Here is a 112,888-nt window from a genome sequence, read left to right on the forward strand (position 1 = left end):
ATCGACCACGTTGTCGCTGCGTCGGCCTTTTTTCCAAAGCATGGGGGATCCTCTTTTTTACCTGATGAAGGCGCATGGTGATGAGTGTTGCCGGTGAGTAGGTATGGCGCCAGTCCGGTCGTCTGACAGCCCTTGGCGACATGGGTTCTCAGAAGTGGCGACATTAGCGGTTTCATGGACGGACGGGTACTTCAGATCGGTCAAGACAACTGCCGGGCAGGTTCCAGATTTTGCTTACCTAGAGTTGTCTTTTAGAATCAGCCAAACTTCATTCGGAATCTCCCATGGCAGGCAGTCAGATCGAACGTGTTTTCAGCGTGCTGGAAAGCCTTACCGGTGAACCCCAAGGTTTACCGATGCAGACCCTGGCCGAGCAATTGGACATTCCCAAGAGCGCGACCCACCGTCTACTCGCCGAACTGATTCGTCTGGGGTATGTGCGGCAGAATCCGGAAAACCTGCGTTATCACTTATCGACCAAACTGGTCGCCATGGGCTTTCGTTATTTGTCCGGCAGTGGTGCGGATATTGTGCAGCCAGTGCTGGATCGGCTGGCCCGGGAGACCGGTGAGCTGGTGCGTCTTGGGGTGATCGAAGGCGAGCGCCAGACCTGGATCGCCAAGTCCCAGGGAGCCCGTTCCGGCCTGCGTTACGACCCGGACATGGGGCGCGATGCGCCGCTGTTCTATACCGCCTCGGGGCATGCGTGGCTGGCCTGCATGAGCGATGCCGAAGCGTTGTCGCTGGTTGAGCGCCAGGCAGTCGAGAAGCCCGAGGGCCTGGGACCCAATGCGCCACGCTCCAACATCGAACTGCTGGAGCGGCTGCGCCTGGCGCGCGAGCAGGGCTATGCCTGGGTTGAGGAAAGTTCGGCGGTAGGCACGTCGGCGATTGCTGCGGTTATCCGTCATCCATTGCAGGGGCGAGTGATCGGTGTGCTCAGCATTGCCGGACCGAGCGCGCGGATGCCGGGGGCGCGACTGCATGAACTGGCACCGACGTTGTTGGCGTTTGCCCAAGAGCTTTCGGCAGCGAGTCAGGCGTCGGAACTCTTTAGCTGATAGCCGCTTGGACCCATCGATTTGGAAGTCGATTAAAAAACCGTGCGTTGTTCGCACACTTTCAGGCGGTGCAACTTTAAGAAAATGGAACCTGGTTCTAAATTATTGGAATTATCCCGCCAGAAGAGAGCCTCGCCTTGACGTCGCCTATCAGTACCCCGCTCTCCGGCGTCAATCATCCTTTCAAAGGCATCCTGCTGGTAGTGGTCGCGACCTTTCTGTTTTCCAGCCATGACGCCTTGTCGAAATACCTCTGCGGGTTCTATCCGGTCGTCATGGTGGTCTGGGCTCGCTATGTGATTCACACCTTGTTGATGGCCGGGATTTTTCTGCCGCAATCCGGGTTGCGCGTCCTGCGCACCAAGCGGCCATTGCTGCAGTTGATGCGGGCGTTGTGCTTATTGGGAACCAGCCTGCTATTTACCAGTGCGCTGTTGTTCATCCCGTTGGCCGAAGCCACGGCGGTGAATTTTCTCGCACCGGTATTGGTGACGGCGCTGTCGGTGCCACTGCTCGGTGAACAGGTGACGCGCGGCCAATGGCTGGCGGTGGTGTGTGGATTTATCGGGGTGTTGATCATCGTCCATCCCGGCGGCGAACTGTTCACGCCTGCGGTGTTGCTGCCGTTCTGCTCGGCGCTGTTTTTCTGTTTCTATCAGCTGCTCACCCGCAAGCTCAGCGAAATCGACAGCCCGACCACCAGCAATTTTTTCGCCGGGCTCTGCAATACGTTGGTGATGAGCGCGCTGGTGCCGTTCTTCTGGCAAGTGCCCAGCCTGGGTCATGGGTTTTTGATGGTGGCGCTGGGGGCGTGCGGGATGACGGCGCATCTGTTTCTGACTCAGGCCTTCCGTCACGCCGCGCCCGCGTTGTTGGCGCCGTTCGGCTATTGCCAGATTGTCTTTGCCGGTTTGCTGGGCTGGTTGCTGTTTTCTCACACGCCGACCCTGACCACCGTGCTCGGGATCGCGGTGATTTGCTGCAGCGGGTTGGCGGCGGCGTGGCAACAACGTAGGCAGTAGGAGAGGGCAGGCCTGGAATCAGGCCTGCCGGAGGAAGGGAGTTTACTCGGTGACGGTAGGAATCTTGCGCGGTGCCATGAAGTACATCCAGATCAGTGCGATGAAGTACATCGCCGGAATCATGGTGAACAGCACGGTGTAGTTGTTGTTGGTGATCGTCAGAATGTGGCCGACCAACTGGGTCATGAACATCCCGCCGATGGCCGCGCACATCCCGCCGAAGCCGAACACCGTACTCATCATGTGCTTGGGCGTGTAGTCCATCACCAGGCTCCAGATGTTCGCGGTCCAGGCCTGGTGCGCACCGATGGCCAGGGAGATGGCAAACACTGCGAGCCACAGGCTGCTTGAGCCGGCGGCCATGACCACGCCGATGATGCAGCAGGCGAACAGGAACATGGACATCAGTCGTGCCTTGATCGGATTGACCCCGCGACCGATCAGGAACGAGGACAGAATCCCGCCGCCGACACTGCCGAAGTCAGCGGTGAGGTAGATGATGATCAGCGGGATACCCATCTGGGTCACGTTGATTCCCAGGTTGTATTGCTGATTGAGAAACGGCGGCAGCCAGTACAGGTAGAACCAAAACACCGGCGCGGTGATCGAGTAGGCGAGGGCGAAGGCCCAGGTGCCACGCATGCGCAGGATTCGCGAGAACGGTACGCGGGATTGTTCCGGCTCGACTTCCTTCTGGATGTAGTCCAGTTCCGATTGTTTGACGCTCGGGTGATCTTCCGGGTTGAAGTACTTCAGGCCCCAGAACAGCAACCAGATGCCGCCCAGTGCCGCCATGCACAGGAACGCGGCTTGCCAGCCCCATGCGTGGAGGATCAACGGCAGCAGCATCGGCGTGAACATCGCACCGACGTTGGTCCCGGCGTTGAAGATGCCGGTGGCCACGGCGCGCTCGCCGGCGGGGAACCACAAGCGGGTGGTTTTCACGCAGGCCGGGTAATTCGCCGCTTCAGTCAAACCGAGAATGAACCGGCAGACCATGAAGCCCACCGCCGAAGTGGCCAGGCCGTGAGCACCGGTGGCCAGGCTCCAGAGCAGCACCGCGCAGAAGAACACGCGTTTAACGCCGACCCGGTCGATCAACCGGCCCTGCAGCACAAAGCCAATGGCGTAGCCGACCTGAAACCAGAAGTTGATGTTGGCGTAGTCCATCGCCGTCCAGCTCATTTCCTTGGCCAGGATCGGCTGCATGACGCCCAGGGCGGCGCGGTCAATGTAGTTCAGAGTGGTGGCGAAAAACACCAGCGCCAGCATCCCCCAACGGGTTTTGCCGACCGCCATGGCGCCGCGGATTTTATCGCCGATGCCGCCAGTGGCGACGCCCATGGCCGGAGCCACGCGAGAGCTTTGAGAAGGAATCATGTGTGTGTGCCATCCGTTCAATGACTGACAAGCGAGGCTTGTCGGGACTTCAAGGGCGCGTGATCAATCGATGGCGCCAGGCGCGGGTGTGATTGATCGGCTGAGGTGTTTTCGTCGGACTGACGACAACGCGTTATTCAGCGAGCGGCACGGTTCGGCCGAGAGGGCGCAAAGTTCGGATGGATGCCAGGTACGGCGTGAGGGCGGTGGAGCAAGCAAACAAGGCGTTGAATGAGCGCATGAGCGTGTACCCGTTTTTTGAAATTTTTATGTGGTGTTCAGGGTCTTTGGTAACCGAGTCCATGGGGTTGTGACCGGACTCAATGTGGTGTCGATGTTGCGCAGTGGACGAAAAATCGTCAATTCGCCAACTGCCATTGTGTTCGATAATCGCCCGCAAAACTAACCGGGTAGTACACTTTGAATTGCTGTGTGGATTCGTCAAGCCAATAATTTGCCCAAGACAAACGCTACCCCCGTAGGAGCTGCCGAAGGCTGCGATCTTTTGATCTTGATTCTGACGCCTGACCTATTGCTGAAGGCAAAGTCAAAAGATCGCAGCCTTCGGCAGCTCCTACGCCCTGACAAGAAATTTCCCTACCACCGGGAGTCGACACATGCAGCGTTCCATTGCCACCGTTTCCTTGAGCGGCACCCTGCCGGAAAAACTCGAAGCCATCGCCGCCGCCGGTTTTGACGGGGTGGAGATTTTTGAGAATGACCTTCTCTACTACGACGGCAGCCCGCGGGAAATCAGACAGATGTGCGCCGATCTCGGGATCGCCATCACGCTGTTTCAACCCTTTCGGGATTTCGAAGGTTGCCGCCGCGATCGCCTGCCACGCAATCTGGAGCGGGCCGAGCGCAAGTTCGATTTGATGCAGGAACTGGGCACCGACCTGGTGCTGGTGTGCAGCAACGCCTCGGCCGACTCCATCGGTGAAGAGCAGGTCCTGATTGATGATTTGCATCAGCTCGCAGAGCGGGCCAGCATTCGTAGCCTGCGGATTGGCTATGAAGCGCTGGCCTGGGGCCGGCATGTGAACACGTATCAACAGGTGTGGAATATCGTTCGCCAGGCCGATCATCCAAGCCTCGGTGTATTGCTGGACAGTTTTCATACGCTGTCGCTCAAGGGCGACCCGAGCGCCATCGCCGATATTCCCGGCGACAAGATTTTCTTCGTGCAAATGGCCGACGCGCCGATCCTGGCCATGGATGTGCTGGAGTGGAGCCGGCATTTCCGCTGTTTCCCGGGCCAGGGCGAATTCGATCTGCCGGGCTTCCTCGCGCCCATCATCAAGAGTGGCTACACCGGGCCGCTGTCGCTGGAGATCTTCAACGACGGCTTTCGCGCCGCACCGCCACGGGCCAACGCCGCCGACGGTTTGCGTTCGTTGCTGTATCTGGAAGAGAAAACCCGCCAACGTCTGGAACAGGAAGCCACGCCCGCAACCAATCGCGACATTCTGTTCGACACCCCAAGCGCCAGTGAATACAGCGGCATCGAGTTTCTTGAATTCGCAGTGGACGAAAGCCTCGGTGCCAAGCTGTCCCATTGGCTGGAGCGGCTGGGGTTCGTCAAGGCCGGGCAACACCGTTCCAAGAGTGTCAGCCTGTTGCGTCAGGGCGATATCAACCTGATCCTCAACTCTGAACCTTATTCCTTCGCCCACAGTTTTTTCGAGGCACACGGCCCATCGCTGTGCGCCACCGCCGTGCGGGTCAAGGACAGCGCCAGTGCGCTGGCCCGTGCCGTGGCTTACAAAGGCCAGCCCTATCGCGGACTCGTTGGTCCCAATGAGCTCGAACTGGCAGCGGTGCGTGCGCCGGATGGCAGCCTGATTTACCTGGTGGACCAGGGCGACGATGTCTACGGCACCGACTTCAATCTGCAACCGACGGCCGTGGCCAGCGGTGGCCTCAAGCGTATCGACCATATGGCGATGGCACTGCCCGCCGACAGCCTCGACAGTTGGGTGCTGTTCTATAAAAGCCTGATGGATTTCGAAGCCGACGATGAAGTGGTGCTGCCCGACCCGTATGGTTTGGTGAAGAGCCGCGCATTGCGCAGCCGATGCAGTTCGATCCGCTTGCCGCTGAACATTTCCGAGAACCGCAACACCGCCATCTCTCACGCGCTGTCGAGTTATCGCGGTTCCGGCGTGCATCACATCGCGTTCGATTGCGACGACATCTTTGCCGAAGTCAGCCGCGCCAAGGAGGCGGGCGTACCGCTGCTGGATATCCCGCTCAACTACTACGATGACCTCGCCGCGCGGTTCGATTTCGACGATGAGTTCCTCAGCGAACTGGCCTATTTCAACGTGCTCTATGACCGCGATGCCCAGGGCGGCGAGCTGTTTCATGTCTACACCGAGCCGTTCGAAGGGCGGTTCTTCTTTGAAATCATCCAGCGCAAAAACGGCTACGCGGGTTACGGCGCGGCCAACGTGGCAGTGCGACTGGCGGCCATGGCTAAATCGCGAAGTGGTGGCGTACGTCAGGCAAAGTTGTAGGAAAATCGTAAACACGGGTACAAAACCGCTGCCTCGCGGCTTCCTTCACCGCGCGCAGCGGCCCATAATCGCCTGCTTGTGCAGTGATGGCCGTGAGCCCGCAATGACAATAATTTCAGAACTCTCCGTAGCGCCCGAAATGCCAATTGCCGAGCCTCGCAAGAGTCGCAAGAACAATCCGGAAAAGACCCGCGAGAACATCCTTCAAGAGGCCATTGTCGAGTTCGTTCAGCAGGGGCTTTCCGGTGCGCGCGTTGATGCGATCGCCGACCGCATCCACACCTCCAAACGCATGATCTATTACTACTTCGGCAGTAAGGAGCAGCTCTACGTCGAGGTGCTGGAGAAACTCTACGGGGATATCCGCAGCACCGAAAACCGTCTGCACTTAGCCGAACTGGCGCCGGTGGAAGCGATTCGGCGATTGGTGGAATTCACCTTCGATCACCATGATCGCAACGTCGATTTCGTGCGTATCGTCAGCATCGAGAACATTCACAACGCCGAGTACGTGAAGCGCTCCGATGCGATCAAGGCGATGAACAACACCATCCTCGATTCACTGGGCGAGATTTTGCGTCGTGGCTCCGAAGAAGGTGTATTCCGCACCGACCTCGATCCATTGGATGTGCATCTGCTGATCAGCTCGTTTTGCTTCTATCGCGTATCGAACCGTCATACCTTCGGTGAGATCTTTCAGATCGATTTGCCGGACGAAAGCATCAAGCAGCGTCATCGGGAGATGATTTGCGAGTCGGTTTTGCGATACCTGCAGGCCTGATTTGTAGGTTCCTAAAAGATCGCAGCCTGCGGCAGCTCCTACAGGATCGGTTAAACGCCGATTACCGTGTAGGAGCTGCCGCAGGCTGCGATCTTTTGATTTTCAACCATTCATGCTCTGAAAATGCGCCAGCATCCGCTGAGCATCCGGCACCACCCCGCTGAACAGTTCAAACGCCTTCACCGCCTGGAACACCGCCATGTTACCGCCATCCAGGGTTCGGCAACCCAACGCACGAGCGTTGCGCAGCAGTTCGGTTTCCAGCGGGAAGTAAACGATCTCCGCGACCCACAATTGCGCCCGAAGCAGTTCCACCGGCACGGGCATGCCCGGCAGCTTTTTCATGCCCATCGGCGTGGTATTCACCAAGCCGTCAGCCTGACCCAGCGTGCCTGGCAAATCATGCCCGGCCACGGCGCGGCCGAAACCGAAATGCTGATTGAGGTTGTTCGCCAACGACTGAGCGCGACTTTGATCCACATCGAAAATGCTCAGCAGCTGTACGCCTTCGCTCAATAGCGCGTGGGCCACTGCCGCGCCTGCGCCACCGGCACCCATTTGCACCACACGATCACGGGCAACGTCCTTCAAACCACGGCGAAAGCCTTCGGCAAAACCCAGGCAATCGGTGTTGTGGCCGATGCGTTTACCGTCCTTCAGCACCACCGTATTCACCGCGCCAATACCGCGTGCCTCCGGCGACAATTCGTCGAGCAACGGGATGATCGTCTGCTTGCACGGGAAGGTGATGTTCAGCCCGGTGAAATTCATCCGTTCGGCGGCCATCAGCAGGTCGGGCAGGGCGCTGCTGTCGAGTTTCAACTGATCCAGATCGATCAACCGATACAGGTAACGCAAACCCTGCGCATCGCCTTCATGCTCGTGCAGCGCCGGGGTGCGGGAAGCCTGAATGCCGGCACCGATCAGCCCGGCCAATATCACGGTGTTCTGTGTCATGACGCTTAACCTTCCAAACGTTGGCTGAAATGCTCCAGCGCCAAACGATAGCCGTGGCTGCCGAAACCGCACATGACCGCGGTGGCGATGGACGAAACAAAGGAGTGATGCCGGAAGGGTTCGCGGGCATGGACGTTGGACAAGTGTACTTCGATCACCGGCAATTCGCTGGCGACCAAGGCATCGCGAATGGCAACCGAGGTGTGAGTCCACGCGGCCGGGTTGATGACGATCCCGGCGCAGCGGCCACGGGCGGCGTGAATCCAGTCGAGCAGTTCGCCTTCATGGTTGGTCTGGCGAAATTCCACTGTCAGGCCGAACTCTTCGGCAGCGCGACCGCACAGCGCTGAAATGTCTGCCAGGGTTTCATGGCCGTAAGTCGCCGGTTCACGGGTGCCCAGCAGGTTCAGGTTCGGGCCGTTGAGCACCAGAACGATAGGGGACATGGGGTCTCTCCACATATTATTTTTGGCAGTGGCCGAGGGTTTCAGCCTGTGAGGAGAAATTGTACTAACTGGTTAATAAGGTCAATTGAAGAGGGCGTCAGGTTCGGATTATTTGTGCGGTGATCGGACAGATGCAAAAGATCGCAGCCTTCGGCAGCTCTTACAGGAGAACGCATTCCAACGTAGGAGCTGCCGAAGGCTGCGATCTTTTCAGCGAGGCAGATGTTCAACCAGAAAATCGATAAACGCTCTTAGCCGCAACGGCACATGGCGGCTTTGCGGATACAGCAAAGTGAAAGGGCGGGAGCGTCCGCTATAAGGCTTGAGCACCTCCACCAGCGAACCGTTCGCCAGTTCGTTTTCGACAATGAAGCGATAGGTTTGAAACAACCCTGCGCCGTGTTTCGCCAATGTCACGCCGCCTAATACGTCATCGGAGCAGCAGTAGTTGCCCTCGGCAAGAATCTCCAGCGGCACACCGTTGTCGTTGAACAGCCAGGCAATCCGTCTGCCGCTGCTGGGCAGTTCGTACTGGATGCATTCGTGCTTAGCCAAGTCATCCAGGGTTTGCGGAGTGCCGGCACGCTTCAGGTAATCAGGACTGGCAATCATCACCAGCGCGGCGTCCTCCAGCGGCCGGGCAATCAGCCCGGAGTCGGGAATAGCCCGCACGCGGATTGCCATGTCATAGCCTTCGCCGACGAAATCGATGTTGCGATTGCTGATGTGCGCCTCGACTTTCACGGCGGGAAAGTGCGCCCGAAACGCAGGCAGCAAGGGCAGGATTCGATGATGGGCGTAGGTCGTCGGAATGCTGATGCGCAGAGTGCCAGAAGGTTCTTGCTGCTGTCCCATCACCTCGCGCTGGGCCTCGACCAATTGTGCGAGAGCCTCACGACACTCCTCGAAATAACGCCGGCCACTGTCGGTCAGCTTGACGCTACGGGTGGTACGCGCAAACAACCGCACACCCAAACGTTCTTCCATGCGCGACACCGAGCGGCTGACGGCGGCCGGGGTCACGCCTGCCACCAGAGCCGCGGCAGTAAAGCTGCCAGCCTCTGCGGCCAGACAAAACAGTTCGATGCTGCCCAGCTGAAGATCGTCGAAATGTCGCTGCATGATTGATTACACCGGGAATCAAATGAAGTACCAGTGGCTGTATTTATCAAATCAGGACGTACAAATACAGGGCGTTTCAATCGCCCACAAAAAAGCCGTCCAGTGGACGGCCGATTTGTAGGTGGAGGCTGCAATCAACGACGGGTCAACAACACCCCGGACTCCATGTGATGGGTCCACGGAAACTGGTCGAACATCGCGCATTGAGTAATGCGGTGGGTGTCGTGCAGTTGGGCGATGTTGGCCGCGAGGGTTTCCGGGTTGCAGGAAATGTAGAGGATGTTGTCGAAGCGTCGGGTCAGTTCGCAAGTGTCCGGGTCCATGCCGGCGCGGGGCGGGTCGACGAACACGCTACCGAACTCGTAGCTCTTGAGGTCGATGCCGTGCAGGCGGCGGAACGGGCGAACTTCGTTCAGGGCTTCGGTCAGTTCTTCGGCAGACAAACGCACCAGCGTGACGTTATCCACCGCGTTTTCACTCAGGTTGCTGAGTGCTGCGTTGACCGAGGTCTTGCTGATTTCGGTGGCCAGCGCTTTGCGCACGCGGGTCGCGAGCGGCAGGGTGAAGTTGCCGTTGCCGCAATAAAGCTCCAGCAAATCGTCGGAGCGATCGCCGAGGGCGTCATACGCCCAGTTGAGCATCTTCTGGTTCACCGTGCCGTTGGGTTGGGTGAACGCGCCTTCCGGCTGGCGATAGCTGAAGGTGCGGCCGCCAACTTCGAGTTTCTCGACCACGTAATCGTGACCGATCACTTCGCGTTTGCCCTTCGAGCGACCGATGACACTGACGTTCAACTCGGCTGCCAGTTTCGACGCGGCCGCGTGCCAGTGCTCGTCCAGCGGGCGGTGATAGCACAGGGTGATCATCGCATCGCCGGCCAGGGTGGTGAGGAACTCCACCTGAAACAGCTTGTGGCTCAGGGCCGCACTCGCTTGCCACGCCGCCTTGAGTTGCGGCATCAACTGGTTGATGCGCCTGCTTGCGATCGGGAACTCTTCGATCAGGATCGGCGTGCGTTTGTCTTCCTGGGAAAACATCGCGTAGTGGCGCTCGCCGGCTTCGCGCCACAGGCGGAACTCGGCACGCAGGCGGAAGTTTTTCAGCGGCGAATCGAACACTACGGGTTCGGGTGCATTGAACGGGGCCAGCAGGTCACGCAGGCGCGTGACCTTTTCTTCGAGCTGAACGGCGTAGGCCTGGGAGTCAAAAGTCATGCGTTGAACCAACCCAATTTGATCACGAACAGAATCGACAGAATCACCAGCGCCGAATTCAACTCACGGCCGCGACCGGACAACAACTTGATGGCAGTCCAGGAGATGAAGCCGAAGGCGATGCCGTTGGCGATGGAATATGTGAACGGCATGGCCAGAGCAGTGACCACGACCGGCGCGGCGACGGTGATGTCGTCCCAGTCTATTTCGGCCAGGCCGGATGTCATCAGTACGGCGACGAACAGCAAGGCAGGCGCAGTGGCGAAGGCTGGAACGCTGGCCGCCAATGGCGAGAAGAACAGCGCCAACAGGAACAGAATCGCCACCACAATGGCGGTCAGACCGGTGCGGCCACCGGCACTCACGCCAGCTGCGGATTCGATGTAGCTGGTGGTGGTCGACGTACCCAGCAAGGAACCGGCCATGGCCGCGGTGCTGTCGGCGATCAGGGCGCGGCCCATTTTCGGCATGTGGCCGTCCTTGCCCATCAGGCCGGCGCGCTTGGCGACGCCGATCAGGGTGCCGGAGTTGTCGAACAGATCGACAAACAGGAAGGCGAAGATCACGCTGACCAGACCGATGTCCAGTGCGCCTTTGATGTCCAGTTGCAGGAAGGTCGGTGCCAGCGACGGCGGCATCGACATCACGCCACCGAACGGGGTGAAGCCCAACAGGATGGAGACGATGGTCACCGACAGAATGCCGATCAGCACCGCTCCACGGACTTTCAGGGCCTCCAGGGCAACGATCAGGGCAAAACCGAGGGTCGCGAGAATCGGCGCCGGTTGCTTCAAGTCGCCGAGACCGACCATGGTCGCCGGGTTGCTGACGACGATGCCGGCGTTGTGCAGGGCGATCAATGCCAGGAACAAGCCGATACCGGCGGCAATCGCCGAGCGTAGCGCCAGCGGAATGCTGTTGATGATCCATTCACGGATGCGGAAGATCGACAACAGGAAAAACATCACCGCCGAGATGAACACGGCGCCCAGCGCCACTTGCCAGGTGTGGCCCATGTGCAGGACCACGGTGTAAGTGAAGAAGGCGTTCAGGCCCATGCCCGGTGCGAGGGCGATCGGGTAGTTGGCGATCAGGCCCATGGTCGCCGAGCCGATGGCGGCTGCCAGACAGGTGGCGACGAACACCGCGCCCTTGTCCATGCCGGTCTCGCCGAGGATGCTCGGGTTGACGAACAGAATGTAGGCCATGGCCAAAAAGGTCGTGACGCCCGCCAGAATCTCGGTCCGCACGTTGGTGTTGTGTGCCTTGAGTTGAAACAGCCTTTCCAGCATGTCTGCTCCTCGTGGCGCGCCCGGCGCCGTGAATGTATCGACCTCAACAGCAAAGCACAGACCGCTGCAGGCGCCTGGGTATTTTCTGTGGGGTCGGAAAAAGCCGCGCATCATACCAGCAGCGTGGGGCTATGGCTGCTTATGGCTGCGATCGTCGTCGATGTTTTGCACAAAAGGGAACTGCGCCATACTGCGCGCTGTTTTTTTGGGGGAGGGAGGGGGTAGATATGTATTGCATTAATAAGCGTGTGATTGCGGTATGTGGGTTGCTGCTCACCTGTTTCATCGGAGCGCAAACAGCCATTGCGGCCACTGCGCAACCGTTGAGCCAGGTAAAAGTACTCAAGGTCGAATCGCCAGGCTGTGGCTTTGAAAATATCGCGGATGGCCAAGCGCAAACCAGTTGCGACCACAAAGGGCCAAACATCAAGGTGTACGTGCTGGAAGTCGGCTACGGCCGTGCAGCCCATGTCGCACTGGACGGTTTCGAGGTGAACGGCACCCGAACCCCTGTCTGTGCCTTTGATACCGGCAACCTGACCGAGTGCTCCGCCGGGAAAAAAACCGTCGGCTATCTGTACATCTTCAACCTGGCGGGCAAGCAGGACGGCATCTTCACGTTCAGCAACACCTCGATCAACGCACCCGGCAACACGATGTCGACGCAGCTTTACATCAAGTAACGGCTGGGCTCGAACAAGGGTCAGGAAAGCTGACTACGCTTTAAAGATTATCCTGTGGACAGCGCCCATGACCTTTAGAGCCCTGATTACCCTCGCCGAGGGCATCGACGATCTGCAAACCGTGACCCTGATCGATGTGCTGCGCCGCGCCAAGGTTGAAGTGGTGGTGGCCAGCATCGAGGCACGGCGCATGCTCACTTGCGCTCGCGGCACCCGCTTGACCGCCGATGCGATGTTGGTGGATTTGCTGGCCCAACCCTTCGACCTGATCGTGCTGCCTGGCGGTGCCGTGGGGGCGCAACATTTGGCGGCTCACCAACCCCTGCAACAATTGATCAAGGACCAGTCCGCCGCCGGGCGCCTGTTCGCCGGTATCGCCGAATCTCCGGCACTGGCGCTGCAAACCTTTGGTGTTTTGCGTCAGCGGCGCATGACTTGCCTGCCTACGGTCAGCAATCAACTGTCGGGCTGCAACTTCGTCGATCAACCGGTGGTGGTCGATGGCAACTGCATCACTGCTCAGGGCTCAGGCGCCGCGTTGGAGTTTGCGCTGACGCTGGTGGAGCAACTCTGCGGCAAAGCCACGCGGTCGACGGTGTCGGGGGAATTGGTGGTCTAGTGAATGTCAGGCGTGGATAGCAATCGGTTCGATAAAGGGTTGCTCACGCTGCTCCGCTTGCCAGAGATCGTAGTCGGTCTGAACCCCTAACCACATCCGGGCCTTACCGATTCCAGCCCGCTCCAGACGTACCGCCAAGTCCGGACTGATGGGCGCATGGCCGTGCAGCACTCGCGAAAGATGCGGGCGGGCGAATCCAAGGTGCCTGGCCAATTCGGTGACGCTGATACCAAGCTCGGGCAATACATCCATCAAGAGTGTTTCACCAGGGTGTGGCGGGTTGTGCATGGGCATGGTCCTGCCTCCTGTCAGTGGTAATCCAGATAGTCGACCAGTTCGATATCCGAACCAATAAAACGAAAAATCACCCGCCAGTTCCCCGAAACGCTGAGTGACCAATATTCGGTCAGCTCGCCCTTGAGCGGATGTAACCGCCATCCCGGAAGGTCGAGGTCGTCGGGCGCCACTGCACGATCCATGAACTGCAGCATGCGAGCCAGACGTTTCGCATGATCTGCTCGAATCCCACGAGTCGAACCGGTTTCGTAGAAGCCACGAAGGCCTTTGTGCTGAAAGGATTTGATCATGCTCGAAGTGTAAGGCGATACATTACACTTGATGCACTATCTATGTATTGCACTTGGTCGGAGAATTTATGCTTTGTGCTGATTTCCGGTCTTTTGGAAGCAGGTACGGGACCTCCGTATCCTGAGTTACGTCAGGCCCTGACCTCTTCCACCGGCACATGCATGCGGTCGCGGTTGGCCAGGGTCGGGAACAGTTTGATCCAGGTCCCGGTCACCATCAGCGTGCCGATGCCGCCCATGACCACTGCCGGCACGGTGCCGAACCAGTGGGCCGTCAGGCCTGATTCGAACTCGCCGAGCTGATTCGAAGCGCCGATGAACAAGCCATTCACCGCGCTGACCCGGCCGCGCATTTCGTCGGGGGTTTCCAGTTGCACGAATGAGGCGCGGATCACCATGCTGATCATGTCCGCTGCGCCCAACACCACCAGTACCGCGAGAGAAAACCAGAACGAAGTCGACAGGCCGAAAGCGATGGTCGCCACGCCGAATATACCCACCGCGGTAAACATCACTCGTCCGACGTTGCGCTCCACGGCAAATCGCGCCAGAAACAGCGACATCAACAGCGCACCGACTGCAGGGGCCGAACGTAGCAGACCCAGACCCCACGGGCCGGTCAGCAGAATATCTTTGGCGAACACCGGCAGCAGCGCGGTCGCGCCACCCAGCAGAACCGCAAACAGATCCAGGGAAATCGCCCCGAGAATATCCGGGCGGCTGCGAATGAAGCGGATGCCCGCCAGCAGCGAATCCAAAGTGGCCTTGCCCTTGTTCAGCGGTGTCTGCCGGGCCGGGAGGTTGAGCATCAGCGCACAGGCGATGAGATAAAGGATCACCGTCGGGCCATACACCCAAACGCTGCCGAAGGCGTAGAGCAAACCGCCCAGCGCCGGAGCGACGATGGTTGCTGATTGTTGCGCAGATTGCGCGGCGGCAACGGCACGGGGGAATAACGCGCTGGGCACAATGCTCGGCAGCAATGCCTGGGTCGTCGGCATTTCGAAGGAGCGGGCAGCACCGAGCAGGAAGGCGAGGATGAAGATCATCTCCCGGGTGACCTGGTCGGTCGCGCTGCCAATGGCCAGTGACAGGGCGATCAGCGCTTGCAGGGACTGACAAATCGCCGCGACCTTGCGCCGGTCATAGCGGTCCGCGACATGCCCGGTGTGCAGCATGAACAACACTCGAGGGGCAAATTCCACCAGCCCCACCAGGCCCAGATCGAGCACATTGCCGGTCAGTTGATACAGATTCCAGCCAATGGCCACGGTCAACATCTGAAAACCGCTGGCGGTAAACACCCGCGCCAGCCAGAACGCGATAAACGGGCGGTGATGACGTAACAGCAGGGGCGCTTGGCTGGGCATCTGAAGGCAGGTCTGGGCAAGGGAAGGGCGAGATTATCACCAACCTGTAACGAGAAGTTGCAAGGCTAGGAAGTTTAGTTAGCTAGACACCGATCTATGGAACATACGAAATCCCTGTGGCGAGGGGGCTTGCCCCCGTTGGGCTGCGAAGCGGCCCCAGACCCAGGCAACTCATTTCTGCCAGTACACCGCAGTAACCGGATTTACGACTGCTGCGCAGCCGAACGGGGGCAAGCCCCCTCGCCACAGTTAGTCACCCTCCCAAAAAATGCATTTCATGTCGTTGCCAAACCCATGAGGCAACCTGTCACGCGGCAAAAGACCACACCGTCCATCGGCAAAAATGCGACTACTCTTTCAACGTTGCTTGATCCAGATCAAGACCCTTCGTGGAATTGATCCGGTGGCCAGATGGCCAGACTCCCTACGTTTGTGATGATGGTACAAAAAGAACGAATTCGAATTCGCCACACTCCATATCCGTGGGGGCAGTGGGTGTAGGCCGCAAGCCTTCAGCCGGTATTACCTGACAGAGGAAGACTTATGTTCGGTTTGGAGGCACTTGATCTCGCCCGGATTCAGTTCGCATTTACCATTTCGTTCCACATCCTGTTCCCGGCTATCACCATTGGCCTGGCGAGTTACCTGGCGGTGCTCGAAGGCCTGTGGCTGAAGACGCACAACGACACTTACCGCGATCTGTACCATTTCTGGTCGAAGATCTTTGCCGTCAACTTCGGCATGGGCGTGGTTTCCGGCTTGGTCATGGCCTATCAGTTCGGCACCAACTGGAGCCGTTTCTCGGACTTCGCCGGTTCGGTGACCGGGCCATTGCTGACCTATGAAGTGCTCACTGCCTTCTTCCTTGAGGCCGGTTTCCTCGGCGTCATGCTGTTCGGCTGGAACAAGGTCGGGCGCAAGCTGCACTTTTTCTCGACGGTCATGGTAGCCATCGGCACCCTTATTTCGACCTTCTGGATTCTGGCCTCCAACAGCTGGATGCAGACCCCGCAAGGTTACGAAATCGTCAATGGCCAAGTCATTCCGGTGGACTGGCTGGCGATTATTTTCAACCCGTCGTTCCCCTACCGGCTGTTGCACATGTCCACGGCGGCGTTTGTGGCGACCGCCTTCTTCGTCGGTTCGTCGGCGGCCTGGCACTTGCTGCGCGGCAAGGACAACCCGGCAATCCGTACCATGCTCTCGATGGCGATGTGGATGGCACTGATCGTTGCTCCGATTCAGGCGGTTATCGGTGACTTCCACGGCGTTAATACGCTTAAGCATCAACCGGCGAAAATCGCTGCGATCGAAGGCCACTGGGAAAACGTCGGCGATGAACCGACCCCGCTGATCCTGTTCGGCTGGCCGGACATGAAAGCCGAGAAAACCAAATTCGCGGTAGAAATTCCGTACCTCGGCAGCCTGATTCTGACCCACACCCTGGACAAGCAAGTACCGGCACTCAAGGAGTTCGCGCCTGAAGACCGGCCGAATTCGACCATCGTCTTCTGGTCATTCCGGATCATGGTCGGCCTGGGCGTGCTGATGATCTTCACTGGTTTGTGGAGTCTGTGGCTGCGCAAACGTGACAGGCTTTATACCTCACGTCCATTCCTGTACCTGGCGCTGTGGATGGGTCCATCCGGCCTGGTCGCGATTCTCGCCGGCTGGTTCACCACTGAAATCGGCCGTCAGCCGTGGGTGATCTACGGCTTGATGCGCACGGCAGACGCATCCTCCGGGCACAGCTTCGTGCAGATGAGCATTACCTTGGTCATGTTCGTTGTGGTGTATTTCGCGCTGTTCGGTGCAGGTCTTGGCTACATGATGCGTCTGGTGCGCAAAGGGCCGAAGATCGACGAAGGCAAGGAAACCAACGAAGGCGGTCCTGGCCAGAAACGCACACCGGCCCGTCCGCTGTCCGCAGCCGATGACGATGGCAGCGAAGCTGATAACAGCCCCAGCCTGACCAAGGAGATTTGACTCATGGGTATTGATCTTCCGCTGATCTGGGCCGTGATCATCATCTTCGGCATCATGATGTACGTGGTCATGGACGGCTTCGACCTGGGAATCGGGATTCTCTTCCCGTTCATCAAGGGCAAGAGCGATCGTGACGTTATGATGAACACCGTCGCCCCGGTCTGGGACGGCAACGAAACCTGGCTGGTATTGGGCGGCGCAGCATTGTTCGGCGCCTTCCCGCTGGCCTATTCGGTGGTGCTCTCGGCGCTGTACCTGCCGCTGATTTTTATGCTGATCGGGTTGATTTTCCGCGGTGTGGCCTTCGAGTTCCGCTTCAAGGCCAAGGACGACAAGCGTCACCTCTGGGACAAGGCATTCATCGGTGGCTCGATCGCCGCTACCTTCTTCCAGGGCGTGGCATTGGGTGCGTTCATCGATGGGCTACCGGTAGTCAATCGTCAGTTTGCCGGCGGTTCACTTGACTGGCTGACACCGTTCACGATGTTCTGCGGTGCGGCGCTGGTGGTGGCTTACGCGCTGCTCGGTTGCACCTGGTTGATCATGAAGACCGAAGGCAAATTGCAGGAACAGATGCATGACCTGGCGCGGCCATTGGCCTTCGTGTTACTGGCGGTGATTGGCATCGTCAGTATCTGGACGCCGTTGGCCCACGCTGATATTGCTGCACGCTGGTTCTCTCTGCCGAACCTGTTCTGGTTCTTGCCGGTGCCGATTCTGGTACTGGTGACCCTGTACGGTCTGATTCGCGCGGTGGCGCGCAATGCGCATTACACGCCATTCCTGCTGACCCTGGTGTTGATCTTCCTCGGCTACAGCGGTCTGGGTATCAGCCTGTGGCCGAATATCGTGCCGCCGTCGATCTCGATCTGGGACGCCGCCGCACCGCCGCAAAGCCAGGGCTTCATGCTGGTGGGCACGCTGTTCATCATCCCGTTCATCCTGGGTTACACCTTCTGGAGCTACTACGTGTTCCGCGGCAAGGTCACCCACGAAGATGGTTACCACTAGCCCATAGGACTACGGCGCTGGATTGATACCGGCGCCATTGCAGAGGAGAAAGCGATGATGGCGGGCAAACCTACGTTGCAGGAAATTGAAGCTGCCGAGAAAAAGCCGCTCTGGCAGCGACTCGGCTGGCTGGCGATGATCTGGACCGGCAGCGTCGTGGCACTGTTCATTGTAGCCTCGCTGATGCGCATGTTCATGAATGCCGCCGGTTTGAGCACCCACTGAAATTCCCATCCCGTTGCCTTGCGGCACGGATTTATAACCCTCCCGATGGAGGGTTTTTTTTCGCTTTTATTTACGTGCTTTGAGGATGACGAACTTGGGGGTGGCTGCTACTTGCTCGACGCCGCGGAACAACCGCGCCAGCTTGCTGTGATAACCCAGATGACGGTTGCCGACGATGTACAGCGCGCCGCCCACCACCAACGATTCACGCGCCTGCTGGAACATCCGCCAGGCCAGGAAATCGCCGACCACTTGCTGTTGGTGAAACGGCGGATTACACAGCACCACGTCCAGGGATTGAGGTTCCTGCTCTGCCAAACCATCGCCTGCCCGCACGATCACGTCACGATCGCCCAGCGCCGCGCGCCAGTTTTCAGCGGCCGATTGCACCGCCATGAACGATTCGTCCACCAGCGTGTAGTGGGCCTCAGGGTTTTGCAGGGCACTGGCAATCGCCAACACGCCGTTGCCACATCCTAGGTCGGCAACTCGCGCTGCGCCGAGGTTCTTCGGCAAGTGCGGCAAAAAGGCCCGCGTACCGATATCCAGCCCTTCGCGGCAGAACACATTGGCGTGATTGAGCAGTTCGATCGCAGGGGCGTCGAGTCGATAGCGGGTCGGGTAGGGGGAGACAGCAGGGGCTTTGGCTTCGGCTGTGGCGATCAGCAGCCGAGCCTTCTTCACTGCCAGCGAGGCTTGCACCGGGCCGATGTAACGCTCCAGCAGATCGCCCGCAGCGCGTGGCAAATGCTTCACCATCGCCGCCGCAATCACTTGAGCCCCGGGAGCCAGTTGACCCTGTAACCGGATCAGTTGCTCCTCCAGCAAGGCCAGGGTTTTCGGTACCCGGATCAATACCCGGTCAAACGGCCCGATGAACGCTTCGCTGGCAGGCACCTTCGGCACCGCATCAAACGCCTGGCCATTGCGTATCAAGTTTTTTTCCAGCCCCTGAAAAGCCAGAAACGAATCGCCGCTGCTGGTCACCCGAACCTTGCCCATCAGACTGGCGGCCAAAGCGCCGAAGCTGTCGTTGAGCACCAGCACTCGGGTATCGGCTGCCGGTTGTTGCTCGGCCAGATGAGTCAGCAGGTATTCGTCTGCGGCATCAAACGCTTGCAACGGTTCATTCTGCTGTTCTGGCTGGCGGATCAGATCGAGTTGAGCGAAGGGGGTTTCGAGCAGAGGCATGAGGCGGGGGCTCTGGGTAGTCAACGGAAGATGAACAACGAGTGGCCCGGCGCTCAGGGGCGTTGTAGCGGGCGGAACCATCCGAGCGAACTGCGTCGTGGAACTTCACACGGCATCACTCAGGATGGATCGCAGATGGTACGTTTTTTTGGTCTGGATTACTCGCAGGGATTACCTGATTCGAGCAGTTTCAGATAATGCCCGCTCTCGCTGCTTTGATCACTGCGGACATTTTGTTGTTGGCGCCGAATTTGTGGATGGCGCCCCGTATATGGAACTGTACCGTGCTTTCGCTCAGGCTGAGGATGATCGCGATCTCGCCTGCGGTCTTGCCGTCGGCTGAATATTTCAATACCTCGACTTCTCGGGATGATAAATGCACGGTGCCCGGTTTCGAGGGCGCAGGCAGATCCTTCGCGACAAGCCCGTGCAGATGACGGCTAATGAACAACGCGTAGCCCAGATTTTTATACAGATCGTGCGTAGTAACCGGGCAGTGGCTTCTGGCCAGGCTCAGCATGCTGCAAAGACCATTCTGATCATGAACGGATTGGGACCAGCCATAGCGCAAACCTTGCTGTTTTTGTGCTTGCCACAATATCGGTGTCTTGGAGAAGACCTCTTCCTGCCAAAGAATCGGTAATTCGGAATGATTGCAATGGGCTAGTATCGGGTCGACTTCACTGAAGTGCTCTTGTTCATATTTCGTGTTCCATTCGATGGGATAATTATTCAGATTGATCGTATGGCGGTGTATCCCCCTTGTTTGGGAGGTTATTGAAAATGCACAGAAATTAAAGCCAAGATTCTTAACGAGATTAAGAGAAATCTCGTACGCGGTCTCCATTTTCTGAGCGTAAGAAAGCTGCGCTAACTGTGATTCCTTCCACACTTTCATTGGGTAACTCCATGCGGACTTACTTGCGTTGGTGCTGATTGGATCCAAGATCCGGCACGCCACGAGTGTAGGAGAATTCTTATTTGCGTGCTGGATTTTTTTGCTCTTGAAAAAGCTTGCAACTGCATAACCTGTTCTTAGGTTCTGTTACAGCGGACAAACAGACTTCATGCCAACTGTTATCGTTTTGTAATTTTGTACTGTTTAGTTATGTGCCTAAAAGACATTACAAATCACCGGTGTTTACGCCGCCTGCTTTGCGGGACACTGGAGTCACCTGTTGAATGGAGCGACCCATGACTGCCAGTGCAGAGAAATTCACGCGCCAGACGCTGCTTGACGTCCAGCCGTTGACTCCAAACCTGTTTACCCTGCGGACCACCCGGGATCCGGGCTTTCGTTTTCGCGCAGGGCAATTCGCCCGGCTGGGTGTGACGAAGGTGGACGGCAGTACGGTGTGGCGGGCTTATTCCATGGTCTCGTCACCCTATGACGAGTTCCTGGAGTTCTTCTCCATTGTCGTACCGGGAGGGGAGTTCACCAGTGAATTGAGTCGGCTGGAAGTCGGCGATACGCTGCTGGTCGACCGCCAGTCCTTTGGCTATCTGACGCTGGATCGCTTCGTCGATGGCCGTGACCTCTGGTTGTTATCCACAGGCACCGGGCTGGCGCCCTTTCTGTCGATCCTGCAGGACTTCGAGGTTTGGGAAAAATTCGAACGAATCATCCTGGTCTACAGCGTGCGCGAAGCGCGGGAGCTGGCGTACCAAGAGCTGATTGCAGGGCTGTCCCAGCGCGATTATCTGGCCGAATACGCGCACAAGCTGCAGTTCATAGCCACCGTTACCCGCGAGCAGCATCCGGGGGCCCTGAATGGGCGGATCACGACACTCATGGACAGTGGCGAGCTAGAGCGGACGGCCGGTGTAGCGCTGACAGCCGAGCATTCGCGGGTAATGCTCTGCGGTAATCCACAGATGATCGATGACACGCGCAAGTTGCTCAAACAACGGGACATGCACCTGAGCCTCAGTCGACGACCCGGCCAGGTGGCAGTGGAAAACTACTGGTAAACAAACGGCGCCAAAGGCGCCGTTTGTTGGGGCAATCAGTTATCAGGGCTGATTGTTCTGAGCCTTGAGCAGATCGCGAATCTCTTCCAGCAGCTCTTCTTCCTTGGTCGGAACCGGCGGCAGGGTTGGTGCAACGGCCTCTTCGCGTTTCAGACGGTTGATGGCCTTGACGCCCATGAAAATCGCGAAAGCGACGATGATGAAGTCGATCAAGCTCTGGATGAACTTACCGTAGGCCAGCATCACCGCGGGGACATCACCGTTGGCAGCCTTGAGCGTAATGGCCAGGTCACTGAAGTCCACCCCACCGATCAGCAGGCCGATTGGCGGCATCACCACGTCGCCGACAAACGATGAAACGATTTTGCCGAAGGCCGCGCCAATGATGATACCCACGGCCATGTCGACCACATTACCTTTGACCGCGAAGGCCTTGAACTCACTTATCACGCCCATAGGTTATTTCCTTGTTACAGATGAGGTTGGTGAACGCAGTGTAATTCAGCAAAACGGCTCGTGCTCGAAACACCGTCTTACAATGCTCGCTCTTATCGACACATCTTCCGGCAATTAGTTTGCAAAGTGCCACCGGTCGCGCGCGATTACCCGCTCTAGAACGGGCTTTCCAGAACCTTTTCGCTATCGACTCGGTGCGGGATTTCTATTTATGTTTTGGCCTTTGGGTCACTAGCCTCTGTGGGGCGCACCTGGATGCGCCTTATAAAATCAGAGGAAACTTCCATGACGACTCCCCTTGGCCTCGGGGCTTTTCCACTCCGTCGTACCCTTGGCGTCCTGACCGCTAGCCTGTTGTCCTTCTCCGTCAACGCAGCGACGTTGACCCGCGATAACGGTGCCGCCGTCGGCGACAACCAGAACTCGCAAACCGCTGGCGCGACCGGGCCGGTGCTGTTGCAAGACGTGCAACTGATCCAGAAACTCCAGCGTTTCGACCGTGAACGCATTCCCGAACGCGTGGTGCATGCCCGTGGCACTGGCGCCCATGGCACGTTCACCGTGACCGACGATCTCAGTGACCTGACCAAGGCCAAGGTGTTCGCCGGCGGTCAGAGCACGCCGGTATTTGTGCGTTTCTCCGCGGTGGTCCATGGCAACCATTCACCGGAAACCTTGCGTGATCCGCGGGGGTTCGCCACCAAGTTCTACACCGCAGACGGTAACTGGGACCTGGTCGGCAACAATTTTCCGACCTTCTTCATCCGTGATGCGATCAAGTTTCCAGACATGGTCCACGCCTTCAAGCCAGACCCGCGCACCAACCTTGACGACGATTCCCGTCGTTTCGACTTTTTCTCCCATGTTCCGGAAGCCACTCGCACCTTGACCGAGTTGTATTCCAACTCCGGCACGCCGGCCAGTTATCGGGAAATGGACGGTAACGGTGTACATGCCTACAAGTTAGTTAACGCCAAAGGCGATGTGCACTATGTAAAGTTTCACTGGAAAAGTTTGCAGGGGATAAAAAACCTCGACCCTAAAGAAGTGACGGGTGTTCAAGGTCAAGACTACAGTCATATGACTAACGACTTGGTGTCACATATTAACAAGGGTGACTTCCCTAAGTGGGACTTGTACATCCAGGTTCTAAATCCACAAGACTTGTCCAAGTTTGATTTCGATCCGCTGGACGCGACCAAGATCTGGCCCGGTGTTCCTGAACGAAAAGTTGGACAAATGGTGTTGAACCGTAATCCAGCGAATGTTTTCCAGGAAACCGAACAAGTGGCCATGGCCCCCGCCAATTTGGTTCCGGGTATCGAACCTTCGGAAGATCGCTTACTGCAAGGGCGAGTGTTCTCATATGCCGATACCCAACTGTATCGTCTGGGGGCCAACGCTCTGCAGTTGCCGATCAACGCACCCAAAATCGCCGTGAACAACGGTAACCAGGATGGTGCAATGAACCTCGGCGCCAGCAGCACGGGCGTGAATTACCAGCCAAGTCGCTTGCTGCCCCGTGAAGAGCCGCAAACCGCGCGTTACAGCCAGTCGGCCCTGTCGGGCAGCACGCAGCAGGCGAAGATTCAGCGTGAGCAGAACTTCAAGCAGGCCGGCGATCTGTATCGCTCGTTCAACCAGAAGGAACGTCAGGACCTGATCGACAGCTTCGGTGGCTCCCTGGCCACCACCGATGACGAGAGCAAGCACATCATCCTGTCCTTCCTTTACAAAGCCGATCCGGAGTACGGGACCGGAGTGGCCAAAGTAGCCAAGGGTGATCTGGCTCGGGTCAAGGCGCTGGCGGCCAAACTGGTCGACTGATCCATCTGCCTGAAGCGGGACCTCATGCGAGGTCCCGTCTGATCAAGGAGTTCCGTCATGCGTTTTTATCTGTCTGTGTTTCTGGCGTTCGTGTCGTTCAATGTGCTCGCCGGGTCTGACGCGCAAGCCTCGCAAGCCTCGCAAGACCCTGCGGCGCTGAAAGCCCAGTTACAGGATTACTATTTCGATGCCGCTCGACGCGGTGATGTGCCGATGCTCGAGACCTTCATCGAGGCCGGCTATTTCCTCGATACCCGCGACGGCAAGGGTTACACCGCGCTGATTCTGGCCGCCTATCACGGCCAGGGTGCCGCAGTGGAGCGTTTACTCGCTGCCGGAGCGGACGCCTGCGCGCAGGATCAACGCGGCAACACGGCGTTGATGGGCGCAATTTTCAAAGGCGAAGTGCAGATCGCTCGAACCCTGCTTGCGGCCAATTGCAGCCCCGACCAACGCAACGGCGCGGGACAGACCGCGGCGATGTACGCCGGATTGTTCAAGCGCGTCGAGCTGCTCGACGCACTCAAGGCCAAAGGCGCGGACATGAACGCCGAAGATCCGCTGGGCAACAGTGCCACGCGTCTGGCCAGCGGTGAAATCCGCACCGCCGCGCCGCGCTGATCCGCGCCAGCTGAGCTATCATCGCGGTTTTTGCCGGGAGTTCAGATGGCCAAGGCCAAGCGCATGTACGGCTGCACCGAGTGTGGCTCAACCTTCCCGAAGTGGGCCGGCCAGTGCGGCGAATGCGGGGCCTGGAACACGCTGACCGAAACCATGGTCGAGAGCGGCGGCGCCGCAGCCCCCAGCGGGCGCACCGGTTGGACCGGCCAGCAGGCACAGATCAAAACCCTGGCCGAAGTCAGTGTTGAAGAGATTCCGCGTTTCTCCACGGCGTCCAGCGAGCTGGATCGCGTTCTGGGCGGCGGCTTGGTGGATGGCTCGGTAGTGTTGATCGGTGGTGATCCTGGCATCGGTAAGTCGACCATTTTGTTGCAAACCTTGTGCAACCTCGCCAAGAGCATGCCGGCGCTGTATGTCACCGGCGAAGAGTCCCAGCAACAAGTGGCCATGCGCGCCCGGCGCTTGGGCTTGCCTCAGGATCAGTTGCGGGTGATGACCGAAACCTGCATTGAAACCATCATCGCCACCGCCCGGCAGGAAAAGCCCAAGGTGATGGTGATCGACTCGATCCAGACGATTTTTACCGAGCAACTGCAATCGGCTCCGGGGGGCGTTTCCCAGGTTCGCGAAAGTGCGGCGTTGCTGGTGCGTTATGCCAAACAAAGCGGCACGGCGATTTTCCTCGTGGGCCATGTCACCAAAGAAGGCGCGCTGGCTGGTCCTCGAGTACTGGAACATATGGTCGACACCGTTCTGTATTTCGAAGGCGAATCCGATGGGCGCCTGCGCCTGCTGCGAGCGGTGAAAAACCGTTTCGGCGCGGTGAATGAATTGGGCGTGTTCGGCATGACCGACAAGGGCCTGAAAGAAGTCTCCAACCCCTCGGCGATTTTTCTGACCCGTGCCCAGGAAGAAGTCCCGGGCAGTGTGGTCATGGCCACGTGGGAAGGCACCCGGCCGATGCTGGTGGAAGTTCAGGCATTGGTGGACGACAGTCATCTGGCCAACCCGCGCCGGGTGACGCTTGGTCTGGATCAGAATCGCTTGGCCATGCTGTTGGCGGTTTTGCACCGCCATGGCGGCATTCCGACCCACGATCAGGACGTGTTCCTCAACGTGGTCGGCGGGGTGAAGGTGCTGGAAACAGCATCTGACTTGGCGCTGATGGCGGCGGTCATGTCCAGTTTGCGCAACCGGCCGCTGCCCCATGATCTGCTGGTGTTCGGCGAAGTCGGCTTGTCGGGTGAAGTACGCCCGGTGCCGAGTGGCCAGGAACGCTTGAAAGAGGCGGCCAAGCACGGCTTCAAGCGAGCCATCGTGCCCAAGGGCAACGCGCCGAAAGAGGCGCCGCCGGGATTGCAGATTATTGCCGTGACGCGTCTCGAACAGGCGCTCGACGCATTGTTCGAATAGCTGCAAGCAACACACATCCTGTGGGAGCCGGGCTTGCCCGCGATAGCGGTTTGTCAGTCGACATTTTTGGTGGGACTGAAATCGCCATCGCGGGCAAGCCCGGCTCCCACAGGGTATTGCGTCGTGTTTTCAGATTTCGATCAACGCGCCCAGCTCCCGCTCCAATTCCTGAGGATCGCCCAGGTTGAACTCGATCAACCGCCGCAGCCGTTCAATCGATTCCAGGCTGATGTGTTTGCAGACAAACCCGAGTTGACCATGGTCATCGTGGGTCAACATCACATCCATCTTGATCTCGACGTCTTCGTTAAGATGAATATCAACCAGGAAATGCCAGTCTGGATTACCCAGCCACGGCTCGGGCTTCTCGATAAGCAGACCCTTCAGCGACAGGTCGATCAACTTCACCGGCCAGATGAATTCCCCTTGGCTCAGCTCGGTTCGGGCATCGAACGCAATACGTTTGAAGCGGCGGCGATCAGCAGGGTGGTCACTCATGGCGCAATCCTCTGAATGTCCGCTGACTATAGACCCGCATGGTTAAAGCCTGCCAGCAAAGACAGGCTCTGGATCAATGTCGGGGTATGGCCTTTGCCGTCAGTAGCGCTAAACTCCGGATGGCTGTCTTTCTTGTCCACTCTGGCTGGAATCATAAAATGAAAAATAATAATAGCCTGCTACGCCACCTACCCTGGCTGCTGCTGGCAATTCTGGGAGCGTGCGCCCTGGGCGTAGTGGCATTGCGCCGAGGCGAGGCGATCAACGCCTTGTGGATTGTGGTCGCCGCCGTGGCCATTTATCTGGTCGCGTACCGCTACTACAGCCTGTTCATCGCTAACAATGTGATGCAACTCGATCCGCGTCGGGCTACACCTGCGGTACTCAACAATGACGGTCTGGACTATGTGCCGACCAACAAACACATCCTTTTCGGTCACCACTTCGCGGCCATCGCTGGCGCGGGGCCGCTGGTCGGGCCGGTATTGGCGGCGCAGATGGGCTACCTGCCCGGTACGCTGTGGCTGATTGCCGGCGTGGTGCTGGCCGGTGCGGTTCAGGACTTCATGGTCCTGTTCATGTCCACCCGCCGCAACGGTCGTTCTTTGGGCGATATGGTCCGTGAAGAAATGGGCCGCATCCCGGGGACCATCGCGCTGTTTGGCTGCTTCCTGATCATGATCATCATCCTCGCGGTGCTGGCGCTGATCGTGGTCAAGGCCCTGGCCGAAAGCCCTTGGGGCATTTTCACGGTGATGGCGACCATCCCGATCGCGATGTTCATGGGCATTTACATGCGCTACATCCGCCCGGGTCGCATCGGTGAAATCTCGGTGATCGGCGTGGCGTTGCTGCTGGGTTCGATCTGGCTGGGCGGGCAGATTGCCGCTGATCCGGTGTGGGCCAAGGCGTTCAGCTTTACCGGGGTCCAGATCACCTGGATGCTGATCGGCTATGGTTTTGTCGCGGCGGTATTGCCGGTGTGGCTGATTCTGGCGCCGCGTGACTACCTGTCCACCTTCCTCAAGATCGGCACCATCGTCGCGCTGGCGATCGGCATCCTGATCACCATGCCTGAGCTGAAAATGCCGGCATTGACCCAGTTCATCGACGGCACCGGACCGGTGTGGAAGGGCGGTCTGTTCCCGTTCCTGTTCATCACCATTGCCTGTGGCGCGGTGTCCGGTTTCCACGCACTGATCTCCTCCGGCACCACGCCGAAGTTGCTGGATAACGAGGTTAACGCCCGTTACATCGGTTACGGCGGCATGCTGATGGAATCCTTCGTCGCCATCATGGCAATGGTGGCTGCATCGGTGATCGAGCCGGGCGTGTACTTCGCCATGAACAGCCCGGCGGCGGTCGTCGGCGGTGACGTGGTGGCTGTTGCACAAGCTGTCAGTGGCTGGGGTTTCGCAATTACGCCGGAAGCGCTGCAGGCGGTGGCCAAGGACATCGGTGAAACCACCATCCTGGCCCGTGCCGGCGGTGCACCGACCCTGGCGGTCGGTATCGCGCAGATCCTGCACAGTGTGTTGCCGGGTGAAAACACCATGGCGTTCTGGTACCACTTCGCAATCCTGTTCGAAGCGCTGTTTATCCTGACCGCGGTCGACGCCGGCACCCGTGCCGGACGCTTCATGTTGCAGGATTTGCTCGGCTCCTTTGTGCCGGCGCTCAAACGCACCGAGTCCTGGACTGCCAACCTGATCGCAACCGCCGGTTGCGTGGCGATGTGGGGGTATCTGCTGTACCAAGGCGTGATTGACCCGCTGGGTGGCATCAACACCTTGTGGCCGCTGTTCGGTATCTCCAACCAGATGCTGGCCGGAATCGCGCTGATGCTGGCAACCGTTGTCCTGATCAAAATGAAACGCCAACGCTACATCTGGGTCACCATGCTGCCAGCGGTGTGGCTGCTGATCTGCACCACCACCGCAGGCTTCATCAAGCTGTTCGACGCCAACCCGGCAATCGGCTTCCTGTCGTTGGCGAAGAAATACAGCGATGCGTTGGCCAACGGGCAGATTCTGGCCCCGGCCAAGAGCATCGAGCAGATGCAGCATGTAATCTATAACGCCTACACCAATGCAACGCTGACCGCGCTGTTCCTGTTCGTGGTGTTCAGCATCCTGTTCTATGCGCTCAAGGTCGGTATTGCCGCCTGGGGTACCAAAGAACGTACGGATAAAGAATCGCCGTTCCAGGCTCAGCCGGATGCGTAATCGAGGATTGCACCATGTTCAATGACCTGAGTCGCCTCGGTAAATACCTCGGTCAGGCCGCGCGCCTGATGGTCGGCATGCCCGACTACGACAACTACGTCGAGCATATGCAAACCAAGCACCCGGACAAACCGCTGATGAGCTACGAGATGTTCTTTCGCGAACGTCAGGAAGCCCGTTACGGTGGCAAGGGTGGGCCGAAGTGCTGTTGATGCAACAGCCTGGCTGATGCAATCCCTGTGGGAGCGGGCTTGCTCGCGAAAGCGGTGTGTCATTCAACATTCATGTCGACTGACACGATCTCTTCGCGAGCAAGCCCGCTCCCACATTTGTTTTGTGTTGTTTCTTAACTTTGTGAAACAGGAGAACCCGTTTGTCCTCTCCCATTCCAGTAACAATCCTCAGTGGCTTTCTCGGCGCGGGAAAAACCACGCTGCTGCGCTATCTGCTCAAAGCCGAGCACGGCCTGAAAATCGCCGTGATCGAAAACGAATTCAGTGACGCCGGTATCGACACCCAATTGTTGGGCGACGAGCCGGTGCAAGTGATGACGCTGTCCAACGGCTGCGTCTGCTGCACCATCCACACCGATTTGACCAAAGCGCTGTACCTGCTGCTCGAACGTCTGGACAGCGGCGAAATAGCCTTCGATCGTCTGGTCATCGAATGCACCGGTCTGGCCGACCCGGCCCCGGTGGCGCAAACCTTCTTCATCGACGAAGAACTGCGTGAGCGCTACATCCTCGACGGCATCATCACCCTGGTGGACGCGGCCCACGCCGACCTGCACCTGACCCAGACCATTGCCCAGGCACAGATCGGCTTCGCCGACCGCTTGCTGGTGAGCAAACGGGATCTGGTGGACGAACCGACCTTCACTGCCCTCAGCGAGCGCCTGACCCGCATCAACCGCCGCGCGCCGATTCGCTTGGTCGAGCACGGCAAGATCGACCTGGCAGAACTGCTCGACGTGCGCGGTTTCAACCTCAACGCCGATCTCGGCGGTGGCGTGAGTCTGCGTCCAGTGAGCAAGGCGCCGTCCATCGACCGTATCTCCAGCCTGGTGTTACGCACCGACAAGCCGCTGGATATCGATAAACTCAGTGAGTTCATGAACGAACTGCTGGAAGACCATGGCAAGCAATTGCTGCGCTACAAAGGTGTTTTGAACATCCTTGGCGAACCGCGGCGCATGGTGTTTCAGGGGGTCTTGAAGCTGTACGGATTCGACTGGGATACCGAGTGGGCCGATGATGAAGTGCGGGAAAGTGTCATTGTGTTTATTGCTGATGAGTTGCCCGAAGAAAAAATTCGTGAAGGGTTCGCAAAAGTTGCAATAGACTAAGTTGTTAGTGTTTGTGATGAGTTGGGTGGTTACATTAAGTTAGAGTTTGTAGCGGGCTTTGGTGTTCCGTTGATGTTAACTTTCTTGGGTGCCAATGAAGGCACCTATTAGGTTAATATTGGAGCGTTATATGAAAGAGCAAATCCTGGAAATGTCTGGCGATTTCGACAGTGAGTTTGAAGCCTATGTGAAAGGCGGTATCAACAAGATGGCGGGCGTTGAAGTCATGTCCACCACCGCGATTACCTGCGAGAGCCTGGGTTGCACGGTTTTCTGCTAAATCGTCAGTAATATATGGCAGGTCGATGACCTGCCATTTTGGTCAAGGATGGCAAGCATGTTGGCTGATATTCTGACGTTCCAAGAGCGTGAAACATTGGGCGCGGGAAATGGAGTCGATATCGACTTACTGCGCAAGACCATGGAGATGCTGCATAAGGATGATGACGCCGTTATAAAATATTTCGGCATGAATAGGAGTGAGTTGGTTGGGCGGCTCGAGAATGGCACCGAGTATTGTGAGTCTTTACAGCACGCCTCGATAGAAGTTTTGCACAATAAAATTCAATTGATCGTTGCGTTGAGCCATGGTGATCAGCCAAGCAGTACGAGTCAGGAGGCATTTGAAGGCTTTTATAGGGTTTTTTATTGTTACTTTAAGCAAGTGTTTGAGTGCGATAAAAGATATGTCGAAAGTTGTCAGTATTTCAATGCCGACTCATTGCTGGCCAGTGTCCAGCCTTATGTAATAGCCTGTCTTAAGCGTTTGTCGCAAAAGTCCCTTGTTCATTGTCTCAATACGCGAATATCACAAGGCGTCGATACGGACCTGAACACCTTCGAACAGTTTCTTGGTACCCAATCGATAGGCCCGCTCCTGGCGTCCTATCCGGTACTGACTGACCTGCTGATCCAGCAAATGGAAAGCACATCCGCCTACCTGTACAAAGTCATCTCCCATTTTGCCAAGGACGCCGATGCGCTGGCTCAGCTATTCGCGCTGCGAGGGCGACGAATCGATTCTATCGACCTCGGATGGGGCGATCCCCATGCCAACGGCGAAACGGTCTGTGCTGTTCAGATCGCTACCACTTCGTTGGTCTACAAACCAAGAAGCAACCGCGAAGCGGAGTTCTATGGCGCGTTGATGAGGCTGTTGCACGAGAACAACCGTGACGAGTGTTTCTCTGCGCATACACCATCGTTGATCTGCAGAGACGACCGTTGCTGGATCGAAAAGGTAGAGAATCGAGCCTGTGAAACGGTAGGTGATGTGGCGTTGTACTACCGAAGAACGGGAGCGCAGATTGCGATCGCCCATGCCTTGAATGGCATGGATTTTCACTACGAAAACATCATCGCGTGCGGGAGCAGTCCGGTCATGATCGACCTTGAGTGTCTGTTTACAGCCTCAATGATTGACCTCAAGGGCGACCTTCCCGGTACCAGCGCGTTGTTCAAAACCTTGAAACTGAACGGTCAGTCGATATTCGCGACGGGTTTTGTTCCCTATTCACCTGGCTCTGAAAACGACTTCAGCGGCCTGACCCGACAAAAGCACTTCACCTCAAATGTACTGCGTCTGGTTCGTGAGCAAGGTTTCTATCACTTGAAGCGGGTCAGCATCGAAAAGACGCCGATTATCCGACACCTTCCGGTTCTCGATGGCCTGCCACGTCCGCTGGAAGACTATCAGGAAGACATTTTTGAAGGATTTGAGTTGGCCTACGATGAGGTGATGAAGCATCGGAGCGCGATACTGGCGTTGATCCGTCAGCATGCCAGTGAGTTGAAAACACGGGTATTAATCAAGAATACCCAGCGTTATGTGGACTTCATCGAATTGACGCTGCATCCGCGCTTTATGCAATGCATGCTCCAGCGCCAGTTGCTGTTGGCCACGTTGTGGTCGGAGTTGAGCGAAACGCTTATTGGCAAGCATGTTCCTGGTCACGAGTCGGTCGATCTGGAGCGGGCAAATATCCCAAGTTTCAGCATGCCTATCGGCTCCAATCGATTGTTCAGCGGTCATGGCGGGTTCGTGGCTGAACTCGACATAGAGAGCCCACTTGAAAGTTGCCGACGAAAGCTGAGCGATCTGTCCGCCAAGGACAAAGCTTTTCAGACACTCATCCTGCGCGAGTGCCTGTTCCCTTCGGACAATGGGGCCATGCCCTTGAATAGGCAGCATCGCCAGAAAGGTGTGCCGGGTATGCGAATGTCGGACTATCTTGCAGGGGCGCTGAGAGTTGCGGCAGTGATCGAACGGTTGAGCATTGAGGGCGAAGACGGAGATGTAGCGTGGTCTTTCCTCAATACCCATCCGACAACTCGACGCAACTACCTCTCGCCCATGAGTAACAGCCTGTATAGCGGCATGGGTGGGTTGGCTGTTTTTTACATGAGCCTGTTTCGAGTCAGCGGTCAGCCAGAACACTTGAGCATGGCCGACCGAATTGTCGACTCGATGGCCAGATCCCACGAGCATTTTGACAGCGACATGGCGGTCAGCGCCTATTTCGGCCTGGCGTCTTACCTCTATGTTCTAGTCAATCATCAACAGGTCATGGGGCAGGATATCCATCGCGCGACCATTGATGACTTATTGCTCAAGCTCGCCGACTTTCCGCGTCAGGACGACGAGTTTGACTTCCTTAATGGATGGTGCGGGACGGTCACGATACTGGTGAATCTGTATCAGCTGGAAAAGCGAGACAGTTTGATCCCACTCATCGAAAAATTCTCGGCAGCCATTCAAGCCGAGCTGCTGAACGAAGAGGGGAGATTTGTGCGCAAGTCCTGTCGAACGCCTTTGCTCACCGGATTCTCCCACGGGATTTCAGGCATTCTCCAGGCGCTCGGCAAAGCTTATGAGGTGACGGGGAATGCGGCGCTTGTCCCGCTGATCGAGGCCTTGTTGAAGGACGAAAACCGCCTGAAAGCCCAGGGATTCTGGCTGGATCTGCGTGATGCCTCGAAGTCGTCCCACATGACCAAGTGGTGTCACGGCGATGCCGGGATCCTGATCTCCAGGTTGCAACTCAAGAAAGCGCTCAAAGGTGTATTCAGTGTGGAGCTGGGGGCGATCGTCGACAACGATATCAGTCAGTGCGAGCACAATCTCTGGCACCACGGACTTGGGTCCGGCTACAGCCTTTGCCATGGTGACTTCGGTAATCTGGTGTGTTTGCTGGAGCTGTATCGCAGCACGGGAAACAATCAGGGAATTGCGAGGAGTCAGCAGGCGTTCTCCGAGGTCGCAGACAACTTCTTCAATGAAGACTTCATGACGCAAAACAGCGTACCTGTTCTCGGGATGATGCTGGGACTCACAGGGGTGGGTCAGGCGTTGTTGTGTGCGGTAGAGCCGACGTTGCCGAATGTCCTGTCGTTGACGTTTATGGATGTTCGCCCAGCAGCCTCTGTTCAAGATCATCCAGATATTGTGTCATCAAGCGCACTGCTGCACTGACGTCGGTTCGCTCCAGGGCATCCATAAGGCGAACGTGCGTCTGCCAGGTGCAAGCGCTACCGGTTTGTCCCTTATATTGTTGTGCAATCGCCAGCGACGTCAGAGGTACGAGGCTTTCGAGGAAGTGCGCCAACGGGGCATTATCGGCCATGTTGGCAAGTTGCAGATGGAATTCGCCGGACAGACGGATAGCCGTACCGTGCTGGCCTCGCTCCATGCACTGACGTTGCTCTTCGGTCAATTCACGTAACTTGACCAGCATGCTGGAATGGCGCCGTTGACAGGCGAGCTGAACCAGCGTGCTTTCGGCCAAGCGACGGGCATGGAGTACCTGGCGGGTTTGTTCGGGGGCGGGCGCGGCGACTCGCGGGCGGTGATTAGGTCTCAAGATGATGACCTGCTGATGGGACAGACGCGACAGAACCTGGCGCACGGTGCTTCGGCTGACCCCGAACATATGCCCCAGGCTTTCTTCGGTGAAACGGCTGGAAGGGCTGATGCGTTGCTCAAGGATGGCGTCGAAGATCCGCGGATAGACATCATCCACCGATGGCTTCTCGCTGTCCGTTCGGGAGAAGGGCAGGGCAGTGAATATCTGTGGTGAGGCGAAGCTGTTCATGGCCTGTCTCCAGTTCGACGAGGGGTTCAACTGCCGAGATGGTCGTCCGGGATGTTCAATTCGATGCCCATCCGCTGACCTTCCCGAAGGATGTGCCGACGCATCTCGGCGCTGGCCTGGGCGCTGTTCTTGCTGCGAATAGCTCGTACGACGGCTTCGTTTTCCTCAAGGCGTTCAGCCAAATGCTCCGGTGAATTGCGCAGCACGTCGGCGCTTTGTTTGAGGGCGTTGCTGGTCTGCTGCACCACGCTCTGGAAAATCGGGTTCGAGGTCAGGGCGAACAGTTCCTCGTGGAATGCGATGTAGGCATTCACGCCAGCCTCGCTGTCGTTGGCCTCAAGGGCTTCGCGCATGTCCATCAGGGTCAGGCGCAGTTGCCCGACTTCCTTGCTGCTGATGGACTGCGCCACCAGGCCGACGATGAACGGTTCGAGGGTGTAGCGCAGTTGCAGCACGTCTTCCAGGCTGGCCCCGGCTACCGCGCTGTCGTGGCTTTGGCTGTCGCTGAGATTGGCCTCCAGCACCACCACGCCTTTGCCTGGCATGGAGCGCACCAGCCCGAGGGTTTCCAGCACGATGACCGCTTCGCGCAGGCTCGGACGGCTGATGCCCAGTTGTTCGGCCAGTTCACGCTGGCCCGGCAGCATTTCGCCGGAACGCCACTGACCGCGGGCCAGAGCGGCCCGAAGTTTTTCTACGACTGAATTTACAACGGTTGACGAGGTAATCACTGTTCGCTCCATGAGCATCCATAACGATTGATGGCCGTGCCTGCCCGCAGGCAGGCACGGCGATTATTCAGAATTCCTGCTGATGCGCCGGGGCAACCGGCTTTCTCGGCTGGAAGGTATAACCCTGTTGACCGGACAGCACCTTGTTTGCCCGTTGGATATCGATATCTTTTTCCCAGCGGGCGATGGCCACGGTGGCGACGCAGTTACCGATCAGGTTGGTCAGCGCACGGCCGATGCCCATGAACCAGTCCACTGCTAATACAAGCACCAGGCCGACTACCGGAATCGCCGGGATCGCCGTCAGTGTCGCCGCGAGAATCACCAGCGCCGAACCGGGAATCCCGTGGGCACCTTTGGAGGTGATCAGCGACACCAGCAGAATCGTCAGCAGGTCTGTCATGGCCAGCGGCGTGCCGGTGGCATTGGCGATGAACACGATCGCCAAGGTCAGGTAGATCGAAAAACCGTCAAGGTTGAACGAGTACCCGGTCGGAATCACCAGACCGACCGTGGAGCTGCCGATGCCCAGATGCTCAAGCTTGCGCATGATTTGTGGCAGCACGGCGTCGGAAGAGGCGGTGCCCATGACGATCAGCAGTTCTTCGCGCAGGTACTTGAGCAACGGCCACATCTTCAGACCCGAAAGGCGCATCACCAGACCGAGAATCAATGTCACGAAGGCCACACAGGTCAGGTAAAACAGGCCGACGAGATTGCCCAGGTGTTGCAGCGAGTCCAGGCCGTATTTGCTGGTGGTGAAGGCGATGGCGCCAAACACGCCGATTGGTGCCAGGCGCACGATCATGCCCATGATGCGGAAGATCACGTGGCTCAGCTCATTAATCAGCCGGGAAATACCCGACGCTGCTTCGCCCACCAGGTTCAGCGCGCTGCCGAACAGCACCGAAAACAACAGGACTTGCAGAATGTTGTTTTCCGCGAAGGCGCCGATCACCGAAGTCGGGATCAGGTTCATCAGGAACTGGGTGGTGGTGTGCATGTGCTGACCGCGCTGGGCGATGTCGCCAATGTCGGCGGCGGAGAGCTGGTCCAGATGAATGTTCGCGCCGCTGCCGATGCCGGTCGTGAAGGCGAACACCAGGCCGATTACCAAGGCGATGGTGGTCAGGATTTCGAAGTAGATCACCGATTTCAGGCCGATGCGTCCGACCTTCTTCAAGTCGCCGGCACCGCTGATGCCGCTGACCACCACGCAGAACACGATCAAGCCAATGAGCATCTTGATCAGTTTGATGAAACCGTCGCCGAGGGGTTTGAGTTGCGCGGAGTATTCAGGAAGGGCCAGCCCGCAGACGATGCCGAGCACCAGTCCGAGAACCACTTGAAGGAAGATTGAACGCGAGCACCATCTGAGCATGGGAGGAATCCTGGTCGGTGTCCTGGCTGCCGTGCGCGAGGCGCATCAGATTCAGGACTTAATTATTGTGGTCTTACCGGTATGTCCAGTGCAGGCGCAGTCTAGGCGCTGTTTTTGGGTGATCGCAAGCATATTTTGAATAATTGGCATGACCGGTCTTACCAGTTGGGCGCAATGCCCCGACCTTGAGCCTTTTCGTTATTTGAAAAAATCGCGGACGAAAAAAAACCGGCCATCACTGGCCGGTTTTTTCATTGCTGCGGTTTAGCGGGGCAATTAAGCGCCGTATACCGGCAGCTTCTTGCAGATGGCCTTGACCTTCTCACGAACGGCGTCGATCACCGCTTCGTTGTTCAGGTCCGCCAGGATGTCGCAGATCCAGCCGGCCAGCTCTTTGCACTCTGCTTCCTTGAAGCCGCGAGTGGTCACAGCCGGCGTACCGAAACGCAGACCGGAGGTGACGAACGGGGAGCGTGGATCGTTCGGTACCGAGTTCTTGTTCACGGTGATGAACGCTTTGCCCAGTGCGGCGTCGGCGTCTTTACCGGAGATTTCCTGCTTGATCAGCGACAGCAGGAACAGGTGGTTCTGAGTACCGCCCGACACCACGTCGAAACCGCGCTCGATGAATACGCCGGCCATGGCCTGGGCGTTTTTCACCACTTGTTGCTGGTAGGTCTTGAACTCAGGCTGCAGCGCTTCCTTGAAGCAGATCGCCTTGGCAGCGATCACGTGCTCCAGCGGGCCACCTTGGGCGCCCGGGAATACTGCGGAGTTCAGCTTCTTCTCGATGTCGGCGTTGGCGCGAGCCAGGATCAGGCCGCCACGTGGACCGCGCAGGGTCTTGTGCGTGGTGGTGGTCACGACGTCAGCGAATGGAACCGGGTTCGGGTAGACGCCAGCGGCGACCAGCCCCGCAACGTGAGCCATATCAACAAAAAGATAAGCGCCGACTTTGTCAGCGATAGCGCGAAAGCGCGGGAAGTCCAGAATCTGCGAGTAGGCAGAGAAACCGGCCACGATCATTTTTGGCTTGTGCTCAACCGCCAGACGCTCGACTTCGTCGTAGTCGATCAGGCCGTTGGCGTCGATGCCGTACTGAACAGCGTTGTACAGCTTGCCGGAGGACGAAACGCTGGCACCGTGGGTCAAGTGACCGCCGTGGGCCAGGCTCATGCCCAGGATGGTGTCGCCAGCTTGCAGCAGGGCCAGGTAAACGGCGCTGTTGGCTTGGGAACCGGCGTGTGGCTGAACGTTGGCGTAATCGGCGCCGAACAGTTGTTTTGCTCGATCAATTGCAAGCTGCTCAACAATGTCGACGAACTCGCAACCACCGTAGTAGCGCTTGCCCGGGTAACCTTCGGCGTACTTGTTGGTCAGTACCGAGCCTTGAGCTTCCATCACCGCAGGGCTGGTGTAGTTTTCCGAAGCGATCAGCTCGATGTGTTCTTCCTGGCGCTGAGCTTCTTGCTCCATGGCGGCAAAAAGGTCGGCGTCGTACTTGGCAATAGTCAAATCACGGCTGAACATGGCGGTCCTCAAGGATCGGGGCAGAAAAGGGAGGCATTCTAACCCAATGGGTTTTAGATGGCATATGAAAGGACATCATGTCGCAGACAAGTGGGCTTCATGACCAGATATGCGGTGCCTGTACGGGCCTCATCGCAGGCAAGCCAGCTCCCACAAGAGTCGGTGTCAGCCAAAGATATCTGATTATCCGCAAATCCCTGTGGGAGCGGGCTTGCCCGCGATGAGGCCAGCAGCCTCACCACATAGCTTCAGTCAAACATGAACAACGCATCATTGCTGAACTGCGCCTCAAACCGGCTCGCCGGCATTGGCCGGCCAAACAGATACCCCTGAACCTCATCGCAACCATGCTCACGCAGGAAGTCGAGCTGCTCGTGGGTTTCCACGCCTTCGGCGATTACCGCCAGATTGAGGCTGTGGGCCATGGCGATGATCGCCCGGGCAATTTGCGCATCCTGTTCCCCCGAGGGCAGGCCATCAACGAAGGTGCGGTCGATTTTCAGCACGTCGATCGGGAATTGCTTGAGGTAGTTGAGCGATGAATAACCTGTGCCGAAGTCATCGACCGCGATGCTCAGGCCGAGGTTTTTCAACCCGGCGAGAATCTGCATCGCCTCGCTGACTTCGCGCATCAGGATACTTTCGGTCAATTCCAGCTCCAGGCACGCCGGCGGCAGGCCGGTTTCCTTGAGGATGGTGGCGATCCGCGTACCGAGCTGCCCGTCGGAGAACTGCCGGGCCGAGATATTCACCGAGACCTTCGGCACCCGTACCTTGGCCTGGTGCCAGGCCTTGAGCTGACGGCAGGCTTCGCTGATCACCCAGTCGCCGACATCCACCACCAACCCGAGCTCCTCGAGCACCGGAATGAAATCCCCCGGCGGCACCAGACCGCGTCGTGGGTGGCGCCAGCGCAGCAGGGCTTCGGCGCCGGTCAGGCGTTTGCCGTCGCCGCTGAATTGCGGCTGGTAGTACAGCACGAATTCGTTTTGTTCCAGGGCATGACGCAAGTCGCTTTCCAGCTCCAGACGCTCCAGGGCGCTGGCGTTCATGTCAGCCTGATAGAACTGGAAGTTGTTCTTGCCGCGCTCCTTGGCGTGGTACATCGCGGTGTCGGCGTTCTTCATCAGCTGACTGAGTTCGCTGCCGTCCTGAGGGCTCAGGGCGATGCCGATACTGGCGGTGACAAAGAACTCGCGGCCTTCCAGCACGAACGGTTTCACCAGGCTGGCGAGGATCTGCTCGGCCACATGAATCGCCCGGTTCAGTGCGATCGCCCGGTTGACCCGCGGTTGCAGCAGCAACGTGAACTCATCGCCGCCCATGCGCGCCACGGTGTCGTCATCGTCGACGCAACCGAGCAGGCGCGTGGCCATTTCCTTGAGCATACGGTCGCCGGCGGCGTGGCCCAGGGAGTCGTTGATTGGTTTGAAGCGGTCGAGGTCGAGGAACATCAGCACCACCCAGGACTTCTGCCGTTCAGCCGATTGCAGCGCGGTGTGCAGGCGATCCTGGAACAGCGTGCGGTTGGGCAGGTGGGTCAAGGCGTCGTAATAGGCCAGGCGGTGAATCCGTTGCTCACTGGCCTTGCGCTCGCTGATGTCGCTGAAGAAACACACGTAGCTGGCCAGATCGCCTTCATCGTCGAGTACCGCCGTAATCCCGACCCAGGCCGGGTAATGCTCGCCATTGCGTCGTTTAAGCCAGACTTCGCCTTCCCAGGTGCTGTGCTGATGCAATTGTTTGAGCACATAGCGCAGATGGGCTTCCTGCTGCTCATCGACGGTGAGCATGTTCGGCAACTGGTCGAGGACCTGGGACACCGCATAGCCGCTGACGCGACTGAAAGCTTCGTTGGCCTGGACGATGTAGCCGGCCGGGTCAGTGATCAGAATCGCCGAGGTCGAGTGCTCGAATACCGTGGCCGCCATGCGCAAGTCTTTTTCGGCCCGACGTTGCTGGCTGATGTCGCGACCGACCCCGAGCACACCTTCGAAGGCGCCGTGTTCGTCCCAGACCAGCACCAGACGCAACTCGATAGGGATCTTGCGTCCGTCGGCCCGCAGGCAGTCGAACAGAAACAGCTGGGTCTGCACCTGACTGCGCAGCAGGGCCAGTTGTTCGGGTTTATCCAGCGCTTTGCTGACCCGGTCCATCAGGCTGTAGATGCCGGTCAGTTGTTGCGGGTTGGCGATGGTCGATTGCCAGCCGTTCTGGAATATCCAGTCGGCGTCGAAGCCCAGCACGGCTTGCACCGAGGGGCTGACGTAATTGAGCGACATCTTGCTGTCGGTGGAGAAAATCACGTCGCTGATGCTTTCGGCGAGCATCCGGTAGCGTTGCTCGCTGTCGCGCAAGGACTCGCTGGCTTCGATCTGCTCGGTGATGTCCTTGGCCACGCCAATGATGCGCGTGACCTGATCGTGTTTGTCCCGCGCCAGGGCCTGTTCGCGAATATCGAAACGCCGCCATTTGCCATCGCGATGGCGGAAACGCAGTTGGCATTGCATCAGTTGGGTGTAACCCGCGTGACGTTGGGACTGGCGTGACCGGTGGTAGTAGTCGGCATCCTCGGGGTGCAACAGGATTTCCCAGAAATACTCGCCCATCTGGTGCAGTTCGGTGCGGTTGTAACCCAGCGTTTGCCCCAGATGATGGTTGCTGAAGATCATCCGCTGGCTGATCACATCCTGCACATACAGGTGATCCGGGACGGTGCGCACTACGTCGGACCAGAACCCTTCACGCTCAAGCAGCGACAATTCGATGAGCTTGCGACTGGTGATATCGCTGATGCTCAGGATCACTGCTTTGTAGTCGGCCTGATTTTCCGGCAGGCGCAGCACCAGCCACAAATGCTGGTCGCGGCCATTGGCGTCCTGGAGTTTGATTTCCAGCTCAAGCTGTTTCTGTTGGTGCAGCACCGCTTCGAGCACTTGATTGCCGATGGCCGTGCAATCCAATGGGCAGCCGTCGATCAGCAGTTTCCAGGCTTGATCGCAGGAATTGACATTGAGCAGTTGCAGGGCGACCTGATTGACCTCGGTGATGCGCAGTTCCTGCAGCAGTTGCTGGCGTTGCTCCGGTGTTTCGAGCCAGGCCTTCAACTGCTCGCTGCTGTTGAGTTGGGCCCTGTCGAAGATACTTTTGAGCCCGGACAGGTCGAGCACGCACAGCGCAACGCCGGTGCCTTCGAAAATGTCCTGATAGCGTCGACGGCCTTCATGCAGTTGGCGTTGACGGCGACGAATGTTCAGCAGCGCGATGAACGGCAACAAGGAGAGGGCCAGGCCCAGCAGGCATTTGCCGATGAACGCCGGCAGCAGTTGTTCGATCACCCGTTGCCGGTCGAATAGCCCGCGCAGTTGCCAATCGCTGCTGCTCAAGGGGATTGTCAGCACGCTGTTGGCCAGTTCGTCGGCTGTCAGCACGGCCGGTTTGGCCGAGGGCTGGGCGTCATCGCGGCTGATGATTTGATGATTGATGCGGTTTTCCACCAGCCACTGGGGGCGGATGCCGACGTCGGCCTGCTTGGTCAGCGAGGAGAAAAACGTTGGCGTCAGGCGCAGGACCCAATAACCGCGGCTGCTGCCGCTGGCCTGATGCAGGAGCAGGTGCACCACCGAACCGTCATCTGCATTGCTGAAATAGTGGGCCTGGGCGCGGCTGCGCTGAACCAGTTCGCTCAGGTAATGGGCGTCCGGGCTGTCGGCGGCACTGTCGCTGAGGATTTTTCCGGAGGGACTGAGCAGCGCCAGGCTGCGCAGGTCGGGCAGCGATTGCTGCAGTTTGCGCAGCAACGCCTGCTGTTCGTCGGGGCTTTGTGGTTGTTCGATGATCGGTAGCAGATTAAGGGCGATCTGGGCATTGAGTGCCATGTTGAGGCTGACTTGCGAAGCCAGGTCGGCCGAGTAGTCGATGGTGTACTGGCGCTGGTTTTTCTGGGTTTCGCGAAGCTGGTCCAGTAGCTGCCAGAACAGCAGTGCGAGCAGTAACAGGACGAGGGTCGCCAGCGCGCCCTTCAAGGTGCCGCGCAGGGGCGAGCCGGTCGCAGGATTGAGTGCGCTCACGGACGATGGCGGAGAGACATTAGACAAACTGTAATCCTGCGGTTTGGCTGGACTGGCGCGACGTGCACTATAAGCCGGGCGCCCGAAGCGCGGCTAGCATGCCTTGAGTTGTGGCGAAGTGCCAGCCCTGCTCGGCTGGACTGCCTTCCGTCAATCAGGTAGCTTTGCCGGTTACGCGGGAGCGTTCCAGCTCCTAAACTCAGGCTTTTTCCGCGCGCCGGTATTGAGATTAATCAATCGCTTGCACTGCGCATGGCCTGGCCCGGGCTTCGCCCGCGCTTTAATTCATCAGTCACTGACCCTAGGTTCTCCATGGCTCAATACGTCTTCACCATGCATCGGCTGGGCAAAGTTGTTCCACCGAAGCGGGAAATCCTGAAAAACATTTCGCTGTCCTTCTTCCCTGGCGCCAAGATCGGCGTACTCGGTCTCAACGGTTCGGGTAAGTCCACGCTGCTGAAAATCATGGCTGGCGTCGATACCGAGTTCGACGGCGAAGCCCGTCCGATGCCGGACCTGAACATCGGCTACCTGCCGCAAGAACCGATCCTGGACCCGACCAAGACTGTACGTGAAGTGGTCGAGGAAGCGGTCAGCGTGATCAAGAACGCCCAGGCGCGCCTGGACGAGGTCTACGCGGCTTACGCTGACGAAGATGCCGACTTCGACAAACTGGCCGCCGAACAGGCCAAGCTTGAAGCCATCCTGCAAGCCAGCGACGGTCACAACCTGGATCGCCAACTGGAAGTCGCCGCCGATGCACTGCGCCTGCCAGCGTGGGATGCCAAGGTCGAATTCCTGTCTGGTGGTGAAAAACGTCGTGTGGCCCTGTGCCGCCTGCTGCTGTCCGCACCAGACATGCTGCTGCTCGACGAACCGACCAACCACCTGGACGCCGATTCCGTCGCCTGGCTTGAGCACTTTCTGCACGATTTCCCGGGCACCGTGGTTGCGATCACGCACGACCGTTACTTCCTGGACAACGTCGCCGGCTGGATCCTCGAGCTCGACCGCGGCGCCGGTATCCCGTACGAGGGCAACTATTCGGGTTGGCTCGAAGCCAAGTCCGATCGTCTGGCGGCCGAATCCAAGCAGCAATCGGCTCACGAAAAGGCCATGAAGGAAGAGCTGGAGTGGGTGCGCAAAGGCGCCAAGGCCCGCCAGTCCAAATCCAAGGCTCGTCTGCAACGCTTCGAAGAAATGCAATCGCAGGAATTCCAGAAGCGCAGCGAAACCAACGAGATCTACATCCCGGCCGGTCCGCGCCTGGGCGACAAGGTCATCGAGTTCAAGAATGTCAGCAAGGGCTACGGCGATCGCGTGTTGATCGACAACCTGTCGTTCTCCATGCCTAAAGGCGCCATCGTTGGCGTGATCGGCGGTAACGGTGCCGGTAAATCGACCCTGTTCCGTATGCTGATGGGCAAGGAAACACCGGATTCGGGCTCTATCGAAGTCGGTGAAACCGTGCAACTGGCGTGCGTCGATCAGACCCGTGAAGACCTGGACGGCAGTAAGACTGTGTTCCAGCAGATCTCCGACGGTTCCGACCAGATTCGCATCGGCAACTACGAAATCCCGTCGCGCACCTACGTGGGTCGCTTCAACTTCAAGGGCGGCGATCAGCAGAAGTTCGTCAAGGACCTGTCCGGTGGTGAGCGCGGTCGCTTGCACCTGGCCCTGACCCTGAAAGAGGGTGGCAACGTCCTGCTGCTCGACGAACCGTCCAACGACCTCGACGTTGAAACCCTGCGTTCCCTGGAAGAAGCCCTGCTGGACTTCCCGGGCGCCGCCATTGTGATCTCTCACGATCGGTGGTTCCTTGACCGCGTCGCGACTCACATCCTGGCGTACGAAGACGACTCGCAAGCGGTGTTCTTCGAAGGCAACTACACCGAGTACGAAGCCGATCGCAAGAAACGCCTCGGCGAAGCGGCTTCCCAACCGCACCGCGTACGGCACAAAAAACTGGCCTGATTTCAGGTTGGTCGCATAGAAAAAACGGAGCCTTCAGGGCTAATGCCAGTCAGTTAAGGGTAAATCGGACCTGTAGGAGCCAGGCTTGCCGGCGAAGGCGTCCTTAAGAGCGCCTTCGCCGGCAAGCCTGGCTCCTACGAAAAGCGGTTCATTCGCTTAACTGACCGGCATTAGCCTTCAGGGCTCCGTTTTTTTGTTCTTAGAGATTGCGGCGTCATCGAATTCACCCCATTTCTATGGCCAACACCTCAATCACCAAATCCCCCGCCGGCCGTTTCCACAGCACCTCATCGCCCACTTGCGCCCCGAGCAACGCCCGCCCCAGCGGCGAGCTCCAATTGATCAAGCCATGGGCGGCATCCGCCTGGTCTTCTCCGACCAATTGCACGCGCTGCTGATGATCGTGCTCGTCGGCAAAGGTCACCCAGTTGCCGATCTGCACTTTATCGGCCGAGGAGGCCTGTGCGACCACCTGGGCGCTTTGCAGGCGCTGCTTGAAGTAGCGCCAGTCGCGATCGAGGTCGGCCTGGCGCTGCTTGTCGGCCAGTTCGCCTTTGGCGCTTTCCTGATCAAGCAGGCTTTGCAGCTCGGCGACTTTCGCCTGAAGCTGCGCCAGGCCCACTGGCGTGACGTAATTGGGCTGCGCGCTGACCTGCCGTTCGACTGGCTGATCGGCTTGCGCGGCGGCGTTATCTTCATTGACGAAGGCGCGACTCATGCTGTTCTCCCGTTATAGGGTTTGGGCCATGGTCGCAGGCTTTAAGTTTCGACGAATGTCTGTAAACGACTTATTGCGAGCGATCGCAATGCCACATCTCGGATTCCTGGACCGTTCAATGGCCTATAAGGGAAGTCTAGAAGTGGATTTGTCGGGTGGGAGTAAAAGAAAGGTCAAAAGATCGCAGCCTGCGGCAGCTCCTACAAAAGCGCGGTTACATGCGGTCCTGTAGGAGCTGCCGCAGGCTGCGATCTTTTGCGGTTAAACAACGATCAATAGTGATACCACTTCACCTCAAGCATCACTTCGTTTTCGGGCGAAGCCAGGTGGCTGAATTCACGCTGGGCACTCAGGCGCACACCCAGATTGCGCGACAACTCCCACTGCTGATTCAAGCTCACACTTCGGCGCACTTCGCCATTGGTGAAGTAATCGCCCTTGGCTTCCAGGCTGAAGTTGCCCAGCGGGTTTTTCCACAGCAGGCCGCTGTTGAAGCCCGCCGCCGGAGCGATGAAGCCCGCGAAGTCGTTGTTATGCTCCACACGCACGGTGCCCAAGGCGAACCCGAGCATGTCGTCACCCAGTTGCCAGGTCCCGCCGCCACCGCCGTTGACATGGCTGACCAGGGTTTCGTCGTCATGCTTGCCCGGTACGCGCTCCAGGCCGCCGGTGACTTGCCATGACAGCGGCTGCAACAACTCATTGCGAGGCGTCAGCGAGCGGATGGTCGCCAGGTCCAGTTGCTGCAACTGCCAGTCATTGCCTTCGTATTGGCGCAGCTTCATCTGCAGAATTTCGATCTGCGCACCGAGGGGGAAGCTTTCCATGTTGTCATTCAGATCGTGATAGGCCATGCGCAGGCCATATTCGCCGAAGGCCTTGTCGCCTCGGGTGCCGATGCCGGCTTGCCAGGTGCGGGATTCGTGACCGTCCTCGGGCAAGCCAGGTTGCGGAATTTTCAGCTCCGGGGGCGGGTTTTGATTGATTGCGCGCAGCAATTCGAAACTGCGTTGAGCCCGTTGCGGGTCACGCTCCTGACCGTTGGCGCGATAACGCTCCAGACGATAAGCCGCATCGATGATCAACGCCTGACGGTCGCGAGGTAGAGCCTTGAACGCCGAATCCTGCAATTGCTTCTGATCGGCGCTGACTTTCAGCACCCACTCCTGCTCATCGGAGGTTAATGGCTCGGCACGGCTTAGCAGTTCGCGCTCACGGGACGGGCGATACTCGATCGACTCCACCAGCCCGGCTTCTTTCACCGCTTTGACTGTGTCGGTGGGGATAGCGGTCAACGGGAATTGCTCGGTCAACTGCAGGCTCGGCCGCGCTACTTGCAGCAACTCAAGCAGGCGGTAGGAGCAGTTTTCATCGAAGAAGAAGTAGTCGAACTGGATTTGCTTGAGTTCCCAGACGTGCTCGACCATGCGCTCGGTTTCCTGCTGGGTCAGGTTCAGGCGGTATTCCCACAGGTCGCGGTTCTCAAGGCTGCGGTATTCCGAGAGTTTTTCCTGATACGGCACCAGCGCGAACAGCCCGGGATAGCCGCCCATCAAGCCTTTCCAGGCGTAAAGAATGCTGTTGTCCGAACCTTCGATGTAGGCGCCGAAGTTGATCGCGTAACTGAGCAGTGACGTCTTGTCGCTCTGCACATTGGCCTGATCGATGCGCAGCAAGGTGTGACCAAACATCGACGATGGGCTGTTCAGGTAAGCCGCCGGGAAAATCATCACCGCGCTGTGGGGCGCAACATCCTTGAACCATTGCTTGAACTCAGCACAGTCCGGTGTCGGCAGATCGCTCAGCTCAAGTTGCGCCTTGAGCCAGCGGGTGCGGGCCGGATAGACGCATTGGGCATGCTGCTCGCCGGAACTGGCCGGGGCATACAGTGCCTGCACGGTCGCCGCCAGTTCGCGGTCGGGGTGTTCGTTGCCATCGGGGGCGAGAAAGAATTTCTTGTCGCTGACATAGCTGCGCCAGCCACCGAGCTTGGCGGTTTCGTAATGCCCCAGGGAAATCCAGAAGGGGTCGCTGGCCAGTTGCTGCAAACGTTGATTGTCGATGTGTGGCGCGGCGGACAGCGGGGCGCAGACACAGAGCGCCAGCCAGGCAAGGCGTTTGAGCATAGTGAGCAACTTAAGCCGAAAGAAACAAAGACCCGAAGGGGCAGGCCAAAAGGGCCAGGTTCAAAAAATAAAACCCGCTCCCCAAAGAGAGCGGGCCGGTCGAGCTTAAGCTTGAGTAGCGTACTTGGCCAGACGAGGGTCGCTTTTCAGCACGGCCAGGGTGTTGGTATGCACGTCATCAGCGGTCACGTCAGCTTTGCTGAAGATCTGCTGGAAGTGCTGATGAGTCACAGCGGCGAAGTGCGCACGGTCTTCCGGCGCCACGCCCAGTACCACGGCGTAAGTGGTCAGCGCTTCGCCCTGACCTTTGGCCATGTCTTCGGACAGCTCGTTCATCATGCCATTCATGGCAATCCAGGATTTGCCGCCATAGGTCAGCGACGCGTTGGTCGAGCAACCGTTGGTACCGGAGGTCATACCGAACGTTGCATTACCGGAAGTGCCGTTAGTGGTGGATGCCAGGAAGTGTGCCGGGGTGCCACGCTGACCTTCGAACAGCAGGTTGCCCCAACCACAGTCTGGACCGCCTGGCGCCTGAGCCATGGCGTTGATGGATACAGCGGTGAAGAGAGTACCGAGAAGAATCCGTTTCATAGCTATGTTCTCTTTGTGTGCATACCAATGGACAGGGTGCTGGCCCCTAATGGTGCCAGTGGGCCGGTTATTAGTTCCAGCCGCGCAGCATGGAGTTTAGGCATGTTCCGGGGGTTCCGTAATCTTTTGCGAAACATTCCTTGAAAACACTGATTTTGACCTGCTCGGCCCGGGGCTGACGCTTTGTCTAAACTTTGGCTTGAGGCGCGCCTTGCCAGTGAGGTACGGGCAGCGCCAGAATGCCGCTATCTGCCCCGCCTGATGTAAGGAAGCCCGATGCCTGATCCTGTTGCTGCCAGCTTGCGTCTAGCGCCTGAAGCGCTGACCCGTCCGTTTTCCGCTGAACAGTTCAGCTTCTCTACCACCAATGATCTGGAGCCCTTCCGCGGTGTGCTTGGCCAGGAACGCGCGGTCGAAGCCTTGCAGTTTGGTGTGGCCATGCCACGCCCCGGTTACAACGTATTCGTCATGGGCGAGCCCGGCACCGGCCGGTTTTCGTTCGTCAAACGCTACCTCAAGGCCGAAGGTAAACGCCTGCAGACCCCGGCGGACTGGGTCTACGTCAATAATTTCGATGAACCGCGCGAGCCTCGCACCCTGGAATTGCCGTCGGGCACCGCCGGTGCCTTCATCGGTGACATCAACGGCTTGATCGACAACCTGCTGGCGACCTTTCCGGCCGTGTTCGAGCACCCGTCCTATCAGCAGAAGAAAAGCGCCATCGACCGCGCTTTCAACCAGCGTTATGACCGTGCACTGGATGTGATCGAGCGTCTGGCGCTGGAGAAAGAGGTCGCGCTCTACCGCGACAGCAGCAACATCGCTTTCACGCCGATGAGCGAAGGCAAGGCCCTGGATGAGGCTGAGTTCGCCCAGTTGCCGGAAGCCGAGCGCGAACGCTTTCACGAGGACATTTCCGGGCTGGAAGAGCGATTGAACGAAGAACTCGCCAGCTTGCCGCAATGGAAGCGCGAGTCGAGCAATCAACTGCGTCAGCTCAACGAAGAAACCATCACCCTGGCTTTGCAGCCATTGCTCGCGCCGCTGTCGGAAAAGTACGCGGAAAACGCAGGCGTTTGCGGTTACCTGCAAGCGATGCAGGTGTACCTGCTCAAGACGGTGGTCGAGCAACTGGTGGACGACAGCAAGACCGACGCCATCGCCCGTAAAATGCTTGAAGAGCAATACGCTCCGAGCCTGGTGGTCGGTCATCCGTTCAGCGGCGGTGCGCCAGTGGTCTTTGAGCCGCACCCGACTTACGAAAACCTGTTCGGCCGCATCGAGTACACCACCGATCAGGGCGCGCTCTACACCACTTATCGACAGTTGCGTCCGGGTGCGCTGCACCGCGCCAACGGCGGCTTCTTGATTCTTGAAGCGGAAAAAATGCTCAGCGAGCCGTTCGTGTGGGATGCGCTCAAACGCGCCCTGCAATCGCGCAAGCTGAAAATGGAATCGCCGCTGGGCGAGATGGGCCGTTTCGCCACGGTGACCCTTACTCCGCAACATATTCCGTTGCAGGTCAAAGTCGTCATCATTGGTGCCCGGCAGCTCTACTACACGTTGCAGGACCTCGATCCGGACTTCCAGGAGATGTTCCGTGTCCTGGTGGATTTCGACGAAGACATCCCGATGGTCGACGAGAGCCTGGAGCAGTTCGCCCAGTTGCTCAAAACCCGTACCTCAGAAGAAGGCATGGCGCCGCTGACCGCCGATGCGGTGGCGCGTCTGGCGACTTACAGCGCGCGTCTGGCCGAACACCAGGGGCGTTTGTCGGCGCGGATCGGCGATCTGTTCCAGCTGGTCAGCGAGGCGGATTTCATTCGCGACCTGGCGGGTGACGACATGACCGACGCCGGGCACATCGAGCGTGCGCTCAAGGCCAAGGCCACCCGTACCGGGCGCGTTTCGGCGCGGATTCTCGATGACATGCTGGCCGGGATCATTCTGATCGACACCGATGGCGCGGCTGTCGGCAAGTGCAACGGGCTGACGGTATTGGAGGTCGGCGATTCGGCTTTCGGGGTACCAGCGCGGATTTCCGCCACGGTTTATCCGGGCGGTAGCGGCATTGTTGACATCGAGCGCGAGGTCAACCTCGGCCAGCCGATCCACTCCAAAGGCGTGATGATCCTCACCGGGTATCTGGGCAGCCGTTATGCCCAGGAATTCCCGCTGGCGATTTCCGCGAGCATCGCCCTGGAGCAGTCCTACGGTTATGTCGACGGTGACAGCGCGTCTCTGGGCGAAGCGTGCACGCTGATCTCGGCCTTGTCGAAAACCCCGCTCAAGCAGTGCTTTGCGATTACCGGTTCGATCAACCAGTTCGGTGAAGTGCAGGCGGTGGGTGGGGTCAACGAGAAAATCGAAGGTTTCTTCCGGCTCTGCGAAGCCCGTGGTTTGACGGGGGAGCAAGGGGCGATCATTCCTCAGGCCAACGTCGCCACGCTAATGCTCGACGAGAAGGTGCTGGCGGCGGTGCGGGCGGGGCAGTTCCATGTCTACGCAGTGCGCCAGGCCGACGAGGCCCTGAGCCTGTTGGTTGGCGAGCCGGCCGGTGCGCCGGATGAGAATGGCGAATTCCCTGAAGGCAGCATCAATGCGCGGGTAGTGGAACGCCTGCGGGTGATCGCGGAAATGATCAGCGAGGAAGACCTCAAGGAAGCCGAAAAAGAGTTGGCGCAGGAAGCAATGCTGGAAATCAAACCGGCCTGACGCAACCCTCCATGTGGGAGCGGGCTTGCTCGCGAAGACTGACGAACATTCAACATTAATGTCGACTGTTATGCCGCCTTCGCGAGCAAGCCCGCTCCCACAGGGTTTTGTGTTCAATGCAAAATTAAAAGCGCCGTCAAAATGGCGTCAATATTCACACAGTGACCACTCGGCACCTTCTGGTCTTGGTTCGCGTGCGAACCAGACTTTTCTTCTATTATCTGCTCAAGGATATCGACAGTAATCACTGGATCGAGACAGCCTTCCCGTGGAGGCTGAATACCGGATCTACCGAGGGTCGCCGCCATGTCGCGCAACCTCTGCCTTACCCGTCAATGCTTGGGTCTCGTGACCCGTATCGAATGTGCTATCCGCCCGCTGGCGGGAGATACGGGCATGTGGACCTTGCTCTTCGCCGCCGGAATGGCCGGCGAGCAGCCTTCTGCCATCAAGGCCCAAGGCCCGTTCCGTGGGCCGGTCGTGGCTGAATCGATCCTCGATACCATCGTTGAAAGTCTGACCTTGCATGGCTATGAGCTGGCCGATGACCCGCAAATCTGGTGCCTGCATCTGCAAGCCCAGTTGCGAGAGATCAATGGTGGTCGTTACCGCAACCTTAGCGGACCCGAGTTTCGGCCTGAGCACTGAACAGACTATTGATCAAGGCTGCCTGGCTCGGCCTTGTCGAGTTTGACCTCAAATCCATATTGCACGGTGGTGAGGTTGATTCGCTGATAAGTTTCCAGACGTGTGGGCTGGCCATAGAAGTAATGCACTGCGAATAACGCCGGGCCTTGCGCGCTCGCGTCGTGACTGACCGAAAGAATCTCCTTCAGATAGTTGCCACTGTCGTCCTTGGCGAAAAAACGCCAGTCCTGGGCTGGAAACAGCTTCAAATCCACCACCAACGCATTTCCTTTGAGCTCAAGGCCTTTGGGCAATTGGCGGGCGTCGTACGTTTGCTGGTCGACAGTCGCCAGGTACTGCGGCATGGAGCCCACGGCGTAGGCCGGCGTTTCCGGAAACAGGTTCAGATCATAGGTGATGTCGCCGCGTATCGGGTCGACCTGATACGCCTCTGGCGGCAGCTCGATCGGCCCATCGCGCTGGCCATTACGGTCTTGGGTAAAGAACGTCACCGGGCTTTCGCCGGGATTGAATGAGGTGCCCAGCAGTTCATCATTGAAGCTTCTGGGGTGGTCGAATTCGATGCGCGCGGCACTAGGGTCATCCACCGACTGACTGATGCTGATGCTTTTTTTCAGTTGTTCCTCGCCCAGCGTTGCGCCCTTGAGCCAGGTAGCGGCCTGGTCGTCATACACCACCACCGGCAAGGTCAGTGGCTGGATGGCTTTTTCCGTGGTGTGCGGGTCGAAGCGGCGTATCGGCAGGTTCAGGTCCTTGTGGGTCACCGTGACCGCCGAGAAGTCCAGCAGGCTGACTTCGACGGTGTCGATCGGCCCGTTGAAGTAGACCTTGGTGTAATGCCGGGTTTGTTGCTTTTCAAACGCGTGCTGCTCGTCATCGAGCTGTTTTTCGAACGCCTCGCTCCAGGCCTTCTGCTGTTGTATTTGCGCCAGTTGTTTTTGATAAAACGCAATTTGCGCGGCGGTTTCATTGATCGCACCTGAGCGCGAGAGGAATTGCCCGGTGGCGTCCCTGGCCTGAACGATCAGTGGATTGAATGATGTGTCACGTATCTCGGGGGCCAACGGCGCGCTGTTGCTGAATTCGATCTCGGCGTAGTTACTGGTCAGTTTCAATAAGGTGACACTGAGATTGTCGTTGGTGCGAGTCTGGCCGACATCCTTTTTCGTCAGGTCGAAGCTGTAGAGCCGGCGTGGGGCGATGACTTCCACCTTGCCTTGCAGGCTCACCGGTTGTGGCTGGCTCTTCTTATCCACATCCAGGCCTTCGATGAAGGGGTAGGTCACCGTCAAATCATCCGGGTTGGTCAGGTTGGAGCTCGACGGGCTCAGCTGAATGCCGGGATCGGTTTCCGACCATTCCGGCTGAAACGCGATGACGCGCTTGTCGCTCAGGGTCACCGATTGCCATTCCAGGCCATGAGGAAAAAGGAACGCGCCGGGAATGTTGAAGTTGAAGGGGGATACCGGCTGCAGATCGGTCAGGTAATCCGAGCTGGACTCCTTGTGCAGCACGAACAGACCGTTGATGTAGGTGTCGACCAGCGCCTGGGGCGTGGGGTAGTGCTTGAGCACAGCGAGGGCGTCTTCGCCGTATTCGGTGACCACTGGTTTGGTGTCGAGCTTGAGTTGCGCGCGTTCGAGCAACAGTAGTGAGCCGCCGAGCTCGGCCACGGCATCCTTGAGTTTGGGATCCTCGATCGTCTCCAGGGATTGTTCGAACTGTGCGATCTTTTCTTCGAGGCTGACCTGACGTTTCTCATCACTGGGTGAACAACCACCGAGCAGCAACGTGAGGCAAAGTCCGGCACTCGTTAACGGCAATCGCACATCCATTTCCAGTCTTCCTGTCCGACGTCGCTGACCTGTCAATCATCTGGACACTAGCAGAAAAACTTTGTCACACACACGCAGGTTGCGGATTTTCCGACGGTTTCTGGCTGCTTCTGGGTAAAGGCAGGTGGCTGTTATACTCGCCGCCATTTCCAGCCCCTTGTGTGAGATTCAATGGAACGCTTTATCGAAAATGCAATGTACGCCTCCCGCTGGTTACTGGCGCCGATCTATTTCGGTTTGTCCCTGGGCTTGCTGGCGTTGGCACTGAAATTCTTCCAGGAAGTCTTCCACGTCATTCCTAACGTGTTCTCGATGGCCGAGTCGGATCTGATTCTGGTGCTGCTGTCGCTGATCGACATGGCGCTGGTGGGCGGCTTGCTGGTGATGGTAATGATCTCCGGTTACGAGAACTTCGTTTCTCAGCTGGATATCGACGACAGCAAGGAAAAGCTCAACTGGCTGGGTACCATGGATTCGTCTTCGTTGAAGATGAAGGTCGCGGCGTCCATCGTAGCGATTTCGTCCATCCACCTGCTGCGGATCTTCATGGACGCCAAGAACGTCGATCCCGAGCATTTGAAGTGGTACGTGGTCATTCACATGACTTTCGTGGTGTCGGCATTTGCCATGGGCTATCTGGACAAGCTGACCAAGCACTGATCTGCACAGTCCATGTGGGAGCGGGCTTGCTCGCGAAAGCGGTGTGTCAGACGACTTCAATGTTGACTATGCTGCCGTTTTCGCGAGCAAGCCCGCTCCCACAGAGGTGTGAAACAGACGGGCGGTGTCGCTTGTAGCTTGTACTTTGGCCCGTCGAGGCATATCCATGTAGAGATCCTGGCTCGCCACTGCGTGAGGTGCGTTCATGAACCTGCAAGAGTTGAATGCGTATGCCATCGCCGGAAAGGTCGATGAACTGAACCTGATCTCGGTAGATGGCGTGATCTACGTGCTGGAGGCTCGTATGCATGGTTCGGCGCATCCATTGCGCGATGCCCACGGCGAAATAATGCATCTGCGCTCGGTCGAGCATGCGCGTGACGTGCTTCATGCCTTTCCCAAGTTGTCGTTCAACGTTATGCATGCGTCGGTTCATGACGAAATGTGCGGTGCCAGTACCGAGGAAGGCCTGAAAATACCGATCACCTTCCGTTCTGCATAACAGCGCGGACGCAGCTCAAACGTGACGGCATCTGTGCTAGTCTGCTCGCCCTTTTGATTCCGGGCGCGTTCCGGGACGCGCTGTGCACGCACGGCAGGTTCCAGGGCCGTCCGCATAGCGGAGCAGTGTCATGTCCGAAGTAAATCTGTCCACCGACGAAACCCGCGTCAGCTACGGCATTGGCCGTCAGTTGGGTGATCAGCTGCGTGACAACCCGCCACCGGGCGTTAGCCTGGACGCGATCCTGGCTGGCCTGACCGATGCGTTCGCCGGCAAGGAAAGCCGTGTAGGCCAGGAAGAAATGTCCGCCAGCTTCAAGGTGATCCGCGAAATCATGCAAGCCGAAGCTGCAGCCAAGGCTGAAGCCGCTGCTGGCGAAGGCCTGGCTTTCCTGGCTGAAAACGCCAAGCGCGAAGGCATCACCACTCTGGCTTCCGGCCTGCAATTCGAAGTGCTGACTCAAGGTGAAGGCGCCAAGCCAACCCGTGAAGATCAAGTGCGCACTCACTACCACGGCACCCTGATCGACGGCACTGTGTTCGACAGCTCCTACGATCGTGGTCAGCCTGCAGAATTCCCGGTAGGCGGCGTTATCGCTGGCTGGACCGAAGCCCTGCAACTGATGAACGCCGGCAGCAAATGGCGTCTGTACGTGCCGAGCGAACTGGCTTACGGCGCTCAAGGCGTTGGCAGCATTCCGCCGCACAGCGTACTGGTATTCGACGTCGAGCTGCTCGACGTTCTGTAATCCGGTAAGCCTTTGATCCTGTAGGAGCGAGGCTTGCCCGCGAAAGCATCAACTCGGTTTCAAGTTCAAACCGAGTCGCCTGCTTCGCGAGCAAGCTTCGCTCCTACAGAGGCTTTCAGTGTTACTCATAGTTCGATCTTGTGATGCAGCTCATTCGTCGGGCGCAACGCCCGGGCATAGCAGAACAGAAACAGATTGCGTACCAGTTCCTTGAGCACCACCGGCTCGCTGGAACTCAGGCCGTTGACGTCTAGATCACCCTGATCCTGTAGCTCGTTCAAGGCTTCTTCTTCAAGCACCGCACAGACTTCCCCCGTTTCCCGATGCAGGATTCTGAGGTAAGGGTGTGGGCGGTCCAGCCAGGCATCGATCAAATAAGTCATGAGTCTCATCTCCATTGATGGGTTTCAATGAGAATAATTCTTATTCATCAAATAGCAAGGGCCTATTGGCGGTTTGTGTCTTTTTCTGCGGGGAAATTGCTGAGCATCAAAACGACGGGCGTTTGGCTATTGCGCGGGAATGCTGGGTGATACGGGGAAGGGCGAAGCACCATCCCACGCCGGGCGCGGGATGGAATACAGCAGATTCAGACTTTTCTGACGAACTCGGATTTGAGTTTCATCGGACCGATGCCATCGATCTTGCAGTCGATGTCGTGGTCGCCATCGCATAGGCGGATGTTCTTGACCTTGGTGCCGACCTTGACCACCAGCGACGTGCCTTTGACCTTGAGGTCCTTGATTACGGTGATGGTATCGCCGTCCTGCAGGACATTGCCGACCGAATCCTTTTTCACGGTGTCATCGGAGGCCACTTCGGCTTCGCCACTGGCGGACCACTCGTGGGCGCACTCCGGGCAGATCAGCTGTGCGCCGTCTTCATAGGTGTATTCGGAATTGCATTTCGGGCAGGGTGGCAACGTGCTCACTAAAGCTCCTTGGATTCAGGATGGCTAAAAAGCGCACATTATATAGGGTTTATACGGGGGAGGGGGGACACATGATTTTGTAGGAGCGAGGCTTGCCCGCGAACGCGATCTAGCAGTCGACATCAATGTTGACTGACTTATCGCATTCGCGGGCAAGCCTCGCTCCTACAGGTGCATATTAGTGCGTACGGGCGACCGCAAACTCGCTCAATTCCACCAATGCATCGCGGTATTCGCTGGCGGGCAGGGCGTCGAGGCACTTGATCGCACGGGCCACGTAATCGCGGGCCAGTTGTGCGGTGTAATCCAGCGAACCGGAAGCTTCAACAGCTTCGCGAATCCTTTCCAGATCTTCGATGCCACCTTTCTGAATCGCCTGACGAACCAGTGCGGCCTGCTCCGGAGTGCCTTCGCGCATGGTGTAGATCAGCGGCAGCGTCGGTTTGCCTTCGGCCAGATCGTCGCCGACGTTCTTGCCCAGGGTTTCGGCGTCGCCACGGTAATCCAGCAGGTCGTCGACCAATTGGAAGGCCACCCCCAGGTGGTCGCCAAAGGTGCGCAGTGCTTCGCTCTGTTCCGGCGAGGCGCCGGCCAGGGCCGCGGCACTGTGGGTCGAGGCCTCGAAGAGCATCGCGGTTTTGCCGCGGATGACTTCCATGTAGGTTTCTTCGGTGGTGCTGGCGTCGCGGACCTTCGACAGCTGTAACACTTCGCCTTCAGCGATGATGCGCGTGGCTTGCGAAAGGATCTTCATCACCGGCATGGAGCCCAGTTCGACCATCATTTCGAAAGAACGCGAATACAGGAAGTCGCCCACCAGCACGCTCGGCGCGTTGCCCCACATGGCGTTGGCGGTCGAGCGGCCACGGCGCATGCCGGACATGTCGACGACGTCGTCGTGCAGCAGGGTGGCGGTGTGCAGGAACTCGATGGTCGCGGCCAACAGGCGCAGGTCATCGCCTTCGCGGCCCAGTGCCTTGCCGCACAGCAGTACGAGCAACGGGCGCAGGCGTTTACCGCCAGCCGAGGTAATGTAGTCGCCGATTTTCGATACCAGCGGCACTCGGGAAGTCAGCTGTTTCTTGATGATGCCGTCGACGGCGCTAAAATCGTCCGCCACCGCGCGGTAGAAAGCTTGGGGTTGCATCAGCGACAGTTGCTCCAGAAGGGTTGCGCGGCATGCTAGGACCCACGTCCGGGCCTGTCAAGGCACGATGGACAGCCTCTTGCATCGCCCCGGCAGCTTGCGTACAATCGCGCACCCTGAACTTCCTGGGCAGCACCTGCCTTACGCAATTGCAAACAGGCCTTCCAGCCTTATGCAGCCATGCCAGCCAATACCTCTTCTTATAAAGAGCTGGGTGAGCAGGATTATCGGAGAAATACCATGTCTTATGCAGTAATCGTTACTGGTGGCAAGCAGTACAAAGTTGCTCCAGGTGAATACCTGAAGATCGAAAAACTGGAAATCGCTACCGGCGAATCCGTTACTTTTGATCGCGTTCTGTTGGTTGCCAATGGCGACGACGTGAATATCGGCGCTCCAGTTGTTCCTGGCGCTACCGTTGTGGCTGAAGTGATCTCCCAAGGTCGTCACGATAAAGTCCGCATCATCAAGTTCCGTCGCCGTAAGCACCACATGAAGCGTATGGGCCACCGCCAGTGGTACACCGAGATCAAAATCACCGGTATTCAGGCTTAATTTCAGCCTAATTCCTCACTAGGAGAATTGAACTCATGGCACACAAAAAAGCTGGTGGTAGTACCCGTAACGGTCGCGACTCAGAAGCCAAACGCCTTGGCGTGAAGATGTATGGCGGCCAGGTTATCATTCCGGGCAACATCATCGTGCGTCAGCGCGGCACCCAATTCCACGCTGGCTACGGCGTTGGCATGGGCAAAGATCACACTCTGTTCGCTAAAATCGACGGCGTGATCAAGTTCGAAGTAAAAGGCGCCTTCGGTCGTCGTTACGTAAGCATTGTCCCGAAGACTGACGTCGTCGCGGCATAATTACGTAGTTGCTGGAAAAGCCCTGTCTTGCGACGGGGCTTTTTCGTTTGTGGGGTGAGTCTCTTGCAAAGCTGTTTGTGATGGGCTCCAGCGCTGTATTGGCGGTCGTTGATTGAGGTCGCTGCGCTCATTTTTGCAAGAGTCTTATGTCTAGGTTTTTTCGGCTCGTCCGTATGGCGAGAGGCGTTTTGTTATGAAGTTTGTTGATGAAGTATCGATTCGAGTAAAGGCCGGCGACGGCGGCAACGGTTGCATGAGCTTCCGTCGCGAAAAATTCATTGAAAACGGCGGCCCGAACGGCGGTGACGGTGGTGATGGCGGCTCGGTCTACATGATCGCCGACGAAAACCTGAACACCCTGGTGGACTACCGTTATACCCGGCACTTCGATGCCGAGCGCGGTTCCAACGGCGGCAGCACCGACTGCACCGGCAAGAAAGGTGAGGAGCTGGTGCTGCGCGTTCCGGTCGGCACTACCGTCATCGATTCCGCGACTCAGGAAGTGATCGGCGACCTGACCAAGGCCGGCCAGCGTCTGCTGGTGGCTCACGGTGGCTGGCACGGTTTGGGTAACACCCGTTTCAAATCCAGTACCAACCGGGCGCCGCGCCAGACCACGCCGGGCAAGCCGGGTGAGCAGCGCGACCTGAAGCTGGAGATGAAGGTGTTGGCGGACGTCGGTCTGCTTGGTTTGCCGAACGCTGGCAAAAGTACCTTCATTCGCTCGGTATCGGCCGCCAAGCCGAAAGTCGCCGACTACCCGTTCACCACTCTGGTGCCGAACCTGGGTGTGGTTAGTGTCGATCGCTGGAAGAGCTTCGTGGTGGCGGACATTCCGGGCCTGATCGAAGGTGCTTCCGACGGCGCGGGCCTGGGGATTCGCTTCCTCAAGCACTTGTCGCGTACCCGTCTGCTGCTGCACCTCGTCGACATGGCGCCGCTGGATGACACCAGTGCTCCGGATGCCGCTGAAGTGATCGTCAGCGAACTGACCAAGTTCAGCCCGTCCCTGGCTGAGCGTGATCGCTGGCTGGTGCTGAACAAGTGCGACCAGATCCTTGAGGAAGAGCACGACGCTCGCGTCAAGGAAATCGTTGATCGTCTGGAGTGGACCGGTCCGGTCTACGTGATCTCCGCAATCGCCAAGCAAGGCACCGAGCGTCTTTGCCATGACATCATGCGTTACCTGGAAGATCGTGCCGATCGTCTGGCTAACGACCCGGCCTACAAGGAAGAGCTGGCCGAGCTCGATCAGCGCATCGAAGATGAAGCGCGCGCCCAGTTGCAGGCGCTGGACGATCAGCGTGCTCTGCGTCGCAGTGGCGTGAAGTCGGTCCATGACATCGGTGAAGACGATTGGGACGAAGAAGATGTGGATGACGAAGACGGTCCGGAAATCATTTACGTGCGTGACTGATTCGTTGCGATAAACTTAAGCGCCGCTCACTGGAGCGGCGTTTTAGTATCTGGAAATCGGTAGTCACGAATAACGTTACGGGCAGCGCTGGGTCGTGCTGTCCTCAAGCTAAGGTTGAAGATGATGCGGAGCAAGGTGACAGGTGCGCAGCGTTGGGTCGTGAAGATCGGCAGCGCTTTGCTGACGGCGGACGGCAAAGGCCTGGATCGCGCGGCAATGGGTGTCTGGGTCGAGCAGATGGTTGCCCTGCACGAGGCGGGTGTTGAGCTGGTGCTGGTGTCCTCCGGGGCAGTGGCGGCGGGTATGAGCCGTCTGGGCTGGACTGTACGTCCCAGTGCAATGCACGAGTTGCAGGCCGCTGCCGCCATCGGTCAGATGGGGTTGGTGCAAGCCTGGGAGTCGAGCTTTGCCGAGCATGGCCGGCATACCGCGCAGATTCTCCTGACTCACGACGATTTATCCGACCGCAAGCGCTACTTGAACGCTCGCAGTACGCTGCGCGCGCTGGTCGAACTCAAGGTGATCCCGGTGATCAACGAGAACGACACCGTGGTCACTGACGAAATCCGTTTCGGCGACAACGACACGTTGGCGGCGCTGGTGGCGAACCTGGTCGAAGCTGATTTGCTGGTGATCCTCACCGATCGCGACGGTATGTTCGACGCCGATCCGCGCAACAATCCCGACGCCAAGCTGATTTACGAGGCGCGTGCCGATGATCCGGCGCTGGATGCGGTGGCTGGCAGCACAGGCGGTGCGCTGGGTCGTGGCGGTATGCAGACCAAATTGCGCGCTGCGCGTCTGGCGGCGCGTTCTGGTGCGCACACCATCATTGTCGGTGGGCGCATTGAGCGAGTGCTGGATCGTCTCAAGGCTGGCGAGCGCATCGGCACCTTGTTGTCACCTGAGCGCGGCATGCTGGCGGCGCGCAAGCAGTGGCTGGCCGGGCATCTGCAAACCCGCGGCACGTTGGTGCTGGATGCGGGTGCGGTGACGGCGTTGTCCCAAGGCAACAAAAGTTTGCTGCCGGTGGGTGTCAAACTGGTCCAGGGCAGTTTCCGTCGTGGCGAAATGGTGGTCTGTGTGGCGCCGGACGGTCGTGAAATCGCCCGTGGCCTGGCTAACTACAGTGCTCTGGAGGCACAAAAAATCATCGGTCAGTCGTCTGAGGCGATTGTCGGTCTGCTGGGTTACATGGCGGAGCCGGAACTGGTTCACCGCGATAACCTGATTCTGGTCTGAAGGAATACCTGAATGCGTGTGGCAAAAGGATTATTGGGCTTGTTGTTGGTGATGCCGCTGCTGGCCTCGGCCGATGAAATTGGCCAGGTGTCGACGGTGTTCAAATTTGTTGGCCCGAACGACCGTATCGTTGTCGAGGCGTTTGATGATCCGAAAGTGGATGGCGTGACTTGCTACCTGTCGCGCGCCAAGACCGGCGGCGTAAAGGGTGGGTTAGGTCTGGCCGAGGATCGCGCTGAAGCGTCTATAGCGTGTCGTCAGGTGGGGCCGATCAACTTCAAGGGTGAACTCAAGGATGGCGAGGAGGTGTTCAAGGAGCGCACGTCCCTGGTGTTCAAGACCATGCAGGTGGTGCGATTCCTCGACAAGAAGCGCAATACGCTGGTGTATCTGGTTTATAGCGATCGTTTGATTGAGGGCAGCCCGCAGAATGCGGTGACGGCGATTCCGATTCTGCCGTGGACGCACGCTCAATAAGCTAGCGAAGATCCAGGTGTGGGAGCGGGCTTGCTCGCGAAGACTGAGTGATATTCAGCATCTATGTTGACTGTTACGCCGCCTTCGCGAGCAAGCCCGCTCCCACATTTTTTTTGCAGTGTATTTGCCAAATCGCAGGCAATAAAAAACCGACCCTGAGGTCGGTTTTTTAATGAGCGTGTCGCTTAGGCAGCAGCGGCAACGTTCAGGGCCTTTACGTGGCCATTCAGGCGGCTCTTATGACGAGCAGCTTTGTTCTTGTGGATGATGCCTTTATCGGCCATACGGTCGATAACTGGCACAGCCAGAACGTAAGCAGCTTGAGCTTTGGCAGCGTCTTTTGCGTCGATGGCTTTAACTACATTCTTGATGTAGGTACGAACCATGGAACGCAGGCTGGCGTTGTGGCTGCGACGCTTCTCAGCCTGTTTTGCACGTTTTTTGGCGGAAGGTGTGTTGGCCACCGTCGAGCTCCTCGAAAGACTTTTTAGGAAATAGCAAACAAAATAGGCCGCGAATCATGCCGATGAGTTGATGTCTTGTCAAGGGCGGTTGAGACGATCCGCTAAGTGGCAGGTATAGAGCGCCGGGATATTTCTTTCCGGCGTGCGACCTGTAAACTCGCGAGCTTTGGCTCTGTGCTGTTGCGGCGCGGAGTATCGCATAAGTGGGCGCGTTGTTCGCCTGCTGTTTATCGACAGGCAAAAACTCTTTCAATGAATCTGCTCAAATCGTTGGCCGCTGTCAGCTCTATCACGATGCTCTCCCGGGTTTTGGGGTTTGTTCGCGACACCCTTATCGCTCGCGCATTTGGTGCGGGAATGGCGACCGACGCCTTCTTTATCGCCTTCAAACTGCCCAATCTGCTGAGGCGGATCTTCGCCGAGGGAGCATTTTCGCAAGCTTTCGTGCCGATTCTCGCCGAATATAAAAGCCAGAAGGGCGAGGAGGCGACGCGAACCTTCATTGCCTACGTCTCGGGCCTGCTGACGCTGGTGCTGGCGCTGGTCACCGCGTTGGGCATGCTCGCCGCGCCTTGGGTCATCTGGGCCACGGCACCGGGTTTCGTCACTACCCCGGAAAAATTCGAGCTGACCACCGATCTGCTGCGGGTCACTTTTCCTTATATATTGCTGATCTCCCTGTCTTCATTGGCTGGAGCGATCCTCAATACCTGGAACCGTTTCTCGGTCCCGGCCTTCGTGCCGACCCTGCTCAATGTCAGCATGATCATCTTTGCGGTGTTCCTGACGCCGTATTTCGATCCGCCGGTAATGGCGCTGGGCTGGGCCGTTCTGGTGGGTGGCCTGGCGCAATTGCTGTTTCAGCTGCCGCACCTGAAGAAAATCGGCATGCTGGTGCTGCCGCGCCTGAATCTGCGCGATAGCGGCGTCTGGCGGGTCATGAAACAGATGCTGCCAGCGATCATCGGCGTTTCGGTGAGTCAGATTTCGCTGATCATCAACACCATATTTGCGTCGTTTCTGGTGGCGGGTTCCGTTTCCTGGATGTATTACGCCGATCGCCTGATGGAATTGCCATCCGGTGTGCTGGGTGTGGCTCTGGGCACGATTCTGCTGCCGACGCTGGCCAGGACTTATGCCAGCCAGGATCGCCACGAATACTCGCGGATCCTCGATTGGGGGCTGCGTCTGTGCTTCATGCTGGTATTGCCGTGCGCCCTGGCGCTGGGGATTCTGGCTGAGCCGTTGACGGTTTCGCTGTTCCAGTACGGTCAGTTCAGCGCTTTCGATGCGGCCATGACCCAGCGCGCGCTGATTGCTTATTCCGTCGGCTTGCTGGGGATTATCGTGATCAAAGTGTTGGCGCCGGGCTTTTATGCGCAACAAAACATCCGCACCCCGGTAAAAATCGCGATTTTCACCCTGATCGTCACTCAGCTGTTCAACCTGGTTCTGATTGGTCCGCTGGCTCATGCCGGTCTGGCCCTGGCCATCAGCGCGGGCGCCTGCATCAATGCCGGGCTGCTGTTTTATCAGCTGCGCAAGCAGCAGATGTATCAGCCGCAACCGGGCTGGGCAAAGTTCGGGCTCAAACTGCTGGTGGCGGTGGCGGTGATGTCCGCGGTATTGCTGGGCGCAATGCACTTCATGCCGGCCTGGGTGGAAGGGCATATGCTGGAGCGTTTGCTGCGTCTGGGCGCATTGGTAATCGCCGGCGTGGTGGTCTATTTCGGCATGTTGCTGTTGATGGGCTTCCGTTTGCGCGACTTCAATCGCAAAGCGTTGAGCTGAGGCTTTTGTCTCGATAAACACGGGCGAGCCGGCGGTTTTGTCGGCTCGATCACTTTGGGTTACGGTGTTGCCTGTCGTCGGCCGCCGGGTGTGGTTATAATCGACCACTTTATGAGCAAGAAGCGCGTTATGCAGCTGGTTCGAGGCCTCCACAACCTGCGCCCCCAGCATCGGGGCTGTGTCGCCACTATTGGCAACTTTGACGGTGTTCACCGTGGTCACCAGGCTATCCTGGCCCGGCTGCGTGAGCGTGCGCTCGAGTTGGGCGTGCCCAGCTGCGTGGTGATTTTTGAGCCGCAGCCGCGAGAATTTTTCGCCCCGGACACCGCCCCGGCCCGTCTGGCCCGCCTGCGGGACAAACTGCAGTTGCTGGCCGTGGAAGGTGTCGACCGGGTGCTGTGCCTGGCTTTCAATCAGCGCCTGAGCAAGCTCAGCGCCAGCGAATTCGTCGATACCATTCTGGTGGATGGCCTCGGCGTGCAGCATCTGGAAGTCGGCGACGATTTCCGTTTCGGCTGTGACCGGCTAGGGGATTTCGATTTCCTGCAACAGGCTGGCGTCCTTCAGGGGTTTACCGTCGAAGCGGCGCAGACCGTCGAGCTGGACGGCATTCGTGTCAGCAGCACTCAGGTGCGTAACGCCTTGGCGGCTGCGGATTTTGCCTTGGCCGAGCGGCTGCTCGGTCGTCCGTACCGGATTGCCGGGCGAGTCCTGCATGGCCAGAAGCTGGCGCGCCAGCTCGGTACGCCGACCGCCAACATACAACTCAAGCGTCGTCGTGTGCCGCTGTCCGGGGTTTTTCTGGTCAACGTCGACATCGACGGCAAGACCTGGCCAGGCGTCGCCAATATCGGCGTGCGGCCAACGGTCCAAGGTGATGGCAAAGCCCACCTCGAAGTACATCTTTTAGATTTTGCCGGCGATCTGTATGACCGGCGTTTGACGGTGGTTTTCCACCACAAGCTGCGTGAAGAGCAGCGTTTCGCCTCTCTGGAGGCGCTTAAGACGGCGATCAATGCGGATGTCGCCGCCGCCCGTGCCCTGTCGCACCTAGCGCCAATCGCTAATGAAGAGCCTTAAATGACCGACTATAAAGCCACGCTAAACCTTCCGGACACCGCCTTCCCAATGAAGGCCGGCCTGCCTCAGCGCGAACCGCAGATTCTGCAGCGCTGGGACAGCATTGGCCTGTACGGTAAGTTGCGCGAGATTGGCAAGGATCGTCCGAAGTTCGTACTTCACGACGGTCCTCCGTACGCCAACGGCACGATTCACATCGGTCATGCGCTGAACAAGATTCTCAAGGACATGATCATCCGCTCGAAAACCCTGTCGGGTTTCGACGCGCCTTATGTTCCGGGCTGGGACTGCCACGGTCTGCCGATCGAGCACAAAGTCGAAGTGACCCACGGCAAGAACCTGGGCGCGGACAAGACCCGCGAACTGTGCCGTGCCTACGCGACAGAGCAAATCGAAGGTCAGAAGTCCGAATTCATCCGTCTGGGCGTGTTGGGCGACTTCGCCAACCCGTACAAGACAATGGACTTCAAAAACGAGGCCGGTGAAATCCGCGCCCTGGCGGAAATCGTCAAGGGTGGCTTCGTGTTCAAGGGCCTGAAGCCTGTGAACTGGTGCTTTGACTGTGGTTCGGCCCTGGCTGAAGCGGAAGTCGAGTACGAGAACAAAAAATCCGCGACCATCGACGTGGCGTTCCCGATCGCTGACGAAGCCAAACTGGCTGCCGCGTTCGGTCTGCCGTCGCTGGGCAAACCTGCCTCGATCGTGATCTGGACCACCACCCCGTGGACCATCCCGGCCAACCAGGCTTTGAACGTTCACCCGGAATTCAACTACGCACTGGTCGACGTCGGCGACAAACTGCTGGTGCTGGCTGAAGAGCTGGTCGAGTCGTGTCTGGCCCGCTACAGCCTGGAAGGCTCGGTCATTGCGACCACCACCGGTAAAGAACTGGAACTGATCAACTTCCGTCACCCGTTCTACGATCGTCTGTCGCCGGTTTACCTGGCCGAATACGTCGAACTGGGCGCGGGCACCGGCGTGGTTCACTCCTCGCCAGCCTACGGCGTAGACGACTTCGTGACCTGCAAAGCCTATGGCATGGTCAACGACGACATCCTCAATCCGGTGCAAAGCAACGGCGTGTACGCGACGTCGCTGGAATTCTTCGGCGGCCAGTTTATCTGGAAGGCCAACCCGGCCATCGTCGACAAACTGTCGGAAGTCGGCGCGCTGCTGCACACCGAAACCATTGAACACAGCTACATGCATTGCTGGCGTCACAAGACTCCGCTGATCTACCGCGCCACCGCGCAGTGGTTCATCGGCATGGACAAAGAGCCTGCGACTGGCGAAACCCTGCGCAAGCGGGCGATCAAAGCCATCGAAGAGACCAAGTTCGTTCCGGCCTGGGGCCAGGCGCGTCTGCACTCGATGATCGCCAACCGTCCTGACTGGTGCATCTCCCGTCAGCGCAACTGGGGCGTGCCGATCCCGTTCTTCCTGAACAAGGAAAGCGGCGAGCTGCACCCACGCACCGTCGAGCTGATGGAAATCGTCGCCCAGCGCGTCGAAGTCGAAGGCATCGAAGCCTGGTTCAAGATGGACGCCGCCGAGTTGCTCGGTGAAGACGCGCCGCTGTACGACAAGATCAGCGATACCCTGGACGTCTGGTTCGACTCGGGCACCACGCACTGGCACGTCCTGCGCGGTTCGCACTCGATGGGCCACGAGACCGGTCCACGCGCCGACCTGTACCTGGAAGGTTCGGACCAACACCGCGGCTGGTTCCACTCGTCGTTGCTGACTGGTTGCGCCATCGACAACCACGCGCCATACCGCGAACTGCTGACTCACGGCTTCACCGTCGATGAGTCCGGTCGCAAGATGTCCAAGTCTTTGGGCAACGTGATCGCACCGCAGAAGGTCAACGACACCTTGGGCGCCGATATCATGCGTCTGTGGGTCGCCTCTACCGACTACTCGGGTGAAATGGCGGTTTCCGAGCAGATCCTGCAACGCAGTGCGGACGCCTACCGGCGGATCCGTAACACCGCGCGCTTCCTGCTCTCCAACCTGACCGGCTTCAACCCGGCCACCGACATCCTGCCGGCCGAAGAAATGCTGGCGCTGGACCGTTGGGCCGTGGACCGCACCCTGCTGCTGCAACGCGAGCTGCAAGAGCACTACGGTGAATACCGCTTCTGGAACGTCTACTCCAAGATCCACAACTTCTGCGTGCAGGAGCTGGGCGGTTTCTACCTCGACATCATCAAGGACCGTCAGTACACCACTGGCGCCAACAGCAAGGCCCGTCGTTCGGCGCAAACCGCGCTGTACCACATCAGCGAAGCGCTGGTGCGCTGGATCGCGCCGATCCTGGCGTTCACCGCCGACGAGCTGTGGCAGTACCTGCCGGGCGAGCGTAACGAGTCTGTGATGCTCAACACCTGGTACGAAGGCCTGACCGAATTGCCGGAAGGCTTCGAGCTGGACCGCGCCTACTGGGAGCGGATCATGGCGGTGAAGGTGGCGGTCAACAAGGAAATGGAGATCCAGCGCGCGGCGAAGGCCGTCGGTGGCAACCTGCAAGCCGAAGTGACGCTGTTCGCCGAAGACGCGCTGAGCGCCGACCTGGCCAAGCTGAGCAACGAACTGCGCTTCGTGTTGATCACCTCGACTGCCACCGTTGCGCCGTTCGTTCAGGCGCCGGGCGATGCCGTAGTCACCGAAGTTGGCGGTTTGAAACTGCAAGTGGTCAAGTCGAGCCATGCCAAGTGCGCCCGTTGCTGGCACTGTCGTGAAGACGTCGGCGTGAACCCGGAGCATCCGGAAATCTGCGGTCGTTGCGTAGACAACATCAGCGGCGCTGGCGAGGTTCGTCACTATGCCTAACGCCGTTGGCCGTTTCGGACGGCTGAGCTGGCTCTGGTTGAGTTTGCTGGTCCTGGTCATCGACCAGGCCAGCAAGTTCTACTTCGAAGGCTCGCTGAGCATGTACCAGCAAATCGTGGTGATCCCCGATTACTTCAGCTGGACCCTGGCCTACAACACCGGCGCGGCGTTCAGTTTCCTGGCTGACAGCTCGGGCTGGCAGCGCTGGCTGTTCGCCCTGATCGCAGTGGTGGTCAGTGCGGTGCTGGTGATCTGGCTCAAGCGCCTGGGGCGCAACGAAACCTGGCTGGCAGTCGCCTTGGCGCTGGTGCTGGGTGGCGCGTTGGGTAACCTGTACGACCGCATTGCCCTGGGCCATGTGATCGATTTCATTCTGGTGCATTGGCAGAATCGCTGGTATTTCCCGGCGTTCAACTTTGCCGACAGCGCAATTTCTGTCGGTGCCGTGATGCTTGCACTGGATATGTTCAAAAGTAAAAAGACCGGAGAAACCGTTCATGACTGAACAGGTATTGGCTGAGCAACGCATCGGCCAGAACACGGAAGTCACCTTGCACTTTGCATTGCGTCTGGAGAACGGCGACACCGTCGACAGTACCTTCGACAAAGCCCCGGCGACCTTCAAGGTTGGCGACGGCAGCCTGTTGCCAGGTTTCGAAGCAGCGCTGTTCGGCTTCAAGGCCGGCGACAAACGCACCCTGACCATCGAGCCGGAAAACGCCTTTGGTCAGCCGAACCCGCAAAACGTGCAGATCATCCCGCGTTCGCAGTTCAAGGATATGGAACTGTCGCCTGGCTTGCTGGTGATCTTCAACGATGCGGCCAATACTGAGCTGCCCGGTGTGGTGAAAGAATTCGATGACGCTGAGGTGACCATCGACTTCAATCACCCGCTGGCCGGTAAAACCTTGACCTTTGACGTCGAGATCTTCAACGTCAAAGCGCTGTAATACTGTAGGAGCAGAGCTTGCTCGCGAAGACGTCATCACATTCAGCATCAATGTTGACTGGCACACCGCCTTCGCGAGCAAGCTCTGCTCCTACAGGGATTGCAATGATCTAACTTCCCTGCGCGCAAGACACGAGGCACAGCATGCAAATCAAACTCGCCAACCCCCGTGGCTTCTGCGCCGGTGTGGACCGGGCGATCGAAATCGTCAACCGCGCCCTGGAAGTCTTCGGGCCGCCGATCTACGTGCGCCACGAAGTGGTCCACAATAAATTCGTCGTCGAAGACCTGCGCGCCCGTGGGGCGATCTTCGTCGAAGAGCTGGATCAGGTGCCGGACGACGTGATCGTGATCTTCAGCGCCCATGGCGTTTCCCAGGCCGTGCGTACTGAAGCCGCTGGCCGTGGCCTGAAGGTGTTCGACGCGACCTGCCCGCTGGTGACCAAGGTGCACATCGAAGTCGCGCGTTACAGCCGCGACGGCCGTGAATGCATCCTCATCGGCCACGCCGGTCACCCGGAAGTCGAAGGCACCATGGGCCAGTACGATGGCAGTAATGGTGGCGCGATCTATCTGGTCGAGGACGAGAAAGACGTCGCCGCGTTGCAGGTGAATAACCCTGAAAGACTGGCCTTCGTCACCCAGACCACCCTGTCCATGGACGATACCAGTCGCGTGATCGATGCCCTGCGTACTCGATTCCCAGCGATCGGCGGTCCGCGCAAGGACGACATCTGCTACGCCACGCAAAACCGTCAGGATGCCGTCAAGCAACTGGCAGACGAATGCGATGTGGTGTTGGTGGTCGGCAGCCCGAACAGCTCCAACTCCAATCGCCTGCGTGAACTGGCTGAACGCATGGCCACCCCGGCCTATCTGATCGACGGCGCCGAAGACCTGCAAAAGAGCTGGTTCGACGGTGTCGAGCGAATTGGCATCACTGCCGGTGCCTCCGCTCCGGAAGTACTGGTTCGTGGCGTAATCCAGCAATTGCAGGCTTGGGGCGCCACCGGGGCCGATGAACTGGCCGGCCGCGAGGAGAACATCACCTTCTCCATGCCTAAAGAGCTGCGCGTGCGCTCCTTGCTTTAACGTTTTTCCCCTGGACACAGCGTCTGCTCGGCCTGATGGCTGCGCAGGCTGACGCGGCCGGTCCGGGCCAGCACCACCTGGAGCTGACTCACCGGCTCGCGGCTTGCGCAAATGTGCAATGTTCCCGCTTGAAAGGCCCGTCCGGGCATCAGTGGTTCGCCCAGACTGCTGAAACGCACGAAACGCCTGACCGCCCAATTGCCGACAATCGGCAACCGGGTGTTGCTCGCGTGCTCAACCAGCAGCGGATTGCTGCTGTCCTCCGGGCCCTTGCCGCTGATATCCAGAATGATCCGCCAGCCCTGACCCCAGTCGCCGTTGATGCCGTGTATCACAACACTCTGATTGCGTGTGATAGCAGCGGTTCTGGCATTGCGCATACCACTGACAATCGCCTGCGCCGCCTGCTTCCGATGGTTCGATTCTGTGAATGCAGCGAACGCCGGGCTGACCAGTTGCAGAACAATCCCGACAATTGTCAGTCCCATGAGCAGTTCGATCAGGCTGAAACCTTGCTGATGCATGTCATTTCCTTCCCTGGAATGCTGCGGCCCGCACGATCCTGCGCGAGTAATGGCAAAACAACCGTACATCCGCCGGTCGAATGTTCTAGCGTGTAGAAGCAGGTATAGCCGACGGCAACGGAGGGCACCGATGGATCATCGTACAAAAGGTTTCACGCTGATTGAGCTGCTGATCGCGCTCGCCGTGTTTCTGATCCTGATCACCTTGGCCGTTCCGGCGTTTACCCGCTCGGTGCAGAACACTAAAGCCGACACCGAGATCGGCGACCTGCAACGTGCGCTCAACTATGCGCGGCTTGAGGCGATCGACCGGGGCATTACCACCCGGGTTCGCCCGACAGCAGGCGGGAGTGTCTGGACCGGCGATCTGACCGTTTATGACGGTACCGGCAACCCGGCCAATGTATTGCGGGTTGTTCCAGCGATGAGCAGTGGTGCAACTCTGACGCTAACCTCAGGAGTGACCGCTATTGATTTCAACAATCTGGGCGGCTTGTCGGCACCGTCCACGGCAGTCGTGATCAGTTATGTACTGGGGGCGCAGAGCCGGACGCTGAATGTGTGTTTGAACGGACGAATTCTATTGGGTGGAAGTTGCGGATGAGGGGTTGGAGCAAGCGCGCACAGGAGGGCATGACGCTGATCGAGGTACTGGTCGCGTTGTTGGTTCTGGCTGTGGGGTTGTTGGGCGCGGCGGCGATTCAGCTCAATGCGCTGAAGTACACCGATAGCTCGCGGATGACCAGTCAGGCGAGTTTTATCGCCTACGACATGATGGACCGCATACGCGCCAACTCCGGCGCCGATTACACCGTTACGCCGCCGTCCTCGGGGAACCTGAGCGTGGCCCGGGATCAGGACCTTTACGACTTCACCAGCAACATCGTCAATTTCGGCGGCGCTACGGCGACTGGCAGCATCACCCGCAACCAGCGGGTGTACACCATCACCATTACCTGGGACGACTCACGAGCCGCCAATACCGCCGACTCGCGCCGCAGTTTCGTCCTCACCAGTCGCGCCACCGTTGACCCGGCGACGACACCATGATCAAAGCCAACAGAGGTTTCGGCCTGATCGAGTTGCTGATCGCTCTGGCCTTGAGTCTGGTAGTGATTCTGGGCGTGGCGCAGATTTTCATCGCTGCTAAAAACACCTATATCAGCCAGAGCACTGCCGCCGGCATGCAAGAAGATGCACGGTTTGTTCTGAGCAAAATGATTCAGGAAATCCGCATGGTCGGCATGTTCGGTTGCCTGGGCACGATTACCGACGAAAGCTCGGCAGGGAGTTTCAATGCCAGTCAGCTCACGCCGATCAGTTGGGACAATGCCAACCTCAAATTAACGCTTGTTACTGCCGATGTCGGCGGCAGTGGCGGTGCGCCAACCTGGACCGTAGTTTCGGACTGCCGCAACGACGCCACGGCCTACACCGGACTACGAACGCCGACGTCTGGGCAATTGGCATTTCCGATCCGGCGATTGATCTACAGCTTCAGCAACAATCAGCTGCTGATGGGCTCCGGTGCCGGCACGCCGACGCAGCAGGTGCTGGTGAACAATGTCAGTGCCTTCAATGTGAGCTTCGGCCTCGCCAGTTCGGCCACAGATACGGCCGCCTCCAGCTACAGCAGCAACCCATCTGACCCGGCACGAATCCGCAGTGTGCGACTGACGCTGACGCTGACCGACCCGAACAACCGGGTACGCGAACAAACCTTCAACGTGGTTGCCGCCTTGCGCAACCGGTTGCCATGAGGGGAGGGCCGATGAGTATTGCTCCCGTGACCCCTCGCGCCCAGCGCGGCATGGCGCTGTTGGTCAGCCTGGTGTTTCTTCTGGTGCTGACCTTGATCGGCCTTTCGTCGATGCAGAGCGCGACGTTGCAGGAAAAAATGGCCGGCAGCGTGATCCTGCGCAACCAGTCGTTCCAGGGCGCAGAAGCGGCGTTGCGTGTCGGCGAAAGCGCGGTGCAACTGAACACCTATTCATTACCGGTTTGCAGCGGTACCAACCAATGTGCGCCGCCGGCCGAAGCGTCGGTCATTACCGCCGCCGGGTTCAATTCCACCTCGGGGGTGACATGGATCGCCTCCGGCAGCGGCTTTTACGGGGTGCAGAACATCGGCACCACCCTGACGGCCGTGAACGTACCGAGCAACACGTCGGCAACGCTTTACCGGGTGACCGCCGTGGGCATCGCGGGCAATTCGCGCAGTGTGGTGGAGAGTATCTATGCGAAGTACTGAGACCCGCACAGGCTGGCGTCGTGGGTTGTTGCAGTTGTTCTGCGGCGCGGCGTTGAGCCTTTATCTGGCAGCGCCGGCTTACGCCTTCACGCCCTCGGACTCGCCGCTGTTGAACGCCGCCGCCGTGGCCCCCAATGTGATGCTGTTACTCGATGACTCGAAAAGCATGAACAGCATTATCTGGGCGGCAGGATTTGACCCGACGGTTGCACGCACTCCCGTGACTATTTGCCTTTCCAACGGTACGTGCAAGAAAGGCCGCGAGCTTGACATGACCGATACCAATATTGCGTTGTCGAGTTTGACGCGAGGAACATGCGATAGAGACGGATGGTACGGTTTTTATAAGAACAGCGTTTCCGATCAGGATTCGCTTTGCCTCAAGCTTCCCGATCCGGTGGGCCGCGAGAACACTCTCTACACCGCGAATTACCTGTCTTATCTGATAAGCCAGGCCAATAATTCCGACCGGGATTTCACTGATGGTTCGATTCCCAATGATTACCGGATGAATGTGGCGCGCAACGTCTCCAAGACGTTAGTGACCAGCAACCGTTCGCTACGTATCGGCCTTGCGACATTCAATCTGGCCGTCGGCAATCATAAGAATGACGGCGGTTACATCGTCCGTTCAGTCAGTGATTTGTCGGCAGTCAGCGGCAGCGTGACTCAGGCTCAGGCTGATACCCATTACAACGAATTGATCGCCGGAATCGATGAATTGAGCGCCGAGGCCAATACACCGCTGGCTGAAGCCTATTATGAGATCACCCGCTATTTCCGGGGGATGACGCCTTACAACAACTCGACGCCCACCACCTACACCAGTCCGATTCAGTATCGTTGCCAGAGAAATTACGGGGTGGTAATCACTGGAGGTTTGCCGACCTACGACGCAACCTTTCCGACCGACGATCCGCTGGGTGGCAGTGCGTTACCGAACTGGGACGGTATCAGCAGTAACGATGGCGCCAACCGCTTCGGCGACGATGAGGGCGATACCCTGTTTCTGGATGACATCGCCAAGTTTTCCTTTGACATCGACATGCGCTCCACGGGGACCGATGCCGGGGGCAAAAGCTGGAATGCCCTGGATTTTCCCAGACAAAACATGAATACCTACACCGTGGGTTTCACTGCAGCGAACCAGATGTTGGCGGACGCTGCGATCTACGGACAGGGAAGGTACTACCAGGCGATTGATGGCACGGGACTGAACAGTGCACTGTCTGCGGCTTTGAGCGACATCACCTCCAAGGCCGGATCAGGTGGCAGCGGCGTTGCCAGCGGCACGACCCTGACCAGCAACTCAGCCTACTTCCAGACCACCTACGACCCCAAGGACTGGCGGGGCACCATCAAGTCCTTTGGCTTCACAGCGGCGGGCGCGGTTAACACGGCCGCAGTGCTATGGACGACCGATACCACGATCGTGCCCGGTGCTACCGCGCCGACCTACCAGTCCTGGAATACCCTGACCAACGCTGCTGTCACCCTGGCTTACAGCAATTTTTCCCCGGCCCAGCAGACCTCCCTCAGCCAGAGCCTGCCCACCGGCATCACCGGCAGCGATCTGGTGGAGTGGAGCAAGGGCACCAACAAAACCGGGTTGAAAGCGCGCAGTGTCTTGCTCGGCGACATCATCAATTCGCCCCTGGTTCTGGCCGCACCTACGGACCAAACCGCCTCCGATCTGGTGGGCGACACCAGCTACAGCACCTACCTGGCCACCAAAGCCGCCAACATGAATGCCAGCCTGGTGGTGAACGCCAACGACGGTTTTGTAAACGTCATCAACTCGACCAACGGTGTCAGACGCTACGGCTATATGCCCTCCAATGTGCTGCCATCATTGCACTACATCGCTGACCCCACTTACATCAACGGTGTAAGCCACAAGTTTTTGGTCGACGGTCAGGTCGGTGTGTTCGATGCTCAACTTGATAGCGCCTGGAAAACCCTGGCGATTGGCGGAACAGGGGCGGGCGGCAAAACGTTCTATGCGCTGCAATTGTTCGACGCATCGGCCGGTAACGTGACCAGGGCGTTATGGGAAATCAGTGCGCCGGCCACGGCCGATGCGGCGAACGTTTTCAATGATCTGGGTTATGCCTATGCGCGTCCCGAAGTGGCACGCTTGGCCGATGGTCGCTGGGCGGCGTTCATTTCCAACGGTTATGGCAGTCACTCCGGAGTGGCAGCGCTGTATGTGGTGGATATCCGCGATGGCTCGCTGATCAAGAAAATCGTGGCCGACAGTACGGTAACCACCAACGGTTTGTCGTCGGTGAAGCTCAGGGTCGACTCGCAGAATGTGGTGCAGGCCGCCTATGGGGGCGATCTGAAAGGGCGGTTGTGGAAGTTCGATTTGAGTGGCACGACCACGGACACCTGGGGCGTAGCGTTTTCCGGCAAGCCGTTGTTCACCACAGCAGGCGGTGCAACCCAACCGATCACTGTGCAGCCGCTGCTCGCCGATCACGCATCGGGAGGTAAGCAAGTGTTGTTCGGTACCGGCAAATTAAATGAGGCTGCCGACAAGACCAACAAGGATCTCCAAGCGTTCTACGCAGTATGGGATGCAGAAGGAGGCGCGGGTCAAATCACGGTGTCCAGCTTGCAGGCGCAGGCGTTGACCGGCGTGTTTTCGGGCAGCACCGGGCAATTCATCACCACTAGCCAGAACGAGGTGACCTACCCGGCAAAGAAAGGCTGGTACTTGCCCTTGGTGTACAACAACGTGCTGACGGGTGAGCGGGTGATCAATCAGGCCAATCTGGTGTCGGGGCGAATCGTGTTTACCACGGCCAGTGTGGATACCACTGACCCTTGCGCCAGCTTCGGCACCGGCAAACTGGTCGAACTCGATGCGTTCAGCGGTAAGATGCTCAATTACGCGGTGCTCGACACCAATGCCGATGGGGTGGTCGACAGCACTGACACGATTTCCAGCGGGGTGATCTTCACTGGTGGTATCCCGACCCTGAACGCGGTCGTCAATGACGCAACCCGCAAGATTGTGAACGACTCCGGTGGTGGCGTGACCACTCTGGTGGAAAAATCTGGCGGCGGCAGCGGCCGTCGCATCATGTGGCGACAAATACAGTAAGTGAGAGTGAGGCATGCGCAGATCCAACCGAGGTTTTACCCTGATCGAAATCATGATCGTGATTGCGATCATCGGGATCGTCATCACCATTGGCTACCCGAGCCTCACCGAGTACGTAAAAAAGGGTCGCCGCACTGAAGTGGCCGGGCTGCTTTCCGAGCAGGCACAGATACTCGAGCGTTTTTATTCGAAGAATAATGTCTACACCAATGCCATCGGTCTGAGCGCCGGCAATGATTTCTACACGATCACCCCGACCCTGACTGATCAGACCTTTCTGCTGACGGCAACACGCAAGGCCGGATCGAGCATGGCGAGCGACAAGTGTGGTGATTTCACGCTCACCAACACGGGCGTCAGAAGCATGGTCAATGCGACGGCCGGCCAGACCACCAAGAGTTGCTGGGGTCGCTGAGTTTATTTTTCGGGCGCCCTTTACGCCCTCTGTCTATTGAACGGTTGGATCAGAACATGAGCAGGCAACAGCAAGTGGTGATTGTCGGCGGCGGGGTGATTGGCCTGCTGACGGCGTTCAATCTCGCGTCCGAAGTACAGAGCGTCGTGCTGCTGGACCGCTCGAATGTCGGCCAGGAGTCGTCCTGGGCCGGTGGCGGGATCGTCTCGCCCCTCTACCCGTGGCGCTACAGTCCGGCGGTCACTGCGCTGGCTCATTGGTCCCAGGATTTTTATCCACAGCTGGCGGAACGTTTGTTCGCCGCCACCGGTGTCGATCCTGAAGTTCACACCACCGGGTTGTACTGGCTGGACCTGGATGACGAGGCCGAAGCGCTCGCCTGGGCCAAACGGGAAAATCGTCCGCTGCGGGCTGTGGATATCTCTGCGGCACACGATGCGGTGCCGGTGTTGGGCACCGGTTTTTCGCGGGCGATCTACATGGCCGATGTGGCCAATGTGCGCAATCCACGATTGGTGAAGTCCCTCAAGGCCGCCTTGCTGGCGCTGCCGAACGTGACGATTCATGAGCAGTGCGAGGTCAGCGGGTTTATCCGTGAAGGCGCTGCGGTGGTCGGGGTACAGACTTCGATGGGTACCATTGCGGGTGATCAGGTGGTTTTGACGGCCGGGGCCTGGAGCGGTGACTTGCTGAAAAGCCTGGGCCTGGAGCTGCCGGTCGAGCCGGTCAAAGGCCAGATGATTCTCTACAAGTGCGCGGCGGACTTCCTTCCGAGCATGGTCCTGGCCAAGGGGCGTTATGCCATTCCTCGGCGCGACGGGCACATTCTGATCGGCAGTACGCTGGAGCATCAAGGCTTCGACAAAACGCCAACCGACACGGCGCTGGAAAGCCTGAAGGCCTCGGCGGTGGAATTGATTCCGGAGCTGGCGGATGCCGAGGTGGTGGGGCATTGGGCCGGGTTGCGGCCGGGGTCGCCGGAAGGGATTCCCTATATTGGCCGGGTGCCGGGATTTGACGGGCTCTGGCTCAACTGCGGGCATTACCGCAATGGATTGGTGCTGGCACCGGCGTCGTGTCAGTTGTTTGCGGATGTGATGCTGGGTAGGGCGCCGATTATCGATCCTGCGCCGTATGCACCAGTCGGACGAATCTGACAGAAGATCAAAAGATCGCAGCCTTCGGCAGCTCCTACATTGAATTATGTTTGACCGCGATATCGATATGGCGGCGAACACCGAATCTGTAGGAGCTGCCGAAGGCTGCGATCTTTTAACGGTTCAATCCAACCCCAATTTCTTGAGCCTGTAACGCATCGACCGAAACGACAGATTCAACCGCTGAGCCGCCGCTGTGCGGTTCCAGCGGGTTTCTTCCAGGGCCTGGAGGATGAGTTTGCGTTCGACGTTTTCCAGATAGGCTTCCAGGTTGTCGATTTGCGTCAGGTCCGGTACGTCGCCGTCCGGGTTGCAGTTACCTTCGGCCAGCCGCAGGTCGCTGGCTTCGATTTGTTTGTTCTCGCACAAGGTGTGCGCCCGCTCAAGCATGTTCTCCAATTCCCGCACGTTTCCTGGAAAACGATAGCTTTTCAGTGCGTCGAGGGCTTGCGGCTGGAGTTTTGCAACGGGTTGGCCAGTGCCGGTCGCCAGTCGCTTGAGCATATTGTTGGCCAGGAGCTCAATGTCGTCGCGGCGTTCGCGCAAGGGCGGCACCCGAAGCTCGATCACGTTCAGACGGTAGTACAAGTCCTGGCGAAAGCGTTCGGCGGCGACTTCGGTATCGAGGTCTTTGTGGGTGGCGCAGAGTATGCGCACATCGACCACGGTTTCCTGCTGCCCACCGATGCTGCGCACGGCTTTCTCTTGAATGGCCCGCAATAGTTTGACCTGCATCGCCAGCGGCAGGTCTGCCACCTCATCGAGGAACAAAGTGCCGCCCTGGGCGGCCTGGAACAGCCCGGGTTTGTCTTCGATGGCGCCACTGAAACTGCCTTTGCGATGGCCGAAAAATTCGCTTTCCATCAATTCCGACGGGATAGCCCCACAGTTCACCGGGACGAACGGTCGGCTGGCGCGGGGGCCTTGATCGTGGATCAGTCGGGCGACCAGCTCCTTGCCGCTGCCGGACTCGCCGCTGATGTACACCGGGGCCTGGCTGCGCGCCAGTTTGTCGATTTGTTTGCGCAGGCTGCGCATCGGCAGGGAGTCGCCCAGTAGCCGACGGTCGATGGCGCTGATGGCACCGCCTGGTGCCGGCAGACTCAAGGCGCTGGTGACCAGTTCGCGCAGGCGGGTGAGGTCGACCGGTTTGGTCAGAAAATCGAAGGCGCCAGCCTTGAGGGCGTTGATTGCCGTTTCCAGGCTGCCGTACGCGGTAATCATCGCCACTGGCACTTGCGCATAGCGCTGCTGGATGTGCTGCACCAGCGCCAGGCCGGTGCCGTCGGGCAGGCGCATGTCGGTCAGGCACAGGTCGAACGTCTCCCGTGCCAGCAGCGCCTGTGCTTCTGCAAGGTTGCGGGCACTGAAGGTGTCGAGTTTCATCCGTCCCAGGGTTATTTCCAGGAGTTCGCGGATATCCGGCTCATCGTCGACGATCAGGATTTTTTGCCGTGGGCTCATGTTCAACTTTGTTTCCGTCCGTGAGCAAAGGTGATGCGAAAGCAGCCGCCGCCTTGGCGTGGTTTGAAGTCTAGGCGGGCCTGATTGCTTTCGCACAGCTCACGGGACAGATAAAGCCCCAGGCCAGTACCCTGGCTGCTGGTGGTGAAAAACGGTTCGAACAAGTGCGAGCGCTGGTCCGGCGCCACGCCGGGGCCATCGTCCAGGACTTCAAGGGTCGGCAAATGGCTGTCCGGGTCGACAAACAGTTCGAGCCAGACCTGCGCCTGATCGTGGTTCAGGGCGCTATGGCGCCAGGCATTGCGCAGCAGATTGTCGAGAATCTGGGTCAGCTGATTCGGATCCATCAGGGTTTTGAAGTTTCCCGAGCCGATGCGCAGGTGAATCTGCTGATGCTCGGTCGCCCCTTCGCGGGTTTCGGCGACGAAATGCTCCAGCCACGGCTTCAAATCAAGCCGTTGCGGCACGGTTTGCTGGCGACGGGACAGTTGCAGGACGTTTTCAATTACCCGATTCATTCGTTGAGAGTGGTCTTGAATAATCTGCGTCAGACGCCGATCCGCGCCGTTCAGTTCCTCGGATTCCTGCAGTAACTGCGCGGCATGACTAATGGCGCCTAGTGGATTGCGGATCTCATGAGCAATACCGGCAGTCAGGCGGCCAAGAGCGGCGAGTTTCAGTTGCTGGGCCTGTTGGGCGATTTGGGCAAGGTCTTCGAGAAAAACCAGCGTCTGGTGGTGCGGGCTTTGGTCCAGGGCAATGAAGCTCGGTTGCAGCTCTAGGCCATTGCTGGCGATTTTCAGGCTTTGCGGGCGCAAAGTCGGATTGTTGAACCACAGTTGGAGCCGCTCGACCAATGGCATCGAATAGTCGTCGATCAACTGGCCACCCAGCTTTTCCTGCCCCAGCAAGGTCAAGGCGCTGTGATTGGCCAGTTGCACACGCCGTTGGTCGTCGAGCACCAGAATGCCCGTGCGCATGCGTTGCAGGATCAGTGCGTTGAGGGCTTCGAGGCTGAGCACTTCGCTGGCCCGCTGCTCGGCCAGGGTTTCGCTGACTTCCAGCCTTCGGATCAAGCCTTGCACCAGCAATGCTGCGGCAAAACACAGGGCGCCGAGAGTGCCGATTTGCAGGTAATCGTTGGGGCTGGTGGGGTGGCTGAAGCTCAGAAGGAAGCTCAAACCCACGATGCCGAGGGCGCCAACTGCCGCAATCAGCAGTCCGATGCGCCCGCGCAGCAGGGTATTGCTGATGACCACCGACACGATCAACAGGTTGCCGATGGCGCTGGGCATGCCGCCAGCGGCATAGAACAGGCCGCATAGCAGCAGGACATCGACCAGCGCCAGGCTGAACAACTGCGCCGGGCGCCGGGTGTTTCCCTGAAAGACCACCAGCAGGATATTCAGCACCAGGTACAACCAGCTGCCGTTACGCAGCAAGTCGTCATTGGCGAACGTCAGCAACTGGTTGTCCATGTTGCTGGAGATCAACAGCACCAAGGTGATGCCGATGCTTAAACGGTAGAGGTGATAGAGGCGCAGCAGTCGCTGGGCCTGTTTGTTGCCGGGACTGGACGTCTCAGCGATCACTGGAACCCGGGCCTTGCTCAAGGTGAGCCTGGCTGCAATACCACTGTTGTTCGAGTTTCAGCGCGCGGTCGCGGGGCAGGTGTACGCCGCAATGGGCACAGCGGACCATGGGGGGAGCATCTTGCTCTCGCGGTGTGTTGGCGCCCGAAGCCGGGGCCTTGAACTTGCGCCAGAGCCATACCGCAGCGGCAATCAGGGCGATCCAGAACAATAAACGAAGCATGGTGAGCTGCTTTTTGACTAATGAATTGGCAGTTTAGCCAAGGACGGAGCAGGCGCACAGCGCAATACGCTCACCCCTGAAATGCAGTAATAAAAAAGGCGCCTCAAAAGGCGCCTTCTTGGCACAACACCCCAGCGTCAGTCGAACACGCCGAAGGTCATGTAGCTGAACCACGAGCGATCGGCGTTGTTGGCTTCGGACTCGTGTTCCTCTTCTTCGATCACATCGCCGTTTTCATCTTTAGGCTTGAGCTCGTTCGGAATCGAGTCCTTGGCATCCTGGAACTGCCTCTGCACGTCCTGGTTGGCGCGGGTTTCACCCGGCGGCAGCGGCGGACGGGATTCGATCAGGCCCAAGGTGGCCTTGCTCAGCCACGAACGGTTGTCGGCTTCGTCCTTTGAGGGCACGAACTGACCGTCCACCAGACTTGGGTGGTTCGGGTAGTTGAGCTTCAGGGTTTCGAGGCTGGTCGCGGCCAGTTCGTCCAGGTGCAGACGCTGGTAGGCTTCAGTCATCACCGCCAGGCCGTCACCGACCGAAGGGGTTTCCTGGAAGTTTTCCACCACATAACGACCACGGTTCGCGGCGGCGACATAGGCCTGACGGGTCAGGTAATAGTCGGCAACGTGAATCTCGTAGGAAGCCAGCAGGTTACGCAGGTAGATCATGCGCTGCTTGGCGTCCGGCGAGTAGCGGCTGTTCGGGAAGCGGCTGGTCAGTTGCGCGAACTCGTTGTAGGAGTCGCGAGCAGCGCCCGGGTCACGCTTGGTCATGTCCAGCGGCAGGAAGCGCGCCAGCAGGCCGACGTCCTGGTCGAAAGAGGTCAGGCCCTTGAGGTAGTAGGCGTAATCCACGTTCGGGTGCTGCGGGTGCAGACGAATGAAACGCTCGGCGGCGGACTTCGCAGCCTCAGGCTCGGCATTCTTGTAGTTGGCGTAGATGAGCTCGAGTTGAGCCTGATCGGCGTAGCGACCGAACGGATAACGCGACTCCAGCGCCTTCAGCTTGGCTGTGGCGGCGGTGTAGCTATTGTTGTCCAGATCGTGCTGAGCCTGCTGGTACAGCTCGACTTCGCTCAGGTTTTCGTCTACGACTTCCTTCGATGAGCAAGCAGCGGTCAATGCGAGGATGGCGATCAGCAGCAGGTGTTTCACTTGCATGGCGGCTTGCGTCCCTATGACGGCCGCTGTCTTGGGCGGGGCCGTCCTGTTATGATGAGTGCCCCGTTGAAAAGCCTCGGGGCAAAAGACGCCGTATTTAACCACAAGCGCGCAGCCGAAACCAAAGGCTGTGCCGACGCCTAGTCTGAGCATGTCCGATAAAATTGAACTTCGCGCAGAGGTGCCGTCCGAATTGGGCGGCCAACGCCTCGATCAAGTCGCCGCACAATTATTCGCTGAGCACTCGCGCTCGCGCCTTTCCGCCTGGATCAAAGACGGCCGCCTGACTGTGGATGGGGCGGTTATCCGCCCGCGAGACATCGTTCACGGTGGCGCCATTCTTGAGCTGACTGCCGAGCAGGAAGCTCAGGGCGAATGGATCGCTCAAGACATCGAGCTGGACATCGTCTATGAAGACGACGACATCCTGGTGATCAACAAGCCTGCAGGCCTGGTGGTGCATCCGGCTGCCGGTCACGCTGACGGCACCTTGCTCAACGCCTTGCTGCACCACGTGCCGGACATTATCAATGTGCCCCGCGCCGGTATCGTGCATCGCCTGGACAAGGACACCACCGGTCTGATGGTGGTGGCCAAGACCATTCAGGCCCAGACACAGCTTGTCACGCAATTGCAGAGCCGCAGCGTAAGCCGGATCTACGAGTGCATCGTGATCGGTGTGGTGACAGCCGGCGGCAAGATCAACGCGCCAATCGGTCGCCATGGCCAGCAACGCCAGCGCATGGCCGTGATGGAAGGTGGCAAGCAAGCCGTCAGCCATTATCGCGTGCTCGAGCGTTTCCGCTCCCACACTCACGTGCGGGTGAAGCTGGAAACCGGTCGTACGCACCAGATTCGCGTGCACATGGCGCACATCAACTACCCGTTGGTCGGAGACCCTGCCTATGGCGGTCGTTTCCGAATTCCGCCGGCCGCCAGTGTGACCATGGTCGAATCCTTGAAGAATTTCCCGCGTCAGGCGCTGCATGCGCGCTTCCTGGAGCTGGATCATCCGACCACCGGTAAACGCATGAGCTGGGAATCGCCACTGCCGGATGACTTTGTCTGGTTGCTGACGCTGCTCAAGCAAGATCGTGAGGCGTTCATCGGATGAGTGACTGGCTGATTCCCGACTGGCCTGCGCCTGCCGGGGTGAAAGCCTGCGTCACCACCCGTGCGGGCGGCGTCAGTCTGGCGCCGTTCGACAGCCTCAACCTGGGCGATCATGTCGACGACAGCCCCGAAGCTGTCGCCGAAAACCGCCGTCGTCTCACCGATCATTTCTCTATTCAACCGGCCTGGTTAAAGCAGGTTCACGGCATTGTCGTGGCCCAAGCGGACCCAAGCCTGGTAGTTACTGCCGACGCCAGCTGGACGGCAACACCCGGTATCGCCTGCACCGCGATGACCGCCGACTGCCTTCCGGCACTGTTTTGCGACCGTGCCGGCACCCGCGTCGCTGCCGCCCATGCCGGTTGGCGCGGGTTGGCGGCGGGTGTGCTGGAAGCGACCCTCGACAGTCTGGCCGTGCCGCCTGAAGACGTGCTGGTCTGGCTTGGCCCGGCCATTGGCCCACAAGCTTTTGAAGTCGGCCCTGAAGTGCGCGAAACCTTCGTCCAGCAATTGCCTGAAGCCGCCAAAGCCTTTGTGCCGAACCAGAATGCCGGCAAGTTCATGGCCGACATCTATGAGCTGGCGCGTTTGCGTCTGGCCGCTCGCGGCGTTACCGCTGTTTATGGTGGCGGTTTCTGCACCGTGACCGATCCACGTTTCTTTTCTTACCGCCGTAGCCCACGCACCGGTCGGTTTGCCTCTTTAGTCTGGCTTGAACGCTAGACTTCTCTGATCTACATCAACTGTACGACGCTTGAATCTCCCAGAATCGACCGCATCTATAGCGGTATCTGGCAGGTTTCTTCATTCAGGATGTTTATAGGTCCGGCCTGCTCAAAAGGAAGGTGACCCATGCGTATAGACCGTTTAACCAGCAAGTTGCAGTTAGCCTTGTCCGACGCCCAATCCCTGGCCGTCGGCCTCGATCATCCTGCCATTGAGCCGGCGCATTTGATGCAGGCCATGCTTGAGCAGCAGGGTGGTTCGATCAAACCCCTGCTGATGCAGGTGGGTTTTGACGTCAACAGCCTGCGTAAAGAGCTGACCAAAGCCCTCGATCAGCTGCCGAAAATCCAGAACCCGACCGGCGATGTGAATATGTCGCAGGATCTGGCGCGCCTGCTCAACCAGGCCGATCGCCTGGCCCAGCAGAAGGGCGACCAGTTCATCTCCAGCGAACTGGTGTTGCTCGCCGCCATGGACGAGAACAGCAAGCTCGGCAAATTGTTGCTGGGCCAGGGCGTGAGCAAGAAAGCCCTGGAAAACGCGATCAATAACCTGCGCGGTGGTGAGGCAGTCAATGATGCCAACCACGAAGAATCGCGTCAGGCGCTCGACAAATACACCATCGACCTGACCAAGCGTGCTGAAGAAGGCAAGCTCGATCCGGTAATTGGCCGTGACGACGAAATTCGTCGCACCATTCAGGTCCTGCAACGCCGCACCAAGAACAACCCGGTGCTGATCGGTGAGCCTGGCGTGGGTAAAACCGCCATCGCCGAAGGCCTGGCCCAGCGCATCATCAACGGCGAAGTGCCGGATGGTCTGAGAGGCAAGCGTCTATTGTCCCTGGACATGGGGGCGCTGATTGCCGGTGCCAAATACCGCGGCGAGTTTGAAGAGCGCCTCAAATCCCTGCTCAATGAACTGTCGAAGCAGGAAGGGCAGATCATTCTGTTCATCGACGAACTGCACACCATGGTTGGCGCTGGCAAGGGCGAAGGCTCGATGGATGCCGGCAACATGCTCAAGCCTGCGTTGGCCCGTGGTGAACTGCATTGCGTGGGCGCGACCACGCTCAACGAGTATCGCCAATATATAGAGAAGGACGCGGCTCTCGAGCGGCGCTTCCAGAAAGTATTGGTGGATGAGCCGAGCGAAGAAGACACCATCGCCATCCTGCGTGGCTTGAAAGAGCGTTACGAGGTTCACCATAAGGTGGCGATCACCGACGGCGCGATCATCGCCGCGGCCAAGCTCAGTCATCGCTACATCACCGACCGTCAGCTGCCGGACAAAGCCATTGACCTGATCGACGAAGCCGCCAGCCGCATCCGTATGGAGATCGACTCCAAGCCGGAAGTGCTGGACCGTCTGGAACGTCGCTTGATTCAGTTGAAGGTGGAATCCCAGGCGCTGAAGAAAGAAAGCGACGACGCGGCGAAGAAACGTCTGGAAAAACTGCAGGAAGAAATCGTTCGTCACGAGCGTGAATACTCGGATCTCGAAGAAATCTGGAACTCGGAAAAAGCCGAAGTCCAGGGTTCGGCACAGATCCAGCAGAAGATCGAACAGTCCCGTCAGGAACTGGAAGCCGCGCGCCGTAAGGGCGACTTGAACCGCATGGCCGAGTTGCAATACGGGGTGATCCCGGACCTAGAGCGCAGCCTGCAAATGGTCGATCAGCACGGTAAAAGCGAAAACCAGTTGCTGCGCAGCAAGGTGACTGAAGAAGAGATCGCCGAAGTCGTGTCGAAGTGGACCGGCATTCCTGTGTCGAAAATGCTCGAGGGCGAGCGCGAAAAACTGATGAAGATGGAAAGCCTGTTGCACCAGCGTGTGATCGGTCAGGACGAAGCGGTGATCGCCGTTTCCAACGCCGTGCGGCGTTCCCGCGCCGGGTTGTCCGACCCGAATCGCCCGAGCGGTTCGTTCATGTTTCTCGGCCCGACCGGTGTCGGTAAAACCGAGCTGTGCAAGGCGCTGGCCGAATTCCTGTTCGATACCGAAGAGGCGATGGTGCGGATCGACATGTCCGAGTTCATGGAGAAACATTCCGTGGCTCGACTGATCGGCGCGCCACCGGGCTACGTGGGTTATGAAGAGGGCGGTTACCTGACCGAGGCGGTGCGTCGCAAGCCTTATTCGGTGATCCTTCTGGACGAGGTCGAGAAGGCCCACCCGGATGTATTCAACATTTTGCTGCAAGTGCTTGAAGATGGCCGTTTGACCGACAGCCATGGCCGCACGGTGGATTTCAAAAATACCGTGATCGTCATGACCTCCAACCTTGGATCGGTGCAGATTCAGGAACTGGTAGGGGATCGTGAAGCGCAGCGCGCGGCGGTGATGGATGCGATTTCCACGCACTTCCGGCCGGAGTTCATCAACCGGGTCGACGAAGTGGTGATTTTCGAACCGCTGGCTCGGGATCAGATCGCCGGTATTACCGAGATCCAGTTGGGACGCCTGCGTAGCCGCCTGACGGAGCGCGAGCTGAAGCTTGAGCTGAGTCCGGAAGCGATGGATAAGCTGATCGCTGTCGGTTACGACCCGGTCTATGGCGCACGGCCGCTCAAACGAGCAATCCAGCGCTGGATCGAGAACCCGCTGGCGCAGCTGATTCTGTCGGGTCGCTTCATGCCCGGCGATACCGCCAAAGGTGTCGTGGAAAACGACGAAATCGTTTTCGTCTGACGCTCGGCGGCAGTGCAATAAAAGAAGGCCTCGCATCGCGAGGCCTTTTTTTCGCCAGGCTGTTGAACTCAAAGGAAAAGGCTTGTAAAGTGCGCCCCGCAGTAAGTCGCCCTGAAGGGTTTTTGCTCCCCAAGCAGGAATCTGAAATAAGTTGCAAATCATTAACTTGAAAGCAATTTAGGGGGTTGACAGAGGTGCTTAAGATTGTAGAATAGCGCGCCTCAGACACACGAACGCAGCGATGCGAACGGGTCGAAGAGAACGCAGTAAAGCTTCACTGTTGTAAATTGAAATATGTAGTTCCGTGATAGCTCAGTCGGTAGAGCAAATGACTGTTAATCATTGGGTCCCAGGTTCGAGTCCTGGTCACGGAGCCAATTTCAAACCGGGGTATAGCGCAGTCCGGTAGCGCGCCTGCTTTGGGAGCAGGATGTCAGGAGTTCGAATCCCCTTACCCCGACCATTTTTGGGTCGTTAGCTCAGTTGGTAGAGCAGTTGGCTTTTAACCAATTGGTCGTAGGTTCGAATCCCACACGACCCACCATTTTTGAAACCAGTTAGCGCTGGAATCGAATCTTAAGATCAGAGGCCAAAAGCGCTGATCGAAGAAGGCGCCTTTAAAAGGTGCCTTTTTTTTACCGGGGTATAGCGCAGTCCGGTAGCGCGCCTGCTTTGGGAGCAGGATGTCAGGAGTTCGAATCCCCTTACCCCGACCATATTAAAAATCCTCGTATCGAAAGATACGGGGATTTTTTTTGTCTGCTGCAAATGCAAAAAAGCCCCGCTTCTCGATGGAGAGGCAGGGCTTGGGCCTTCAGAGGCTTAACTATTGTCTTTCAAGTGCTCGAACAAGCCCTTCGGCATTTTTTTGCCATTGGCTTCGTAGTTGGTTTTCACGTTATCAAAAGCCTCTTGTTCATCGATTTGGCCATCATGGTTGGTGTCGATCTTGTCGAAGTCAGCCTTGGGTGCCACTTTCAGGAATTCCGCGCGGGATACCTTGCCATCGTCGTCGGTGTCGGTCTTGGCCATCGAGGCATCGCCGCACTTGCCTTCGCCACATTTACCTTCCGGCGTCTTCACGACCTGTTCCGCCGAGGCCAGCAGGTAGCCTTGAGTCAACGGCTGCGAAGCGAATACGGAACCGGACAACATCATGCCACCGGCCAGGACAGCGCCGAGCAGGCCAACGGTGTTTTTGCTGAGAGTACGGGACATTACAAATCTCCTGGGTTGCACGACACAACCGCTCGATAAAGGACGCCACGTGAATGCGGCGATGGCCGAAGCAGGCGGTGCCTTGCTCGGGTGTGGCCATTTAGCGGGCGTGGTGTATCGCTACTGTGTCGCGCAAGGGGGGCTTTGTAAGCGAAGGGCTGAATCGGGGGAAGGGATACAGTAAGACACAGATTTACGGCTGATGAAGAACAAATGTGGGAGCGGGCTTGCTCGCGAAGGCGGTGTAACAGGCAACATTAATGTTGAATGTTATGGCCTCTTCGCGAGCAAGCCCGCTCCCACAATGGATGTGTGTTAATGCAGCTTCAGCCGCGGCTCAGTCCCGCGACCAATCTTGCTACCCAGCATCAACATCGCCGTACGAAATGCGCCATACAGCGCCATCTGGTGCATGCGATACAGCGACACGTAAAACATCCGTGCCAGCCAGCCCTCGAGCATCACGCTGCCGGTCAGGTTGCCCATCAAGTTACCCACAGCCGAAAAACGCGACAGCGAAATCAGCGAACCGTAATCGGTGTATTTGTATTCCGGCAGGGCTTTGCCTTCGATCCGCAGTTTCAGCGATTTGGCCAGCAACGATGCCTGCTGGTGCGCAGCCTGGGCGCGCGGCGGCACATTGCGGTCGGTGCCCGGTTGTGGGCAGGCCGCACAGTCACCGAAGGCGAAGATGTTCTCATCGCGGGTGGTTTGCAGGGTCGGCAACACTTGCAGCTGATTGATGCGGTTGGTTTCCAGGCCATCGATGTCCTTGAGGAAACCCGGCGCACGAATCCCGGCGGCCCAGACTTTGAGGCTGGCGCTGATCACTTTGCCATCGGCGGTTATCAGGCTGTCTGCCGTCACTTCGCTGACTGCAGCATTGGTCATCACGTTGACCCCGAGTTTCTCCAGGGTTTTATGCACAGGCCCGCCGATTCGTTCCGGCAGGGCTGGCAGCACTCGCGGCCCGGCTTCGATCAGAGTGATGTGCATGTTTTCCGGTTTGATCCGGTCCAGGCCGTAGGCCGCGAGTTCATGGGCTGCGTTGTGCAGTTCCGCTGCCAGTTCAACCCCGGTGGCACCGGCGCCGACGATGGCCACGCTGATCTGCTGCACTGCATCAGTTTGCCCGGCGTGGGCGCGCAGGTAGTGATTGAGCAGTTGCTGATGGAAGCGCTCGGCCTGTTTGCGGGTGTCGAGGAACAGGCAGTGTTGCGCCGCGCCCTGCGTGCCGAAATCGTTGGTGGTGCTGCCGACGGCAATCACCAGCGAGTCGTAAGGCACTTCACGCGCTGGCACCAGTTCCAGACCGGCTTCGTCGTAGGTGGCGGCCAGCTGGATTTTCTTCTGTGCGCGATCGAGCCCGCTCATGCGCCCCAGCTGGAACTCGAAGTGGTTCCATTTTGCCTGGGCAACATAGTTGAGTTCGTCTTCGGAAGAGTTCAGGGAACCTGCCGCCACTTCGTGCAACAGCGGTTTCCAGATGTGGGTCAGGTTCGCGTCGACCAGCATCACACTGGCCGTGCCGCGCTTGCCCAGAGTCTTACCCAGACGGGTAGCCAACTCCAGACCGCCGGCGCCGCCGCCAACGATGACAATACGATGAGTCATGGGGATATCTCGCAAGGCTAAAAGAAATCGGTGCAATTACCCGAGCGAGCATGAGGGTCTGTTGACGTTTGATGACGACCGCGACGGATGCCCACGTGGTGCAGGGCAAGGCGCGAGGAACGTGGTTTGGTTGTTCCAAATGAGTTCCGAGCAACGCTGCCCTGCGCCACGTGGGCGTCCGTCCCTTCGGGTTGCGCTCCAACGAGCGCGAGGCTGCGTTGCGGGATTTGCCAAGGGAACAACCATTGGCGGCATCCCGCGCCTTGCCTCGCACTCGTTGGAACGCAACGCGGTTCGTCATCAAACGTCAACAGACCCTCGGCAGCTCATAGCGTCAGGTAACTGATAAAGCGGCTCAACAGGCCTAAACCAATGGTCACTGCCAACACCACCACCAGGAGCATCCACGGCCGGAAAGGCCGGCGCTCGACTTGGTGCTGGGACAGGTGCAGGTACTCTTCGACATGCTTCTGGTCGTCCGGGTTCAGGCGGCTGGTCATATTGGGCCTCGTCAGGTAGACGTTGCTGAATGTGTAGAAGCTACAGCGTGGGGGATCCTGCGTTGAACGGAGCTTAGCCGATGGCTGGAATGGCTCGACGCTCACCGTATTGTCCAGGCGATTGATTCCACTTTGTAACACTCGGCGACCAACTCCCGCAACGGAATCACAGGCTGATCCCGACGTCGAAGACGATGCTGCGACCCAGGTTGCTACGCAGAAAATCCGGGGCATCCGGGTGGGCAAACAGCACTCTGGCGAAGGTCGGGCCGACCAGCGACAACGAACGCCAGCCCTGACGCAGGTATTCGGTGGGCGGTGGAAAGTGGCTGTTGAGGTCCAGTACTTCGCGCTTGAGGCTGGCGAAGGCGATGATGTCCAACTCCCCCAAATCCATGCCCCGCTCTTGGTAGTTGTGGGCTTTTTTACGCAAGGTCGGCGCCAGTCTCAGCAGAAATTCATTGGCCGGGATGCGCCGGGGCTTGGCCTCGCGGCGCACCAACTGGCTCAGGGAAAACGCGCTGCGTCGACGTTGCAGCTCGTCGCGCCATTCGTCGTTGAGGCGTCGGCCCTCGTCGAGCACGAAAAATACCTCGAAATTCGCGTCACGGAACAACACGTCCGGCGGCTCCCCTGCGGGGGAAAATTCGTCGGCGCGATACGGAATGTTCAAGCCTTGCAGCAGGCGCTGGCAAACCCAACGCTCACGCTCCCATTTGCGGGCATTGGAGAGGAACGTGTTGGCTTGCTCGGCCGCAATGGTCAGCAGGCGTAAATAATCTGAGTCATCCATAGGCCCAAGCTTAGCGTTCAAATGTGATCTGAATAATAAGTCTGTCGCAAAAGAAAAAAGTCTGTCTCGATTTCTTCAGACAGAGTCTTGCCCGTTTTTTCTGGCATGCCTATGGGTGTTCACGCTGCTTTAGCCTGTCCATGCTGTGCTTTATGACATCCATCACCGCAGCGGTCATCACCGAGGTGGAGACACCAAACATCAGGATGCCGTTGGCTGCCTCCAATGGCCCAAGCAGACGCCAGCGTGAGGACATGACGATGTCGCCGTAGCCCAGCGTGGCGAAATTGACCGCCGAGTGATACAGCGCGGTGAGGAACTCGTCGAATTCGTCGAGCAGCATGAACAGCGTGGCCCAGATGGCGATCTGCACGAAATTACTGAGCGACATCAGCAGCATGACCATCGACAACAACAGGATATTCAGCCATTGCGATTCATGAGCGGATTGGGCATGCCTGAAATGAACGTAATAACGCAGGCATATAGTTATGAAAACGGCTTGCATTAGCAGGCAGAACAACATCACGGGAAGGCCGGCCAATAGATTCAACAGCATGGGAATTTCCTCTGCCGCCGTATCAGGTCTGTCCCTGGTTGTCTGGTCCGGGTTCTTGCGCTTGATCCACCCATTCCCAGAACAGCTGATAGCCGACCGCGAGTATCACAGGGCCAATAAACAGGCCGAGGATACCGCCCGTGACCATGCCGCCCAAGGCACCGATCAGCACCACAGGCATCGGTACATCGACACCACGACCTAGCAACAGTGGTTTGAGGACGTTATCGACCAATCCCGCGATGAAGACATAGATGGCAAATATGATGGTCGCCGTACTGGCACCTTCGCTCATGAAAACAAAGACGATCACCGGAAGGGTAATCAGGCTCGCCGGTAACTGCATGATGCCAAGAAGCAGCACCGCCAAGGCGAGAAGACCGGCGCCGGGGACGCCCATGAACACAAAACCGATACCCACCAACAGCATCTGGATGAACGCGATACCGACCACCCCCAACGCCACTGCCCGGATGGTGGCGGTGCACAGATCGGCGATTTTTGGCCCGTTGATCGGACCGCTGAAGCGCGAAACGATTCGCACCGCGCTGCGGTGGCCGCCTTCTCCATACGCTAAAAAAATACCGGCAATAATCAGTGCGACGATGAATAAAAGGAGCCCCATGCTGACACCCGCAAGCTTGCTCAGCAGGGAGAGGCTGACACCTTTGATCTGCGGTATGAACTTCTGTGCCAGATCGGGCAGGTCAGTGGTGGCTTGCGCCCACAAGTTATAAAGAGGTTTTCCCACGAGCGGCCAGCTGGCTACCGTATCGGACGGTGGCGGAATATGGAAACTGTCGGTTTTGACCATGGTCATGACCTTCTCCACGGATTCCGCAAGCGAGGCTCCCAACAAATAAACAGGCACCATAAGAATACTGATGGCGATTAATACGATCAGCGTCGCGGTGAGCCCGTCTTTGTTCCCCAGCTTGCCTTTGAACCTGACTTGCAAGGGGTAGAGGGTGATTGCCAGGATCACCGACCACAGCATCAGGTCGAGGAACGGGCTGAATATCTGAAAGCAGAACATCACCAGAACGGCAATCACTCCGGCACGAATCAGCACATCGAGCAGATCCCGGGAAAAAATCTTTTCGAGCATGGGCGTGGGAACCATTGATTACCTCCTGTAGAGAGTGGCAAAGACATGCGATCGGTAAGTCCAGCATAGACGCGCTGGCAATCTACGTGCTGGCTGCGGGTGTCTCCGCTGCCACTCAGTGATCCTGGTCCTGCCAATCCACCGGATGAATCATCAGATAGCTGTCGACTGCAGTACCTATTGTTGGAAAGAACGCCGTTTCACCAAGCCGCGCGAAAAGCCCGAATCGCTTCAGCTTGTCCTTGACCGGGTCCTTCATCTCGGCCACGCACAACTTGATACCCGCCGCGTGCAAGGTTTCGTCCAGTTCCGCCAACATGTCGGCGGAGGTCACGTCCACGCTGGTGACGGGTTCCGCCGCAACGACCAACCAGCGCACTGGCGTAGGCGATGCCGCGACGGCGTCGAGCACTCGGTCATGGAACAACTCGGCGTTGGCGAAAAACAACGGCGCATCCCAGCGAAACAGTACGAGGCCGGGTACAAGGCGCGCGTCGGGATAGCGTTTGATGTCGTGATAACCCTTGACGCCTTCCGCGCGTCCCAGAACGGCAGAGTAAGGGCGCCAGCCATCCCACAGAAATTCGATGACGGCGATCACGATGGCCAGGCCGATGCCCTCAATCGCACCCAGCACGGCCACGCCGACGGTGCAGACGATTGACAGCCAGAACTCCCAACGCTGGATTCGATAAATGCGTCGCAGGTCGGTGACCTCGATCAGGCCGATGGCGGAGGCGATCACCACAGCAGCCAGTGCGCTGGTGGGTAAATCCTTCAACAGATCCGGTGCCACCACCAGCAGTAAGGCAACAGCCAGCGCGCCGATGACTCCGGTCAGCTGGGTTTTGGCGCCTGCAGCCTCGGCCACGGGCGTCCGTGACGAACTGCTGCTGATTGGAAAACCCTGAAAAAAACCGGCGGCCAGGTTGGCAACGCCGAGCCCCACCATTTCCTGGTTCGGGTCCACATAGGTACGGGTTCGCGCCGCATAGACACGCGAGAGCACGCTGGTATCGGCGAACGAAACCAGGGCAACGGCGCAACCGCCGATCAGGACGGGGACAATATCAGCGCGAGTGATCCAGGGGATGGCGAACGCAGGCAAGCCTTGTGGAAGAGAACCGAGGACCGATATTCCTGCACGCGTGGCAAGGTCCAGCACACCCACGGCGACGGTCGCTCCTGCCACGGCGATCAGAATGCCCGGTATGCGCTTGTTGCCCTTGAGCAGCAGAATCACGGCCAAGGTGCCTGCGCCGACCATGAACGCGGTCCAGTTGGTTTTTCCCTCCATTATCGCTGTAGCGATCGCCCACAGGTTTCTCAGCGGGCCGTCGGATTCAATCGAAAAACCAAAAAACTTGGGCAGTTGGCTGATCAAAACCGTCAGCGCGATCCCGTTCATGTACCCGTAGCGGATCGGTTTGGAAAGAAGCTCCGTGACAAAACCCAGGCGCGCGATGCCGGCGAGGATGCACACCGCCCCCGACACGATCGCCATCATGCCCGCAAGGGCGATTGCACGATGCGGATCACCGCCGGACAGTGGCAGGACGACGGCGAGGATGACGGCAGCCAGCGATGAATCCGGCCCCAACACTAGAATCCGGCTGGGCCCGAACAGCGCATACGCGAGCAGCGGAACGATGGTCGCGTAAAGGCCATAGATGCCGGGTACGCCCGATGCCACCGCGTAGGCGATGCCGACAGGCACCAGCATCGTGGTCAGTACCAAACCGGCCACAAGGTCGTGCCTCAACCAGGCTATTTTGTATCCGCGTAGCGTGCGCAGTCCCGGTAGCCAGCGATCCCAACCGGCCTTGTCGCCGCCGGTATCTCGATGGGCAATCCGGCCGGGTTCCGGGACGGGAGGCGAAGCATCCGAATGGCTCATAGGACTGTGGCCCTTTGGTGTACAGCGCAGATCCGCTTGAACGTGCCGGTCAGAATTTTTCCGGAATTCGCCGCAGCGGATAATTCGGTTCACGATAGCCGCCTGATTTCTGCCGTTTGGGCAAAATCACCTTCTCGCGCGGTACATTCTTGTACGGAATGCGGCTGAGCAAATCAGAGATGATGTTGAGGCGGGCCCGCTTCTTGTCGTTTGAGTTGGCCACAAGCCACGGAGCATGTTCGGTGTCGGTCGCCTTGAACATGTCGTCACGTGCGCGTGAGTAGTCATACCAGCGGCTGTATGACTTGAGATCCATTGGCGTCAGTTTCCAGGTTTTGCGGCCATCCTTGATCCGCGCCTCGAGCCGGCGGGTCTGCTCCTCTTCGCTGACTTCCAGCCAGTACTTGAACAGGATTACGCCCGAGTCGACCATCATGCGTTCCATGAGGGGGGTCAGGCTCAGGAAACGGGTGACCTGCTCATCGGTACAAAATCCCATCACACGCTCGACCCCTGCGCGGTTGTACCAACTGCGATCGAAGATCACCACTTCGCCAGCCGCTGGCATGTGCGCCATGTAGCGCTGCATGTACATCTGGCTCTTCTCGCGATCGGTCGGTGCAGGTAGCGCCACCACCCGAAAGACGCGCGGGCTCACCCTCTCGGTGAGCGCCTTGATCGTCCCACCCTTGCCGGCGCCGTCGCGTCCCTCGAAGACGATACAGATCTTGATGCCCTTGGCTTTTACCCACTCCTGCAACTTGACCATTTCGACATGAAGTCGGCGTAACTGCTCAAGGTAGTCTTTGTTCTTCAGTTTCAAAGGTTCAGCGGCGTTACTTTTAACAGGGGTTTTCTTCTTGTCCTTTGCCATGACCCAAGCCTCACCTATGCCAGTCGTATTGCTTCGAGCAAAACTGGCGTCGTAGACGGCCCTCTGCTCTTGACGTTTAACTCCATACCAACCGCGTGAGTCTAGTCCATGGTTCAACCCTCTACAGGGTTACTGCAGGCTCCTTGAAACATTGCACTAAACGGATAGCGATCTGCGCAAAGCGGCTATTGCCCCGTGCCCGGCGTCTCTACCCTCGGCTGTACGGACGTTAGCCGCGTTACCGACTCTTAAAAAAACAACAACAAGAGATAGATGCCATGCGCAAGATCGACGTACATGAGGTTATCGACAACGCTCGATTCAACCGCTTTCACTGGATGGTGCTGTTCTGGTGCGCCCTGATCATCATCTTCGACGGATACGATTTGGTGATCTACGGCGTGGTGTTGCCGATGCTGATGAAAGAGTGGGGGCTCAGTCCCCTGCAAGCCGGCGCATTGGGCAGCTATGCCTTGTTCGGGATGATGTTCGGCGCGCTGTTTTTCGGTCCGCTGTCGGACAAGATCGGCCGCAAGAAAGCCATCACGATCTGCGTGGTGCTCTTCAGCGGTTTTACCGTGCTCAATGGTTTTGCCCGTAACCCCACCGAGTTTGGCCTCTGCCGGTTCATTGCCGGGCTGGGCATCGGCGGGGTGATGCCCAACGTTGTGGCGCTGATGAACGAGTACGCGCCGAAGAAAATTCGCAGCACGCTGGTGGCGATCATGTTCAGCGGCTACTCGGTGGGCGGCATGCTCTCGGCGGGGCTCGGCATCGTGCTGATCCCGAGTTTCGGCTGGCAGTCAGTGTTTTACGTGGCGGTGCTGCCGTTGCTGTTATTGCCGCTGATCATGTACTTCCTGCCCGAATCGGTGGGTTTCATGCTGCGTCAGGGGCGCAATGACGAGGCGCGCAACGTTCTGGAGCGGGTTGACCCGGCTTACGTTGCACTCGCCAGCGATCAGTTGCACATGAGCGAAGTGAAGGGCACTGGCACCCCGGTGTTGCAACTGTTCCGTGAGGGCCGTGCGTTGCGCACGCTGATGCTGTGGCTGGCGTTCTTCTGCTGCTTGCTGATGGTTTACGCCTTGAGTTCCTGGCTGCCGAAACTGATGGCCAACGCCGGTTACAGCCTGGGCTCGAGTCTGTCGTTCCTGCTGGTGCTCAACTTCGGGGCCATATTCGGCGCGGTCGGCGGCGGGGTGCTGGGTGACAAGCTCAATCTGCCGCGCGTGTTGGCGGTGTTCTTCGTTGTAGCTGCGGTATCGATCAGTTTGCTGGGCTTCAACAGTCCGATGCCGGTGTTGTACCTGCTGATCGCCCTTGCCGGCGCCACCACTATCGGCTCGCAGATTCTGTTGTACGCCTGCGCCGCACAGTTCTACTCCATGACCATTCGCTCCACCGGTTTGGGTTGGGCGTCGGGTATCGGCCGCAACGGTGCCATCGTCGGTCCACTGTTGGGCGGTGCCTTACTGGGGATCAGCCTGCCGCTGCAACTGAACTTCATGGCGTTTGCCTTGCCCGGTGCGGTGGCCGCCGTCGCCATGACTGTGTTCGCCATTAGCAGTCAGCGCAGCGCTTCTGGTGTCAGCCAAGTGCTGTCATCGACCGGCGCTTGAGTCATGAAAGCTCTATTGCGGGACTTTTCCCTGTCAGCCGCCGTCGCCGGATTTATCGCCACGGTGATTTCCTACGCAGGCCCGTTGGTGATCATCTTTCAGGCAGCTGAAACGGCACATCTCTCGCGGGAAGTGTTGTCGTCCTGGATCTGGGCGATTTCCATCGGCAGCGCCGTGCTCGGCATCGGTTTGAGCCTGCGTTACCGCGTCCCGGTAATCATCGCGTGGTCGGCACCGGGTTCGGCATTGCTGGTGGCATTGTTGCCGGGAATCTCCATGCCGGAGGCGGTGGGTGCTTATCTGGTCAGCAGCCTGATTGTCTTTCTGGTCGGGGTGTCGGGGGCTTTTGACCGGATCATCGGCAAACTGCCCGCGGCGATTGCGGCGGCGATGCTGGCGGGGATTCTGTTCAGCTTCGGTACGGGGTTGTTCGTCTCGCTACAAGGCAAGCCGCTGCTGGTGCTGGCGATGTTTGCCACGTACCTGATCTGCAAGCGGGTGATGCCGCGCTATGCGGTGTTGATGGTGCTGCTGGTGGGCTGTTCCATCGCGTATCTCGCAGGTGATTTGCACCGCGAAGCGCTGGTGATCGGTTTGACCACGCCGGTATGGACCACCCCCGTGTTCAGCCTGAGCGCGACCCTGAATGTCGCGTTGCCGCTGGTGATGGTGGCGCTGACCGGCCAGTTTGTTCCCGGCATGGCGGTGCTGCGTGCCAGCGGCTACACAACGCCGGCGGGCCCGATCATCGCCAGTAGCGCGTTGGGCACTGCGCTGTTAGCGCCGTTTGGTTGTCACGGGTTGAATCTGGCGGCGATTACCGCGGCCATTTGTACCGGTCGCGAGGCCCATGAAAATCCGCGTAAACGCTATGTGGCCGGGGTCGTGGGCGGGCTGTGTTACCTGGTGCTGGGGATCTTCGGTGCCACGCTGGTTTCGTTGTTTTCGGCGTTCCCCAAGGAACTGATCGCGGCCCTGGCCGGGCTGGCGCTGTTCGCGGCGATAGCCGGGGCGTTGGCCGGCGCAATGGCGGTACCGAGCGATCGCGAAGCCGCGTTGGTGACCTTTCTCACCACCGCCTCGGGCATGTCGCTGTTTGGTCTGTCCGCCGCTTTCTGGGGATTGATTTTCGGCATGGTCACGCACGTGCTGTTGAGCGCGGGGCGTCCCGTCCCACGCAGCGAAACCGCTGCGACTGAAGTACTTCAACCTGTCGATCAATAAAAATAAGAGAAAAAACGATGAAACAGATTCTTCCAACAACCGGTTCAGTGTTGTCCCTGGCGTTCGTCTCGATTTTTTCCAGTGGCGTGATGGCTGCCGAGGGAGGCTTCATCGAAGACACCACGGCCACCTTGCAGGCGCGTAACTATTACTTCAGCCGGGACTTCTCGGACATCGTCGGGGCCAATCAACAGTCGAAGGCCGAAGAGTGGGCGCAAGGCTTCATCCTCAACGTCAAATCCGGTTATACCCAGGGCCCGGTCGGTTTTGGTGTGGATGTCATTGGCCTGCTCGGCCTCAAGCTCGACAGCAGTCCGGACCGGGTCAACACCGGTTTGCTGCCGGTGCGCGATAACGGGCGCGCAGCGAATGAGTACAACCGTCTGGAAGGTGCGCTGAAGATGCGTTACTCCAAGACCGAGCTGAAAGTGGGTGAGTTGCAACCCAACGTGCCGGTGCTGGCCTTCAGCGATATCCGGTTGCTGCCGCCCAGCTATCAGGGCGCGAGCATCAGCTCCAATGAGATTGATGGGCTGACCTTGCAAGGTGGCCACTTGAATTCGACCAGCCTGCGCAACGAGGCCGGCGACGAAAAGATGCAAGCCATGCTCGGTCATGTACCGCAGCGTCAGGTCAGCAGCGATGGTTTCAACTTTGCTGGCGCCGATTACGCCTTCAATGACAAACGCAGCTCGGTCAGCGCCTGGTTCGGGCAACTGGAAGATATCTACAACCAGCGCTTTCTCGGCCTCAAGCACAGCGAGCCGATGGGCGACTGGACCCTGGGCGCCAACCTTGGCTATTACGATTCGCGTGAAGACGGCAAAAAGTTGCTGGGCAATATCGACAACCAGGCGTTCTTCTCCTTGCTGTCGGCCAAGCGCGGCGGCCACACGTTTTATGTCGGCTATCAGGGCATGTTCGGCGACAGCGCCTTCCCGCGAGTTTTTGCCAACATCTCGCCACTGGGCAATGAAGTGCCGACCTACGAGTTTGCCTTCACCGATGAACGCTCCTGGCAGGCACGTTACGACTACGATTTCGCGGCCCTCGGCGTGCCGGGGCTGACCAGCACCGTGCGCTACATCACCGGCAACAATGTCGATACCGGCAAAGGCTTTGAAGGCAAGGACCGCGAGCGCGATCTGGATATCGGCTATGTGCTGCAGAGCGGCAGTCTCAAAGGCCTCGGGATCCGTGTTCGCAACGTCATGGCGCGCTCCAACTACCGCAGCGATATCGACGAAAACCGCCTGATCCTCAGTTACACCTGGAAGCTGTTATGAACCAGGGCGATCACAGATCAGTGGTGCAGTCACCCATGACTTCGTACGTCACGCGATGGGTCTGGCCCTGATGATCGACATACTCCATGGTCGCAGGCACAACCCCGCAGGCGGTTGCGGTGTTCGTCACTGAAACCACCTTGGCGATGTCCATCGGCTGCGCCGGGTTGTACGAGGTGGCGGCTGGCTCGTTGCCGGCGGCCAGGGCCGAGGTGGCGGCGAGGGTCAGAAACAGGCTGGTCAAGGTTTTCATTTTTCTGTGCTCCGTGTCGATTCCGATGCTTGGATTTTAGTCTTTGCCCGCAATCGATAAAGGGGCCTGGGTCTGATTCAGCCTTGCAGGAAACGTAACAATCGCGGCCTCTTTTTGATTGTGTAGATATCCGTTTCTTCGGTAACGGATATGCCCCAATCGTAAAACGACCCTACGGAGCAAAGTCGAAGGGCGTACAAAGGGCGGTGTAGACTGAAGCCCTGTTCTCTTTCGGCAGACAAGGGAGTGTGCCCAGCCATGATCGGTGCCGAGTTACTGTCCTCCGAAACCCTGACGGTGGGGTGGTTGATCTATGTACCGGTGCTGATCTGGGCTATTGCGCGAGCCCCTTGGGTCGAACTGTTCAGCGACAGCCGCCGTCAGCATCTGTTGTTCGGCACGGTGTTCGCGCTGTTCATGCTCTGGCTGGTGCGACGGGACTTCGACACGGGCGTGTCCTATCACTTCATCGGCATGACGGCGGTGACATTACTGCTGGATTGGCCGTTGGCGATTGTCGGCGGGTTGGTCGCGCAAGCGGGATTGGTGCTGCTCGGTCGGCAGGACATGGCGGCCATGGGGGTCAATGGCGCGTTGCTGATTCTGCTGCCGGTGCTGATTACCGAGTGCTGCGCGATTCTGGTCGAGCGCGCGCAGCCGCGTAATCCTTTTGTGTACATCTTCTGTTCCGGTTTTTTTGCCGCTGCGTTGTCGGCCCTGTTGTGTTTGATTCTGGCGCTCACATTGCTGTGGTACGACGAACGTTTCGCCATGCCCTATTGGCTGGAAGATTTTGTCGGTTATCTATGGCTGCTGATTTTTCCCGAAGCATTTATCAACGGCATGGTGGTCAGCGCATTGGTGGTGTTCTGCCCCGAATGGCTGGAGACGTTCAATCGCACGCGCTACCTTTCGGCGCCCTGGAAGGACGACGATCCCAAATCTTGATCCACATCAAATCCAAAAAACGTTGCCGAATCCATGCTCTGGAAAACCTTCAGGAGCAATGGCATGAGTGTGTATGAGTGGGCCCGGCAGGAGTTGCGTCAGAGTCTGGATGTGGCGCAAGAGGTGGGCTTCGATCCGGGATTGAGCCTGCGCGCCTTGCTCAGTGCGGTGGTGCAGCAGAGCAAGGCGGTACGCAATATCGAAGACCTGGCCGATGAGTTGCGGTTTCTCGCCGAGAACCTCGACGAGGGCCAGGACTATGGCTTTATGCGGCCCTGAGGGGCGTGATCAGTGACGCGGGTCGAAGTCTTCGCTGAACATTTCGTCCTCGGCATCCGGGCCCACCGGGATCTTGTGTTCTTCCGACGCCCAGGCGCCCAGGTCGATCAGTTTGCAACGGTCCGAGCAGAACGGCCGGAATGTGTTCTCGGGGCTCCATTCGACAGGGGCGCCACAGGTTGGGCAATCGACGGTTGGGGTTTGGCTCATGACTGGCCTCCACGCAAAGTAAGGTAAAAGTGATGCAGGCGTTCGACCTCGCTGTGCAGCCAGGCGAGGTCGCGGTCGTTGACCACCACATCGTCGGCATGGCTCACGCGGTCCTGTCGGCTGGACTGGGCCTTGAGGATCGCCTGGACCTGCTGTTCGCTGGTCTGGTCACGCTGCAGCGTGCGTTCGATCTGTAACTGTTCCGGAGCATCGATCACCAAAACCCGTTGGGTCATGGCGTACTGCCCGGACTCGATCAGCAGCGGCGAAACCAGAATCGCGTAAGACGATTGTGCCTTGGCCAGATGGTGGGTGATTTCTTCGGCGATCAGCGGATGCAGCAGTGCTTCGAGCCAGCGGCGTTCATCCGGCACTTCGAAGATCAGCTTGCGCAGCGCCGCGCGATCCAGTTGGCCGTCGGCTTGCAGCACGCCGGGGCCAAAGTGCTCGGCGATCTTCGCCAGTGCCGGGCGACCGGGTTCGACCACCCAGCGAGCCGCATGATCAGCGTCGACCACGTGCACACCCAGGTCGATAAAGTGTTGGGCGGCCGCGCTTTTGCCGCTGCCGATGCCGCCGGTAAGGCCGAGAATCCAGGGTTTTTCCACAGGGGTATTCATTTCAAACCGACAAACTGCCAATAGAAGCCGGTTATTTGACCACCCCAGAGCAAGGCAATCCAGCCGGAAATGGCCAGATAGGGGCCAAAGGGCAGCGGCGTCGAGGTTTTCGCATCCCGCAGGCGCAGCAAAATCACCCCGATGATGGCGCCCAGCAGCGATGACAGCAGGATGGTCAGCGGCAAGATCTGCCAGCCGCCCCAAGCGCCAAGCATCGCCAAGAGCTTGAAGTCACCGTAGCCCATGCCGTCCTTGCCGGTGATCAGCTTGAACAGCCAGAACACCGTCCACAGCGCCATGTAGCCGGCCACCGCGCCCCAGAGCGCGTCATGCAGAGACACGAAGAGCCCGAAGCTGTTGACGATCAACCCCAGCCATATCAACGGTAGCACCAGCACGTCCGGCAACAGCTGGTGTTCGGCGTCGATCAGGCTCATCGCCAACAGGCCCCAGCTCAGGACCAGCACCATGCAGGCCTGCCAGCCGAAACCGAAATGCCAGGCGACGAACGCCGACAGTACGCCGCAGGCCAGTTCGGTCAGCGGGTAACGTTTGCTGATCGGCGTCGCGCAGTTCGAGCATCGCCCACGTAAAAACAGATAACTGAGTACGGGAATGTTTTCCCACGCTCGAATCCGATGGCCGCAGTCGGGGCACTCGGAGTGAGGCAGTATCAGGTTGTAAGCCGGGCCGGGGGCTTCGGGTGGCAAATCCAGGACGTCATGGGCTTGCAAGCGCCATTCACGCTCAAGCATTTTCGGCAGGCGCCAAACCACCACGTTGAGGAAACTGCCGATCAGCAAGCCGATCACCAATGCGGTGATCGTAAAGGCCAGCGGGTCGAGACTCAAAAATTCGTTCACGGACATATCAGATCGCTGAGCCGAGTTGGAAGATGGGCAGGTACATCGCAACCACCAGGCCGCCGACGATAACCCCCAGCACCACCATGATGAAAGGCTCCATCAGACTGGTCAGGTTGTCGACCATGTTATCCACTTCGTCCTCATAGAAACTCGCGACTTTGTCGAGCATGTCGTCCAGTGCGCCGGACTCTTCGCCGATGGCCGTCATCTGGATCGCCATGTTCGGAAAGATGCCGGAGGTGCGCATGGCAAAATTCAGCTGCATGCCGGTGGAAACATCCTGCTTGATGCGTAACACCGCTCGCTTGAACACGATGTTGCCGGTCGCGCCTGCCACTGAATCCAGGGCTTCGACCAGTGGCACCCCGGCGGCAAATGTCGTCGACAAGGTGCGGGCGTAACGGGCCACGGCGGACTTGTACATGAGCGCGCCAACCAACGGCAGTTTCAGCAGCCAGGTGTCCATCCGGTCCCGAAAGCCCGGGGACTTTTTAAAGGCATGGCGGACGCCGAAGACCAGCGCGCCCAGCATGCCGAGCACCATCCACCACCAGGCCTGCAGGAACTCCGACAAGCCGATGACCATCACGGTGAACCCTGGCAGCTCGGCGCCAAACCCCGAGAACACCGACTCGAACTGCGGCACAACCTTGACCAGCAGAATACCGGTCACAATGATCGCGACGAACACCACCGCCAGCGGGTAGGTCATGGCTTTCTTGATCTTGGCCTTGAGGCTTTCGCTCTTTTCCTTGTAGGTCGCCACCCGTTCCAGCAAGGTATCCAGGGCGCCGGCCTGTTCGCCGGCATCCACCAGGTTGCAGTACAGCTCATCGAAATACTGGGGCTTTTTGCGCAGGGCGGCGGCGAAACTGTTACCGGCCGCGACTTCCTGTTTCACCTCGTCCACCAGCTTGCGCATGTTCGGGTTGTCGAAGCCCTCGCCGATAATGTCGAACGATTGCAGCAGCGGTACGCCGGCTTTCATCATGGTCGCCATCTGCCGGGTAAACAGGGCAATGTCCAGGGCCTTGATGCGTTTGCCGGCACTGAAAATGGACGCGGTTTTTTTCCGCACCTTGCCCGGGTTGATCCCTTGCTTGCGTAACTGAGCCTTGATCAGCGCGGGATTCTGGCCGGTCAATTCGCCGGTCATTCTTGTGCCTTTTTTGTCTGTGCCTTCCCAGGCATATACGCTTATTTTCGCTGCTTTGACCGCCATGTTCAGTCCTTCGTGACCCGGTTGATTTCTTCAAGGCTGGTGATGCCTTGCATGGCCTTGAGCAGGCCCGAAGTACGCAGGTCGTTGAAGCCGTCCTTACGCATCTGGATGTCGATTTCCAGTGAATTGCCTTCGGCCATGATCAGCCGCTGCAGGTCTGGGGTGTTCTTTACCACTTCATAAATCCCTACTCGCCCTTTGTAACCGTTGTTGCACTGATCGCAACCGACCGGTTCATAGATCGTGAACGAGCCGATGCGTTCCTCGGGAAAGCCTTCTTTGAGCAACGCCTCGCGGGGAATCTCGATGGGCTTTTTGCAATGACTGCACAGTTTGCGCGCCAGGCGCTGGGCGATGATCAGGCTGACCGAGGTCGCGATGTTGAACCCCTGAATCCCCATGTTGTGCAGGCGGGTCAGGGTTTGCGCGGCGCTGTTGGTGTGCAGGGTGGAAAGCACCATGTGCCCGGTCTGGGCAGCCTTGATGGCGATTTCGGCGGTTTCGAGGTCGCGGATTTCGCCGACCATGATCACATCCGGGTCCTGACGCAGAAACGAGCGCAACGCCTGGGCGAAATCCAGTCCCTGCCTCGGATTGACGTTGACCTGGTTGATGCCTTCAATGTTGATTTCTACCGGGTCTTCGGCGGTGGAAATATTGATGTCGACGGTGTTGAGGATGTTCAGCCCGGTATAGAGCGACACGGTCTTGCCCGAGCCGGTGGGGCCGGTCACCAGGATCATCCCCTGTGGCTGCTTGAGGGCGGCCATGTACAGGTCTTTCTGGTCGGGTTCGTAGCCGAGGGCATCGATGCCCATTTGGGCACTGGACGGGTCGAGGATCCGTATCACCACTTTCTCGCCCCATAAGGTCGGCAGAGTGTTGACCCGAAAGTCGATGGACTTGCTTTTGGACAGGTGCATCTTGATTCGCCCGTCCTGGGGTTTGCGTCGCTCGGAGATGTCGAGGCTGGCCATGATCTTCAGCCGGGACGCAATTCGGTTGGCCAGTTGTGTCGGCGGCCTGGCGACCTCCCGCAGCATGCCATCGGTGCGCATCCGCACGCGGTAGATTTTTTCATAGGGCTCGAAATGCAGGTCGGAAGAGCCGCTCTTGATCGCATCGAGCAGCATCTTGTGGACGAATCGCACCACGGGCGCGTCATCAGTATCTTGCCCTGCAATGGGGTCCTGTTTCTGCTCATCGACCGACTCGATGTCCAGCCCGTCGAGGTCGACATCGGCCATGTCTTCCAGGCCAGTGGAGTGGTTGTCGAAGAATTTTTCGATGGCGTCGCTGAGCTTGTCTTCCTCCACCAGAATGGCTTCGGTACTCAGCCCGGTGCTGAACTGGATGTCGTTGATGGCTTGATGATTGGTCGGGTCGGAAATCCCCACGAACAGCTTGTTACCACGCCGCCAGAGGGGCAGGGCGTGGTGCTGACGGATCAGCTTCTCGCTGACCAGCCCTCGGGGTTGGGTGTCCTTGTCCAGGCAGTTGAGGTCCAGCAGGGCCATGCCGAAATGTTCCGAGGCCACCTCGGCGACCTGCCAGCTTTTCAGCAGCTTGTTTTGCACCAGATAGCTGACCAGCGAAATTCGATTGCGTTGGGCCTGCTGATACGCCTGTTGCGCACTTTGGTCAGTGATCAGTTCGGCCAGCACCAATTGCTTGGCCAGACCGCTAAGGGCGATGTCATTCATTGGGATTCCGGACGCAGGCGGTTAATGTCTTATAGCCTAGTCAAGCAGTGGAACCAAACCAGCCGGGGTGAGGTGACAAAAAGTGTCAGATAGTGCGGATCCTTGGGGTAGGAAAGGTCTTTAGCGTGATCTCGCGCCCCGCAGGCAGGGGCGCGCGCGGCTTGGCATGACCTGTGCTGTGCCTTGTTCAGATCATGAGATTTCGACTCATGCATGGAGCCTGTCTATGAAAAATCAAAATGGTTTTACCCTGATTGAACTGCTGATCGTGGTGGCGATCATCGGGATTCTGGCAACGTTCGCATTGCCGCAGTATTCGAAGTACCAGGCGCGGGCGAAAGTAACCGCTGCCCTTGCAGAAATTTCGGCACTGAAAGTGCCTTTCGAAGACATCATCAACCAGGGCACTAACCCCACCCTCGCACTGATCGGCGGTACGGTGACCACCGGTAATTGCACGATTACGGCATCGGGTACCGCCGCTGACGGTGCAGGCACTATTGGCTGCACGATTCTCAACGCTCCAGGGCCGGTGCTCAGCAAAACCATTACGCTTACACGTACACTCACCGGTGGCTGGACATGTGCCACCACGGCTGAACAGGAATACGCGCCTAAAGGCTGCACTGGCGCCTGATCCATTTTCATCCTTCAAAGGCCCCGCGTTCCACGACGCGGGGCATTTTTTTGCTCGGCATTTAAGGGCGATTTAGATAATCAAGAAAATCCCGACAATTCATGGCCTTAGGCCTGCGTTAAAACCCGCAAGTTGCATGTAGATAATTTCGTAGTCATGCAATTTGCATGATTTCGAAAGTCACCTATTTTTATAAGCTGTTGATTTGCAAGTATTTATTTTTTATCGAGTCGTTGGCACAGCGTTCGCACTATCTCCTGTAACCCTGCTGACAAGACACGCAGCAGACTTTCCAGAAATACAGGAGTTACTCGTATGAAGAAGTTCGCTATCGCTGCCGCTACTGCTACCGCGTTGACCCTGACCATGGCCAACGCTGCATTTGCACAGACCACCCAAGCGACTCAGGCACCCATGATGCTGGCCGCCGGTGAAGTTACTGAAGCGAAAGAGGATGTTTCCGATACCTGGATCACGACCAAAGTCAAAGCAGACCTGGTAACCGAAAAAGGCATCCCAGGCACCGACATCAAAGTCGAAACCAACAAAGGCGTTGTTTCCCTGTCTTCCATGACTGTTCTGACAGACGCTCAGAAAACAACCGCCGTGGCTATCGCCAAGAACATCAAAGGTGTCAAAGCGGTGTCCGCTGACGGCCTGAAATCCGAGTAAGACAAGGCTTCTCGCCTGGACCGGGAGAAGGTGCGGTAGACGGGCCGAGTCATACGTCTGCCGCTACTTGAGAGTTCATGCGAAGGCCACAAGGACGTGGCCATTACAGGCCCCGGCATCCGTGTCGGGGCCTGTTCTATTTTGGGGAACAAAGATCAAAAGAAAGATCAAAAGATCGCAGCCTTCGGCAGCTCCTACATGGGAATGAGTACACCTGTAGGAGCTGCCGAAGGCTGCGATCTTTTGATCTGTTCAGTTGCCACGCTTGCTGGTGATTCGAACCAGCCGGTTTCCTTCAAAGCGCAGGTACTGGTACATCCCGCTGTTGGGCCCGTAGGTCCATTCCTCGACCTGAAACTCTTCCCGCCGATTGGCGCTGCGCTTGTAGCCCAACACGTCGCGGGCAACAGGCTCTCCGCATTTTTGCAGCACTTCGTCGGCCCTGTCCCCGACGCTAATCAATTGACTACCGCAGCGCAAGGTGTCGGCCGCCGCTGCCTGGCCGGCAATCAGCATCAGAGCCAGGCTCAAAAGCCAGCGAGTGCCCATCACTCGGCATCCAGGTGCAAAGGCGTGATAACCCGGCCATCGCTTTCTGCTTCGCCGAGGCTGGCGTCGATGAAGTACACGCGGTCATCGGCCAACTGACCCTTGTCCACCAGATAATCCTTGATGCTGCTGGCTCGTTCTTGCCCGAGTTGACGCAACAGCACCTCGCTGGAGCTCCAGAACGCGATCACGCCTTCACGCATTTTTTTACTGCGCTCTTCCTTGCCCAAGTCCTTCCATTCGGCAGGCGGCTGAGTCTTGAGGCGTGTGCGGTAGATCCCTTCAAGCAGCGGGCCTTTCTCGTTGTCCGGCACTTTCAGCAACGACGCCTGAGCCGGCACTTTGTCACCGCGGCGCTGGAGCATTTTGTAGTAGTTGTATTGGTATTCCCGCTCCAGACGTTGCTCGGCAATCAGCGGGCCATCGCTGGTCTTGGCGGCGGTGCCTTCGATTTCCAGGCGCAGGGCCGGACGTTCCTTGAGCGCCTGGGACAATTTGACCAGCGCTGTTTCAGCGTCTTTGCTCAGGTCGCTTGAACCCGGTGCAAATGCCACGGTGCCCAAGTCTTCCGAACCACCGCCGCTCACCAGCCCGCCAATCATTTTGAATGGCGCTGCGGCTGCTTTCACGATCAGGTTGCGCAGGGTCTGCCAGATAATAGGCATGACACTGAACTGTGGATTGTTCAGGTCGCCGCTCACCGGCAGCTCGATGGAAATCTTGCCGTCGACATCCTTGAGCAAGGCAATCGCCAATTTCAGCGGCAGGCTCACCGCGTCCGGGCTGTCGACCTTTTCACCCAGTTGCAACTGCTCGACCACCACTTTGTTTTCGGCCAGGAGCTGACCGTTGGTGATCTTGTAATGCAGGTCGAGATTGAGTCGGCCCTTGCGGATACGGTAACCGGCGAACTTGCCGGAGTAGGGCGTCAAGGTGGTCAGTTCGACCCGTTTGAAACTGGTGGCGATGTCCAGGCTGGCCATCGGGTCGAACGGGTTGACCGAACCCTTGATGGTCACCGGCGCATAGCGGTCGACCTTGCCTTTGACGTCGACACTGGCCGGTTTTGCCTGGCGGCTGTCGATGGTGCCGATCTTCCCGTTGAGCTGTTGAACAGCAGTGGCGAAGTTCGGGGTCAGGCTGAAGTCGGCGAAGTTTGCCGAACCATCATTGATGGCTATGCCGCCAATGTGGATGCCCAGCGGTTTTTCTTTTCCGGCTGCCGGTTTGGCCGCGGCGGCTGTGGTGCCGGAATCGGCCGGTTGCGGGATCAGCAGGTCATCAATGTTGGTGGTGCGATCATCGTTGATCATGAAGCGCGCATAGGGTTGGAACAGGTTGACCTTGTCGATCGACAGACTATCGCCATGCTGATAGTTCAGGCCTTCGAGCACCAACTGTTGCCACTTGAGGAAGTCGCGGGTCTTCAGGGTGTCGAGGGTATGCAGTTGATCGACCTGGGCTTTACCTGTGACGCTGAACGCCAACGGTTCGGTGCTTTTCAGGTCGACCGCCAGATCACTACCCAACATGCCGCTGCGCAGTTCGAGACGAATGAACGGGTTGATGTAGGACTGGGCGACGCGCAGATCGATGTCCTTGGTCTGCACGTTCAGTTTGGCGCTGATCGGGGCCAGATTGACCACGCCATCTGCTGTTATCTTGCCTTGCTTGCCCACGCCGGTGTCGAGCTTGAGGTTGAAAGGTGAGCCATTGAGGCTGTCGAAATTTTGCAGGTCCAGGTTCAGCGGGCCCAGCTCCAGCGCCACCTCCGGTTGGGCCTTGCGGTCGGCCAGGTGCACCTGATAATCACGTAGCTGCACGTCTTTGAGCAGAACCTGCCAAGGCTTGCTCGGCGCGGTCGGTTCAGGCTTCGGCGAATCGGCTACTGCCGGCGCGCTGGCTGGCTCGGCATTGGCTTTGTTGGCCGCTTTGGACGGCTGGCTGGCGAACAGTTTTTGCCAATCGAGTTGCCCATCGGCTTCGAGGGCGGCCCAGGTTTCCAGTTTCTGGCTGCGGATCTTGCCGACCACCACTTGCTGTTTTGCCAGGTCCACGGTGGTTTCGCTGATGTCCAGCCGCTCGAGCTTCGCCAGCGGTCGACCGTCCGCAGTCTTGATGGCGAATGGCGCGACGCTGACGGCAACGTTGCTCAGCAGCAGTTCGGTTTCCTTGGCCAGGTTGAGCTTGTAGTCGGTGCTGAGGCTGACCACGCCATCTTCGAGTGCGAGCGGCACAGCATCGCGCACATAGGGCCAAAAGGATTTCATCTTGCCGTCGGTGATTTTCAGCTTACCTTCGGAGGCGATCGGGATCAGGCTGAAGTTACCGGTCCAGTCGATCTGTCCACCTGCCGGGCCGATGGCCACCAACGTCATGTCGGCGCTGTCTTCGGGCAAGGTGCTGAGGTTTTTCAGTTCGAAATCGAGTTTGTCGTAGAGGAATTCGATGGGTTCGCTGGGGCGTGCATCCTCGAAATGGACGGAGCCGCTGACCAGTTTGATCCGCTCCACGCGCAGCGGGAATGGCTTGGCTTCCGGATCGACCGGGGTCGGTTCGCTGGCGGGGATTTTGAACAGGCCGAGCAGGTTGAGTTTGCCGTCCTTGCTGAAGAGGATTTCGGTCTTGGGTTTGTCCAGTTCGATATCGGACAGGTGCAGCGCCTTGGTCCAGAGGCTGTCGATCTGCAAGTTGGCGTATAGACGTTCGAAGCCCACTTGCTCCTTGCCCGGCTCGCCGATGACCAGACCCCAGAGGGTGACTTCGAGGCTGAACGGGTTGAGTTCGATCCGTGAAATCGTCGCGGGCGTCGTGGCGTAGTTGGCCAATTGTTGGTTGGCGATTCGCAACGCGATGCCCGGCAAAATCAGAAACCCCAACAGGCTATAAAGAGCCAGGGCAGTCAACAAGGCGCCGATAGCGCGAATCAATCCTTTGGGCATGTGCGGCTTCATCTGTCGGAATCGGAGTGCCTTGGAGTATGGCATGCGTTTGCGGTTCCGAAGCAACCACGCTTTATAGGATTTATCTGATTATCGGTGCGGATTTTCAGAGCTGCAGGATCAGCGTTTTCAACGGCGGCTGCTGGTCCATCGACGGGAAATCGCTGCCCGGTGTCAGCGCTGTCCACTCACGCACTGGGCGCCCGGCCTTCTCTGCGCAGCGCAGAACCTGTTCGCGCCAATCGTCCATGCTGACCTTCGCCAGGTTGTTGCAACAGATCAGCACGCCATCGTCGGCGGTGGTCAGCAGTGCCGGTTTGAGCAGGCTTTGGTAGTCACGCAACAGGTCGACCGTGCCGAAAGCGCTTTTGGCCCAGGCCGGTGGATCGAGTAGCACCAGATCGTACTGACGCGGGTCCAGACGTTGATAGCTCGGCAGCTTCTGGCCGCGACGCTGGCTGATTGGCAGGCCGGCCAATTGACGAATCGCCGGAAAGTAATCGGACTGGATGAATTCCATCGTCGGCAATTGCGGGTTGAGCAGACCGTTCTCGCGGCCGACCGCCAAGTTGCCTTCGGCAAAGTCCAGGTTACACACCTCGCTCGCACCACCCGCCGCAGCGCTGAGGCCAACGCCACAGGTGTAGGCAAACAGGTTCAGCACACTTTTGTTTTTGCTGTGCGCCTTGACCCAGCCGCGAGCGTTGCGCAGGTCGAGAAACAGCAACGGGTCCTGGCCAGCGTGGCGCCCGCGAACCCGGTAGTTCAGTCCCCATTCGTGGCCGATCAAATCTTGCAGGGCGGCTTCGTCGGCGCGGTAGACGGTGTCTTCGCGGTCGATGCGCGAGTTGCCACGGGAACGGTCGTTGTAGACCAGCAGGGTGTCGAGGCCCAGCTGTTGATTGACGGTCTCGTGCAGTTGCAGCAGGGCGTCACGCTCCAGTGCCTGATGAAAACTCTGCACCAACAGTTGCGGGCCATAGCGGTCGATGGTCAAGCCGCCGGCGCCTTCCTGGCTGCCGTGGAACAGGCGATAGCAATCGGTGCCTTGCTGATGCAGCTCGGCGAGCAGGTCCTGGCGACGATCGAGGGCGGCGCACAGCGCCTGATTCAAGGAAGACATGCTGGGCGCCTTGCAGGAGGGAATTGGGGGCGCGGGAGTTTAACAGCTTGGGCGATGAAGAACCTGAACCTGAACCTGTAGGAGCGAGGCTTGCCCGCGAAGAACGATGACGCGGTTTATCTGTTGTACCGAGTTATCGTTCTTCGCGGGCAAGCCTCGCTCCCACAGGGATGTGATTAGCGTTCGACGGCCAGTACACAACAAGGGCTCATTGGTTCAGACGTTGATCAATCAGCCCTTGCACCACGCTCGGGTCGGCGAGGGTCGAGGTGTCGCCCAGGCTGTCCAGTTCGTTGCAGGCGATCTTGCGCAGGATTCGTCGCATGATCTTGCCCGAACGGGTTTTCGGCAAGGCCGGAGCCCATTGGATCAAGTCCGGTTTGGCGAAGCTGCCGATTTCCTTGCTGACATGCGCCAGCAATTGTTTCTTCAGTTCGTCGTTGGGTTCGGTGCCATTCATGGGCGTGACGAAGGCATAGATGCCCTGGCCTTTGACGTCATGGGGGTAACCGACTACGGCGGCCTCGGCGATGCTGTCGTGCAGCACCAGTGCGCTTTCTACTTCGGCCGTGCCGATGCGGTGCCCGGAGACGTTGATCACGTCGTCGATGCGCCCGGTGATCCAGTAGTCGCCGTCCTCGTCACGGCGAGCACCATCGCCGGTGAAGTAATAGCCGGGATAGGGCTTGAAGTAGGTTTCGATCATCCGTTTCGGGTCGCCGTAGACGCTGCGGATCTGCGCCGGCCAGCTGGACTTGATGGCCAGTATGCCGCTGCCGGCGCCTTTGATTTCCTTACCGTGTTCGTCGAGCAATACCGGTTGCACGCCGAACATCGGTTGGGTGGCGCAACCAGGTTTGATCCGTTGGGTGCTGACCAGCGGGCTGAGCATGATGCCGCCGGTTTCGGTCTGCCACCAGGTATCGACAATCGGGCAGCGCTGCTCGCCGACCGTATTGAAATACCATTCCCAGGCTTCCGGGTTGATCGGCTCACCGACGGTACCGAGTAACCGCAGGCTCTCGCGGGACGTTTCCTTCAGCGGCTCGGGGCCTTCACGCATCAACGCGCGCAACGCGGTCGGAGCGGTGTAGAAGATGTTCACGTGGTGCTTGTCGATCACCTGCCAGAAGCGCGAAGTGCTGGGGTAGCTCGGCACACCTTCGAAGATCAGCGTGGTCGCCCCGTTGGCCAGCGGCCCGTAGACGATGTAGCTGTGGCCGGTGACCCAGCCGACATCGGCGGTGCACCAGAAAACTTCACCATCGCGATAGTCGAGCACGTACTTGAAGGTCATGGCGACTTGCAGCAAGTAGCCGCCGGTGGTGTGCAGCACGCCTTTGGGCTTACCGGTGCTGCCGGAGGTGTAGAGGATGAACAGCGGGTCTTCGGCCTCCATCGGCTCTGGCGGGCAGTCATCGCTGACGTCGCGCAAAGCCTGGTGGTACCAGATGTCCCGATCGTCGACCCAGTTAACCTGGCCTTGGGTGCGTTCGACCACGATCACGGTGTTCACGTCGGGGCAGCTTTGCAGCGCGGTGTCGACGTTCTGTTTGAGCGGCACGAATTTACCGCCGCGCACGCCTTCGTCGGCAGTGATCACGGTGCGGCAATCGGCGTCGAGAATCCGGTCACGCAGCGAGTCCGGGGAGAAGCCGCCGAACACCACCGAATGAATCGCGCCGATGCGCGCGCAGGCGAGCATGGCATAGGCGGCTTCGGGGATCATCGGCATGTAGATGCACACGCGGTCGCCTTTCTTCACGCCACGGCTTTTGAGCACGTTGGCCAGTCGACAGACGTTGTGATGAAGTTTTTTGTAGGTGATCTGGGCGGATTCGGCGGGGTCATCGCCTTCCCAGATGATCGCGATTTGATCGCCGCGTTTTTCCAGGTGACGGTCGATGCAGTTGTAACTGACGTTTAACGTTGCACCAGCGAACCAGCTCGCCTCACCGGTTTTCAGGTCGTAACGCTGGACGGTTTGCCACGGCGCGCTCCAGTCGAGAAAGCGTGTGGCCTGTTCGGCCCAGAAGGTGCTGGGATGCTCGATGGATTGGCGGTACAGGCGTTGGTAGTCGTCTTGACTTAACTGTGCAGCCCGGCGGACGGCATCGGCTTTGGGGAACGTGCTGATATCGAACATGACGGTTCCTTATTCTTGTTTTGCGACAAGAGGGGAGCTGCGCGACCCTCGTAGGAGCTGCCGAAGGCTGCGATCTTTTGATCTTGTTTTTTACAATCAAGATCAAAAGATCGCAGCCTTCGGCAGCTCCTACAGTGATAGCGCACGCCACCGATTTTGCGGTAAACCCGGTGCCGTGGAACTGTCGTTGCTACAAGTGAAGGGGCGGGTAGACCGCCCCTTCAGCCTATCACCCGCGGTGACGACCGCGGAAGTAGTTGATCAAGCCTTGGGTGGAGGCATCGTCGGCCGGGGTTTCTTCGCTGCCGACCAGGCGGTTGTAGACGCCTTTGCCCAGCTCCTTGCCCAGCTCTACACCCCACTGGTCGAAGGCGTTGATGCCCCAGACCACGCTTTGCACGAAGACTTTGTGTTCGTACAGCGCCACCAGTGCGCCAAGACGACGCGGGCTGATGCGTTCGACCACCAACGTGTTACTCGGACGGTTGCCCGGGATCACCTTGTGTGCCGCCAGCTTCTGCACTTCGTCCTCGCTCATGCCCTTGTCACGCAGCTCGGCTTCGGCCTCGGCGCGGGTCTTGCCCAGCATCAGCGCCTGGCTTTGCGACAGGCAGTTGGCGTACAGCCACTGGTGGTGGTCGGACACCGGGTTGAAGCTGACGATCGGCACGATAAAGTCAGCCGGAATCAGCTGGGTGCCTTGGTGCAGCAACTGGTGGTAAGCGTGCTGACCGTTGCAGCCAACGCCGCCCCAGATCACCGGGCCGGTATCGGTGGACACTGGCGTGCCGTCCTGGCGCACGCTCTTGCCGTTGGATTCCATATCCAGCTGTTGCAAGTGTTTGGTGATGTTGCGCAGGTAGTGGTCGTACGGCAGGATCGCGTGGCTTTGCGCGCCCCAGAAGTTGCCGTACCAGACACCGAGCAACGCCAGCAGCACCGGCATGTTCTGTTCGAATGGCGCGCTCTGGAAGTGCTGGTCCATGGTGTAGGCACCGGACAGCAGTTCCTTGAAGTTCGACATGCCGATGGCCAGTGCAATCGGCAGACCGATAGCCGACCACAGCGAGTAACGCCCGCCAACCCAGTCCCACATCGGGAAGATGTTTTCTTCGCGAATACCGAACGCTACCGCCGCCGCATTGTTGCTGGAAACGGCGAT

At 58.5% G+C, this 112,888-nt stretch carries 102 protein-coding genes, 4 tRNA genes and 1 pseudogene (2 of these 107 cut by a window edge); 56 read left to right on the top strand and 51 right to left on the bottom strand.

Annotation, left to right across the window (positions count from 1 at the left end):
* Positions 1-42: the 5' end (the start) of a KPN_02809 family neutral zinc metallopeptidase gene (ypfJ, locus tag TU81_RS21350; RefSeq protein WP_038981429.1), read on the bottom strand. The gene continues 843 nt to the left of window position 1, outside the view; the window shows 42 of its 885 coding nt (coding positions 1-42); it begins with the start codon at positions 40-42; its stop codon lies off the left edge, out of view.
* A gap of 242 nt (positions 43-284) precedes the next feature.
* On the opposite strand from ypfJ, the gene TU81_RS21355 reads away from it, so the two are divergent.
* Together TU81_RS21355 and TU81_RS21360 are read left to right on the top strand one after the other, a co-directional pair.
* Positions 285-1,061, top strand: coding sequence for an IclR family transcriptional regulator (locus tag TU81_RS21355; protein WP_048396459.1), 777 nt, complete (start codon positions 285-287; stop codon positions 1,059-1,061).
* A 137-nt stretch (positions 1,062-1,198) separates the two neighbouring features.
* Positions 1,199-2,083, top strand: coding sequence for a DMT family transporter (locus TU81_RS21360; RefSeq protein ID WP_048396460.1), 885 nt, complete (start codon positions 1,199-1,201; stop codon positions 2,081-2,083).
* Between the two features lie 42 nt (positions 2,084-2,125).
* On the opposite strand, the gene TU81_RS21365 is transcribed toward TU81_RS21360, so the two are convergent.
* A complete protein-coding gene (locus tag TU81_RS21365; protein ID WP_048396461.1) occupies positions 2,126-3,463 on the bottom strand; it encodes an MFS transporter in 1,338 nt (445 codons plus the stop codon).
* A gap of 617 nt (positions 3,464-4,080) precedes the next feature.
* Here TU81_RS21365 and quiC point away from each other — a divergent pair.
* Both quiC and TU81_RS21375 read left to right on the top strand, forming a co-directional pair.
* Positions 4,081-5,982, top strand: coding sequence for a 3-dehydroshikimate dehydratase QuiC (gene quiC / locus TU81_RS21370; RefSeq protein ID WP_048396462.1), 1,902 nt, complete (start codon positions 4,081-4,083; stop codon positions 5,980-5,982).
* Between the two features lie 103 nt (positions 5,983-6,085).
* The gene (locus tag TU81_RS21375; RefSeq protein WP_048396463.1) at positions 6,086-6,763 is read left to right on the top strand and encodes a TetR/AcrR family transcriptional regulator; all 678 of its coding nucleotides are present in this window, start codon (positions 6,086-6,088) and stop codon (positions 6,761-6,763) included.
* Between the two features lie 102 nt (positions 6,764-6,865).
* Here TU81_RS21375 and TU81_RS21380 read toward each other — a convergent pair whose 3' ends face one another.
* The 5 genes from TU81_RS21380 to TU81_RS21400 all read right to left on the bottom strand — a co-directional run bounded on the left by TU81_RS21380 (position 6,866) and on the right by TU81_RS21400 (position 11,794).
* On the bottom strand, positions 6,866-7,720 hold the full coding sequence (locus TU81_RS21380; protein WP_048396464.1) for a shikimate dehydrogenase: 855 nt from the start codon (positions 7,718-7,720) through the stop codon (positions 6,866-6,868).
* A gap of 5 nt (positions 7,721-7,725) precedes the next feature.
* A complete protein-coding gene (aroQ, locus tag TU81_RS21385) occupies positions 7,726-8,166 on the bottom strand; it encodes a type II 3-dehydroquinate dehydratase (protein ID WP_030129491.1) in 441 nt (146 codons plus the stop codon).
* A 210-nt stretch (positions 8,167-8,376) separates the two neighbouring features.
* On the bottom strand, positions 8,377-9,288 hold the full coding sequence (locus tag TU81_RS21390; protein WP_048396465.1) for a LysR family transcriptional regulator: 912 nt from the start codon (positions 9,286-9,288) through the stop codon (positions 8,377-8,379).
* A 134-nt stretch (positions 9,289-9,422) separates the two neighbouring features.
* Complete coding sequence (trmA, locus tag TU81_RS21395; protein WP_048396466.1) at positions 9,423-10,502, bottom strand: tRNA (uridine(54)-C5)-methyltransferase TrmA; 1,080 nt, start codon at positions 10,500-10,502, stop codon at positions 9,423-9,425.
* On the bottom strand, positions 10,499-11,794 hold the full coding sequence (locus tag TU81_RS21400; RefSeq protein WP_007895297.1) for an NCS2 family permease: 1,296 nt from the start codon (positions 11,792-11,794) through the stop codon (positions 10,499-10,501). Before TU81_RS21400 ends, trmA begins: the two co-directional genes overlap by 4 nt.
* A 227-nt stretch (positions 11,795-12,021) precedes the next feature.
* On the opposite strand from TU81_RS21400, the gene TU81_RS21405 reads away from it, so the two are divergent.
* Positions 12,022-12,477, top strand: a complete 456-nt coding sequence (locus TU81_RS21405; RefSeq protein ID WP_048396467.1) for a DUF4879 domain-containing protein — start codon at positions 12,022-12,024, stop codon at positions 12,475-12,477.
* Positions 12,478-12,544: 67 nt separating this feature from the next.
* Positions 12,545-13,096, top strand: a complete 552-nt coding sequence (locus TU81_RS21410; RefSeq protein ID WP_038981446.1) for a DJ-1 family glyoxalase III — start codon at positions 12,545-12,547, stop codon at positions 13,094-13,096.
* Between the two features lie 6 nt (positions 13,097-13,102).
* Here TU81_RS21410 and TU81_RS21415 read toward each other — a convergent pair whose 3' ends face one another.
* The 3 genes from TU81_RS21415 to TU81_RS21425 all read right to left on the bottom strand — a co-directional run bounded on the left by TU81_RS21415 (position 13,103) and on the right by TU81_RS21425 (position 15,053).
* Positions 13,103-13,390 carry a HigA family addiction module antitoxin gene (locus tag TU81_RS21415; RefSeq protein ID WP_038981447.1) on the bottom strand — a complete coding sequence of 96 codons (288 nt, stop codon included), beginning with the start codon at positions 13,388-13,390 and terminating at the stop codon, positions 13,103-13,105.
* Between the two features lie 14 nt (positions 13,391-13,404).
* On the bottom strand, positions 13,405-13,683 hold the full coding sequence (locus TU81_RS21420; protein ID WP_038981449.1) for a type II toxin-antitoxin system RelE/ParE family toxin: 279 nt from the start codon (positions 13,681-13,683) through the stop codon (positions 13,405-13,407).
* A 131-nt stretch (positions 13,684-13,814) separates the two neighbouring features.
* Positions 13,815-15,053 carry an MFS transporter gene (locus TU81_RS21425; RefSeq protein WP_048396468.1) on the bottom strand — a complete coding sequence of 413 codons (1,239 nt, stop codon included), beginning with the start codon at positions 15,051-15,053 and terminating at the stop codon, positions 13,815-13,817.
* A gap of 543 nt (positions 15,054-15,596) precedes the next feature.
* Between TU81_RS21425 and TU81_RS21430 the strand changes: the two genes are divergently transcribed.
* Genes TU81_RS21430 through TU81_RS29765 form a run of 3 tightly spaced genes read left to right on the top strand, consistent with a single transcriptional unit; the run spans position 15,597 to position 18,275 of the window.
* Entirely contained in the window at positions 15,597-17,039 is a 1,443-nt protein-coding gene (locus TU81_RS21430) for a cytochrome ubiquinol oxidase subunit I (RefSeq protein ID WP_048396469.1), read from the top strand.
* 3 nt (positions 17,040-17,042) lie between these two features.
* A complete protein-coding gene (gene cydB / locus TU81_RS21435; RefSeq protein ID WP_038981455.1) occupies positions 17,043-18,050 on the top strand; it encodes a cytochrome d ubiquinol oxidase subunit II in 1,008 nt (335 codons plus the stop codon).
* Positions 18,051-18,107: 57 nt separating this feature from the next.
* Entirely contained in the window at positions 18,108-18,275 is a 168-nt protein-coding gene (locus TU81_RS29765) for a DUF2474 domain-containing protein (RefSeq protein ID WP_080772158.1), read from the top strand.
* A 66-nt stretch (positions 18,276-18,341) separates the two neighbouring features.
* Here the strand turns inward: TU81_RS29765 and TU81_RS21440 are convergent, their stop codons facing one another.
* On the bottom strand, positions 18,342-19,466 hold the full coding sequence (locus TU81_RS21440; protein ID WP_048396470.1) for a methyltransferase: 1,125 nt from the start codon (positions 19,464-19,466) through the stop codon (positions 18,342-18,344).
* A gap of 190 nt (positions 19,467-19,656) precedes the next feature.
* Positions 19,657-20,364: an autoinducer binding domain-containing protein gene (locus TU81_RS21445; RefSeq protein ID WP_038981459.1), complete on the bottom strand. Its 708-nt coding sequence runs from the start codon at positions 20,362-20,364 to the stop codon at positions 19,657-19,659.
* 296 nt (positions 20,365-20,660) lie between these two features.
* Between TU81_RS21445 and TU81_RS21450 the strand changes: the two genes are divergently transcribed.
* Positions 20,661-21,437, top strand: coding sequence for a ferredoxin--NADP reductase (locus TU81_RS21450; protein ID WP_048396471.1), 777 nt, complete (start codon positions 20,661-20,663; stop codon positions 21,435-21,437).
* Between the two features lie 42 nt (positions 21,438-21,479).
* On the opposite strand, the gene mscL is transcribed toward TU81_RS21450, so the two are convergent.
* Entirely contained in the window at positions 21,480-21,893 is a 414-nt protein-coding gene (gene mscL / locus TU81_RS21455) for a large-conductance mechanosensitive channel protein MscL (protein ID WP_007895273.1), read from the bottom strand.
* Positions 21,894-22,178: 285 nt separating this feature from the next.
* Here mscL and katB point away from each other — a divergent pair, with 285 nt between their 5' ends.
* From katB to radA, 3 genes are read left to right on the top strand one after another with little or no spacing between them, the layout of a single operon-like run.
* Positions 22,179-23,720 carry a catalase KatB gene (gene katB / locus TU81_RS21460; protein ID WP_048396472.1) on the top strand — a complete coding sequence of 514 codons (1,542 nt, stop codon included), beginning with the start codon at positions 22,179-22,181 and terminating at the stop codon, positions 23,718-23,720.
* 57 nt (positions 23,721-23,777) lie between these two features.
* On the top strand, positions 23,778-24,341 hold the full coding sequence (locus tag TU81_RS21465) for an ankyrin repeat domain-containing protein (protein WP_048396473.1): 564 nt from the start codon (positions 23,778-23,780) through the stop codon (positions 24,339-24,341).
* Between the two features lie 45 nt (positions 24,342-24,386).
* A complete protein-coding gene (gene radA / locus TU81_RS21470) occupies positions 24,387-25,754 on the top strand; it encodes a DNA repair protein RadA (RefSeq protein ID WP_007937264.1) in 1,368 nt (455 codons plus the stop codon).
* A 129-nt stretch (positions 25,755-25,883) separates the two neighbouring features.
* Here the strand turns inward: radA and TU81_RS21475 are convergent, their stop codons facing one another.
* A complete protein-coding gene (locus TU81_RS21475) occupies positions 25,884-26,252 on the bottom strand; it encodes a PilZ domain-containing protein (protein WP_048396474.1) in 369 nt (122 codons plus the stop codon).
* Between the two features lie 158 nt (positions 26,253-26,410).
* Between TU81_RS21475 and TU81_RS21480 the strand changes: the two genes are divergently transcribed.
* The 5 genes from TU81_RS21480 (at position 26,411) to lanM (ending at position 33,294) form a co-directional block, all read left to right on the top strand.
* Positions 26,411-28,477 (top strand): carbon starvation CstA family protein, encoded by a 2,067-nt coding sequence (locus tag TU81_RS21480; protein WP_038981466.1) that lies wholly within the window; start codon positions 26,411-26,413, stop codon positions 28,475-28,477.
* Between the two features lie 14 nt (positions 28,478-28,491).
* Complete coding sequence (locus TU81_RS21485) at positions 28,492-28,689, top strand: YbdD/YjiX family protein (RefSeq protein WP_048396475.1); 198 nt, start codon at positions 28,492-28,494, stop codon at positions 28,687-28,689.
* A gap of 161 nt (positions 28,690-28,850) precedes the next feature.
* On the top strand, positions 28,851-29,822 hold the full coding sequence (yjiA, locus tag TU81_RS21490; RefSeq protein WP_038981467.1) for a GTPase: 972 nt from the start codon (positions 28,851-28,853) through the stop codon (positions 29,820-29,822).
* Between the two features lie 130 nt (positions 29,823-29,952).
* Positions 29,953-30,102 carry a hypothetical protein gene (locus TU81_RS30520; protein ID WP_167344826.1) on the top strand — a complete coding sequence of 50 codons (150 nt, stop codon included), beginning with the start codon at positions 29,953-29,955 and terminating at the stop codon, positions 30,100-30,102.
* 57 nt (positions 30,103-30,159) lie between these two features.
* The gene (gene lanM / locus TU81_RS21495) at positions 30,160-33,294 is read left to right on the top strand and encodes a type 2 lanthipeptide synthetase LanM (RefSeq protein WP_053078306.1); all 3,135 of its coding nucleotides are present in this window, start codon (positions 30,160-30,162) and stop codon (positions 33,292-33,294) included.
* Here lanM and TU81_RS29770 read toward each other — a convergent pair.
* The 5 genes from TU81_RS29770 to TU81_RS21520 all read right to left on the bottom strand — a co-directional run bounded on the left by TU81_RS29770 (position 33,221) and on the right by TU81_RS21520 (position 41,652).
* Positions 33,221-33,913: a GntR family transcriptional regulator gene (locus TU81_RS29770; RefSeq protein WP_082157866.1), complete on the bottom strand. Its 693-nt coding sequence runs from the start codon at positions 33,911-33,913 to the stop codon at positions 33,221-33,223. The two genes, lanM and TU81_RS29770, sit on opposite strands and share 74 nt — an antisense overlap.
* A gap of 26 nt (positions 33,914-33,939) precedes the next feature.
* Positions 33,940-34,644 carry a FadR/GntR family transcriptional regulator gene (locus TU81_RS21505; protein WP_048396477.1) on the bottom strand — a complete coding sequence of 235 codons (705 nt, stop codon included), beginning with the start codon at positions 34,642-34,644 and terminating at the stop codon, positions 33,940-33,942.
* A gap of 67 nt (positions 34,645-34,711) precedes the next feature.
* Positions 34,712-36,025 carry a C4-dicarboxylate transporter DctA gene (locus TU81_RS21510; RefSeq protein WP_048396478.1) on the bottom strand — a complete coding sequence of 438 codons (1,314 nt, stop codon included), beginning with the start codon at positions 36,023-36,025 and terminating at the stop codon, positions 34,712-34,714.
* 276 nt (positions 36,026-36,301) lie between these two features.
* A complete protein-coding gene (gene glyA, locus TU81_RS21515) occupies positions 36,302-37,555 on the bottom strand; it encodes a serine hydroxymethyltransferase (RefSeq protein ID WP_048396479.1) in 1,254 nt (417 codons plus the stop codon).
* 248 nt (positions 37,556-37,803) lie between these two features.
* Positions 37,804-41,652 (bottom strand): bifunctional diguanylate cyclase/phosphodiesterase, encoded by a 3,849-nt coding sequence (locus tag TU81_RS21520; protein ID WP_048396480.1) that lies wholly within the window; start codon positions 41,650-41,652, stop codon positions 37,804-37,806.
* Between the two features lie 285 nt (positions 41,653-41,937).
* Here TU81_RS21520 and ettA point away from each other — a divergent pair, with 285 nt between their 5' ends.
* Positions 41,938-43,602, top strand: a complete 1,665-nt coding sequence (gene ettA, locus TU81_RS21525; protein ID WP_038981474.1) for an energy-dependent translational throttle protein EttA — start codon at positions 41,938-41,940, stop codon at positions 43,600-43,602.
* Positions 43,603-43,825: 223 nt separating this feature from the next.
* Here ettA and TU81_RS21530 read toward each other — a convergent pair whose 3' ends face one another.
* From TU81_RS21530 to TU81_RS21540, 3 genes are all read right to left on the bottom strand, one after another.
* Complete coding sequence (locus tag TU81_RS21530) at positions 43,826-44,320, bottom strand: GreA/GreB family elongation factor (protein WP_038981475.1); 495 nt, start codon at positions 44,318-44,320, stop codon at positions 43,826-43,828.
* A gap of 272 nt (positions 44,321-44,592) precedes the next feature.
* A complete protein-coding gene (locus TU81_RS21535; protein ID WP_038981476.1) occupies positions 44,593-46,446 on the bottom strand; it encodes an Lnb N-terminal periplasmic domain-containing protein in 1,854 nt (617 codons plus the stop codon).
* Between the two features lie 105 nt (positions 46,447-46,551).
* The gene (locus TU81_RS21540) at positions 46,552-47,040 is read right to left on the bottom strand and encodes a DUF3015 domain-containing protein (protein WP_038981477.1); all 489 of its coding nucleotides are present in this window, start codon (positions 47,038-47,040) and stop codon (positions 46,552-46,554) included.
* 276 nt (positions 47,041-47,316) lie between these two features.
* Here TU81_RS21540 and TU81_RS21545 point away from each other — a divergent pair, with 276 nt between their 5' ends.
* Positions 47,317-49,755, top strand: a complete 2,439-nt coding sequence (locus TU81_RS21545; protein WP_038981478.1) for a Lon protease family protein — start codon at positions 47,317-47,319, stop codon at positions 49,753-49,755.
* Positions 49,756-50,061: 306 nt separating this feature from the next.
* Complete coding sequence (locus tag TU81_RS21550; RefSeq protein ID WP_007901845.1) at positions 50,062-50,403, top strand: PA4575 family protein; 342 nt, start codon at positions 50,062-50,064, stop codon at positions 50,401-50,403.
* Positions 50,404-50,408: 5 nt separating this feature from the next.
* Here the strand turns inward: TU81_RS21550 and TU81_RS21555 are convergent, their stop codons facing one another.
* Positions 50,409-52,238: a hypothetical protein gene (locus TU81_RS21555; RefSeq protein WP_038981479.1), complete on the bottom strand. Its 1,830-nt coding sequence runs from the start codon at positions 52,236-52,238 to the stop codon at positions 50,409-50,411.
* 171 nt (positions 52,239-52,409) lie between these two features.
* Here TU81_RS21555 and TU81_RS21560 point away from each other — a divergent pair, with 171 nt between their 5' ends.
* The 3 genes from TU81_RS21560 to TU81_RS21570 all read left to right on the top strand — a co-directional run bounded on the left by TU81_RS21560 (position 52,410) and on the right by TU81_RS21570 (position 54,148).
* A complete protein-coding gene (locus tag TU81_RS21560; protein WP_007901849.1) occupies positions 52,410-52,898 on the top strand; it encodes a TIGR00645 family protein in 489 nt (162 codons plus the stop codon).
* A 205-nt stretch (positions 52,899-53,103) separates the two neighbouring features.
* On the top strand, positions 53,104-53,400 hold the full coding sequence (locus TU81_RS21565; RefSeq protein WP_038981480.1) for a DUF6482 family protein: 297 nt from the start codon (positions 53,104-53,106) through the stop codon (positions 53,398-53,400).
* A gap of 130 nt (positions 53,401-53,530) precedes the next feature.
* A complete protein-coding gene (locus tag TU81_RS21570; RefSeq protein WP_038981481.1) occupies positions 53,531-54,148 on the top strand; it encodes an FKBP-type peptidyl-prolyl cis-trans isomerase in 618 nt (205 codons plus the stop codon).
* A gap of 125 nt (positions 54,149-54,273) precedes the next feature.
* Here the strand turns inward: TU81_RS21570 and TU81_RS21575 are convergent, their stop codons facing one another.
* From TU81_RS21575 to TU81_RS21585, 3 genes are all read right to left on the bottom strand, one after another.
* Complete coding sequence (locus TU81_RS21575) at positions 54,274-54,531, bottom strand: PA4570 family protein (protein ID WP_030129462.1); 258 nt, start codon at positions 54,529-54,531, stop codon at positions 54,274-54,276.
* 206 nt (positions 54,532-54,737) lie between these two features.
* Positions 54,738-55,079 (bottom strand): zinc ribbon domain-containing protein YjdM, encoded by a 342-nt coding sequence (locus TU81_RS21580; protein ID WP_007901863.1) that lies wholly within the window; start codon positions 55,077-55,079, stop codon positions 54,738-54,740.
* 178 nt (positions 55,080-55,257) lie between these two features.
* A complete protein-coding gene (locus TU81_RS21585; RefSeq protein ID WP_038981482.1) occupies positions 55,258-56,226 on the bottom strand; it encodes a polyprenyl synthetase family protein in 969 nt (322 codons plus the stop codon).
* 240 nt (positions 56,227-56,466) lie between these two features.
* Here TU81_RS21585 and rplU point away from each other — a divergent pair, with 240 nt between their 5' ends.
* The 5 genes from rplU to TU81_RS21610 all read left to right on the top strand — a co-directional run bounded on the left by rplU (position 56,467) and on the right by TU81_RS21610 (position 60,228).
* On the top strand, positions 56,467-56,781 hold the full coding sequence (rplU, locus tag TU81_RS21590; RefSeq protein WP_007901869.1) for a 50S ribosomal protein L21: 315 nt from the start codon (positions 56,467-56,469) through the stop codon (positions 56,779-56,781).
* A gap of 35 nt (positions 56,782-56,816) precedes the next feature.
* A complete protein-coding gene (rpmA, locus tag TU81_RS21595; protein WP_007901871.1) occupies positions 56,817-57,092 on the top strand; it encodes a 50S ribosomal protein L27 in 276 nt (91 codons plus the stop codon).
* Positions 57,093-57,285: 193 nt separating this feature from the next.
* Positions 57,286-58,509, top strand: coding sequence for an Obg family GTPase CgtA (gene cgtA, locus TU81_RS21600; protein WP_038981483.1), 1,224 nt, complete (start codon positions 57,286-57,288; stop codon positions 58,507-58,509).
* Positions 58,510-58,632: 123 nt separating this feature from the next.
* Positions 58,633-59,751, top strand: a complete 1,119-nt coding sequence (proB, locus tag TU81_RS21605) for a glutamate 5-kinase (protein ID WP_038981484.1) — start codon at positions 58,633-58,635, stop codon at positions 59,749-59,751.
* Between the two features lie 12 nt (positions 59,752-59,763).
* Positions 59,764-60,228: a CreA family protein gene (locus tag TU81_RS21610; RefSeq protein WP_048396481.1), complete on the top strand. Its 465-nt coding sequence runs from the start codon at positions 59,764-59,766 to the stop codon at positions 60,226-60,228.
* Between the two features lie 185 nt (positions 60,229-60,413).
* Here TU81_RS21610 and rpsT read toward each other — a convergent pair whose 3' ends face one another.
* Positions 60,414-60,692 (bottom strand): 30S ribosomal protein S20, encoded by a 279-nt coding sequence (gene rpsT, locus TU81_RS21615; RefSeq protein ID WP_007901883.1) that lies wholly within the window; start codon positions 60,690-60,692, stop codon positions 60,414-60,416.
* A 252-nt stretch (positions 60,693-60,944) separates the two neighbouring features.
* Between rpsT and murJ the strand changes: the two genes are divergently transcribed.
* The 6 genes from murJ to ispH all read left to right on the top strand — a co-directional run bounded on the left by murJ (position 60,945) and on the right by ispH (position 68,436).
* Positions 60,945-62,483: a murein biosynthesis integral membrane protein MurJ gene (gene murJ, locus TU81_RS21620; protein ID WP_048396482.1), complete on the top strand. Its 1,539-nt coding sequence runs from the start codon at positions 60,945-60,947 to the stop codon at positions 62,481-62,483.
* Between the two features lie 129 nt (positions 62,484-62,612).
* Positions 62,613-63,563 (top strand): bifunctional riboflavin kinase/FAD synthetase, encoded by a 951-nt coding sequence (ribF, locus tag TU81_RS21625; protein ID WP_038981487.1) that lies wholly within the window; start codon positions 62,613-62,615, stop codon positions 63,561-63,563.
* Complete coding sequence (gene ileS / locus TU81_RS21630; protein ID WP_038981488.1) at positions 63,564-66,395, top strand: isoleucine--tRNA ligase; 2,832 nt, start codon at positions 63,564-63,566, stop codon at positions 66,393-66,395.
* Positions 66,388-66,900 carry a signal peptidase II gene (gene lspA, locus TU81_RS21635; RefSeq protein ID WP_038981489.1) on the top strand — a complete coding sequence of 171 codons (513 nt, stop codon included), beginning with the start codon at positions 66,388-66,390 and terminating at the stop codon, positions 66,898-66,900. The genes ileS and lspA overlap by 8 nt, the downstream gene beginning before the upstream one ends.
* A 7-nt stretch (positions 66,901-66,907) precedes the next feature.
* Positions 66,908-67,345 carry an FKBP-type peptidyl-prolyl cis-trans isomerase gene (gene fkpB, locus TU81_RS21640; protein WP_173667539.1) on the top strand — a complete coding sequence of 146 codons (438 nt, stop codon included), beginning with the start codon at positions 66,908-66,910 and terminating at the stop codon, positions 67,343-67,345.
* Between the two features lie 143 nt (positions 67,346-67,488).
* The gene (gene ispH / locus TU81_RS21645; protein ID WP_008008700.1) at positions 67,489-68,436 is read left to right on the top strand and encodes a 4-hydroxy-3-methylbut-2-enyl diphosphate reductase; all 948 of its coding nucleotides are present in this window, start codon (positions 67,489-67,491) and stop codon (positions 68,434-68,436) included.
* Here ispH and TU81_RS21650 read toward each other — a convergent pair.
* Positions 68,405-68,960: pseudogene (locus TU81_RS21650) on the bottom strand (GspH/FimT family pseudopilin). The gene ispH and the pseudogene TU81_RS21650 sit on opposite strands and share 32 nt — an antisense overlap.
* A gap of 130 nt (positions 68,961-69,090) precedes the next feature.
* On the opposite strand from TU81_RS21650, the gene TU81_RS21655 reads away from it, so the two are divergent.
* From TU81_RS21655 to thiO, 7 genes are read left to right on the top strand one after another with little or no spacing between them, the layout of a single operon-like run.
* The gene (locus TU81_RS21655) at positions 69,091-69,564 is read left to right on the top strand and encodes a GspH/FimT family pseudopilin (RefSeq protein WP_038981492.1); all 474 of its coding nucleotides are present in this window, start codon (positions 69,091-69,093) and stop codon (positions 69,562-69,564) included.
* Entirely contained in the window at positions 69,561-70,010 is a 450-nt protein-coding gene (gene pilV, locus TU81_RS21660) for a type IV pilus modification protein PilV (RefSeq protein ID WP_038981493.1), read from the top strand. The genes TU81_RS21655 and pilV overlap by 4 nt, the downstream gene beginning before the upstream one ends.
* Positions 70,007-70,720, top strand: coding sequence for a PilW family protein (locus TU81_RS21665; protein ID WP_038981494.1), 714 nt, complete (start codon positions 70,007-70,009; stop codon positions 70,718-70,720). The genes pilV and TU81_RS21665 overlap by 4 nt, the downstream gene beginning before the upstream one ends.
* An 11-nt stretch (positions 70,721-70,731) precedes the next feature.
* A complete protein-coding gene (locus tag TU81_RS21670) occupies positions 70,732-71,211 on the top strand; it encodes a pilus assembly PilX family protein (protein ID WP_038981495.1) in 480 nt (159 codons plus the stop codon).
* Positions 71,198-74,320 carry a pilus assembly protein gene (locus TU81_RS21675; protein WP_048396483.1) on the top strand — a complete coding sequence of 1,041 codons (3,123 nt, stop codon included), beginning with the start codon at positions 71,198-71,200 and terminating at the stop codon, positions 74,318-74,320. Before TU81_RS21670 ends, TU81_RS21675 begins: the two co-directional genes overlap by 14 nt.
* 13 nt (positions 74,321-74,333) lie before the next feature.
* Positions 74,334-74,735, top strand: a complete 402-nt coding sequence (locus tag TU81_RS21680) for a type IV pilin protein (RefSeq protein ID WP_048396484.1) — start codon at positions 74,334-74,336, stop codon at positions 74,733-74,735.
* Between the two features lie 56 nt (positions 74,736-74,791).
* Complete coding sequence (thiO, locus tag TU81_RS21685; protein WP_048396485.1) at positions 74,792-75,892, top strand: glycine oxidase ThiO; 1,101 nt, start codon at positions 74,792-74,794, stop codon at positions 75,890-75,892.
* A 123-nt stretch (positions 75,893-76,015) separates the two neighbouring features.
* Here thiO and TU81_RS21690 read toward each other — a convergent pair whose 3' ends face one another.
* From TU81_RS21690 to TU81_RS21705, 4 genes are all read right to left on the bottom strand, one after another.
* Complete coding sequence (locus TU81_RS21690) at positions 76,016-77,356, bottom strand: sigma-54-dependent transcriptional regulator (protein WP_048396486.1); 1,341 nt, start codon at positions 77,354-77,356, stop codon at positions 76,016-76,018.
* Positions 77,357-77,358: 2 nt separating this feature from the next.
* Entirely contained in the window at positions 77,359-78,948 is a 1,590-nt protein-coding gene (locus TU81_RS21695; RefSeq protein WP_038981500.1) for a sensor histidine kinase, read from the bottom strand.
* Positions 78,938-79,171 carry a PP0621 family protein gene (locus tag TU81_RS21700; RefSeq protein ID WP_038981501.1) on the bottom strand — a complete coding sequence of 78 codons (234 nt, stop codon included), beginning with the start codon at positions 79,169-79,171 and terminating at the stop codon, positions 78,938-78,940. Before TU81_RS21700 ends, TU81_RS21695 begins: the two co-directional genes overlap by 11 nt.
* Positions 79,172-79,308: 137 nt before the next feature.
* Positions 79,309-80,331 carry an outer membrane protein assembly factor BamD gene (locus TU81_RS21705; RefSeq protein ID WP_038981502.1) on the bottom strand — a complete coding sequence of 341 codons (1,023 nt, stop codon included), beginning with the start codon at positions 80,329-80,331 and terminating at the stop codon, positions 79,309-79,311.
* Positions 80,332-80,482: 151 nt separating this feature from the next.
* On the opposite strand from TU81_RS21705, the gene rluD reads away from it, so the two are divergent.
* The 7 genes from rluD (at position 80,483) to TU81_RS21740 (ending at position 85,577) form a co-directional block, all read left to right on the top strand.
* Complete coding sequence (rluD, locus tag TU81_RS21710) at positions 80,483-81,445, top strand: 23S rRNA pseudouridine(1911/1915/1917) synthase RluD (protein ID WP_038981503.1); 963 nt, start codon at positions 80,483-80,485, stop codon at positions 81,443-81,445.
* On the top strand, positions 81,442-82,167 hold the full coding sequence (gene pgeF, locus TU81_RS21715; RefSeq protein WP_048396487.1) for a peptidoglycan editing factor PgeF: 726 nt from the start codon (positions 81,442-81,444) through the stop codon (positions 82,165-82,167). The genes rluD and pgeF overlap by 4 nt, the downstream gene beginning before the upstream one ends.
* A 129-nt stretch (positions 82,168-82,296) precedes the next feature.
* Complete coding sequence (gene clpB / locus TU81_RS21720) at positions 82,297-84,861, top strand: ATP-dependent chaperone ClpB (RefSeq protein ID WP_048396488.1); 2,565 nt, start codon at positions 82,297-82,299, stop codon at positions 84,859-84,861.
* 301 nt (positions 84,862-85,162) lie between these two features.
* Positions 85,163-85,238, top strand: a tRNA-Asn gene (locus tag TU81_RS21725).
* Positions 85,239-85,247: 9 nt separating this feature from the next.
* Positions 85,248-85,324: transfer RNA gene (locus TU81_RS21730), tRNA-Pro, on the top strand.
* 5 nt (positions 85,325-85,329) lie between these two features.
* Positions 85,330-85,405 (top strand) — tRNA-Lys (locus TU81_RS21735).
* Between the two features lie 95 nt (positions 85,406-85,500).
* Positions 85,501-85,577, top strand: a tRNA-Pro gene (locus tag TU81_RS21740).
* 106 nt (positions 85,578-85,683) lie between these two features.
* Here TU81_RS21740 and TU81_RS21745 read toward each other — a convergent pair.
* The 8 genes from TU81_RS21745 to ppk2 all read right to left on the bottom strand — a co-directional run bounded on the left by TU81_RS21745 (position 85,684) and on the right by ppk2 (position 93,424).
* Entirely contained in the window at positions 85,684-86,079 is a 396-nt protein-coding gene (locus TU81_RS21745; protein ID WP_038981506.1) for an HvfA family oxazolone/thioamide-modified RiPP metallophore, read from the bottom strand.
* A 315-nt stretch (positions 86,080-86,394) separates the two neighbouring features.
* Entirely contained in the window at positions 86,395-87,693 is a 1,299-nt protein-coding gene (locus tag TU81_RS21750; RefSeq protein WP_048396489.1) for an NAD(P)/FAD-dependent oxidoreductase, read from the bottom strand.
* A gap of 326 nt (positions 87,694-88,019) precedes the next feature.
* Complete coding sequence (locus TU81_RS21755; protein ID WP_032833555.1) at positions 88,020-88,193, bottom strand: DUF3094 domain-containing protein; 174 nt, start codon at positions 88,191-88,193, stop codon at positions 88,020-88,022.
* A 166-nt stretch (positions 88,194-88,359) separates the two neighbouring features.
* A complete protein-coding gene (locus TU81_RS21760; protein ID WP_038981508.1) occupies positions 88,360-88,986 on the bottom strand; it encodes a DUF1780 domain-containing protein in 627 nt (208 codons plus the stop codon).
* 109 nt (positions 88,987-89,095) lie between these two features.
* A complete protein-coding gene (locus tag TU81_RS21765) occupies positions 89,096-89,545 on the bottom strand; it encodes a potassium channel family protein (protein ID WP_038981509.1) in 450 nt (149 codons plus the stop codon).
* 22 nt (positions 89,546-89,567) lie between these two features.
* A complete protein-coding gene (locus TU81_RS21770; RefSeq protein WP_038981510.1) occupies positions 89,568-90,668 on the bottom strand; it encodes an AI-2E family transporter in 1,101 nt (366 codons plus the stop codon).
* 100 nt (positions 90,669-90,768) lie between these two features.
* Entirely contained in the window at positions 90,769-92,550 is a 1,782-nt protein-coding gene (locus TU81_RS21775; protein WP_048396490.1) for a SulP family inorganic anion transporter, read from the bottom strand.
* 49 nt (positions 92,551-92,599) lie between these two features.
* On the bottom strand, positions 92,600-93,424 hold the full coding sequence (ppk2, locus tag TU81_RS21780) for a polyphosphate kinase 2 (protein WP_038981512.1): 825 nt from the start codon (positions 93,422-93,424) through the stop codon (positions 92,600-92,602).
* 278 nt (positions 93,425-93,702) lie between these two features.
* Here ppk2 and TU81_RS21785 point away from each other — a divergent pair, with 278 nt between their 5' ends.
* From TU81_RS21785 to TU81_RS21795, 3 genes are read left to right on the top strand one after another with little or no spacing between them, the layout of a single operon-like run.
* Entirely contained in the window at positions 93,703-95,046 is a 1,344-nt protein-coding gene (locus tag TU81_RS21785) for an aromatic acid/H+ symport family MFS transporter (RefSeq protein ID WP_038981513.1), read from the top strand.
* A 3-nt stretch (positions 95,047-95,049) separates the two neighbouring features.
* Positions 95,050-96,270 carry a benzoate/H(+) symporter BenE family transporter gene (locus TU81_RS21790; protein ID WP_048396491.1) on the top strand — a complete coding sequence of 407 codons (1,221 nt, stop codon included), beginning with the start codon at positions 95,050-95,052 and terminating at the stop codon, positions 96,268-96,270.
* A gap of 17 nt (positions 96,271-96,287) precedes the next feature.
* Positions 96,288-97,556, top strand: coding sequence for an OprD family porin (locus TU81_RS21795; RefSeq protein ID WP_038981515.1), 1,269 nt, complete (start codon positions 96,288-96,290; stop codon positions 97,554-97,556).
* 10 nt (positions 97,557-97,566) lie between these two features.
* Here TU81_RS21795 and TU81_RS21800 read toward each other — a convergent pair whose 3' ends face one another.
* Positions 97,567-97,809, bottom strand: coding sequence for a DUF2790 domain-containing protein (locus tag TU81_RS21800; protein WP_038981516.1), 243 nt, complete (start codon positions 97,807-97,809; stop codon positions 97,567-97,569).
* Between the two features lie 258 nt (positions 97,810-98,067).
* On the opposite strand from TU81_RS21800, the gene TU81_RS21805 reads away from it, so the two are divergent.
* Positions 98,068-98,757: an energy-coupling factor ABC transporter permease gene (locus tag TU81_RS21805; RefSeq protein ID WP_038981517.1), complete on the top strand. Its 690-nt coding sequence runs from the start codon at positions 98,068-98,070 to the stop codon at positions 98,755-98,757.
* A gap of 63 nt (positions 98,758-98,820) precedes the next feature.
* A complete protein-coding gene (locus TU81_RS21810; protein WP_007938959.1) occupies positions 98,821-99,036 on the top strand; it encodes a hypothetical protein in 216 nt (71 codons plus the stop codon).
* A gap of 9 nt (positions 99,037-99,045) precedes the next feature.
* Here TU81_RS21810 and yacG read toward each other — a convergent pair whose 3' ends face one another.
* The 5 genes from yacG to pilB are packed head-to-tail and all read right to left on the bottom strand — an operon-like array spanning position 99,046 to position 103,657.
* Positions 99,046-99,246: a DNA gyrase inhibitor YacG gene (yacG, locus tag TU81_RS21815; RefSeq protein WP_038981518.1), complete on the bottom strand. Its 201-nt coding sequence runs from the start codon at positions 99,244-99,246 to the stop codon at positions 99,046-99,048.
* Entirely contained in the window at positions 99,243-99,866 is a 624-nt protein-coding gene (gene coaE, locus TU81_RS21820; protein WP_038981519.1) for a dephospho-CoA kinase, read from the bottom strand. The genes yacG and coaE overlap by 4 nt, the downstream gene beginning before the upstream one ends.
* Positions 99,863-100,735 (bottom strand): prepilin peptidase, encoded by an 873-nt coding sequence (locus tag TU81_RS21825; protein WP_038981520.1) that lies wholly within the window; start codon positions 100,733-100,735, stop codon positions 99,863-99,865. Before TU81_RS21825 ends, coaE begins: the two co-directional genes overlap by 4 nt.
* A 1-nt stretch (position 100,736) precedes the next feature.
* The gene (locus tag TU81_RS21830) at positions 100,737-101,954 is read right to left on the bottom strand and encodes a type II secretion system F family protein (protein ID WP_038981521.1); all 1,218 of its coding nucleotides are present in this window, start codon (positions 101,952-101,954) and stop codon (positions 100,737-100,739) included.
* Positions 101,955-101,956: 2 nt separating this feature from the next.
* Complete coding sequence (pilB, locus tag TU81_RS21835) at positions 101,957-103,657, bottom strand: type IV-A pilus assembly ATPase PilB (RefSeq protein WP_038981522.1); 1,701 nt, start codon at positions 103,655-103,657, stop codon at positions 101,957-101,959.
* A gap of 226 nt (positions 103,658-103,883) precedes the next feature.
* On the opposite strand from pilB, the gene TU81_RS21840 reads away from it, so the two are divergent.
* The gene (locus TU81_RS21840; protein ID WP_038981523.1) at positions 103,884-104,294 is read left to right on the top strand and encodes a pilin; all 411 of its coding nucleotides are present in this window, start codon (positions 103,884-103,886) and stop codon (positions 104,292-104,294) included.
* A 315-nt stretch (positions 104,295-104,609) separates the two neighbouring features.
* Positions 104,610-104,966: a BON domain-containing protein gene (locus tag TU81_RS21845; RefSeq protein WP_048396492.1), complete on the top strand. Its 357-nt coding sequence runs from the start codon at positions 104,610-104,612 to the stop codon at positions 104,964-104,966.
* Between the two features lie 252 nt (positions 104,967-105,218).
* Here TU81_RS21845 and TU81_RS21850 read toward each other — a convergent pair whose 3' ends face one another.
* The 5 genes from TU81_RS21850 to pgi all read right to left on the bottom strand — a co-directional run.
* Positions 105,219-105,515: a DUF2845 domain-containing protein gene (locus TU81_RS21850; RefSeq protein WP_048396493.1), complete on the bottom strand. Its 297-nt coding sequence runs from the start codon at positions 105,513-105,515 to the stop codon at positions 105,219-105,221.
* Complete coding sequence (locus TU81_RS21855) at positions 105,515-108,502, bottom strand: DUF748 domain-containing protein (protein WP_048396494.1); 2,988 nt, start codon at positions 108,500-108,502, stop codon at positions 105,515-105,517. The genes TU81_RS21850 and TU81_RS21855 overlap by 1 nt, the downstream gene beginning before the upstream one ends.
* Positions 108,503-108,563: 61 nt before the next feature.
* Positions 108,564-109,580, bottom strand: a complete 1,017-nt coding sequence (locus tag TU81_RS21860) for a class I SAM-dependent rRNA methyltransferase (RefSeq protein ID WP_008015108.1) — start codon at positions 109,578-109,580, stop codon at positions 108,564-108,566.
* Between the two features lie 208 nt (positions 109,581-109,788).
* Positions 109,789-111,726: an acetate--CoA ligase gene (gene acs / locus TU81_RS21865; protein WP_038981527.1), complete on the bottom strand. Its 1,938-nt coding sequence runs from the start codon at positions 111,724-111,726 to the stop codon at positions 109,789-109,791.
* Positions 111,727-111,955: 229 nt separating this feature from the next.
* Positions 111,956-112,888: the 3' portion of a glucose-6-phosphate isomerase gene (gene pgi / locus TU81_RS21870; RefSeq protein ID WP_038981528.1), read on the bottom strand. 732 nt of this gene lie beyond the right edge of the window; 933 of the gene's 1,665 nt are visible here — the last part of the coding sequence; its start codon lies off the right edge, out of view; it ends in the stop codon at positions 111,956-111,958.

This window comes from Pseudomonas lini, assembly GCF_001042905.1.
Taxonomy (GTDB): domain Bacteria; phylum Pseudomonadota; class Gammaproteobacteria; order Pseudomonadales; family Pseudomonadaceae; genus Aquipseudomonas; species Aquipseudomonas lini.

What these genes read in the sequence shown, in the direction of transcription:
- TU81_RS21400 (WP_007895297.1), bottom strand. Translation starts at nt 11,794, where the DNA reads ATGCTGGAAAGGCTGTTTCAACTCAAGGCACACAACACCAACGTGCGG.
- TU81_RS21535 (WP_038981476.1), bottom strand. Translation starts at nt 46,446, where the DNA reads ATGCTCAAACGCCTTGCCTGGCTGGCGCTCTGTGTCTGCGCCCCGCTG.
- katB (WP_048396472.1), top strand. Translation starts at nt 22,179, where the DNA reads ATGACGACTCCCCTTGGCCTCGGGGCTTTTCCACTCCGTCGTACCCTT.
- TU81_RS21570 (WP_038981481.1), top strand. Translation starts at nt 53,531, where the DNA reads ATGTCCGAAGTAAATCTGTCCACCGACGAAACCCGCGTCAGCTACGGC.
- TU81_RS30520 (WP_167344826.1), top strand. Translation starts at nt 29,953, where the DNA reads ATGAAAGAGCAAATCCTGGAAATGTCTGGCGATTTCGACAGTGAGTTT.
- TU81_RS21770 (WP_038981510.1), bottom strand. Translation starts at nt 90,668, where the DNA reads ATGGTTCCCACGCCCATGCTCGAAAAGATTTTTTCCCGGGATCTGCTC.
- glyA (WP_048396479.1), bottom strand. Translation starts at nt 37,555, where the DNA reads ATGTTCAGCCGTGATTTGACTATTGCCAAGTACGACGCCGACCTTTTT.
- TU81_RS21750 (WP_048396489.1), bottom strand. Translation starts at nt 87,693, where the DNA reads ATGACTCATCGTATTGTCATCGTTGGCGGCGGCGCCGGCGGTCTGGAG.
- TU81_RS21755 (WP_032833555.1), bottom strand. Translation starts at nt 88,193, where the DNA reads ATGACCAGCCGCCTGAACCCGGACGACCAGAAGCATGTCGAAGAGTAC.
- lanM (WP_053078306.1), top strand. Translation starts at nt 30,160, where the DNA reads ATGTTGGCTGATATTCTGACGTTCCAAGAGCGTGAAACATTGGGCGCG.
- TU81_RS21705 (WP_038981502.1), bottom strand. Translation starts at nt 80,331, where the DNA reads ATGCAAGTGAAACACCTGCTGCTGATCGCCATCCTCGCATTGACCGCT.
- trmA (WP_048396466.1), bottom strand. Translation starts at nt 10,502, where the DNA reads ATGACTTTTGACTCCCAGGCCTACGCCGTTCAGCTCGAAGAAAAGGTC.
- TU81_RS21415 (WP_038981447.1), bottom strand. Translation starts at nt 13,390, where the DNA reads ATGCCCATGCACAACCCGCCACACCCTGGTGAAACACTCTTGATGGAT.
- cydB (WP_038981455.1), top strand. Translation starts at nt 17,043, where the DNA reads ATGGGTATTGATCTTCCGCTGATCTGGGCCGTGATCATCATCTTCGGC.
- TU81_RS21785 (WP_038981513.1), top strand. Translation starts at nt 93,703, where the DNA reads ATGCGCAAGATCGACGTACATGAGGTTATCGACAACGCTCGATTCAAC.
- TU81_RS21410 (WP_038981446.1), top strand. Translation starts at nt 12,545, where the DNA reads ATGACCTTTAGAGCCCTGATTACCCTCGCCGAGGGCATCGACGATCTG.
- TU81_RS21575 (WP_030129462.1), bottom strand. Translation starts at nt 54,531, where the DNA reads ATGACTTATTTGATCGATGCCTGGCTGGACCGCCCACACCCTTACCTC.
- TU81_RS21860 (WP_008015108.1), bottom strand. Translation starts at nt 109,580, where the DNA reads ATGTCTTCCTTGAATCAGGCGCTGTGCGCCGCCCTCGATCGTCGCCAG.
- TU81_RS21585 (WP_038981482.1), bottom strand. Translation starts at nt 56,226, where the DNA reads ATGCAACCCCAAGCTTTCTACCGCGCGGTGGCGGACGATTTTAGCGCC.
- TU81_RS21790 (WP_048396491.1), top strand. Translation starts at nt 95,050, where the DNA reads ATGAAAGCTCTATTGCGGGACTTTTCCCTGTCAGCCGCCGTCGCCGGA.
- TU81_RS21375 (WP_048396463.1), top strand. Translation starts at nt 6,086, where the DNA reads ATGACAATAATTTCAGAACTCTCCGTAGCGCCCGAAATGCCAATTGCC.
- TU81_RS29770 (WP_082157866.1), bottom strand. Translation starts at nt 33,913, where the DNA reads ATGAACAGCTTCGCCTCACCACAGATATTCACTGCCCTGCCCTTCTCC.
- TU81_RS21565 (WP_038981480.1), top strand. Translation starts at nt 53,104, where the DNA reads ATGAACCTGCAAGAGTTGAATGCGTATGCCATCGCCGGAAAGGTCGAT.
- TU81_RS21855 (WP_048396494.1), bottom strand. Translation starts at nt 108,502, where the DNA reads ATGCCATACTCCAAGGCACTCCGATTCCGACAGATGAAGCCGCACATG.
- pgeF (WP_048396487.1), top strand. Translation starts at nt 81,442, where the DNA reads ATGAGTGACTGGCTGATTCCCGACTGGCCTGCGCCTGCCGGGGTGAAA.
- TU81_RS21825 (WP_038981520.1), bottom strand. Translation starts at nt 100,735, where the DNA reads ATGTCCGTGAACGAATTTTTGAGTCTCGACCCGCTGGCCTTTACGATC.
- rluD (WP_038981503.1), top strand. Translation starts at nt 80,483, where the DNA reads ATGTCCGATAAAATTGAACTTCGCGCAGAGGTGCCGTCCGAATTGGGC.
- TU81_RS21745 (WP_038981506.1), bottom strand. Translation starts at nt 86,079, where the DNA reads ATGTCCCGTACTCTCAGCAAAAACACCGTTGGCCTGCTCGGCGCTGTC.
- ribF (WP_038981487.1), top strand. Translation starts at nt 62,613, where the DNA reads ATGCAGCTGGTTCGAGGCCTCCACAACCTGCGCCCCCAGCATCGGGGC.
- TU81_RS21700 (WP_038981501.1), bottom strand. Translation starts at nt 79,171, where the DNA reads ATGCTTCGTTTATTGTTCTGGATCGCCCTGATTGCCGCTGCGGTATGG.
- acs (WP_038981527.1), bottom strand. Translation starts at nt 111,726, where the DNA reads ATGTTCGATATCAGCACGTTCCCCAAAGCCGATGCCGTCCGCCGGGCT.
- TU81_RS21840 (WP_038981523.1), top strand. Translation starts at nt 103,884, where the DNA reads ATGAAAAATCAAAATGGTTTTACCCTGATTGAACTGCTGATCGTGGTG.
- TU81_RS21760 (WP_038981508.1), bottom strand. Translation starts at nt 88,986, where the DNA reads ATGGATGACTCAGATTATTTACGCCTGCTGACCATTGCGGCCGAGCAA.
- pilV (WP_038981493.1), top strand. Translation starts at nt 69,561, where the DNA reads ATGAGGGGTTGGAGCAAGCGCGCACAGGAGGGCATGACGCTGATCGAG.
- TU81_RS21560 (WP_007901849.1), top strand. Translation starts at nt 52,410, where the DNA reads ATGGAACGCTTTATCGAAAATGCAATGTACGCCTCCCGCTGGTTACTG.
- TU81_RS21610 (WP_048396481.1), top strand. Translation starts at nt 59,764, where the DNA reads ATGCGTGTGGCAAAAGGATTATTGGGCTTGTTGTTGGTGATGCCGCTG.
- TU81_RS21655 (WP_038981492.1), top strand. Translation starts at nt 69,091, where the DNA reads ATGGATCATCGTACAAAAGGTTTCACGCTGATTGAGCTGCTGATCGCG.
- TU81_RS21405 (WP_048396467.1), top strand. Translation starts at nt 12,022, where the DNA reads ATGTATTGCATTAATAAGCGTGTGATTGCGGTATGTGGGTTGCTGCTC.
- TU81_RS21440 (WP_048396470.1), bottom strand. Translation starts at nt 19,466, where the DNA reads ATGCCTCTGCTCGAAACCCCCTTCGCTCAACTCGATCTGATCCGCCAG.
- TU81_RS21795 (WP_038981515.1), top strand. Translation starts at nt 96,288, where the DNA reads ATGAAACAGATTCTTCCAACAACCGGTTCAGTGTTGTCCCTGGCGTTC.
- TU81_RS21675 (WP_048396483.1), top strand. Translation starts at nt 71,198, where the DNA reads ATGCGAAGTACTGAGACCCGCACAGGCTGGCGTCGTGGGTTGTTGCAG.
- thiO (WP_048396485.1), top strand. Translation starts at nt 74,792, where the DNA reads ATGAGCAGGCAACAGCAAGTGGTGATTGTCGGCGGCGGGGTGATTGGC.
- TU81_RS21555 (WP_038981479.1), bottom strand. Translation starts at nt 52,238, where the DNA reads ATGGATGTGCGATTGCCGTTAACGAGTGCCGGACTTTGCCTCACGTTG.
- mscL (WP_007895273.1), bottom strand. Translation starts at nt 21,893, where the DNA reads ATGGGCGTGATAAGTGAGTTCAAGGCCTTCGCGGTCAAAGGTAATGTG.
- TU81_RS21465 (WP_048396473.1), top strand. Translation starts at nt 23,778, where the DNA reads ATGCGTTTTTATCTGTCTGTGTTTCTGGCGTTCGTGTCGTTCAATGTG.
- rplU (WP_007901869.1), top strand. Translation starts at nt 56,467, where the DNA reads ATGTCTTATGCAGTAATCGTTACTGGTGGCAAGCAGTACAAAGTTGCT.
- TU81_RS21765 (WP_038981509.1), bottom strand. Translation starts at nt 89,545, where the DNA reads ATGCTGTTGAATCTATTGGCCGGCCTTCCCGTGATGTTGTTCTGCCTG.
- TU81_RS21850 (WP_048396493.1), bottom strand. Translation starts at nt 105,515, where the DNA reads ATGGGCACTCGCTGGCTTTTGAGCCTGGCTCTGATGCTGATTGCCGGC.
- ispH (WP_008008700.1), top strand. Translation starts at nt 67,489, where the DNA reads ATGCAAATCAAACTCGCCAACCCCCGTGGCTTCTGCGCCGGTGTGGAC.
- TU81_RS21665 (WP_038981494.1), top strand. Translation starts at nt 70,007, where the DNA reads ATGATCAAAGCCAACAGAGGTTTCGGCCTGATCGAGTTGCTGATCGCT.
- TU81_RS21530 (WP_038981475.1), bottom strand. Translation starts at nt 44,320, where the DNA reads ATGAGTCGCGCCTTCGTCAATGAAGATAACGCCGCCGCGCAAGCCGAT.
- TU81_RS21805 (WP_038981517.1), top strand. Translation starts at nt 98,068, where the DNA reads ATGATCGGTGCCGAGTTACTGTCCTCCGAAACCCTGACGGTGGGGTGG.
- TU81_RS21510 (WP_048396478.1), bottom strand. Translation starts at nt 36,025, where the DNA reads ATGCTCAGATGGTGCTCGCGTTCAATCTTCCTTCAAGTGGTTCTCGGA.
- TU81_RS21380 (WP_048396464.1), bottom strand. Translation starts at nt 7,720, where the DNA reads ATGACACAGAACACCGTGATATTGGCCGGGCTGATCGGTGCCGGCATT.
- TU81_RS21545 (WP_038981478.1), top strand. Translation starts at nt 47,317, where the DNA reads ATGCCTGATCCTGTTGCTGCCAGCTTGCGTCTAGCGCCTGAAGCGCTG.
- pilB (WP_038981522.1), bottom strand. Translation starts at nt 103,657, where the DNA reads ATGAATGACATCGCCCTTAGCGGTCTGGCCAAGCAATTGGTGCTGGCC.
- cgtA (WP_038981483.1), top strand. Translation starts at nt 57,286, where the DNA reads ATGAAGTTTGTTGATGAAGTATCGATTCGAGTAAAGGCCGGCGACGGC.
- TU81_RS21485 (WP_048396475.1), top strand. Translation starts at nt 28,492, where the DNA reads ATGTTCAATGACCTGAGTCGCCTCGGTAAATACCTCGGTCAGGCCGCG.
- TU81_RS21775 (WP_048396490.1), bottom strand. Translation starts at nt 92,550, where the DNA reads ATGAGCCATTCGGATGCTTCGCCTCCCGTCCCGGAACCCGGCCGGATT.
- ppk2 (WP_038981512.1), bottom strand. Translation starts at nt 93,424, where the DNA reads ATGGCAAAGGACAAGAAGAAAACCCCTGTTAAAAGTAACGCCGCTGAA.
- TU81_RS21355 (WP_048396459.1), top strand. Translation starts at nt 285, where the DNA reads ATGGCAGGCAGTCAGATCGAACGTGTTTTCAGCGTGCTGGAAAGCCTT.
- radA (WP_007937264.1), top strand. Translation starts at nt 24,387, where the DNA reads ATGGCCAAGGCCAAGCGCATGTACGGCTGCACCGAGTGTGGCTCAACC.
- TU81_RS21420 (WP_038981449.1), bottom strand. Translation starts at nt 13,683, where the DNA reads ATGATCAAATCCTTTCAGCACAAAGGCCTTCGTGGCTTCTACGAAACC.
- TU81_RS21425 (WP_048396468.1), bottom strand. Translation starts at nt 15,053, where the DNA reads ATGCCCAGCCAAGCGCCCCTGCTGTTACGTCATCACCGCCCGTTTATC.
- proB (WP_038981484.1), top strand. Translation starts at nt 58,633, where the DNA reads ATGCGGAGCAAGGTGACAGGTGCGCAGCGTTGGGTCGTGAAGATCGGC.
- TU81_RS21690 (WP_048396486.1), bottom strand. Translation starts at nt 77,356, where the DNA reads ATGAGCCCACGGCAAAAAATCCTGATCGTCGACGATGAGCCGGATATC.
- TU81_RS21475 (WP_048396474.1), bottom strand. Translation starts at nt 26,252, where the DNA reads ATGAGTGACCACCCTGCTGATCGCCGCCGCTTCAAACGTATTGCGTTC.
- TU81_RS21430 (WP_048396469.1), top strand. Translation starts at nt 15,597, where the DNA reads ATGTTCGGTTTGGAGGCACTTGATCTCGCCCGGATTCAGTTCGCATTT.
- rpmA (WP_007901871.1), top strand. Translation starts at nt 56,817, where the DNA reads ATGGCACACAAAAAAGCTGGTGGTAGTACCCGTAACGGTCGCGACTCA.
- yacG (WP_038981518.1), bottom strand. Translation starts at nt 99,246, where the DNA reads ATGAGCCAAACCCCAACCGTCGATTGCCCAACCTGTGGCGCCCCTGTC.
- TU81_RS21810 (WP_007938959.1), top strand. Translation starts at nt 98,821, where the DNA reads ATGAGTGTGTATGAGTGGGCCCGGCAGGAGTTGCGTCAGAGTCTGGAT.
- TU81_RS21450 (WP_048396471.1), top strand. Translation starts at nt 20,661, where the DNA reads ATGACTGCCAGTGCAGAGAAATTCACGCGCCAGACGCTGCTTGACGTC.
- quiC (WP_048396462.1), top strand. Translation starts at nt 4,081, where the DNA reads ATGCAGCGTTCCATTGCCACCGTTTCCTTGAGCGGCACCCTGCCGGAA.
- TU81_RS21800 (WP_038981516.1), bottom strand. Translation starts at nt 97,809, where the DNA reads ATGAAAACCTTGACCAGCCTGTTTCTGACCCTCGCCGCCACCTCGGCC.
- ileS (WP_038981488.1), top strand. Translation starts at nt 63,564, where the DNA reads ATGACCGACTATAAAGCCACGCTAAACCTTCCGGACACCGCCTTCCCA.
- TU81_RS21540 (WP_038981477.1), bottom strand. Translation starts at nt 47,040, where the DNA reads ATGAAACGGATTCTTCTCGGTACTCTCTTCACCGCTGTATCCATCAAC.
- aroQ (WP_030129491.1), bottom strand. Translation starts at nt 8,166, where the DNA reads ATGTCCCCTATCGTTCTGGTGCTCAACGGCCCGAACCTGAACCTGCTG.
- ettA (WP_038981474.1), top strand. Translation starts at nt 41,938, where the DNA reads ATGGCTCAATACGTCTTCACCATGCATCGGCTGGGCAAAGTTGTTCCA.
- TU81_RS29765 (WP_080772158.1), top strand. Translation starts at nt 18,108, where the DNA reads ATGGCGGGCAAACCTACGTTGCAGGAAATTGAAGCTGCCGAGAAAAAG.
- clpB (WP_048396488.1), top strand. Translation starts at nt 82,297, where the DNA reads ATGCGTATAGACCGTTTAACCAGCAAGTTGCAGTTAGCCTTGTCCGAC.
- TU81_RS21845 (WP_048396492.1), top strand. Translation starts at nt 104,610, where the DNA reads ATGAAGAAGTTCGCTATCGCTGCCGCTACTGCTACCGCGTTGACCCTG.
- TU81_RS21830 (WP_038981521.1), bottom strand. Translation starts at nt 101,954, where the DNA reads ATGGCGGTCAAAGCAGCGAAAATAAGCGTATATGCCTGGGAAGGCACA.
- TU81_RS21365 (WP_048396461.1), bottom strand. Translation starts at nt 3,463, where the DNA reads ATGATTCCTTCTCAAAGCTCTCGCGTGGCTCCGGCCATGGGCGTCGCC.
- lspA (WP_038981489.1), top strand. Translation starts at nt 66,388, where the DNA reads ATGCCTAACGCCGTTGGCCGTTTCGGACGGCTGAGCTGGCTCTGGTTG.
- TU81_RS21480 (WP_038981466.1), top strand. Translation starts at nt 26,411, where the DNA reads ATGAAAAATAATAATAGCCTGCTACGCCACCTACCCTGGCTGCTGCTG.
- murJ (WP_048396482.1), top strand. Translation starts at nt 60,945, where the DNA reads ATGAATCTGCTCAAATCGTTGGCCGCTGTCAGCTCTATCACGATGCTC.
- TU81_RS21680 (WP_048396484.1), top strand. Translation starts at nt 74,334, where the DNA reads ATGCGCAGATCCAACCGAGGTTTTACCCTGATCGAAATCATGATCGTG.
- coaE (WP_038981519.1), bottom strand. Translation starts at nt 99,866, where the DNA reads ATGAATACCCCTGTGGAAAAACCCTGGATTCTCGGCCTTACCGGCGGC.
- TU81_RS21670 (WP_038981495.1), top strand. Translation starts at nt 70,732, where the DNA reads ATGAGTATTGCTCCCGTGACCCCTCGCGCCCAGCGCGGCATGGCGCTG.
- TU81_RS21445 (WP_038981459.1), bottom strand. Translation starts at nt 20,364, where the DNA reads ATGAAAGTGTGGAAGGAATCACAGTTAGCGCAGCTTTCTTACGCTCAG.
- TU81_RS21390 (WP_048396465.1), bottom strand. Translation starts at nt 9,288, where the DNA reads ATGCAGCGACATTTCGACGATCTTCAGCTGGGCAGCATCGAACTGTTT.
- TU81_RS21550 (WP_007901845.1), top strand. Translation starts at nt 50,062, where the DNA reads ATGTCGCGCAACCTCTGCCTTACCCGTCAATGCTTGGGTCTCGTGACC.